87 protein-coding genes, 3 tRNA genes and 1 riboswitch (2 of these 91 running past the window's edge) are annotated in these 115,343 nt (G+C 47.8%); of the genes, 58 read left to right on the top strand and 32 right to left on the bottom strand.

All coding sequences use genetic code 11. The features are described 5' to 3' along the window. Positions 1-23, bottom strand: partial view of an NAD kinase gene (locus Q335_RS0108695; protein WP_028358286.1) — the 5' end (the start) only. It extends 868 nt beyond the left edge of the window; the window shows 23 of its 891 coding nt (coding positions 1-23); its start codon is at positions 21-23; its stop codon lies beyond the left edge, outside the window. 166 nt (positions 24-189) lie between these two features. Between Q335_RS0108695 and hemH the strand changes: the two genes are divergently transcribed. The 13 genes from hemH (at position 190) to thiC (ending at position 19,782) form a co-directional block, all read left to right on the top strand. After that, the gene (hemH, locus tag Q335_RS0108685; RefSeq protein WP_038369706.1) at positions 190-1,188 is read left to right on the top strand and encodes a ferrochelatase; all 999 of its coding nucleotides are present in this window, start codon (positions 190-192) and stop codon (positions 1,186-1,188) included. A 252-nt stretch (positions 1,189-1,440) separates the two neighbouring features. Beyond that, complete coding sequence (gene grpE, locus Q335_RS0108680) at positions 1,441-2,034, top strand: nucleotide exchange factor GrpE (RefSeq protein WP_028358284.1); 594 nt, start codon at positions 1,441-1,443, stop codon at positions 2,032-2,034. 90 nt (positions 2,035-2,124) lie between these two features. Continuing rightward, complete coding sequence (dnaK, locus tag Q335_RS0108675; protein ID WP_028358283.1) at positions 2,125-4,074, top strand: molecular chaperone DnaK; 1,950 nt, start codon at positions 2,125-2,127, stop codon at positions 4,072-4,074. Between the two features lie 119 nt (positions 4,075-4,193). Continuing rightward, positions 4,194-5,327: a molecular chaperone DnaJ gene (dnaJ, locus tag Q335_RS0108670; RefSeq protein ID WP_028358282.1), complete on the top strand. Its 1,134-nt coding sequence runs from the start codon at positions 4,194-4,196 to the stop codon at positions 5,325-5,327. A 548-nt stretch (positions 5,328-5,875) separates the two neighbouring features. Next, complete coding sequence (locus Q335_RS09905; RefSeq protein ID WP_038369705.1) at positions 5,876-6,229, top strand: helix-turn-helix transcriptional regulator; 354 nt, start codon at positions 5,876-5,878, stop codon at positions 6,227-6,229. A gap of 324 nt (positions 6,230-6,553) precedes the next feature. Beyond that, a complete protein-coding gene (locus tag Q335_RS0108660; RefSeq protein WP_028358281.1) occupies positions 6,554-11,593 on the top strand; it encodes a DEAD/DEAH box helicase in 5,040 nt (1,679 codons plus the stop codon). A gap of 326 nt (positions 11,594-11,919) precedes the next feature. Further along, the gene (locus tag Q335_RS0108655) at positions 11,920-12,900 is read left to right on the top strand and encodes an NAD(P)H-quinone oxidoreductase (protein WP_028358280.1); all 981 of its coding nucleotides are present in this window, start codon (positions 11,920-11,922) and stop codon (positions 12,898-12,900) included. Positions 12,901-13,156: 256 nt separating this feature from the next. Then, positions 13,157-13,948, top strand: coding sequence for a triose-phosphate isomerase (gene tpiA / locus Q335_RS0108650; RefSeq protein WP_051532421.1), 792 nt, complete (start codon positions 13,157-13,159; stop codon positions 13,946-13,948). Positions 13,949-13,965: 17 nt separating this feature from the next. Then, complete coding sequence (gene secG, locus Q335_RS0108645) at positions 13,966-14,427, top strand: preprotein translocase subunit SecG (RefSeq protein WP_028358278.1); 462 nt, start codon at positions 13,966-13,968, stop codon at positions 14,425-14,427. Between the two features lie 218 nt (positions 14,428-14,645). Beyond that, positions 14,646-14,730: transfer RNA gene (locus Q335_RS0108640), tRNA-Leu, on the top strand. Positions 14,731-15,153: 423 nt separating this feature from the next. Further along, entirely contained in the window at positions 15,154-15,396 is a 243-nt protein-coding gene (locus Q335_RS09900; protein ID WP_038369702.1) for a hypothetical protein, read from the top strand. 276 nt (positions 15,397-15,672) lie between these two features. Continuing rightward, a complete protein-coding gene (gene mqo, locus Q335_RS0108630; protein WP_028358277.1) occupies positions 15,673-17,361 on the top strand; it encodes a malate dehydrogenase (quinone) in 1,689 nt (562 codons plus the stop codon). Between the two features lie 317 nt (positions 17,362-17,678). Further along, positions 17,679-17,783, top strand: a riboswitch (TPP riboswitch). 157 nt (positions 17,784-17,940) lie between these two features. Then, the gene (thiC, locus tag Q335_RS0108625) at positions 17,941-19,782 is read left to right on the top strand and encodes a phosphomethylpyrimidine synthase ThiC (protein ID WP_038369700.1); all 1,842 of its coding nucleotides are present in this window, start codon (positions 17,941-17,943) and stop codon (positions 19,780-19,782) included. Between the two features lie 525 nt (positions 19,783-20,307). Here thiC and Q335_RS0108620 read toward each other — a convergent pair. From Q335_RS0108620 to Q335_RS0108595, 6 genes are all read right to left on the bottom strand, one after another. Continuing rightward, positions 20,308-21,489, bottom strand: coding sequence for an MFS transporter (locus Q335_RS0108620; protein ID WP_028358275.1), 1,182 nt, complete (start codon positions 21,487-21,489; stop codon positions 20,308-20,310). Positions 21,490-21,745: 256 nt separating this feature from the next. Next, entirely contained in the window at positions 21,746-22,519 is a 774-nt protein-coding gene (locus Q335_RS09895; RefSeq protein WP_084493599.1) for a sulfate/molybdate ABC transporter ATP-binding protein, read from the bottom strand. A gap of 9 nt (positions 22,520-22,528) precedes the next feature. Continuing rightward, a complete protein-coding gene (modB, locus tag Q335_RS0108610; protein WP_028358274.1) occupies positions 22,529-23,203 on the bottom strand; it encodes a molybdate ABC transporter permease subunit in 675 nt (224 codons plus the stop codon). Between the two features lie 30 nt (positions 23,204-23,233). Next, entirely contained in the window at positions 23,234-23,998 is a 765-nt protein-coding gene (modA, locus tag Q335_RS0108605) for a molybdate ABC transporter substrate-binding protein (RefSeq protein ID WP_028358273.1), read from the bottom strand. Between the two features lie 115 nt (positions 23,999-24,113). Beyond that, the gene (locus tag Q335_RS0108600; protein WP_028358272.1) at positions 24,114-24,632 is read right to left on the bottom strand and encodes a PH domain-containing protein; all 519 of its coding nucleotides are present in this window, start codon (positions 24,630-24,632) and stop codon (positions 24,114-24,116) included. Between the two features lie 242 nt (positions 24,633-24,874). Further along, positions 24,875-25,282, bottom strand: coding sequence for an OsmC family protein (locus Q335_RS0108595; protein ID WP_028358271.1), 408 nt, complete (start codon positions 25,280-25,282; stop codon positions 24,875-24,877). A gap of 282 nt (positions 25,283-25,564) precedes the next feature. Between Q335_RS0108595 and Q335_RS0108590 the strand changes: the two genes are divergently transcribed. After that, positions 25,565-26,818 (top strand): MFS transporter, encoded by a 1,254-nt coding sequence (locus tag Q335_RS0108590; RefSeq protein ID WP_028358270.1) that lies wholly within the window; start codon positions 25,565-25,567, stop codon positions 26,816-26,818. Positions 26,819-27,261: 443 nt separating this feature from the next. Here Q335_RS0108590 and Q335_RS0108585 read toward each other — a convergent pair whose 3' ends face one another. Further along, on the bottom strand, positions 27,262-29,274 hold the full coding sequence (locus tag Q335_RS0108585; RefSeq protein ID WP_028358269.1) for a ligand-gated channel protein: 2,013 nt from the start codon (positions 29,272-29,274) through the stop codon (positions 27,262-27,264). Positions 29,275-29,511: 237 nt separating this feature from the next. Here Q335_RS0108585 and Q335_RS0108580 point away from each other — a divergent pair, with 237 nt between their 5' ends. After that, the gene (locus tag Q335_RS0108580) at positions 29,512-30,450 is read left to right on the top strand and encodes a 3-hydroxyacyl-CoA dehydrogenase family protein (RefSeq protein ID WP_038369697.1); all 939 of its coding nucleotides are present in this window, start codon (positions 29,512-29,514) and stop codon (positions 30,448-30,450) included. 194 nt (positions 30,451-30,644) lie between these two features. Here the strand turns inward: Q335_RS0108580 and Q335_RS0108575 are convergent, their stop codons facing one another. The 4 genes from Q335_RS0108575 to Q335_RS0108560 form a co-directional block, all read right to left on the bottom strand. Beyond that, a complete protein-coding gene (locus Q335_RS0108575; RefSeq protein ID WP_038369696.1) occupies positions 30,645-32,858 on the bottom strand; it encodes a PhoX family protein in 2,214 nt (737 codons plus the stop codon). Between the two features lie 93 nt (positions 32,859-32,951). After that, the gene (locus tag Q335_RS0108570) at positions 32,952-33,254 is read right to left on the bottom strand and encodes a hypothetical protein (RefSeq protein ID WP_028358266.1); all 303 of its coding nucleotides are present in this window, start codon (positions 33,252-33,254) and stop codon (positions 32,952-32,954) included. 797 nt (positions 33,255-34,051) lie between these two features. Beyond that, positions 34,052-34,145 (bottom strand) — tRNA-Ser (locus tag Q335_RS0108565). A 91-nt stretch (positions 34,146-34,236) separates the two neighbouring features. Then, the gene (locus tag Q335_RS0108560; RefSeq protein WP_028358265.1) at positions 34,237-35,502 is read right to left on the bottom strand and encodes an aspartate kinase; all 1,266 of its coding nucleotides are present in this window, start codon (positions 35,500-35,502) and stop codon (positions 34,237-34,239) included. Between the two features lie 151 nt (positions 35,503-35,653). On the opposite strand from Q335_RS0108560, the gene Q335_RS0108555 reads away from it, so the two are divergent. Next, positions 35,654-36,607, top strand: a complete 954-nt coding sequence (locus Q335_RS0108555) for a 2-hydroxyacid dehydrogenase (RefSeq protein WP_028358264.1) — start codon at positions 35,654-35,656, stop codon at positions 36,605-36,607. A 21-nt stretch (positions 36,608-36,628) separates the two neighbouring features. After that, the gene (locus Q335_RS0108550) at positions 36,629-37,114 is read left to right on the top strand and encodes a YajQ family cyclic di-GMP-binding protein (RefSeq protein WP_028358263.1); all 486 of its coding nucleotides are present in this window, start codon (positions 36,629-36,631) and stop codon (positions 37,112-37,114) included. A gap of 223 nt (positions 37,115-37,337) precedes the next feature. Here Q335_RS0108550 and efp read toward each other — a convergent pair whose 3' ends face one another. The 3 genes from efp to acnA all read right to left on the bottom strand — a co-directional run bounded on the left by efp (position 37,338) and on the right by acnA (position 42,218). Then, positions 37,338-37,895, bottom strand: coding sequence for an elongation factor P (gene efp / locus Q335_RS0108545; RefSeq protein WP_028358262.1), 558 nt, complete (start codon positions 37,893-37,895; stop codon positions 37,338-37,340). A 78-nt stretch (positions 37,896-37,973) separates the two neighbouring features. Further along, entirely contained in the window at positions 37,974-39,380 is a 1,407-nt protein-coding gene (locus Q335_RS0108540; protein WP_051532420.1) for an elongation factor P maturation arginine rhamnosyltransferase EarP, read from the bottom strand. A 138-nt stretch (positions 39,381-39,518) separates the two neighbouring features. Beyond that, positions 39,519-42,218 carry an aconitate hydratase AcnA gene (gene acnA, locus Q335_RS0108535; RefSeq protein ID WP_028358260.1) on the bottom strand — a complete coding sequence of 900 codons (2,700 nt, stop codon included), beginning with the start codon at positions 42,216-42,218 and terminating at the stop codon, positions 39,519-39,521. A gap of 331 nt (positions 42,219-42,549) precedes the next feature. On the opposite strand from acnA, the gene Q335_RS0108530 reads away from it, so the two are divergent. Together Q335_RS0108530 and argG are read left to right on the top strand one after the other, a co-directional pair. After that, the gene (locus tag Q335_RS0108530) at positions 42,550-43,494 is read left to right on the top strand and encodes a hypothetical protein (protein ID WP_028358259.1); all 945 of its coding nucleotides are present in this window, start codon (positions 42,550-42,552) and stop codon (positions 43,492-43,494) included. A gap of 91 nt (positions 43,495-43,585) precedes the next feature. Then, positions 43,586-44,965, top strand: coding sequence for an argininosuccinate synthase (gene argG, locus Q335_RS09890; protein ID WP_051532419.1), 1,380 nt, complete (start codon positions 43,586-43,588; stop codon positions 44,963-44,965). A gap of 38 nt (positions 44,966-45,003) precedes the next feature. On the opposite strand, the gene Q335_RS0108520 is transcribed toward argG, so the two are convergent. The 4 genes from Q335_RS0108520 to Q335_RS0108505 all read right to left on the bottom strand — a co-directional run bounded on the left by Q335_RS0108520 (position 45,004) and on the right by Q335_RS0108505 (position 48,693). Next, complete coding sequence (locus tag Q335_RS0108520) at positions 45,004-45,261, bottom strand: GNAT family N-acetyltransferase (protein ID WP_028358258.1); 258 nt, start codon at positions 45,259-45,261, stop codon at positions 45,004-45,006. Between the two features lie 196 nt (positions 45,262-45,457). Further along, the gene (gene prpC / locus Q335_RS0108515; RefSeq protein ID WP_028358257.1) at positions 45,458-46,615 is read right to left on the bottom strand and encodes a bifunctional 2-methylcitrate synthase/citrate synthase; all 1,158 of its coding nucleotides are present in this window, start codon (positions 46,613-46,615) and stop codon (positions 45,458-45,460) included. A 31-nt stretch (positions 46,616-46,646) separates the two neighbouring features. After that, positions 46,647-47,537 (bottom strand): methylisocitrate lyase, encoded by an 891-nt coding sequence (gene prpB / locus Q335_RS0108510; protein WP_028358256.1) that lies wholly within the window; start codon positions 47,535-47,537, stop codon positions 46,647-46,649. Between the two features lie 166 nt (positions 47,538-47,703). Then, positions 47,704-48,693: a malate dehydrogenase gene (locus Q335_RS0108505; protein ID WP_028358255.1), complete on the bottom strand. Its 990-nt coding sequence runs from the start codon at positions 48,691-48,693 to the stop codon at positions 47,704-47,706. Between the two features lie 327 nt (positions 48,694-49,020). Between Q335_RS0108505 and Q335_RS0108500 the strand changes: the two genes are divergently transcribed. The 8 genes from Q335_RS0108500 to Q335_RS0108465 all read left to right on the top strand — a co-directional run bounded on the left by Q335_RS0108500 (position 49,021) and on the right by Q335_RS0108465 (position 56,239). Then, positions 49,021-49,791: a GntR family transcriptional regulator gene (locus Q335_RS0108500; protein ID WP_028358254.1), complete on the top strand. Its 771-nt coding sequence runs from the start codon at positions 49,021-49,023 to the stop codon at positions 49,789-49,791. A 72-nt stretch (positions 49,792-49,863) separates the two neighbouring features. Next, positions 49,864-50,277: a succinate dehydrogenase, cytochrome b556 subunit gene (gene sdhC, locus Q335_RS0108495; RefSeq protein WP_028358253.1), complete on the top strand. Its 414-nt coding sequence runs from the start codon at positions 49,864-49,866 to the stop codon at positions 50,275-50,277. After that, positions 50,278-50,658, top strand: a complete 381-nt coding sequence (sdhD, locus tag Q335_RS0108490) for a succinate dehydrogenase, hydrophobic membrane anchor protein (RefSeq protein WP_028358252.1) — start codon at positions 50,278-50,280, stop codon at positions 50,656-50,658. Between the two features lie 3 nt (positions 50,659-50,661). Further along, positions 50,662-52,440 (top strand): succinate dehydrogenase flavoprotein subunit, encoded by a 1,779-nt coding sequence (gene sdhA, locus Q335_RS0108485; RefSeq protein WP_028358251.1) that lies wholly within the window; start codon positions 50,662-50,664, stop codon positions 52,438-52,440. Positions 52,441-52,456: 16 nt separating this feature from the next. Then, a complete protein-coding gene (locus tag Q335_RS0108480) occupies positions 52,457-53,188 on the top strand; it encodes a succinate dehydrogenase iron-sulfur subunit (protein WP_028358250.1) in 732 nt (243 codons plus the stop codon). 2 nt (positions 53,189-53,190) lie between these two features. Beyond that, the gene (locus Q335_RS0108475; protein WP_028358249.1) at positions 53,191-53,466 is read left to right on the top strand and encodes an FAD assembly factor SdhE; all 276 of its coding nucleotides are present in this window, start codon (positions 53,191-53,193) and stop codon (positions 53,464-53,466) included. Between the two features lie 32 nt (positions 53,467-53,498). After that, positions 53,499-54,809: a citrate synthase gene (locus Q335_RS0108470; protein ID WP_028358248.1), complete on the top strand. Its 1,311-nt coding sequence runs from the start codon at positions 53,499-53,501 to the stop codon at positions 54,807-54,809. A 125-nt stretch (positions 54,810-54,934) separates the two neighbouring features. After that, the gene (locus Q335_RS0108465; protein ID WP_028358247.1) at positions 54,935-56,239 is read left to right on the top strand and encodes a Glu/Leu/Phe/Val family dehydrogenase; all 1,305 of its coding nucleotides are present in this window, start codon (positions 54,935-54,937) and stop codon (positions 56,237-56,239) included. Between the two features lie 74 nt (positions 56,240-56,313). Here Q335_RS0108465 and Q335_RS0108460 read toward each other — a convergent pair whose 3' ends face one another. Continuing rightward, a complete protein-coding gene (locus Q335_RS0108460; RefSeq protein ID WP_038369694.1) occupies positions 56,314-58,221 on the bottom strand; it encodes a chorismate-binding protein in 1,908 nt (635 codons plus the stop codon). Between the two features lie 246 nt (positions 58,222-58,467). On the opposite strand from Q335_RS0108460, the gene Q335_RS0108455 reads away from it, so the two are divergent. Continuing rightward, positions 58,468-59,475 (top strand): hypothetical protein, encoded by a 1,008-nt coding sequence (locus tag Q335_RS0108455; protein ID WP_028358245.1) that lies wholly within the window; start codon positions 58,468-58,470, stop codon positions 59,473-59,475. A gap of 369 nt (positions 59,476-59,844) precedes the next feature. Then, positions 59,845-59,921 (top strand) — tRNA-Ile (locus Q335_RS0108450). A 383-nt stretch (positions 59,922-60,304) separates the two neighbouring features. Here Q335_RS0108450 and rho read toward each other — a convergent pair. After that, on the bottom strand, positions 60,305-61,561 hold the full coding sequence (gene rho, locus Q335_RS0108445) for a transcription termination factor Rho (RefSeq protein WP_028358244.1): 1,257 nt from the start codon (positions 61,559-61,561) through the stop codon (positions 60,305-60,307). A gap of 131 nt (positions 61,562-61,692) precedes the next feature. Continuing rightward, the gene (gene trxA, locus Q335_RS0108440) at positions 61,693-62,019 is read right to left on the bottom strand and encodes a thioredoxin (RefSeq protein WP_028358243.1); all 327 of its coding nucleotides are present in this window, start codon (positions 62,017-62,019) and stop codon (positions 61,693-61,695) included. A gap of 772 nt (positions 62,020-62,791) precedes the next feature. Here trxA and parE point away from each other — a divergent pair. From parE to Q335_RS0108425, 3 genes are all read left to right on the top strand, one after another. Continuing rightward, positions 62,792-64,765, top strand: a complete 1,974-nt coding sequence (gene parE, locus Q335_RS0108435) for a DNA topoisomerase IV subunit B (RefSeq protein WP_038369692.1) — start codon at positions 62,792-62,794, stop codon at positions 64,763-64,765. 1 nt (position 64,766) lies between these two features. Beyond that, positions 64,767-67,085 (top strand): DNA topoisomerase IV subunit A, encoded by a 2,319-nt coding sequence (parC, locus tag Q335_RS0108430; RefSeq protein ID WP_028358241.1) that lies wholly within the window; start codon positions 64,767-64,769, stop codon positions 67,083-67,085. A gap of 94 nt (positions 67,086-67,179) precedes the next feature. Beyond that, complete coding sequence (locus Q335_RS0108425) at positions 67,180-68,226, top strand: CDP-6-deoxy-delta-3,4-glucoseen reductase (protein ID WP_028358240.1); 1,047 nt, start codon at positions 67,180-67,182, stop codon at positions 68,224-68,226. Between the two features lie 80 nt (positions 68,227-68,306). On the opposite strand, the gene serB is transcribed toward Q335_RS0108425, so the two are convergent. Together serB and mfd are read right to left on the bottom strand one after the other, a co-directional pair. Further along, the gene (gene serB / locus Q335_RS0108420; RefSeq protein WP_051532418.1) at positions 68,307-69,197 is read right to left on the bottom strand and encodes a phosphoserine phosphatase SerB; all 891 of its coding nucleotides are present in this window, start codon (positions 69,195-69,197) and stop codon (positions 68,307-68,309) included. 9 nt (positions 69,198-69,206) lie between these two features. Continuing rightward, positions 69,207-72,731: a transcription-repair coupling factor gene (mfd, locus tag Q335_RS09885; protein ID WP_038369691.1), complete on the bottom strand. Its 3,525-nt coding sequence runs from the start codon at positions 72,729-72,731 to the stop codon at positions 69,207-69,209. Between the two features lie 114 nt (positions 72,732-72,845). Between mfd and ispD the strand changes: the two genes are divergently transcribed. Together ispD and ispF are read left to right on the top strand one after the other, a co-directional pair. Continuing rightward, a complete protein-coding gene (gene ispD, locus Q335_RS0108410) occupies positions 72,846-73,550 on the top strand; it encodes a 2-C-methyl-D-erythritol 4-phosphate cytidylyltransferase (protein WP_028358238.1) in 705 nt (234 codons plus the stop codon). A 34-nt stretch (positions 73,551-73,584) separates the two neighbouring features. Then, entirely contained in the window at positions 73,585-74,094 is a 510-nt protein-coding gene (gene ispF / locus Q335_RS0108405) for a 2-C-methyl-D-erythritol 2,4-cyclodiphosphate synthase (RefSeq protein WP_028358237.1), read from the top strand. A 432-nt stretch (positions 74,095-74,526) separates the two neighbouring features. Here ispF and Q335_RS0108400 read toward each other — a convergent pair whose 3' ends face one another. From Q335_RS0108400 to ompR, 3 genes are all read right to left on the bottom strand, one after another. After that, entirely contained in the window at positions 74,527-75,075 is a 549-nt protein-coding gene (locus Q335_RS0108400) for a peroxiredoxin (RefSeq protein WP_028358236.1), read from the bottom strand. An 84-nt stretch (positions 75,076-75,159) separates the two neighbouring features. Continuing rightward, a complete protein-coding gene (locus Q335_RS09880) occupies positions 75,160-76,584 on the bottom strand; it encodes an ATP-binding protein (RefSeq protein ID WP_051532417.1) in 1,425 nt (474 codons plus the stop codon). 89 nt (positions 76,585-76,673) lie between these two features. Then, positions 76,674-77,414: an osmolarity response regulator transcription factor OmpR gene (gene ompR, locus Q335_RS0108390; protein ID WP_028358235.1), complete on the bottom strand. Its 741-nt coding sequence runs from the start codon at positions 77,412-77,414 to the stop codon at positions 76,674-76,676. Between the two features lie 185 nt (positions 77,415-77,599). Between ompR and Q335_RS0108385 the strand changes: the two genes are divergently transcribed. Both Q335_RS0108385 and Q335_RS0108380 read left to right on the top strand, forming a co-directional pair. After that, on the top strand, positions 77,600-78,994 hold the full coding sequence (locus tag Q335_RS0108385; RefSeq protein ID WP_051532416.1) for a bifunctional tRNA (adenosine(37)-N6)-threonylcarbamoyltransferase complex dimerization subunit type 1 TsaB/ribosomal protein alanine acetyltransferase RimI: 1,395 nt from the start codon (positions 77,600-77,602) through the stop codon (positions 78,992-78,994). Then, the gene (locus Q335_RS0108380; protein ID WP_028358233.1) at positions 78,991-79,959 is read left to right on the top strand and encodes a uracil-DNA glycosylase; all 969 of its coding nucleotides are present in this window, start codon (positions 78,991-78,993) and stop codon (positions 79,957-79,959) included. Before Q335_RS0108385 ends, Q335_RS0108380 begins: the two co-directional genes overlap by 4 nt. A 54-nt stretch (positions 79,960-80,013) precedes the next feature. On the opposite strand, the gene lplT is transcribed toward Q335_RS0108380, so the two are convergent. Continuing rightward, positions 80,014-81,318: a lysophospholipid transporter LplT gene (lplT, locus tag Q335_RS0108375; protein WP_028358232.1), complete on the bottom strand. Its 1,305-nt coding sequence runs from the start codon at positions 81,316-81,318 to the stop codon at positions 80,014-80,016. Positions 81,319-81,506: 188 nt separating this feature from the next. Between lplT and smc the strand changes: the two genes are divergently transcribed. The 3 genes from smc (at position 81,507) to ligA (ending at position 88,627) form a co-directional block, all read left to right on the top strand. After that, a complete protein-coding gene (smc, locus tag Q335_RS0108370) occupies positions 81,507-85,034 on the top strand; it encodes a chromosome segregation protein SMC (RefSeq protein WP_028358231.1) in 3,528 nt (1,175 codons plus the stop codon). A gap of 63 nt (positions 85,035-85,097) precedes the next feature. Further along, positions 85,098-86,501: a cell division protein ZipA C-terminal FtsZ-binding domain-containing protein gene (locus tag Q335_RS0108365; RefSeq protein WP_028358230.1), complete on the top strand. Its 1,404-nt coding sequence runs from the start codon at positions 85,098-85,100 to the stop codon at positions 86,499-86,501. Positions 86,502-86,575: 74 nt separating this feature from the next. Further along, positions 86,576-88,627 (top strand): NAD-dependent DNA ligase LigA, encoded by a 2,052-nt coding sequence (ligA, locus tag Q335_RS0108360; RefSeq protein ID WP_028358229.1) that lies wholly within the window; start codon positions 86,576-86,578, stop codon positions 88,625-88,627. 185 nt (positions 88,628-88,812) lie between these two features. Here ligA and Q335_RS09875 read toward each other — a convergent pair whose 3' ends face one another. From Q335_RS09875 to pbpG, 4 genes are all read right to left on the bottom strand, one after another. Further along, positions 88,813-89,640: a peptidylprolyl isomerase gene (locus tag Q335_RS09875; protein WP_038369689.1), complete on the bottom strand. Its 828-nt coding sequence runs from the start codon at positions 89,638-89,640 to the stop codon at positions 88,813-88,815. Between the two features lie 156 nt (positions 89,641-89,796). Then, positions 89,797-90,072: a BolA family protein gene (locus tag Q335_RS0108350; protein WP_028358228.1), complete on the bottom strand. Its 276-nt coding sequence runs from the start codon at positions 90,070-90,072 to the stop codon at positions 89,797-89,799. A 29-nt stretch (positions 90,073-90,101) separates the two neighbouring features. Next, on the bottom strand, positions 90,102-90,734 hold the full coding sequence (locus tag Q335_RS09870; protein WP_084493597.1) for a septation protein A: 633 nt from the start codon (positions 90,732-90,734) through the stop codon (positions 90,102-90,104). 359 nt (positions 90,735-91,093) lie between these two features. Continuing rightward, complete coding sequence (pbpG, locus tag Q335_RS0108340) at positions 91,094-91,996, bottom strand: D-alanyl-D-alanine endopeptidase (protein ID WP_028358227.1); 903 nt, start codon at positions 91,994-91,996, stop codon at positions 91,094-91,096. A 503-nt stretch (positions 91,997-92,499) separates the two neighbouring features. On the opposite strand from pbpG, the gene purL reads away from it, so the two are divergent. The 19 genes from purL to Q335_RS0108245 all read left to right on the top strand — a co-directional run. Continuing rightward, positions 92,500-96,534, top strand: coding sequence for a phosphoribosylformylglycinamidine synthase (gene purL, locus Q335_RS0108335; protein WP_038369688.1), 4,035 nt, complete (start codon positions 92,500-92,502; stop codon positions 96,532-96,534). Between the two features lie 46 nt (positions 96,535-96,580). Beyond that, positions 96,581-98,041 (top strand): IMP dehydrogenase, encoded by a 1,461-nt coding sequence (gene guaB / locus Q335_RS0108330; RefSeq protein ID WP_028358225.1) that lies wholly within the window; start codon positions 96,581-96,583, stop codon positions 98,039-98,041. A 34-nt stretch (positions 98,042-98,075) separates the two neighbouring features. Next, positions 98,076-99,671: a glutamine-hydrolyzing GMP synthase gene (gene guaA / locus Q335_RS0108325; RefSeq protein ID WP_028358224.1), complete on the top strand. Its 1,596-nt coding sequence runs from the start codon at positions 98,076-98,078 to the stop codon at positions 99,669-99,671. 450 nt (positions 99,672-100,121) lie between these two features. After that, positions 100,122-100,310, top strand: a complete 189-nt coding sequence (locus Q335_RS09865; protein WP_038369686.1) for a periplasmic nitrate reductase, NapE protein — start codon at positions 100,122-100,124, stop codon at positions 100,308-100,310. A gap of 196 nt (positions 100,311-100,506) precedes the next feature. Beyond that, on the top strand, positions 100,507-101,748 hold the full coding sequence (gene torC, locus Q335_RS0108315; protein ID WP_028358223.1) for a pentaheme c-type cytochrome TorC: 1,242 nt from the start codon (positions 100,507-100,509) through the stop codon (positions 101,746-101,748). Positions 101,749-101,765: 17 nt separating this feature from the next. Beyond that, positions 101,766-104,309, top strand: a complete 2,544-nt coding sequence (gene torA, locus Q335_RS0108310; protein ID WP_028358222.1) for a trimethylamine-N-oxide reductase TorA — start codon at positions 101,766-101,768, stop codon at positions 104,307-104,309. A gap of 97 nt (positions 104,310-104,406) precedes the next feature. Next, positions 104,407-105,267 (top strand): molecular chaperone TorD, encoded by an 861-nt coding sequence (torD, locus tag Q335_RS09860; RefSeq protein WP_084493596.1) that lies wholly within the window; start codon positions 104,407-104,409, stop codon positions 105,265-105,267. Next, positions 105,257-105,931, top strand: coding sequence for a heme ABC exporter ATP-binding protein CcmA (gene ccmA, locus Q335_RS09855; RefSeq protein ID WP_245588300.1), 675 nt, complete (start codon positions 105,257-105,259; stop codon positions 105,929-105,931). The genes torD and ccmA overlap by 11 nt, the downstream gene beginning before the upstream one ends. Before the next feature lie 3 nt (positions 105,932-105,934). Continuing rightward, the gene (locus Q335_RS0108295) at positions 105,935-106,582 is read left to right on the top strand and encodes a heme exporter protein CcmB (protein ID WP_051532414.1); all 648 of its coding nucleotides are present in this window, start codon (positions 105,935-105,937) and stop codon (positions 106,580-106,582) included. 3 nt (positions 106,583-106,585) lie between these two features. Beyond that, complete coding sequence (ccmC, locus tag Q335_RS0108290; RefSeq protein WP_028358220.1) at positions 106,586-107,362, top strand: heme ABC transporter permease CcmC; 777 nt, start codon at positions 106,586-106,588, stop codon at positions 107,360-107,362. Positions 107,363-107,364: 2 nt separating this feature from the next. Continuing rightward, positions 107,365-107,553, top strand: a complete 189-nt coding sequence (locus Q335_RS0108285) for a heme exporter protein CcmD (RefSeq protein WP_028358219.1) — start codon at positions 107,365-107,367, stop codon at positions 107,551-107,553. After that, complete coding sequence (gene ccmE / locus Q335_RS0108280; RefSeq protein ID WP_028358218.1) at positions 107,550-108,050, top strand: cytochrome c maturation protein CcmE; 501 nt, start codon at positions 107,550-107,552, stop codon at positions 108,048-108,050. Before Q335_RS0108285 ends, ccmE begins: the two co-directional genes overlap by 4 nt. After that, a complete protein-coding gene (locus Q335_RS0108275) occupies positions 108,047-110,026 on the top strand; it encodes a heme lyase CcmF/NrfE family subunit (RefSeq protein ID WP_028358217.1) in 1,980 nt (659 codons plus the stop codon). Before ccmE ends, Q335_RS0108275 begins: the two co-directional genes overlap by 4 nt. Further along, complete coding sequence (locus Q335_RS0108270) at positions 110,019-110,552, top strand: DsbE family thiol:disulfide interchange protein (RefSeq protein ID WP_028358216.1); 534 nt, start codon at positions 110,019-110,021, stop codon at positions 110,550-110,552. Before Q335_RS0108275 ends, Q335_RS0108270 begins: the two co-directional genes overlap by 8 nt. A gap of 18 nt (positions 110,553-110,570) precedes the next feature. Then, positions 110,571-111,044: a cytochrome c-type biogenesis protein gene (locus Q335_RS0108265; protein ID WP_051532413.1), complete on the top strand. Its 474-nt coding sequence runs from the start codon at positions 110,571-110,573 to the stop codon at positions 111,042-111,044. Then, the gene (locus Q335_RS09850; RefSeq protein WP_084493594.1) at positions 111,041-111,871 is read left to right on the top strand and encodes a tetratricopeptide repeat protein; all 831 of its coding nucleotides are present in this window, start codon (positions 111,041-111,043) and stop codon (positions 111,869-111,871) included. Before Q335_RS0108265 ends, Q335_RS09850 begins: the two co-directional genes overlap by 4 nt. Positions 111,872-112,219: 348 nt before the next feature. Next, positions 112,220-113,767 carry a type I restriction-modification system subunit M gene (locus Q335_RS0108255; protein ID WP_028358214.1) on the top strand — a complete coding sequence of 516 codons (1,548 nt, stop codon included), beginning with the start codon at positions 112,220-112,222 and terminating at the stop codon, positions 113,765-113,767. A gap of 7 nt (positions 113,768-113,774) precedes the next feature. After that, positions 113,775-114,980 carry a restriction endonuclease subunit S gene (locus tag Q335_RS0108250; RefSeq protein ID WP_028358213.1) on the top strand — a complete coding sequence of 402 codons (1,206 nt, stop codon included), beginning with the start codon at positions 113,775-113,777 and terminating at the stop codon, positions 114,978-114,980. A 102-nt stretch (positions 114,981-115,082) separates the two neighbouring features. Further along, positions 115,083-115,343, top strand: the 5' portion of a protein-coding gene (locus Q335_RS0108245) for a type I restriction endonuclease subunit R (RefSeq protein WP_038369684.1). It continues 2,895 nt past the right edge of the window; 261 of the gene's 3,156 nt are visible here — the first part of the coding sequence; it begins with the start codon at positions 115,083-115,085; its stop codon lies off the right edge, out of view.

Genomic DNA, 115,343 nt, shown 5'->3' with positions numbered 1-115,343 from the left:
AAAGCAACCGTAGAAAAACTCATAAAGGCAGGCATCCCCATTTAAAGCAACAATATTACAGTAATTATAAAGTAAGTGTCTATAAAACTATACAATAGAATGCAAGCGAAACCGCCAGTGCGACTTCATCAAAAAGGCGCGCCAAATATCTTTTTTATCTTGCCATTTGCCGATTAACACCTTCACGCCATGTCTACGCAATCACCACTGACACCGAAGCCCAAAATTGGGATAGTTATTTGTAATTTAGGCACACCCCAAGCCCCTACGGTAGCCGCCGTTAGTACCTACCTCAAGGAGTTTCTCTCTGATAAGCGGGTGGTTGAGACCCCAGACTGGCTCTGGCAACCGATTCTGCGTGGTATTGTGATCCCCAAACGCGTCAAAACCGTGGCTCATAATTACGCCACGATCTGGCTGCCCGAAGGTGCCCCCTTGCTGGTGTACACAGAAAAAACCGCCCGCGGGGTGGCGCAACGCCTGAATAATCCTGACTATATCGTCGATATCGCCATGCGCTATGGTGAACCCAGCTTGCATAGCGTATTTGACAAATTAGCCGCGCAAGGTTGTGAAAAAATACTGGTCATGCCCATGTACCCGCAATATGCAGCGGCCACGACAGGCACGGTGGGTGATGAATTATGTCGCTACAACCTCAAGGTGCGCAATCAGCTTGAGTTTCGTATGCCCAAACGCTATTTTCAGCGGCCAGAGTATATTCAAACCTTGGCACAACAAGTCAGTACCTATTGGCAAACTCACGGCAAACCGCAGGGTTTGTTATTAAGCTTTCATGGCATGCCTAAGCAAAGCATTGACGAAGGCGATCCCTATCAAGACGATTGCGAAGCCACCTACACCTTATTGCAAGAGGCCTTATTCAAAGAGCAGGTGCCGCTTTATTTGTCCTATCAAAGCCAGTTTGGCAAGGCCGAATGGATTAAACCGTCTACCGTCGATAAACTCAGCCAACTGGCGCAACAAGGTGTACTAAAGCTAGATGTGTTGTGCCCAGGGTTTAGTGTTGATTGCCTAGAAACCCTCGAAGAAATTGCCATTAGTGGTCAGGCGCATTTTAAGCAACAGGGGGGTCAGCAATTTCGCTATATCCCATGCTTAAATGCCGACGACGCTTGGTTAGATGCCTTGACCCGCATCATCCAAGCGTATCTGCAAGATTGGTAGGGGAGTGATCAATTTACCGTGTTGATTAATTCATGACACTCGATGGCCAGCACCCATCACCACATAAGCATCAGCGTTTGCCATCGAGTCGCCACCCATCCAACAACGTCAAGCAACACGATAGCAAGCACTTAAGCGCAACGCCACGATTTAACAGCCTAAATGCACACAAAATCCATCCTAGACCTTGAAATCATCCTACCGCCACCCATATAAAAAGCATTAACAACCATAGATGATGGATGGATAGATATGACACAAGATCAAAATACATCACCTGCGCAAGAGCACAGCGACCTTGAGCAAGCGACCACAGAACCGCACAACCAAGCCGCCACTCAAGCCGCCGAAGCCCAACAAGGCGCAGAAAGCGAAGCGCTAAGTCTCGAAGATCTGCAAGCACAAATCGACAATCAAGCGGCAGAAATTGCCGAACTTAAGGATCAAGTGCTACGTAAGCACGCAGAGGCCGAAAACGCCCGTCGTCGCGCTACTGAAGACGTTTCCAAAGCTCGTAAATTTGGTATTCAAGGCTTTGCAGAGAGCCTGATTCCTGTCAAAGACAGCCTCGAAGCCGCGCTCAAGCAAGAGAACCAAACCTTAGAAGGCCTTAACGAAGGCGTTGAAACCACCCTCAAACAATTGGTGGCAGCCTTTGAGCGCAATGGTCTCACAGAGATTAACCCGCAAGCCGGCCAAGCCTTTGACCCTAATTTTCATAATGCCGTGTCTTCCGTGCCGAATCCTGACTATCCTGCCAACCACGTGATTGAGACCCTACAAAAAGGCTATAGCATTGGCAACCGCGTCTTACGTGCCGCCATGGTCGTGGTCTCAGCGGGCTAAAAAAATTCCAAAGCAGTCTTGAAAGCTTACAAACTATCCCTATTTAGTAGTTAACCAAATATTTATTTAATTTCTTAAAGGTTTTTTAATATGGCTAAAATTATTGGTATTGACTTAGGTACAACCAACAGTTGTGTGGCTGTACTTGAAGGCAAAAACGTAAAAATCATCGAAAACGCCGAAGGCACTCGTACCACGCCTTCTATTGTTGCGTACCAAGATGACAATGAGATCTTGGTCGGTGCACCGGCTAAACGTCAAGCCGTCACCAACCCAAAAAACACCCTTTATGCCATCAAACGCTTAATTGGCCGTAAATTTGATGACCCAGAAGTCACCAAAGACATCGAACAAACCCCATACAAAATTGTCAAAGCTGACAATGGCGACGCTTGGGTCGAAGTCAATGGCAAAAAAATCGCCCCTCAACAAGTCTCTGCCGAAATCCTTCGCAAAATGAAAAAAACGGCCGAAGACTACTTAGGCGAAGAAGTCACCGAAGCCGTCATTACCGTACCTGCGTATTTTAATGACAGCCAACGTCAAGCCACTAAAGACGCTGGCCAAATCGCTGGTCTTACAGTCAAACGCATCATCAACGAGCCAACAGCGGCGGCTTTGGCCTTCGGTATGGACAAATCCGAAAAAGCCGATCGCAAAGTAGCGGTCTTTGACTTAGGGGGTGGTACCTTCGATATCTCTATTATTGAGATTGCTGACGTTGATGGCGACAAACAATTCGAAGTCTTGTCTACCAATGGTGATACCTTCTTAGGGGGTGAGGACTTTGACCGTCGCATTATCGATTACATCGTCAGCGAATTCCAAAAAGACCAAGGCGTAGACATCTCCAAAGACGTATTAGCGTTACAACGTCTCAAAGAAGCCGCCGAAAAAGCCAAAATCGAGTTGTCTTCTAGTTCCCAAACAGAAATCAACTTGCCATACATTACGGCAGATGCTTCTGGTCCAAAACACCTTAACCTTAAATTAACGCGGGCCAAACTCGAAGCCTTGGTCGAAGACCTCATCGATCGTTCTATCGAGCCATGCCGCACTGCCATCAAAGACGCTGGCATCAAAGTCTCTGACATCGATGATGTGATCTTGGTCGGTGGTATGACCCGTATGCCAAAAGTCCAAGACAAGGTTAAAGAATTCTTTGGCAAAGATCCTCGTAAGGACGTTAACCCCGACGAAGCCGTCGCCGCTGGTGCCGCACAACAAGGTTCAGTCTTGTCTGGTGACCGTAACGACGTCTTATTGCTCGACGTTACGCCATTGTCATTAGGTATTGAGACCATGGGTGGTGTCATGACCAAAATGATCACCAAAAACACCACGATCCCAACGCGTCATGCGCAAGTCTTCTCTACGGCCGAAGACAATCAACCCGCCGTGACCATTAAGGTGTACCAAGGTGAACGTGAAATGGCCGCTGGCAACAAGAGCTTAGGTGAGTTCAACCTCGAAGGTATCCCGCCTGCACCACGTGGCGTACCACAAATTGAAGTAACGTTTGACATCGATGCCAATGGTATCTTGCACGTCTCCGCTAAAGACAAAGGTACCGGCAAAGAAAACAAAATCACCATCAAAGCCAACTCTGGTCTTTCTGATGAAGAGATCGAACGTATGGTCAAAGACGCCGAAACCAATGCCGAAGAGGATCGTCGTCAAGCAGAGTTAGTACAGTCTCGTAACCAAGCTGAAGCCTTGATTCACTCTACTAATAAAGCGCTCAAAGAGCATGGTGACAAACTCGAGGCCTCCGAAAAAGAAGCCATCGAGAACGCCATCAAAGACCTCGAAGAAGCCATCAAAGGTGACGACAAAGCCGCCATCGATGCCAAGATCGAAGCGACAGCCACCGCGTCCCAAAAACTCGGTGAAAAAATGTACGCCGATATGCAAGCCGAAGCGGCCGCACAGCAAGGCGCCGCAGGGGCTAACGCCGGGGCTCAAGCCAATGCCGGCAACAGCGCCGATGAGGATGTCGTCGATGCCGACTTCAAAGAAGTCAAAAAGGATGATCAATAATCCTGATGTAGCACCCTAGCAAAGGGCAGGTGGGCATGACCCACCTGCCTTTTGATCGTTTTAACCTCACTAAATAGCGAGTTGTAGCAAAAAAACCACTCAGTAGGATACACACGTCAATGGCAAAAAAAGACTATTACGAATCATTAGGCGTCAGTCGTAATGCTTCCGAAGAAGAAATAAAAAAAGCATTCCGCAAATTAGCCATGAAAAATCACCCGGATCGTAATCCAGGGGATCATGCTGCCGAAGAACGCTTCAAAGAAATCAAAGAAGCTTATGAAGTCTTATCGGACCCACAAAAACGCGCCACATACGATCAATTCGGCCATGAGGGCCTAAACCAACAAGGCTTTGGCCATGGTGGTTTTGGGGGGGCCGATTTTGGAGATTTAGGTGATATCTTTGGTAGCATGTTTGGCGATATGTTTGGCGGTGGCGCACGTCGTGGCGGCGGTCCACGCGCTTACCGTGGTGCCGACTTACGCTACCCACTCGAAATCACCCTCGAACAAGCCGCCAAAGGCTTTGAGACCACCATTACCGTGCCGAGCTGGGAAGACTGCGACGCCTGTAAGGGTACCGGTAGTAAATCCAAAAAAGCCCCCGAAACCTGTCATACCTGCCACGGTTCAGGCCAAGTCACCATGCAGCAGGGCATTTTTAGGATGCAACAAACCTGCCCAACCTGCCATGGTACCGGCAAAGAAATCAAAGACCCCTGCCACAAATGTCATGGCGAGGGCAAGGTTCGCAAAGAGAAAACCCTGCAAGTTGAAATCCCTGCTGGGGTCGATGACGGCATGCGGATTCGCTCTACGGGCAATGGAGAACCTGGCGTCAATGGCGGTGGCAATGGGGACTTGTATATCGAAGTACATCTCAAACCGCATGATATTTTTGCCCGCGATGGTGATGATTTGCATTGTGAGATCCCACTCTCCTTTGTGACGGCTGCATTAGGGGGCAATGTCGTGGTGCCAACGCTCGATGGCAAGGGTGAGATCCCGATTCCAGAGGGCACGCAAACGGGTCAAACCTTCCGCTTGCGCAATAAAGGCATCAAGAACGTGCGCTCGAAAGTAGCGGGTGATTTGTATTGCCATGTGGTCATAGAAACGCCGGTGCGCCTCAATAGCAAGCAAAAAGAACTGCTTGAACAATTCGGCGCTTCTCTCGGAGAGGATGCTTCTAAGCACGCCCCTAGCAAAAACAAGAACTGGTTCGCCAAAGCGAAAGAATTTTTTAGTTAGTCGGTAGCTCATAAAGTGCTGCTCGAGCACAGTAGGGCATAACGGGGCGGCAGATGCAGGGGCTAGGCCCTACGCGTAAGCTGTTTAGTCGTTACCCACCATCCCACTGTACGAGCGCAACAAGCCTAAAGACGTAGCCAAACGCTCAACCAGTCAATAAAGCGCCAAAAGCCAGAAAGCAAAAGCCAACCCCATGATTATAGGGTTGGCTTTTTTATGCACTTAGCACTTGCGCTTAACACTGGCCGAGTAGCCTAATAGCCAAGCGCTGTTTTAGCGCTTGGCATACGATTATTAATCCTCAATCCTCAGTTCTCACCCATCAGCGCGCTTTACCAACACCCAACGGACTTTTAGACGTGAGCTAAACGCGACAACTCCTAGAGGTCTACGCGCTAAGATGAGCCATCGGCAACAGTGATAGATTGTCTGTCATCTCTACAATAATCCTGAACCTATAACTAAATAGCATTCGCTAATATATCAAAAAATAGCATCTGTCAATTCTAAAAACTACCGTTTAATTTGACAATAAGGCTATGAATACGATGAATCAAATTCGAGTTGAAAACTTGCGTTATCTGGTCAAAAACGCCGGTTCCATTGCACGCTTAGCGAGGTTATTCCACGGTCTCGATGCGACCTATATCTCGCAACTACTTAACAACCATCGCAATTTTGGTGAGAAGGCCGCTCGCAAAATGGAGCAGCTGATCGGCCTACCTACCGGTTGGTTTGATAAAAACCATCAATCTCCACATGCTACTGGTCACTCTGCTCAGAATGGCAAAAGCTGGCCTTTTGAATCCATTTCAGCCTTAGATTATCAAAAGCTATCGAGCATCGATAAAAAAGAAATAGAAGCCATTATAAGAATTAAGCTCAGAAAGTATACTTACTAGGGTAGTGATCGCCTAGGGAAGGGGCGTTATTTGTATTTTTTTAAGAAACATAAAATCGTTGTTTTTTAAATACAAATGTTTTTTCGTCATTTCTTGCAAAATCATTTGTGAAATAATAGCAAATGCTATGCTATTCACGTCAAGTGAAGGTGTAGCATTTGCTATTTGACTAATGTGGTCTGCGTGATGCTTTTTTGGACACCAGGTCTATGGGTCCTATAGCAAACATTTCCCTGACAACGCTAATCAAGCCCTAAGCAAAACCACCGTCATGCTTAAGCGGGTCTTCGTTTGTCACAAAACCAGCCCAGGCCGCAGACAACTATGACTACCGTTCAAACTCCCCTCCAAAAGCTTCTCCAACAAATGCGCACTAATCCGGTGACCCGACGTGATCAAGGTACCGATTTTGAGCATCTCTGCTGCGTGTATTTGCGTAATGAACCGTTTTATCAGGATTTATACGCCGAGGTCTGGACCTATGGCCAGTGGGCAGCCACCCAAGGTCTCTCTAAAAAAGATACGGGAATTGACCTAGTCGCCCAAACCCGAGAGGGTGAGGTGCATGCCATTCAGTGTAAGAACTACGGCCCCAATTACAGCATCAAAAAAGCCGATATTGATAGCTTCATGACCGCTTCTGGCAAAAAGCCGTTCAGCCATCGCTTGATCATCACCACGACTGATGAGTGGAGTGATAATGCCATCGATGCCCTGGATGGGCAAAATACCCCAGTTTCGATGATCTCCTACACGGATCTTGAACGCAGTGTCATTGATTGGCGTCAGTTTAGTCCAAATCAAGAGGAAGTCGTTTGTAAACCCAAATTTGAATTACGCTCGCACCAAAAAGACGCCTATAAAGACGTAGAAGCAGGCTTTGCTGAGCAGGATAGAGGCAAATTAATCATGGCTTGCGGTACAGGTAAGACCTTTACTGCCTTACGGATTGCTGAAGGCCTCACGGGGCCAGGTAAGCGGGTTTTATTTATGGTGCCAAGCTTGGCATTATTGGCACAAACTGTGACCGAATGGACCCAGCAAAGCAAGGTGCCGCTACACAACTATGCCGTGTGTTCTGATAGCGAAGTCGGTAAACACAAAAACTACAGCGCCGATCTCGCCGTTGCCACCATCAGTGATTTGCAATACCCCGCTACCACAAATGCCCACAGTCTCGCCCAACAAGTTCAGCAACGTCATGACCCAGATCACCTCAGTGTAGTGTATGCCACCTATCACTCTGTGGATGTGATTGCGCAAGCGCAACAACAGTATGGTTTAGGGGAGTTTGATCTCATTATCTGTGATGAAGCGCACCGTACTACCGGGGTGACGTATAAGGACGATAAGCGCAATAGCACCCAAGAAGAATCGACCTTTGTACGTATCCATGACAATGACTATGTCCGTGGCTGCAAGCGACTCTATATGACGGCGACACCACGCGTCTATTCAGAGTCCAGTAAACAAAGTGAAAGCATTCAAGTGCTGTATTCCATGGATGATAAGGAGCACTTTGGTGAGACCTTTCATGTTGTCAGTTTTAATGATGCTGTGCAGCAGGGCTTGTTGGTCGATTACAAGGTAATAGTACTCGCCATCGATGAGGAGCATATCAGTGGCCATCTACAGCAGTTACTGAGTGATGAGAACAATCAATTAGTGATTGATGATGCCGCTAAAATCGTCGGTTGCTGGAAAGCCTTGGCTAAATATCAATTGGATTCCAAGAGTAACAATAGCAACGTTGATCTCACTCCAATGAAACGAGCCGTGGCCTTCTGTCAGGTGATTGAAGACACTTATAAGGGCAAAGGCCATCGCGTCAGTTCCAAACTCATCGCCAGAATGTTCAGTGAGGTGGTCAAGGCCTATCAAGCCCAAGAAAAAGCGGTGACACCTGATTACGTGGATCCTAATCCTGTCCTAGACATGGTATGCGAAGCAGAGCATGTCGACGGTAGTATGAATGCCACCAAAAAAGAAGAAAAAATCAACTGGCTCAAAGGGGAAAATGGTCAGATCCCAGACAATGAATGCCGCATTCTCACCAATGTGCGCTGCCTCTCAGAAGGGGTGGATATTCCGGCGCTTGATGCTGTCATGTTCATGACGCCACGTAATTCCTTGGTCGATGTGGTGCAATCCGTTGGACGTGTGATGCGCCGCGCCCCGGACAAACGCTGCGGTTATGTCATCTTGCCCGTAGTCATTCCCGCGGGCGCCGAGGCCAGCACCGTACTCGATAATAACGAGCAGTACAAAGTCATCTGGCAGGTGCTCAATGCCTTACGCTCACATGATGAAGACATTGATGCCGATATTAATAAACTGATGATGGGTAATGCCCACAGTAAGATTGAAGTCATTGCGGTGACCGACGCCAAGCCAGCGGCAGCAACACTCTCACAATCTCCCGAACCGACCTATGATATTGGCCGGGATCATAGTGGCGAACTTAAACCAGACGAAACGCTATATAACGAGCAGCTGAGTTTTACGTTTGGCAATATTGAACGCGCCATTGTCACCCGGATTGTTGAAAAGTGCGGCAACCGTCACTACTGGGAAGATTGGGCCAAAGATATTGCCCAGATTGCCGAGCGACATATTACCCGTATTAGGAGCATTGTTTCTAACCCAGAGAATAGGGAGGAGCGACGAACCTTCGAGCAATTTGCGACGGCCATGCGGGAGAATGTGAATAATGAGCTCACAGATGACGACTTGGTGCAAATGCTGGCACAACATGTTGTCACAAAGCCGGTGTTTGATGCTTTATTTGAGGATTATGATTTTGCGGCACAAAACCCCGTGTCCCAAGCCATGCAAGCCGTCTTGACTAAATTAGAAGGTCACCATCTCAATAAAGAAGCCAAATCTTTAGAAAGGTTTTATCAGTCGGTGCGCCGCCGTGCCCAAGGCATAGAAAGTGCCCAGGCCAAGCAAGCGCTGATTATTGAGTTGTATGACAAGTTCTTTAGAACCGCCTTCCCTAAAATGGCCGATAAACTTGGCATTGTCTATACCCCTGTGGAGATAGTGGACTTTATCGTGCAGAGTGCTGAGCAGGTCATGCAGCAAGAGTTTGGCAAGAGCCTGGGCGATGAGGGCGTACATATTCTGGATCCTTTTACGGGTACCGGATCCTTTATTACCCGCTTACTGCAAAGCGGCATTATCCCTAAAGAAAAACTCCCTTATAAATTTAAGCATGATATCCATGCCAATGAAATTACCTTACTTGCCTACTATGTGGCCGCGATTAATATTGAATCTGTTTACCATGGTATTCTCTCTGGCAAGCTAACAAGTCATGAAGACCAGAGTGAAATCACAGAAGTCGCTTATGAACCCTTCCCAGGTATCTGTTTGACGGATACCTTTAAATCACAAGGAAGCCATCCACAGCTTTATTCGGAGTTTGAAGACAATAATAAACGCCGAAAAGCGCAAGAGGCTTTAGGCATTCAGGTGATTATGGGAAATCCGCCGTATTCGGCTGGCCAAAGAAATGCCAATGAGAATAATGCCAATGCTAAGTATGAAAAGTTAGATGAAAGAATTAATGTTACCTATGCCGCAAAGACACAGGCTGCCCTAAAACGCTCCCTCTATGATAGTTATGTACGCGCTATTCGTTGGGCTTCTGACCGTATAAACGATCAGGGGATGATCGCCTTTATTACCAATGGTGGCTTTATAGATGCCAAAGCCATGGACGGACTGCGCAAATGTCTAGCACAGGAATTTAGCTCCCTGTATATTTTTAATCTTCGTGGCAAATCCGCCATGAAAGGTGGCGGCCCACATGAGGGGGGGTCTGTCTTCGGGATTCAAACCGCGGTGGCGATTGCTATTCTGATTAAGAATCCACAAGCCAAGCAGTTTGGACAGATTTACTATCATCCTATTGAGGATGACCTTTCCGGTAAAGAGAAGCTTGATCGCATCAAGCGCTATGCTAGTTTGCAGGGAATCGCAAACTGGGAAACAGTGACCCCTGATGAAAATGGCGACTGGATTAATCAAAGAGATCCAGAACTTGCTAAGTATATGATCATGGGTGATAAAAAAAACCAGTCAGTACCTGTTATATTTGAAAATTATTCCCGAGGATTAGCTACGTCTCGTGATCCTTGGGTCTATAACAGCAGTAAAACCAAATTGTCAGAAAATATTCAATCAATGCTGGCTTTTTACAATGCTGAGTTAGAGAGGTTAGGAGAAAAAATTCCGACAGGGACTGTCAAACAACGCACAGAATTTGTTAAGAAGCTTGCGTACTATGACCCTCAAAAAATAAGCTGGACTTACGGGCTTTTTCAAGCTCTTTCTAAACAACATCAACTGACAATTGACTTCAGCTGTTTCTATCGAGCAGCCTATAGACCTTTTTATAAACAATGGGTGTATTTTAATCAATTTTTAAATGAAAGAGGTTACCAACTACCTTCAATTTTCCCCAATAAGGATTCAGAAAACCTTGTCATTTTAGTCAATGCTAATTATGGTGGCGAAGGGCTACCCGTGTTTATCTCTGATAAGCTTCCTGATTTACATGTTAATGGTGATGCGCAATGTTTCCCCCTCTATCTCTATGAACCTAAGGATGATCAAAGTCACAATGATCTATTAACTGATCTTGACCAGAAAGAAGGCTCTAATCGCCGTAATGCCATTACCGATAAGGCCTTAGCGCATTTTCAATCACTGTATACTGAAACGATAACTAAAGAAGACCTGTTCTACTACATTTATGGCCTTCTTCATAGCCCTGACTATATTGAACGGTTTAAGACTAATCTGTCTAAAGAGTTACCAAGAATTCCTCGGGTCAAGCACTATGCCGACTTTATGGCCTTTAGCCAAGCGGGACGTCAATTAGCCGACTTGCATATTAATTACGAGCAGGTGCAAAAATACCCCGTACGTTTTACGGGTAAATTGGCACATGATGGCAAAGACTTTGTGGAGGCTGATGACAGCCACTTCTATGTCGAAAAGATGAAACACCCCAAAATCAAAGACCCAGAGACGGGTAAAAAGGTCAATGATCTTACACGTATCATTTATAACAAACTGATTACGGTTGAGGGCATACCTGAAGAAGCGTATGACTATGTAATTAGTGGTCAGTCTGCCATTAAATGTGTCATGGATCGTCAAGCAGTACGCGTTGATAAGGATAGCGGCATTATCAACGACGCCAATGATTGGGCCAAGGAAACGATGCATAATCCTCGTTATCCGCTGGAGCTATTGCAGCGGGTCATTACCGTCAGTCTCGAGACCATAAAAATCATCAAGTCTTTGCCGAGGTTACAGTTGGATGAGGACGATCCTTCGCCTTGTTCTTAGGAATTAGTGGTGTAGCGCTGTTGGATATTTCTCTGCAAGCTGGGTAGGTTTTGAGCTTACGAGGTTCTCTTGTCTACAGAATTACCGTATTTGCTGAGTGAAATCACTGCTAAGACATCCGCTACTTTCAGCAGAGATAGTGCTGACAGGTCATCAACGTATAAAAGCAATAGGACAAACACCTCAGCACGACAAGTCGCTCACTGCGCTGTGGCTCTGCACTTACGGGTAGTCACTATGCTACTATAAACACACCTTACCTAGGCAGAGGCTGCGCTTGCGGCCTTTTTGTTCTAGGTGCCAACTGAGATGATTCGGAGATACCCATGAAAGCCATTGCCATTCGCGAACCCGGTGGTCCTGAAGTTTTAGAGATCATTGAACGTGATAAACCCACTCCAGCTAAGGGGCAGGTGCTGATCAAAGTCCATGCCGCGGGGATTAATCGTCCCGATGTTTTTCAGCGTCAAGGATCTTATCCGCCACCGGAAGGCGCTTCTGATTTGCCTGGTTTAGAAGTGGCAGGTGAGATTGTGGACGGTGACTTAAGTGGCACAGATTTGCAAATAGGGGATGCCGTCGTTGCCCTGACACCAGGCGGCGGTTATGCCGAATACTGTCTGGCGCCGGCGGCGCATTGCTTGCCTAAGCCTGAGCGCTTGAGTTTTGAAGAGGCGGCGGGCCTGCCCGAGACTTGCTTTACGGTCTGGTCTAATGTGTTTATGCGTGGTCGTTTAGCAGAGGAGGAGTCGCTGCTTGTGCATGGGGGTGCCAGTGGGATTGGCACCACGGCGATTCAAATCGCTAAGGCCTTGGGGCATACAGTGTATGCCACCGCGGGTAGTGATGAGCGTGTCCAGGCCTTACGCGACTTGGGTGTGGATCACGGCATTAATTATAAAACGCAGGACTTTGTGGCAGAAATCAAACAACTCAGTCAGGGTCAGGGCGTGGATGTCATTCTCGATATGGTGGCCGGTGATTACACTAGCCGCAATATTAAATGCGCTGCTCGAAATGGTCGCATTGTGGTGATTGCGACACTGGGTGGGCGAATGTCAGAGGTGGACATGGCCTTGCTCATGGTCAAAGGTGTCGTCTTAACGGGCTCGACACTGCGCCCACAGAGTATTGACTATAAGGCCGAGGTGGCTTCCCAGTTGCACCAGCAGGTATGGCCGTTGATAGAGCAGGGTAAATTCAGTCCTCGTATTCACCAAGTCTTTGATTATAAAGCGGTCCAGGATGCCCATGCCATGATGGACGCAGGTCAGCAAATTGGTAAACTGATCCTACGATTTGTATGACAGTCATCACTAAAATAGAGTAAAATAACGGGTTTATTGCTGTTTGATACTTATAGATGTTGGTCTAGGTGGGGTAGGTTGTATAGGCCTTGTAGGCTTTATAGACTTTACAGTCTTTATAGACAACCCAAAAAGCACAAACAAGTTATCAAACGGGCTTAAGAATGATTGTGTTGTAATCTCTGTGCCGCTGTCTATCAGCTATGGGATCGGGTCCTAGGTGAGTATCGCAGCGGCTGTCATTACACCTATACTTATGAATACTCATCAATCTTTTTCTTCTATCGAGTCTCAACCAGCGTCGACCTTTGATTCGCAAGAACGCTTAGTGGTCGGCAACTGGAAAATGCATGGCTCTTTGCAAAGCAATCAGGCCTTGTTAGAGGATTTGCAAGCGCATTATATCGATGCGGGGCAGACCGAGGTCGTGGTCTGTGTGCCTTATCCTTATTTGGCACAGGCGCAGCAATTATTGCATCATACGCAAATTACCTGGGGCGCTCAGGATCTGAGCGTGCACAGTAGCGGAGCCTATACCTCAGAAGTGTCTGCTAGCATGCTCAAGGACTTTGCCTGCCGTTGGGTCATTGTGGGTCACTCCGAGGTGCGTCAGTATCGCCATGATAGCGATGAATTGGTTGCCCAAAAAGCCGCCGTGGCGCTCGATCATAGCCTCACGCCCATTGTTTGCGTGGGCGAGTCCGAGGCGCAACGCCAAGCCGGTCAGACGCTCGAGGTCATTGCCGAGCAGTTACAGGTTTTGCTCGCTTTGGGAGCGGATCGGGTGCAACAAATGGTGATTGCGTATGAGCCTATTTGGGCCATTGGTACTGGCCAGACGGCGACACCAGAACAAGCGCAAGCGGTGCACGCCATGATTCGTGAGCGCCTCGCGCAGCACCATATTCATAATGTCCGTCTACTGTATGGTGGTAGTGTCAATGCCAGCAATGCGGCCGCGCTCTTTAACATGCCCGATATTGATGGGGCTTTAGTGGGCGGGGCCTCCCTCAAAGCAGAAGAATTTGCCGCGATTATCAGCGCTTAAGTTTATTTGGAGTTACTATGCCACCCTTTGTATTTTCTATTTTAATTATTGTTCAAGTCGTAACCTCGCTGGCCTTGATTGTCTTGATTCTATTACAACAAGGTAAGGGCGCCGATATGGGTTCTTCTTTTGGGAGTGGTTCGGCGGGCAGCCTATTTGGTTCCGCGGGTTCTGCTAACTTTTTTTCTCGCTTGACTAAATGGTTAGCGATTGTGTTCTTTGCCGCAACGCTCGGTCTTGCCTACTTAGGTAGTCAGCACCTCTATGGTCACAGCACGAAGTCATCTTCTAATGATGCCGGTCTGATGTCTGATTACCAAGATCCAGGTATTCCTGAGCCAAGTGCGAGTGAGACAGCGCCAAGCACAGAGGCACCTGTCGATGATTCTATTCCAAGTGCGCCTGATTCTAAGAGTGATGCGGCGGCGCCAGCCATCCCAGACGATAACGCAGCGCAATCGGATAAATCTACTCAATAATCAAGTCTGTGGATGGCGTGAGGACTTGGCAGTCGTCAGTCGTTCCTTGAGAGACGTCAGTCGACTGTGATGATGAATAACGGCGTGTTGCACAGCACGCCGTTTTTTTATAGTCCAGGAGCAGCTTAGGTATTTGCCGAGAGTGGTTAAAAAGTTTTTAATTTTAAGAAAGAAGGCTTTATTTTTATATAAAACTTATGGTAGAATAATTTTCTTTAGCTCTTGTGGTGGAATTGGTAGACACGCTATCTTGAGGGGGTAGTGGCGAAAGCCGTGCGAGTTCAAATCTCGCCAAGAGCACCATCTCTTATAATGATCATATATATCAGGCAGATATCATCTATTATCGTCTAGGATCATTTACCCACGCAGTTTACTGTCTTTTTATCTTTCCCTTCTTCTCTCTTTCCCTACTGTCTTACATTTTTTGCAGGCGCAGGTTCGTTCTGATCGCCTTCGATATCTTTTTTAGATCTTCATTCTTTCTTCTTATTTGATCTTATCTGCTTAGATTTGCTCTCCTGGCGTGCTTAAGCGTTGGCATTGGGCAATTGCTCATATAATAAAGATAAATAGCGCTTGCTATTAGCGCTGCTATTGTTTTAAAAGGCTTTAGTGCAGCAGCTCCAAGGAGGGGTGTACCGCTATTGGATAGGTAAGCTTGCTTGCACTTAATTAAGGTTAAAAATCTAAGGATAAGTAAAGTTAAATGAGGACAAAATCGCCATGAAAAAATTACTTTTTTTAGTGTTGGGTATGGGTTTGAGTGTTTCCGCAGCCGCTTATGGACAAGATGAGCAGCAGCAATTTTGTGCGGGGTTTGAGGAGGGGTACAAGTCCTTGGCAGGGGAGTGGGTCGTTGTCCCCGTCTGTCCAGTGGCTCCCGTCACGCCTGTTGGTTCTACGCCGTTTCGTGAAGGTCTTAAACAAGGGATGGGGCAAGCGTATCAGCAGGGTTATAACAATTAAGACTCAGAGCGAGCTCAACTTTTTTACCTGTCTAAAAAGACGTGCTGGCAATGCGGCATAAATAGCGCATCGTTAAGCTTAAGCATAACGCGCCTACACAGCCTATCTCAGTGCACCACTTGTTGCCACATGGTTCATCGCCTGGCGAAATTTTAATGATCCGAACGGCTGATCACTGATCAACAGCGGTTTTCAATGTAATAAAAAAGTTTGATATTTATCAGAAAGTAAAAATACGCTACAATGAGAACAATTATTACTTTCTGAGGGTGCCGTATGGCTAAATTTCTCAAATATCTTCTTTCCTTAATCGTGCTTGTCATAGTGGCATCACTGATTTTCTTAAACTGGCCATTTGTACAGCCTTCGGTGCCAGATGCCGAAAATGAAGAACCGGTAGATGTCGTGCTGATTGGTGGCGGTATCATGAGCGTGACGTTGGGTACCTACCTCCAGGAATTGGAACCCGACTGGAATATCCAGCAGTTCGAGCAACTCGATGCTGTCGGTCTCGAGAGCTCTAACGGTTGGAACAATGCCGGTACTGGCCACTCGGGTTACGCAGAATTAAACTACACGCCGATCAAAGATGGTAAGGTCGACATCACTAAGGCCATCAATACGGCTGAGAAGTTCGAGGTGTCTCGTCAGTTCTGGGCGCACCAAGTCAAACGGGGTATCTTGTCTGAGCCAAGTGACTTTATTAATCCAACGCCGCATATGAGTTTGGTGTGGGGTGACGACAATATCGACTTTCTTAAAAAACGCCAAGCCGAGTTAGTCAAAAATCCACTGTACTACGGTATGCAAATTTCGACTGACCAAGAGCAGATTAAGCAATGGGCACCACTCACGATGGAGGGTCGTGACCCGCAACAAAAAGTCGCGGCTACCTATATGCCTTTGGGTACCGACGTTAACTATGGTGTGATTACCAATCAGTTGAGTCAAGGTCTCAAGAAAAAAGAGAACTATCATCTTCACCTCAAACACAAGGTCACGGCTATCCGTCATAACGATGATAATACGTGGAATGTAACGGTTAAGAATTTAGACGATAACAAAGAGCGCACCATTAAGGCTCGCTTTGTCTTTAATGGGGCGGGCGGTGCCGCGCTCAAGCTCTTGCAATTATCTGGTATCCCAGAGGCCAATCGTTATGCGGGCTTCCCAGTCGGTGGTCAATTCCTATCCTTCGAGGATCCTGCCATTGCCGAGCGTCATAACGCCAAAGTCTATGGTCAGGCCGAAACCGGTGCACCGCCAATGTCTGTACCGCATTTAGACACCCGCAAACTCGAGGGTAAACAAACAATCTTATTTGGTCCATTTGCACTATACAGCACCAAATTCCTAAAAACGGGGTCTTGGTTTGATCTGTTCAGAACGGTCAATATGCACAATGTGCTCGGGATGTGGAAAGTCGGTCTCGATAATTTTGATTTAGTGACGTATTTGGTCAAACAAAATCTCTTAGACGATGATGATCGCCAAAAAGAATTGCTCAAATACTATCCTAATGCCAAACAAGATACTTGGCGCTTAATTACCGCGGGGCAACGCGTACAAATCATCAAAAAATTAGATGACGGTAAAACGGTATTGCAGTTCGGTACTGAGGTGGTGTTTGATAAAGACCATACCTTTGCGAGTTTATTGGGGGCGTCACCTGGGGCCTCTACCTCACCATCCATTATGTTGAGCGTCCTAGAAAAAGCCTTCCCAAGCAAAATGCAAGGTGAATGGCATGACAAGATCCTCGAGATCGTGCCTTCTTATGGTCAAAAAGTCAATCAAAGCCCGGCCTACACGAATAAGATTCGTCGCATGACCAGCAGTGCTTTGCATTTACCATTTATTGAAGTGCCCGAAAATGGCGAGCTTTCTACCACCCCGCCTAAGGTAGAGAATCCTAACAAATCTAAGCAAGAAGGCAATCTCAATACCGAGATGCAAGCGCTTTAATGGGCGTTTTGCCTGAGTGGTGAATGCGATAGGGTTTAATAAGTACCAAGGTACCACGACCTAGCAGTCGCCACTGCCTGAACTAAAACCCCTTTGTGCCCTGTGCCCAAAGGGGTTTTTTATAAAGATTGTCGTAAGGGATGTAGTGCTTGGTCTTGGTGGTACAGCTGCAGCTGGGCGCCGCTTAGTGATAAGTCTCTAGATAGAGCAGAGGTGAGGGTGTGACTGCAAAGCTTTTTAGGATCTGATATTGACCTAGTAAAACCCCTAGGGTCACTGAAAAGCTTTTACAAACTAGGGGTTTTCATGGTACAAAACAGTAATCCTAGGGGAGTCCTATACGGGACTGAGAGACTGCCTTGCAGTGACCCTTTGAACCTGATCCAGATCATGCTGGCGAAGGGAAGGATAAGCCTCTGTTAGACAAGTTGGGTGTTGATATTATTCATCGTTGGGCGATTTATAAGCATATACATCGCACTCAACATACTCAAGCTACTCTCATGATCTACAGAGGCGAGGGTCTTCTACCTTACTGGCATGCATACTGGGTCTCCACTTTGATACAGGAACCTTGATATGCCAAATTCATCGACTACCTCATCGATTACCTCATCGACAAGCTTAAGCGTCACTACGGGTCGCTTACCTGCCTCCACTAAAGTCTATAAATCCGGTCAACTCTATCCTAAACTCCGTGTTCCTATGCGCGAGATCGCCTTGCATCCGTCATCTGGCGAACCGCCTGTGACCGTCTATGATGCCTCGGGACCATACACCGATGAGTCCATCCCTATTTGTATCGAAGATGGCTTGCCGCGTCTGCGTCAACAATGGATTTTGGATCGGGGTGACGTGGAGCAGTACCAGGGTCGTGCCGTGAAATCAGAAGATAACGGTTTTGTTAGTGACGAAAAGCTCACGCCGGAATTTCCTGTTAAACATGAGCCTGTGCGCGGTTTGGCGGGTAAGGCCGTGACGCAACTGGCCTATGCCAAGGCGGGTATTATTACGCCCGAAATGGAATTTGTGGCGATTCGTGAGAATCTTGGGCGCCAGCAAATCGCTGAGGCTAAGCAACGCGACGGCGAGAGTTTTGGGGCGTCTATTCCTGACTATGTCACGCCCGAATTTGTGCGTGAGGAGATTGCCCGTGGCCGTGCCGTGATTCCCGCCAATGTGAATCACCCCGAAGCCGAACCGATGATTTTGGGGCGTAATTTCTTGGTCAAAATTAATGCCAATATTGGTAATTCGGCAGTGACTTCCTCCATGGCCGATGAGGTCGAAAAAATGGTTTGGGCCACGCGTTGGGGAGCCGATACCGTCATGGATTTGTCTACCGGGCGCAATATTCACAATATTCGTGAATGGATTATCCGTAATTCACCCGTTCCGATTGGCACGGTGCCGATCTACCAAGCCCTCGAGAAGGTCAAAGGTGTGGCTGAGGATCTAACTTGGGAGATTTTTCGGGATACCTTAATTGAGCAAGCCGAGCAGGGCGTGGATTATTTCACGATTCATGCGGGTCTGCGCTTACACTATATTCCCCTAACCGTTGATCGCGTCACGGGGATTGTCTCGCGCGGTGGGTCGATTATGGCCAAATGGTGTTTGCATCATCACCAAGAGAGTTTCTTATACGAGCATTTTGCTGAGATCTGTGATATTTGTCGTCGTTATGATGTGTCTTTATCTTTGGGCGATGGTTTGCGCCCTGGCTCGATTGCCGATGCAAATGATGCGGCGCAGTTTGCAGAGTTAGAGACCTTGGGTGAACTCACAAAAATTGCGCGGGCTAAGGATTGTCAGGTCTTTATCGAGGGCCCAGGGCATGTGCCTATGCACAAAATCAAAGAAAATATGGACAAGCAATTAGAGGTCTGCGATGAGGCACCATTCTATACCCTAGGCCCGTTGACCACAGATATCGCCCCGGGTTATGACCATATCACCTCCGGAATTGGTGCCGCCATGATTGGTTGGTTTGGCACCGCCATGCTCTGCTATGTGACCCCCAAAGAGCATTTAGGTTTACCTAATCGGGATGATGTTAAAGTGGGTGTGGTCACCTACAAACTCGCGGCGCATGCGGCCGATTTGGCCAAAGGCCACCCCGCCGCGCAGATTCGTGACGATGCACTCTCTAAAGCGCGTTTTGAATTCCGTTGGGAGGATCAGTTTAACTTATCATTGGATCCAGAGACAGCGCTGAGCTACCATGATGAGACCTTGCCGAAGGAGGCTCACAAAACCGCACATTTCTGCTCGATGTGTGGACCGAAGTTCTGCTCCATGAAAATCTCGCAAGACATCAAAAATCAAGCCAAGCTCGAGGGTATGCAAGATATGGCTCAAAAATACCGTGAAGAAGGTCGGCTTTATGTGCCGATTAAACGCGTCACAGAAGAGGTCTAAGCGCAGGCGAGCAGAGGCAATCAGTCACGATTAGTCGCGATCTGTCGCGATTAATCGCGCTCAGCGGCTAAGCGCTGAGGTTGCGCTGCGTGGCGCTGTTAGGCGTGGGGACGAAAATTAGCGTTGTTCGTCGCCGAGCCGTGGCTAATGGGTGAATTTGGTGTTTTAGTGTTTTAGTTTTTTAGTGCGTCCGTGTTGAAGTACTCTAGTACTCTAGTACTCTGGTACGCTCGTGCTTTAGTGCTTAAGCCTGCCTACTATTTACATCGGCTGGCCACGAGACGCTTAAGTGGCATAGCTCGCCATGGCTTTTACTTATAGAAAAGGCTAAGTGACTGTTACGTTTGCACTCAGTTCAACGGTCTAAGTCACGTTCTGCACGAAAGACCAACGATGTGATGGCCTCTCTAAAGTTATCCTAGACGAGACTAAAAAGTCCCTGCCTCCGTCAAGGGGTCAAGGGACTTTTTATCAACATACGTGTGGTGACTGTTGTTTGTTGTTTGTTGTTTGTTGTTATCGGGCTTAAATCGTACGGTTACGACTAGAAAGCGCGCCCATGAGGGTAATGGCCAGCGCCAGCACGACAAAGACCCATAAGGTGCTCATCCAACTGCTGCTGGCGTCGTGCAAGGCACCAAAGATCGGTGGCGCAATGGCCGCCAAAATATAACCCACTAATTGCGCCATGGCCGATAAGGCGGTGGCCTTTGAAGTGGTCGAGGTACGAATCACCATAAAAATCAGCGCCAGCAAGAATACGCCGCCGCTACTAAAACCAAATAAGAAGGACCAAACCACGGCCATAGAAGGCAGCAGAATCAGTCCCAAAAAGGAGACTAATAAGCTCAGACTCATCAACAGTGTGATGTGGCGTTGGTCATCAAATTTTTTCATGAGAGGCACAATGACGAAACCAGGCAGGGCACTGGCCAGTTGCAATAGGCCGTGCGTGGCACCCGCTTGCTCGGGGCTTTGACCCAATTCAATCAAGATATTGGGTAACCAAGTAATCATGGCGTAATAAATTGTGGAGTTAATGCCGCCGTACAGGGTCACATACCACGCTAAGGGATAGCGCCAAAGGCGATTTTTGGGTTGGTCGGTATGACTGCTTTGATGACTCGGTGAGGTTAAATTACCCCACGGTAAGCAGGCGCATAAGGCCAAAATAGCGAAAATGACCACCGAGGTGAGCGCGGCTTGGTTACTAAAACCATAGTGCTCGGTCAATGGAATCATCAAGGAGGAACCCGCGCCTGCAATAATGCCCATAAAAAGCACGTAAGATGAGGTCACTAAGGCCACGTGTTTAGGGAAAAAGCTTTTGACGACCACAGGCAGTAGGACGTTACCGACGGCAATACCGCAGCTAATTAAGAGCGTTCCCGCATACAGGGTTGGCACGCTAGCCATCAAGCGAATGGCATGACCGATAATAATGAGCAACATGCCAAAGGATAAGCTTTTGAGTAGGCCAATCTTATGAGAAAACCAATTGGCCACGGGTGAGAAAAAGCCAAAAGCCAGTAGCGGCAAGGTGGTGAGCATGCCTAAGGTACTATTGCTGAGGTGAAATTGCGTACTTAAAGGATTGATTAGGGGCCCTAAAATCGTGACGGGCGCGCGCAGATTGGCAGAGACAAGAAGAATAGCCAGCAGGATAAAGAAACCTTGCCAGCGGTGGGCAGTAGTCTGAGTCATCATTGGTTTAATCGAGTAATCGGTAGTCAGCAGTGTAACATTTTCTAACGTTTGACTGGGGGCAGGCTGGAATGCGCCGTGATGCAGAGGGGCTCGGTATTACGCGGCGATAGGGCACGCTATGAGCACATAAGGTCAGTGCTGACTGTTCTACCTATGTGACTATTGGCAAGACTGATCAAGTTTTTCTGTGGCTCTTTTTGCAAGACAGAGTTCGACCTAATTAACCTGTGCTAAGACTAGTCAACATAGCCGTGCTTTATTTTTGTTTGACTAAGACACCATTGACCATATGCCAGACTTCCTCACCGATGGCATCGGCATCGTCGGGATCATGGGTAACAATAATTAAGGCCAGATCTAAGCGTTTTTGCCACTCGAGTAGCTCTTTGCGCATTTGCTGACGCAAGAGGCTATCGAGCGCCGCAAAGGGCTCGTCCAATAACAAGACTTGAGGTTGTGTGATGAGGGCGCGCGCCAAGGCGGCACGTTGCCGTTGCCCACCCGATAGCTGTACTGGATAGCGATCGGCGAGATGCGTTAAAGATAGACTGTCTAACCACTGTTCGACGGCCTCGTAGCGTTTGTGGCGCCGCGGATTGAATAGCCCTTTGCGTAGACCAAAGGCAATGTTTTGGCGGATCGTGAGATGATCGAACAGGGCATAGTCCTGAAACATCAGGGCGGCGTTGCGTTGTTGAGGACGCAGATTAATACCTGCCTCGGTATCAAAAAAGGTTTGACCCATGATCTTGACATAGCCTTGATCCGCTGCCAATAATCCTGCAATCACCCGTAGTGTTAGGCTTTTGCCGCTACCAGAGGGGCCCATAATGACGAGGCGATGGGCATTGCTTTGTAGCTGGATGCGCAAATCGGTGGTTGGTAAGGGCAGCTCACTGTCTACCGTATTTTGTTGGGCTTTGAGGGCGGCTAGTTGCGATTCTGTGCTCGTGAGCGGTACGGCATCCGTGCTGGAATGATCCGCATTGTGGATGTGTTTTTGAAAAGCTATATCAAAAATCGCTGTCATGCTCAGCCCCTAGCGTAAGCGTTGTGGTTTATGCTTGGTGCCTAGGCGCTGCACCGTGTATAAGATCACCATGCAAATGACAGAAATCAATAGCACCAATTCATTCGCCAGGGTGTCTTTGCCCGCTTGCACAGCCTCGTAGACAGCAATCGATAGGGTCTGCGTCTTGCCGGGAATACTGCCGGCAATCATCAGGGTCGCGCCAAACTCACCAAGACAACGCGCAAAGGCCATCAGAATCCCAGCGAGAATGCCTGGGAAAGCCAGCGGTAAGGTAATCCTAAAAAATACGCCAGCGTTGCTAATGCCAAGGGTGCGAGCGGCGTCTTCGAATTGCGGATTGACCGCCTCAAAAGCGGCGCGCGCAGGTTTGATAATCAAGGGCATAGAGACGATGGTGGCCGCCACCACTGCGCCTTGCCAAGTAAACACCAGGTTAATACCCAAGTGGGATAACCACTTGCCGAGCCAACCCTCACTACCAAAAAGCACGAGCAAATAATAGCCCATGACGGTAGGGGGAAGTACCAAAGGCAGCGTCAGAAAAATATCGAGGAGATTTTTGCCCTTAAAGTCACGATGCGCCAAATGATAGGCGATAATGAGTGCCACCACGATATTAATCATGGTGGCACACATCGCGACCTTAAGCGAAAGATAGAGGGCGCTCCAGATTGATGCAATCACGTTGGTTTGGCGCTCAGCTTAATTCAATTACTTAGCGCTATCAAAGCCGTAGTTTTTGAAAACTTCGATGGCTTCTGGGCTGTTTAAGTATTCGATGAATTTTTGGGCATCTTTAGCTTCTGGGGCTTTTTGTAATTGGGCCACTGGGTAAAGGATATCGCTAGACAATGGAACTTCTTGAAGGATATCGACTTTGTCTTTCATGATTAGGGCATCGGTCTTGAAGACAAAACCCACTTGTACTTCTTTGCGAGCCGTGTAGTCTAGCGCTTGACGGACATTTTGGGTGTTGACCACTTTGTCACCTAAATCATCCCAAAGATTGGCTTTTTCAAGGGCGGCTTTGGTGTAACGACCTGCGGGGACGCTATCTGGATTACCCACAGCAATGCGTTTCACGTCGGTATTTTTGAGGTCGTCAAGGCTATTGATCTTGAGGCCTGAGCCTTTTGGGGCGATCAAGACTAGGCTGTTTTTGAGCAAATCCGCACGGGTGGCTTTGTCTAAAAGATTAGCGTCTTGTGCTTGATCCATGGTTTTTTCGTCGGCACTAATAAAAACGTCGACAGGGGCGCCATGTTTGAGTTGTTGTAAAAGCGTACCAGAGGCCGCAAAATTCAATTCAACCTTATCACCCGCGTGCGATTTTTCGTAGTTTTGGGCAATTTCTGTAACAGCATTTGTAAGACTAGAGGCCGCAGAAACGGTAATCGTGCCAGCTTGCGCTTGTGAGGCCACAGCCGTAATAGCCGCGGCGCTGCCTAAAGCGACTAAAGGTTTTTTGATATCCATGAAATAACTCCTTAAAAAATAAGCTTATCATTCTTTATAACGTATAGCCTAGTGTTTAACTACTATGTAAATCAATAAGTTAGCCATTCGTGCAGCTAAAAAATAAGGATAGTCATTAACCGAAGTTTTTGAGTTGCTCCTCGGTTTTTTGTTCGTCAGGAATGCCTTTGAAGTAATCCTTAACTACCTCATTGGCAATTTTTACAAATTCTTGGGGATGAGCAATCAATGGCACATGGCTGGGATCTTTGCCCACGATTTCGATCACAACGGTGCCATAATCTAAGTATTTACCGAATTTGCGCTCTAAGTAGACAATGTTCTTGATGTCTTTGAACTCAATGTCCAGCATTTCAAAGTGCAAAAAACCATATTGCGCCACAATCCGCTGATTGGTGAGGGCTAATCTTAGGGTGTAGGTCACCACCACTGATGGCAAGAAAATCAAGGCCCCACATACCACCAGTAATAAGCCCCAACCGTGATTGACCGCTTGCTGCGTCAATGAGGGGATACCACAAAGAATCATGGTGAGCCCGATCGTGCTTTTGACAATATGACCAAGCTTAGTAGGTTTGGCTCGACAAATGAGCTCTTCGTGGGGGCGCAAATGAGTAAATAGCAGCTTAGTCATGTATTTTTGTGTAACAAAGGCCTCGATTAGGCTTAGCTAATCTTAATTCATCTATTTTAACATGAGCTTAGTTAAGGTTGACAATAGACCGAGCGGCAAGTTGCCGAGTTCCTCAGGCTGCCTTCTGTGAAAAAACACAGGTCGGCACTGCTCTTGCTCGCTGTTGAGGTGACAGTGCCTTCTGCTTCCTACCTTCTTCTTTTTGCCTTCAGTTTTTTGCTATGGGTATGCTCAAGGTTTCTTTAGAGATTGTAATTAAACTGTAAGTCCTGCTCAATATCGGGATGAATACTTAAGGCCACGGGGCAGGTTTCAGCAATACGCTCGACGATGAGGCGTTGTTTTTGGTCGAGTTTAGCGGGCATATAAATCTGTAACTCAAGGCGCTTAATGCGACGCGGCTCAGGATTCATGATTTTAGTGACGTCTATATAGGCACCGTCGATGTCTAGATCGGAGTTGACAGTTTTGATGCCAATCGTAGTTAGGATACATGAAGCCAGCGCGCTCGCCACACAATCCGATGGTGAAATATATTGCCCCTGACCATGATTGTCTGTCGGAGCATCGGTGAGAAAATGCGTGCCTGATTGGTTATGGGTCACCTCGGTACGGAGTTGACCGCGATAGTGAATAGTGGCTGTACTCATGCAAAAATCCTAAAAAATATTGTTAAGAATGTAAATATAGTTTACATTTTTTGCTTGATGCCTGCTCACTGAATACGGTGTAAGTCTGTCTAGCGTCAACGCGCGTTAGGGTCTCGTCGTCCTAGTGGAACTTGCGAGTCTGAGTCAAGCGCCAGTTAAACCGATAACATGGATTCATCAAGTATTCAGCCCGTGTTGAGCACGTATTTAGTAAGTGTAAGTATTTACTAAGCATAATCCCCGCAATCAATCAGCATTTAGTCAATTTTTTTTATCATTATTATGTCGAATTCAATGCCCGCCACCACGATTGATCAGCACTATTGGCGCAAAATCATCCTCACCTTTTTGTGCATGATGATCGAGAGCACGGACTATAGTATTTATTCTTTCAGTATGAAGGCAATTCAGGAGGACTTTGGCCTGAGCACGGCACAAATGGGCACGATTGGCACCTGGTCTATGATAGGTTTGGCGACGGGCACGTTTGTGGGTGGTTGGCTTTGTGATCGATGGGGTCGCCTCCCTGTCCTAAGTCTAGGTGTGATAGCGTGTAGTTTCTTTACGGCCTTATTGGGCTTTGCCCAAGGCTATATGGGCTTTTTGTTAGGTCGCTTTCTGGGGGATGTCGCCATGGCCATGGTCTTAGTGACCTGCATGACTTATTTGTCGGAATCGGTGCCTGCGCAACGACGTACCTTATCGATGGCTATGCTCATGAGTGGCTTAACTGCGGGCAATGTTATGGCTGCCTTTCTGGCCAATCAACTCATGCAGGCGCAAGGCTGGCGGGTCGTCTATTTTGTGACGGCCCTGCCGATAGTTCTGGGCATCGCCTTGCCTTGGTTGCTACCAGAAACGCCGGTGTGGCAGGCGCTACAGCGGCAATCGCGAGCCATTAAACAGCAACAACAGGATTTTTTTGCAGCGCTTAAACGGCCCACCTTAACGCGGAGGATTTTTATCGTTTGGGTACTAAGCTGTGGTTGTCTGCAACTGGCCTATTATGGGGTTAATTTATGGATGCCGTATTTCCTCGAAAAAATTATGCTCGTGCCCTATAGTCTCATGACGCAATACATGATGATGTTTAGTGTCACGATGGTGATCGCGGCCTTTGTGGCGGGCTATAGCGCCGATAAGCTGGGGGTTCACATTGTGTATTTTTGGGCCGCGATAATCAGTGCGGTGTGCTTGCCCATGATGGCCTACCTAAGTCATACCTACAATGTGCTGTATTTTGCACTCATTTTTGGGGTTTTTGCCGGTAGCAGCTACAAAATCATGGCCAGTTATATGACAGAAAGCTTTCCCGGGCAGTTTCGGGGTACGGCGGTGGGTTCGGTCATGACAGCAGGTAAGAGTATTTCAGTATTTGGGCCGATTTTGGTGGGCACATTGGCCGATCAGGGCTCCTTCAAACTGGGTTTTATGGTCTTAGCGGTGGCGTATTTCTTGTCTGGCTTAGTAGCACGCTTTTTTATTCCTAGTCATTTATATGAGCCAACACAGGCTACACTTGAGACTAAACAGTAAGCAGACGCTAGCGCTATTAACACCGACTACTTGAGTAGGACGGTGCCTGATGCCGGCAAAGAGTGTAAAAAGTCATCAGCGCGTTTGAAGTTTAGACAAGATTAACAAGCATGCAGGTCAAGATAAATAAGATGGGACGAAGCAAATAGATAAGAAGAGCAAGTAAAGAAAGCAAAGTAAGAAGAACAAGAAAGGCGAAAAGAGTGATAAGAGCGAGAGGAGCGAGAGGAGCGAGGGGTACGGGAAGTGCGAGCAGTGCAAGTTGTGCAAGCAGGGCGAGATGCGTTTGAAAAGGCTAGTAAAGACTAGTAAAGGCTAGTCATAAAGGCCTGGAAAGCTTAAAAAAGAACGGGTACAAGCCAGTAAACCCAGTAAAAACCCAGTAAAAAACCAGTAAAGGCACAAAAAAAGCGCTCCCGCTGGAGCGCTTTTGCTTTCTTGACTTAGAACTTCGCAGTCACTTGGGCCCAGTAGCGGCGGCCATCGTAAACAGCGTCAAAGTCCTCAGAGGTTACGCGTTTATCAAAGACGTTATAAACACCCAAACCAACATCAAAGTTTTTGCTGATTTTGTAGTTCACACCTAAATCCACAAAGGTGAATGAAGGAGTAGCATCAGACATGGTCGTACGGCTGAGGTACTCACTGGTGCGGCTACGGAAGTTGACGCGGGTCCAGAGGTTTAAGTCCTCACGTGGGTCGTAATCCAAAGAGGCATTGACCATGTGACGTGGGTTTTTGTTCAGTGGACGACCTGAGTTAATTCCTGATTTCTGACGAGAGTAGGTGTAGGTATAGTTGGTTTTGAGACTCCACTCATCATAGATTTGGAAGTTAGCGGTCGCTTCGACACCACGCATCACAGCTTTATCGACGTTGACACGGTCACTAATGAATTTATAACCTTTGTCACCCGGCTCGACGTGGCAAGTTGGCAAGTTTTTCTTGTCTTGGCAACGACGAACTTCAGAGATTTTGTCTTTGTAGTCAGTATTAAAGAAGGTCAAGCTGGTGCTGATCTCGGCCATTGGATTCCAGATAAAGCCGATTTCTTCACTGACAGATTTCTCTGGTTGTAGATCTGGGTTACCCATGATAATAGCGGGTACACCGCCACCCCCAGTGATTTGACCCCAACCACCGACGGATTGACGCAAGCCCGGTGCTTTAAAGCCCCAAGACACACCGCCTTTGAGGGTGAGTTCAGGCACGATATGCCAAACCGCATAAGCACGTGGCGTCCAGTGTGAACCATAGTTCTCGTCGTGGGTCATACGCGCACCACCGGTGAGACTAAAGTTGTCTGTGATTGACCATTCATCCTCAGCAAACAGTGCCCATTGGTAACGTGTGATTTTGTCCAAGGACTTATCGTATTGGTTACCTTGGTCACCGAGGGATTCGTATTGGTACATAGCACCAAAGGTTAAGGCATGAGAACCGAGTAATAAATTACCTTTGGTCTCGGCTTCAGTGTTACGTAACTTCATGCTACGACCCGGGTTCTCGGTCTCATCGTACTGTACATAAGAATCTGTACTGAAAATATCACTCCAACGACCATTATGGCTCAAAGAGTAATTGTTACGAGAATAACGGCTCTTAGAGTCTTCATAACGACGACCATTGCGCGGATCAACTTCGGCCGTTGATTTACCCGTCATAGAGTCACGATCTTGTAAGGTGCGAGACATTTCTAGACCAAAGTCGTGATCGTCACCAGCTTTAAGGGAGAGTTTAGCCGTACCGGACGTCGTATCTTGGCGGTTAAAGCCACCGATAATATCGTCTTCTTGGCGGTATTGTTTTTTGCCATAGATTTGTAAACCGAGGGTTTTGTCGATTAATGGGCCGCCTAAGAAGAAGTTACCACCGAAGATATCACCAGAATCACGGTCTTCTTGGATAGTGGCTTCACCACGCAAGCTACCGCTCCATTTTTCTGGGACTTTACGGGTAATGACGTTAATTACACCGCCCATGGCTTCTGAACCATAGAGTGAAGACATCGGACCACGCACCACCTCGATACGTTCAATCGCTTCGAGGGGTGGCATCCAACCTTGTTCAATCCCTGGACCATCGGAGTTAGGGCGAGTTTCACGAGAGGATTGACGCTTACCATCAATCAAAATCAAGGTATATTGTGGCGACATACCACGTACACTAATGTCACTACGACTACCACCACCCGTGATGCTAACGCCCGGTACATCTCTTAGCATGTCGGTAATATCATTAAAGGACTTTTTCTCGAGGTCTTGACGACTGACCACTGTAATAGAGGCAGGTGCATCTTCAATCAATTGCTCGGAACCTGAAGCCGTCACAACGATGTTGTCCATGCGTTTAACGTTAGAGTCTGCTTCTTGAGCGAAAATGACTTGTGGTAGAGAGAGGAGGGCGAGGCCAGAGAGAGCCGCCTTGAGGGTGGTATTGAGTTTTATTTGTGACATAGTTTTCTTAAGTATTAAAATTGTAATAAAATATTATGTTTTTAATTGGTAACCATTATCATTTTAATTATTAAAAACTTCAATAGCTGTCATATATTTTTCCTAAAATTACTGAAATTCATATTAAATATGAGTAGTTTTTACAACACTTTCAGGGTTTACCCTAGGTCGACTTAGGGGCTTGGCTTATCTAGGATAAGAACTTAAGAAATAGGTGTTTTTAGCTAGGGAGTAAACATGAGAGCGATTGAGCGCATTACGATTTTAGGGGGCGGCACCATGGGACTGAGCATTGCCAAAAGCTTTGCCATGGCCGGCCAAACTGTGACGGTATATGAACCGAATAATGAGGTTCGTGACGCCATCCCTGCTAAGGTGCAGAGTGACTTTAACCTGCTCAAGGAGCAGGGCTTATTGGCAGAGCTAGAGGTACAAGAGGCGACTCAGTGCATTCACCTCGCCAGCGAACTTGAGGCGGCGGTCGAGCAGGCTCAATTAGTTATTGAATCCGTGCCTGAGCAGCTTGATCTCAAGCAAGAGGTATTTGCGCAATTACTGCAATTGGCGCCTAATGATGCGATTTTGGCGAGCAATACCTCGAGTCTTAATCTGCTCGATGTGATTGGCGCGTTCTCTGAGTCGCAGCAACAGCGATGCTTACAGTGCCACTGGTTTAATCCAGGGCATTTAATCCCCTTAGTGGAACTATCGGACTTTGCGCCTACGTCCGAAGAGACGGTGCAGGCGGTCGAACAGCTCCTACAAAAAATCGGCAAAAAAACCGTGCGGGTGCACAAAAATGTCGCGGGCTTAATTGCCAATCGTCTGCAAGCCGCTTTAGTGCGCGAAGCCTTAGCCCTGTATGAGGAGGAGGTGGCCAGTCCCCAAGATCTTAGCCGTGCCTTTACTTACGGCCCAGCGGTGCGCTTTGCACGTACGGGGGTGTTGGAAGTGGTCGATTTAGGTGGCCTAGATGTCTGGTCGGCCGTGCTCGATAATCTCTTACCGCAAATCAGCCAAAGCCAAGAGGCCAGCCCTTTATTAAGCGAAAAGGTAAAACACCACCAATTGGGTGTCAAAACAGGCGCAGGCTTGTTTGAGTACAAGGATCCAGAACAACGTGCGAGTGACTTTTACCTCAATATCATCAAGCAAGTCAAAAGCCTTCAACAGTAAAGATCAGCCTTTGTTGTTTAAAGCCTTTATCGACTCACGCAGTGATAGCAGCGGGCAAAAAAAACCGCTAAGGTTATTTGACCTTAGCGGTTAAATTTAAAGTCGATAGCATTTGCTATCCATCTGTATGATTATGCAGGGTTAAGCATGCTGGAGCACGGTGCGGTATAAGCCACCATGCTCAGGGTCATGCCTTAGACGGCGATGGTACCCCCGTCTTTGCGAGTGATGACAATCGTGGCTGAACGTGGGCGTTGACCTTGACCGCCTGGCCAATGGCTAGTCCATTTGTTAGGATCACCAATATCAGCTTTGGCAGTTTCTTCACCTGGGTGTTGAATATTAATAAACAAGGCTTTATTGTCAGGAGTCTCGACAATCCCCGTAATCTCACAATTGACCGGTCCCACTAAGAAACGACGCAAGGTGTCAGCGTTCGGGTTTTTACCTTTTTGGGTGGTGATTTTGTGATCTTGCTTAGCCCCTGAGTTGAACTCATAGCTGCCACCATCACCAACATGACCTGGCAAAGCCGCTAACATCATGCAGTTACTCTTATTGGTGTAGGCGCTATCGTCAGTTTGAATCCATAATAAACCGCGATTATTAAAGCGCAAGCCATCGGGTGAAGACATATCGTTGTCGTCGCTAAGCGCCGATAAATTGACATTAGCGTCGGCGCTAGCAGGCGAACCAAAGAGATAAATATCCCATTTCATGCGGGTTGAGGTTGGGTCGCTATTGTCTTCGGCAATACGGATAATATGACCGTTAACATTGCCTTTGAGGGCCTCTCCGTCTTTGTCTTGTTTATAAAAACGCGGGTTGGCGGCGTCGATCTTGTCTTCGCTGCGTTTGCTGTTGTTGGTGAGCGTGAAATACACTTCATTATTGAGTGGATTGACACTACACCATTCAGGACGGTCCATTTTAGTGGCGCCCATGGCATCGGCCGCGACACGGCAATTAATCACCACATCACCTTGGTTTTTGAAGTGATATTTGTCGTAATGCTTAATCGCGTCTTGTTCGATGTCTAAAGGTAGCCACTCAGCGCTGCCATCGGCATTAAATTTGGCTGCATATAAGGTGCCCTTATTGAGGTATTTGTCACCGGCCTGTACGCCTTTGCTCGCATCGCTTGGATCCCATTTCGCCGCGCTGACAAACTTATATATATATTCGTTTTTGGAGTCGTCACCCATATAGAAGACCACAGGTTGACCAGCCACAGGTTCTGGACAAACCGCGCTTTCATGCGCAAAACGACCAAGGGCGCTACGTTTTTTGAGGAGTGAATTAGCATCAAATGGATCGAACTCTACCACGTAACCAAAGGTGTTGGCTTCATTACGGTAGTCTTCGCTTGCCTTGCCTCCGAGGTTATCCAAATTCCAACGGGCATAACGATCGTCTTTGCCCGCACTGGCCCAGCGGAATAAATCGTCATAACCGCCTTCTTGACCGGCTTTAATGCCATAACGCTCCAGCGCGTGTAAGCGGTTTTGGTCGTTTTCGTGGCTATTTTCTTTGGCGCGTTGGAAGTAGACGGCCCAGTTTTCTTCACAGGTGAGCATGGTGCCCCAAGGTGTGCGGCCTGTTGCACAGTTATTTAAGGTACCTTGAGATTTATTACCCGATGGGTTGAATTTGGTGATAATTAAATCACTTTCTTGGGCCGGACCTTCTAGGACAGCCGCCGTGAGAGGAGTGATGCGACGGTTGTATTTATCATCTGTCACATATTGGTATTGACCGTTTTTCTTTTGAATCTTGATGACGCTTAGGCCATGACCCAAGATCTCTTTGTCGACTTCGCTGGCGGGGCGGGCTTGAGCACCCGTGGTGTTATTCGTACCGCCATTGCTATGCATAAAGACTTGAGTGATGTGCTCGTGGTTAATACACAGAATACCTTGATCGCTATTGCCGTTATCCGCTTGACCTTGTTCGTTTAAACCAAAGAATTCCATACCATCATGGTGGTCGCCCGAGCGTTTATCAAAATCGCTATCGCTACCGTCGTTTTTGAATTTAGGCACGTGACTAAAGAGCGGGTCACCACAGGCGTATAAGACGGAGACTTGATAATTGTCTGGCACGGTGACGATATCTTGCAAAGACTTAGCGACCGGATTGAAATTAAATTTAAGACCGTCTAGCGTCGCTTTGGCACCATTTTGTTCAGCAGCAAGAGGAGCGCTTGCGGCTTGGGCGGATTTTTGCATGGCAAGTGCGCCCACGCCACCAAAGAACAATAATGAGGTCGCCCCAATACCGCCTTTTAGAAAATTACGACGGGTGGCATTAATGCGATCATTGATCACTGCCTGAAAACTTGGGTTACAGGAGTCGTTGTGGCCGATATCATCAGGATCCACGTACTCAGGATTATTTGGGTTTTTCATAGACACTGTGCCCTATAGTAAAAAAGCACAGTGTAAAGGCTTTATATGACAGCTTGTTTACAAAACCTTTTTACAACGGTGGCTTAGACGCCATTAGGTCAGGCCGCACCAAGCAGGCAAGGCATGTTGTAAGGCCAGACGGGCTTGTGCCGTAGCAGTAACTTTGTCGGTATGAGTAGGCGGCACTGGCGTCTGGATCGCGGCATCTGCAGGGTATGAGTCTGAGTTCTGGGCGGTTGCCGTTATTGCATGAGTTAGCGCCCATGTCCCCGCCCCGCCTAGCATAAAAAGAGAGGTGGCGCCAAGACTACCTTTGAGGAGTTGGCGACGTTGAGGATCGATATTGTCTGTGCTTGTGTTGGTGAGAGAAGGGTTCGCTGTCCGAAAATTGTTCATTAAGTGGCCCTTATGACAGAAGAAAATAGTGGTGGTTAATGCTGACTATAGTTAAAAATTGTAGAGAAGGATTTTTTGTGTCGCAATGCATCAGAGCTTTGATGATAATAAATATTCAATGCTTGAAGACTGTGCAGTGTGACAAGATTCTATGGCAGCAGGTGGCCAATATCGCTGAGTCTCATTGTAGGTAGGGAGGTTTAGTAGGGAAGGTAGCTGTGTTTAGGGGTTAATATGTGCGATTCAATGTCTAGAGAGTGGTAGCACTGTAGCGCCTCAGGGTAAGGGCGCTCTATGAGGGGAGCTACTAAAAAGTAGCTTATGAACGTCAGAACGTCAGTAACAAGCACGGCACGAGGGCTAGCGCTACAGGACTACGAGTGATAAGTTTTGAGAAGGTAGTATTAGTCGTGAAATTCAGCGATAAGTCGTTGATCAACAATCTATGATTTACGGCAAAAAATAACCCCTGATAGAGAAGTCAAACTTCTGTATCAGGGGGGAATCTAAAAATTTTACTGGAGTTATAAAACCAATTAAATAGGATAAAAATAAGATCTAAAATTTACCCCTAAATTTTAGATCTTGGATTTTAAACCTTAACTTTAAACCTTAAATTATAAAACGACACTTTTTAAAACGACACGTTTTAAAAGCTAAATTTTAAAACACACTAAGGAAAGGAAAACTAAATATGCATGAAAATAGTACCCAATTGACACTGACTACTATAAACACCAAACCAAACAAACTACGTTAAACAAACTACCTGCAACAAACAACGTATATGCTAAATTTGGCGGAAACGGAGGGATTCGAACCCTCGATACAGGTTTAAGCCCGTATGCTTCCTTAGCAGGGAAGTGCCTTCAGCCTCTCGGCCACGTTTCCGTGTGAATTCATAAGTATATTATAAAGTTTTAAAAAAAGCCAGACCCTAGCGAGAATTTTTTAAAAAATACAGAAAATAGTGGCGTAGGCTTTAGTCCTCGATAGAGACCACATCTTCTTTGTCGAGGCCAAAGGCATTGTGTAAAGCGCGAACCGCTAATTCCATGTATTTATCTTCGATAAGCACAGAGGTTTTGATCTCAGAAGTACTGATCATTTGAATATTGACGCCTTCATCAGCGAGCGTTTTGAACATTTTGCTGGCGACGCCGGCATGAGAGTGCATACCAATGCCAACAATCGAGACTTTACAAGCATTTTCTTCGGAGAGGATGGTTTTGGTGTTGACTTTTAGTTCCTTGTCGAGGATTTGTACGGCTTGTTGGCGATCTTGACGCTTGACCGTAAAAGAAAAATCCGTGGTGCCATCGACCGATTGGTTTTGGATAATCATATCCACATCGATATTGGCTTTGGCTATCGGTTCTAGGATAGAAAAGGCGACGCCTGGGGTGTCGGGTACGCCTAAGACAGTGATTTTGGCTTCGTCGCGAGAGAAGGCGATGCCTGAAACGATTGCAGCTTCCATTTTGAGTTGTTCCTCGATTGTAATTAAGGTGCCAGAGACGCGCTCTTGTTCGACAGGGATGTCTGGTGCCGTCAGTGAAGATAAGACCCGTAAGGGCACATTGTATTTGCCAGCGAATTCGACCGAGCGTATTTGTAAAACTTTAGAGCCCAGTGAGGCCATTTCAAGCATTTCTTCAAAAGAAATCTTGTCGAGGCGACGAGCTTTGGGTTCAACCCGTGGGTCGGTCGTATAGACACCATCGACATCGGTAAAAATCAGGCATTCGTCGGCCTTGAGTGCGGCGGCAATCGCGACGGCAGAGGTATCGGAACCCCCGCGGCCAAGCGTTGTGATATGACCCTGCTCATCGATCCCCTGAAAACCCGTCACAATCACGACTTTATTTTGGTCAAGATCGTGCATGATACGAGTGCCATCGATCGATTTGATTCGTGCTTTGGTGTAGGCACTGTCAGTGATGACAGGGACTTGCCAACCGGTGTAACTACGAGCCGCCACGCCTTCGGCTTGCAGGGCAAGGGCTAAGAGCGCGCTGCTGGCTTGCTCGCCAGTGGCGGCCAGCATATCCAGTTCGCGGCGATCGGGCGTCTCTGAAATTTCTGCGGCTAAACCTAATAAACGGTTGGTCTCACCCGCCATGGCAGAGGGCACAACCACCACCTGATGACCGGCACGATGCCATTTAGCAACGCGTTTGGCGACATTTTGGATCCGCTCAATAGAACCCATGGACGTGCCACCATATTTATGAACGATTAAGGACATGGCAATAAAAATTAGCTAAAGGGATTTAAAATAAAAAGACACAAAAATTTACAACATAAACAACCATTCTACCGTGTTTTAAAATCTTTGTGGATCATGCTAGGGTTATACCTAGTCTGTCGTCACAGACTGTATTCATAGGAGGACGTTGATGCCAAACACCATTCACACTGTGCTCGTTTTAGCGCCGTTATTTGAAACCATTCAGCAAGCCCTAGAACAAGACTATCACGTAATTTTTGCCAAACCTAAGCAGCTATCTGGCTTAAGCGCAGAGCAACTGCAAAGCGTCGATGCGATTGTGTCTTTCTCGGGCATCGAGGTCAGTCAAGCACAATATGAGGCCTTGCCAAATTTACAGTTAATAGCCAACGTCGGTGTGGGGTTTGATAATTATGATCTCGAGTATTTGCGCTCGCGTCGCATTGCGCTCAGTAACACGCCCGAGGTTCTCAATGATTGTGTGGCCGATGCGGCTATTGCGTTGTGGTTGGCGCTCAGTCGCGACATCGTCAAGGCCGATAGCTTTGTGCGCCAAGGTCAATGGAGCCAACCGTATCCCTATCAAACAGCGGCGCATCACAAAAAAGTCGGTATTTTGGGCTTAGGCAGTATTGGTGCAGATATCGCCAAACGGGTACAAGCCTTTGATTGTGAGATTGGCTATCATAACCGCCATCAACGTGACGATGTCGATTATCAGTATTTTGCCGAGGCACGCGACTTAGCGCAGTGGGCGGACTTTTTGTTTGTAGCGACGGTAGGGGGCGCGACCACGGCCAATCTTGTCAATGCCGAGGTGCTTGAGGCTTTGGGTCCAAAAGGCTTTTTAATTAATATTGCCAGGGGTTCAGTGATTGATGAGGCGGCGTTATTGCAAGCGCTGCAAACTCATCGCATTGCTGGCGCGGGCTTAGATGTCTTTCAAAATGAACCACGGATTAATCCCGCCTTTTTTGCGCTCGACAATACCGTCTTGACGCCGCATATTGCCAGCGCCACGCAGGAAACACGTCTTGCCATGCAACAATTAAGCCTGGATAATCTCCGTAAATTTAGTCAACACCAACAATTAATCACGCCGGTGATTGATGTTTTTGAATAATCTTTTTTTGAGGAAAAGTAGATGCCTTCATTTGATGTAGTCAGTCAAGCCGACCTCAACGAGGTGCGTAACGCCGTTGATCAAGTCAACAAAGAGGTCAGTACACGTTTTGATTTTAAAGGATCGGATGCCAGGGTCGAACAAAATGACCATGAACTGCTGATCTTTGCTGATGACGATTTTAAAGTGCAGCAGGTCAAAGATGTGTTGCTCAACAAAATGGCTAAACGTCAGGTCGATTTGCGCTTTTTAGAATTTGGCAAACAAGAAAAAATCGGCGGTGATAAGGTCAAGCAATTTGTCACTGTCAAAAACGGTGTGAGCTCAGAATTGGCCAAAAAAATCGTGCGTCACATCAAGGACAGTAAACTTAAGGTGCAGGCCTCAATTCAGGGCGACACCGTGCGTGTCAGTGGCAGTAAGCGTGATACCTTACAAGACACCATCGCCTTACTCAAAAAAGACTTTAGTGAGGAGCCTTTATCCTTTACGAATTTCCGAGACTAAGGGGTAGTGGAGGCGTGGCCTAATGTCCTAATGGTTGTTTTATGTGCTGATGGACTGATGATTTATGAACTGATGAATTTAAGGCCAAAGCGTCTCGCGATCTTTTCAGCCACTACATCCATAGATGGCCTTGAGATACCCAGCTGCCTGATGTCTAAAAGGCCATCAACAAGCACAAAAAAAGCCGTTAGTATTAACGGCTTTTTTGTACGGCAGGGCAGTATTACATGACGCGGCTGCGGTATTCATTAGTGCGGGTATCGATTTCGATCTTGTCACCGATATTGCAGAATAAAGGCACTTGAATTTCGTAACCCGTGGCGATTTTGGCAGGTTTGAGGACTTTGCCAGAGGTATCACCTTTGACGGCTGGCTCAGTATAGGTAATTTCACGAACAATAATGGTTGGCAACTCAACAGAAATCGCACGACCTTCGTAGAAGACGGCTTCTACCGTCATGCCTTCTTCGAGGTAGTTTAGGGTATCGCCCATGCTTTCTTTTTCGATTTCGTATTGGTTGTATTCTTCGTCCATGAAGACATACATAGGATCCGCAAAATAAGAATACGTGCATTCTTTTTTGTCGAGTACCACGACGTCAAATTTCTCATCGGCTTTTTGGACAGTTTCACTGTTGGTGCCTGATAAGAGGTTTTTGAATTTGATTTTGACAACAGCGGCATTGCGACCTGATTTATTAAATTCTGTTTTTTGGACAACTAAAGGCTCGCCGTTGAGTTGTACGACATTGCCAACGCGTAATTCTTGTGCGGTTTTCATTAAGTTTTACTCCGTCTGATATTGCGTGTGACCGGGACACACACGTCCGCGGACCATTCAAAGATTAAAGCCAATATTTTAACTGTTTTGGCCGCATTGATGATAAAAATCCAAGATTTGTGCTGACAAACTTGCGTGTTGAGCTAAGTCATCCCGTAGCGTCTGATAAAAGAAGCAGGCTTGCTCATAGGCTTGCGGTTGCAACCACGCGGTAAAGTAAGCTTGTAGGGTCAGCAGGGCTTCATGATCATGACTCTTAGCACCGATTTGGTTCCACAACAAGGTGAGTTCTTGGTACTGAGTATCGGCGCCAATCACCTTGAGCCAAGCCTGCAATTTCGTGATATGGGTTTGCTCAGTTTGTTGGTAAATATGCCACACAAAGGGTTTGCCCATCCAATGCGCACGCACCAGACTATCTTCACCGCGCACCAGGTTCAAGTCGCCCAAACTCAACAATAAATCAAACTGTGCTTGCGGCAAGAAGGGTACACGTTGCACGCGTAGCTGCGGCTGCTGATTGCCAACCAGGGCTTCTAAATTGGGTGCCACACCCGGTGCGGCTGCCAAGATAAAGCGCTGCTGGCTCTCGGCAAGTGCCTTTAAACTGGCGATTAAGGCTTGTAGGGGTGCATGTGGATAACAAAAGACATTAATTAAACGGGCTTGCTGATGACTGATTAATTTGGCACAGTCACCCGTCATAATGCGACTCAAAAAGTCATACTGCGCTTGTGGATTGGCCGTAAAACGCGCCAAACTACTGAGTAGGCTATCTTCTCGTAATAAGCCCCCACTGCGTGTGCTAAACCCCGGGAAATAAAAATACTTGGGCACACCATTGCTTTGCAAAGAGGGTTGTTGATGAAAACCATCGATCCAATCTTCGGCGCTGAGATACTCCAGATTGAGCCAACATTGGGTGTTTTGTGGCATCGCCGCTAAGTAGGCTGCAGGCAGGTCACAGCCAAAGGTTTCTATGACCAGTTCAGCGCTTTTGGCAAAATCCTGCTCGTGCATCAGTGCTGGCCACTGTCTCACCTCAATGCTTATTTTCTCCGGTTCGTCTTCAGCACGTTGACAGAGACTTAATCTGTCGGCGTAGTCAGCATAAATGGTCAACGTTTGCTGGGTCTTACAAGGATTAACCTGGGCTTCGATCTTGGCAAAACGCTGCAAATCATCGACCCACAATCGCACCCTTGGCTTCGTAGAGGTTGCGTTAGTTTCAGCGTCAGTATCATTATCAGCTTCAGTGTCAGCACTTTGTGTACTTGGATGATGCAGCGCCGCTGCTAGATTCTTGGCCAGACGCCAGGCGACACCAATATCGCCGTAATTATCGATCACTCGACAAAAGATATCGACGCTTTTGGGGGAGTGCAGCGGGTGTTTGCAGGGGCAGTGATGGAGTGTGTACTGACTATCGGGATGAGTGGCCAACGCACTGGCACTGGCGATGGGACTGACTTTTTTGCAACTCATAGGCGCGAATAAGCATAGTGTTAAACACTCTTAAGTATAGCCTACTGCTGCTAGTCATGGACATAAAAAGACCCATAAGTCTTTGTTATCAAACAATTTCTTATGGGTCTACTAAGACTTGATAAAAAGTCTAAGGGCTTATTTAGCTAATAAGTCACGTAACACGAATGGCAAGATACCGCCGTGTAAGTAGTAATCGACTTCGATAGGCGTATCGATACGAAGCAATAATTGCGCTTCATCAGTCGAACCGTCTTCGCGGTGGATCACCAAGGTGACATTTTGTTGTGGCTTGATATCGCCTTCTAAGCCTTTAAGATCAAAGGTTTCTTTACCAGTGATGTTGAGGCTTTGGACGCTGTCATCGCCCGTAAATTGCAACGGTAAGACACCCATACCGACTAAGTTACTACGGTGAATACGTTCGTAGCTGCGCGTAATCACGGCTTTAACGTTGAGCAATTGCGTACCCTTAGCAGCCCAGTCACGTGATGAACCGGTACCGTATTCTTCACCACCAAAGACGATGTTAGGAATACCGGCTTCTTGGTATTTCATGGCTGCATCGTAAATAGACATTTGCTCGCCATCCGGTTGATACAAGGTATCGCCGCCTTCGAACAAACTACCATCTGGATTTGGCGGAACCATTAAGTTCTTAATACGAACGTTGGCAAACGTACCGCGCATCATAACTTCGTGGTTACCACGGCGAGAACCGTAGCTGTTGAAGTCAGATTTGGCCACGTTATGCGCTTTGAGCCATTTACCTGCTGGAGAGTCTTCTTTGATGCTACCGGCAGGAGAGATGTGGTCAGTCGTGACTGAATTACCAAAGATGGCTAGGGCACGAGCGCCTTGGACTTGGGAACGCTCTGGCAAGGTTTCTGAGAAGTCTTCAAAGAAAGGTGGCTCAGCAATGTAGGTAGATTCTGGCCAGTCGTAGACATTACCGGTCGTACCTTGAATTTTTTCCCATAATTCGCCAGGGTTGTTTTGGACTTGCGCATAGTTATTGCGGAAAGTATCAGGCACCATGGCAGCAGACATAAGTGCTTGCACTTCATCGCTGTTTGGCCAGATGTCTTTGAGGTAAACGTCTTGACCGTCTGCTCCTTTGCCGATTGGATCTTTAGAAAGATCAATACGCATGGTACCGGCAAGGGCATAAGCCACGACTAATGGTGGGGATGCCAAGAAGTTCGCTTTGAGGTTAGGGTGGATCCGCGCCTCAAAGTTACGGTTACCAGACAAGACGGCACAGCAAATGAGATTGTTGTCGGTGATGGCTTTGTTTTGTTCTGGTTTGATATCACCGGCGTTACCAATACAGGTAGTACAACCATAAGCCGCGACATCAAAGCCGAGTTTTTCGAGGTAATCGAGTAAGCCTGTTTTGTTGAGGTACTCGGTCACAATACGGGAGCCCGGAGCCAAAGAAGTCTTGACGTTGCTATTGACGGTAAGACCGAGTTCAACCGCTTTTTTGGCAACGAGACCCGCCGCTAAGAGCACGCTCGGGTTAGAGGTATTGGTACAAGAGGTAATAGCCGCGATCAGCACGTCACCGTTTTTGAGCTTGTCGCCATTGTCCATGGTGACTTCTTTATCGAGCTCTTCGGCTTTTTTGTTGAAACCGTCTTCTTTGCCGGGTTTGGTAAAGAGGGTATCGAACGTTGATTTGACGCTTGGTACCGCAATCCGATCTTGTGGGCGTTTTGGACCCGCGACAGAAGGAACCACCGTAGATAGGTCTAATTTAACCAATTTGGTGTAGTCAACGTCTTTGGCTTCTGGGATACCAAAGAGTTCTTGGGCTTTGAAGTATTGTTCGAAGGCTTCGATTTCTTGGGCGGTACGACCCGTGTTTTTAAAGTAGTCAACGGTTTTTTCGTCAACTGGGAAAAAGCCCATCGTGGCACCGTATTCTGGAGCCATATTAGCAATAGTGGCACGGTCGGTCACGGTGAGACTAGCCGTACCTGGACCACAGAACTCGACGAATTTGCCTACCACTTTTTCTTTGCGAAGCAATTCAGTAATGGTGAGGACCAAGTCAGTAGCAGTCACGCCTTCGTTGAGTTTGCCAGTCAATTCAACACCGACGACGTCTGGTGTCAAGATATATACGGGTTGACCAAGCATAGCGGCTTCGGCCTCAATACCACCGACACCCCAACCCACAACGCCAATACCATTAATCATGGTGGTGTGGCTATCCGTACCCACTAAGGTATCTGGATATAAGACGTTGTCTTTGGAACAGTGTACACCTCGGGCTAAATATTCGAGGTTCACTTGGTGCACAATACCAAAGCCAGGAGGCACGACTTTGAAGGTGTCGAAAGCTTGTGTACCCCATTTGACGAATTTGTAGCGTTCATGATTGCGCTCGAATTCGACTTTCATATTGAGGTCAAGCGCTTCTTCTTTGCCGAAGTAGTCAATCATGACAGAGTGGTCAACGACGAGGTCAACCGGTACGAGTGGCTCGATGTTTTTTGGATCTTTGTGAGTACGATCAGCCACAGAGCGCATAGCGGCTAAGTCAACTAATAAAGGGACACCGGTGAAGTCTTGTAAGACTACACGAGAAACCACAAATGGAATCTCTTCGGTACGTTTGGCCGTTGGGTTCCAGCTGGCCACTTGTTTGACATTGTCTTCGGTGATTTTTTTGCCATCACAGTTGCGAAGTACGGACTCAAGTACGATTCTGATAGAAACAGGTAAACGGGCGACATCGATATTAAGTGCCTTACCTAATTCAGGAAGCGAATGGAACTTGGCTTCTTTATCAGATAGCTTGAGCGTTTGAAGCGTATTCTCTAGCGACATGATATCTCCTATTAGGGGTAGCGAATTAAGCTGGGATCCAAGCACGATGGTGCATTAAATCGATCCAACTTAAATCAAAAATAAATCCTTACGATTATAGCATGTATTTAAGTCATGTATCTTATATAAGACTTACCCAACCATATCAGTATGCAGTCTTAGTTAATAGGTCTCATTCATTCTATAGAGGCTTGATTTATTGTGTTTTTTTAAAAAATTAATGTGTTAAACCGCTCGCTGAAGAACCTTATTTTTAATCTTAAGTAGCGCTTTTCTAATGGTTTTATTCATGTAGAATAAAAAAAACATGTTTGAAAAAGGAGAAAAAAGCATGGCACAAAAATCAAAAGCATTGCCACTGGCCGCAATAGCCATCGTGGTGCTCTTATTAATTGCCTATTTTGGGGGTAATTGGTATCTATCCGAAAAAGTCTTTCCACAAAAAATCCATGAGCAGCTCGCTAAAAATGACCTCGAGGATACAGTGCACTGGAAGGACCAAAAGGCCACTATTTTGGGACACAAAGAAATCACAGGTCTAGAAATCGGTCAGCAAGACGCCGAGCGTTTAGTGGCCGATAAGGTGTTAATCCATGATGTTGATGATGGTGAACATAGTTCAGACTTCGATGTGGAATTGCTCAATGTCCATACCTCTGAGGGCCGCAATCCGCTATTGGCCAGTATGTTCCAAAAGGACTTAGCCTCCTACGGTTATACTGACCTTAAACCGATAGAGAACTTACGTATTAAGAGTCACCAAAAAGACAATCGCTTTAGTTTGGATCTAGCCCTCAAACAAGAGGATTTAGCGAATATTGATTTTAGTTATGACTTAAACATTTCCGAAAAAGCTATGCAAGCACTGGGACATGATGCCAAAAGACTACGTAGTCCAGAAAGCTTAGTCTTTTTAGGGCTATTTTTGGCACCCGAAATTGATTTAAGTGATTTAAAACTCTCTATCGAAGATACGGGTTTTATCAAACACTTGCATGATACTCGACCACTCGAAGCGCAAGACATCGAGCAAGGCCAAGCCACGTGCGAGCAGCAATTAGCCGGATCGTTTGCAGACGCTAAGGACAAATGCCAAGCCATTTATGCCTTCGCCAAAGGGGACAAAAAGCAATTACATATTGCTCTCAAACCTGAAGAGCCGACCAACGTCGCTAAAATCGTCGAAACGATTGATTCACGTTCTTCTCTTTCTGCCCCTAATCCAGAGGGCCGCGAGGCTGACACCAAAAAACTCAATTTTAGCGTTAAGAACTAATCGCTTTATGTATCAACCCTAAGACCCTTGTCCCTGCACAAGGGTCTTTGCTTTAATATATAGATTTTGATAAACAACTCGAGGTGCAACAATGTCAGACAATAACGCCACCATCCTCCAAAAACTTCCTGTCGGCCAAAAAGTGGGTATCGCTTTTTCAGGCGGACTCGATACGTCTGCCGCTCTGCTGTGGATGAAACAAAAAGGCGTACAACCTTATGCCTATACCGCTAATCTAGGGCAGCCCGACGAAGACGATTACGATGCCATCCCCAAAAAAGCCAAAGCCTATGGGGCCGAAGAAGCGCGCTTAGTGGACTGTCGCCAGCAATTGGTACACGAGGGCATTGCCGCGATTCAAGCGGGCGCCTTTCACGTCACGACTGGCGGCATGCCATACTTTAATACCACGCCATTGGGACGTGCCGTCACTGGCACCATGTTAGTGGCGGCCATGCAAGCGGATGATGTGCATATTTGGGGCGATGGCTCGACCTACAAAGGCAATGATATTGAGCGCTTTTATCGTTATGGATTACTGACTAATCCGCATCTAAAAATCTACAAACCGTGGCTTGATCAATTATTTATTGATGAGTTAGGTGGCCGCCATGAAATGAGTGAATTCTTGATTGCCAATGGCTTTAACTACAAAATGTCAGTCGAGAAAGCCTATAGCACCGACTCCAATATGTTGGGTGCGACGCACGAGGCCAAAGATTTAGAGTATTTACAAACCAGTCACAAAATCGTCAAACCTATTATGGGCGTGGCGTTCTGGGATCCCAATGTACAAATCGAAGCCGAGGAATTTAGCATTCGCTTCCAAGAGGGAGTGCCTGTTGCCTTAAATGGTCAGGAATTTGATGATGCTGTCAGCCTATTTTTAGAAGCCAATCGGATCGGCGGTCGTCACGGTTTAGGGATGACTGACCAAATTGAAAACCGCATTATCGAAGCCAAATCTCGTGGCATTTATGAGGCACCAGGGATGGCGTTATTGCATATTGCCTATGAACGTTTAGTCACGGGGATTCACAATGAAGATACGATCGAGCAGTACCGTATCAATGGTTTACGCTTGGGTCGTTTGTTGTATCAGGGGCGTTGGTTCGACTCGCAAGCCTTGATGTTGCGAGAAACTGCACAGCGTTGGGTGGCCAAAGCCATTACCGGTGAGGTCACTTTAGAATTACGACGGGGTAATGATTATTCTATTTTGAATACCGTGTCCGAGAATTTAACCTATGCGCCAGAGCGTCTCAGTATGGAAAAGGTAGAGAATGCCGCCTTTACACCAGCCGATAGGATTGGTCAGCTCACGATGCGTAACTTAGATATTACGGATACCCGCGCTAAATTGGGTCTTTATAGCAAAACAGGTTTATTGAGTCATGGTGCAGATAGCTTGGTGCCCCAATTAGGCAATGACCACGTACAGGGCGAGCCAGGATCTGATCAGTCCAAATAAGTCGGACTCTGATCAGCGCTTAAAGAGGGGGCAAGTACTTAGAGTAACTCCGGATGCTTTTTGAGATAATCCTTGGTATAAGAGCAAACGGGGTTAACCTTGTATTCTCTGGCCTTGGCCCAGTCAATGACGTGTTTTGTTATCTCGCCGGCAATGCCATGACCGCTGATTTCATAGGGCACGATTGTATGCAATAAATTAAACGTGCGATCCTCGATGGAATAACTAATATGGCTCTCTATGCCATTGACAGTGGCGACAAATTCATGGTGTTCGGGTAAGTGTTTAATCAACAAAACGTCCTCCTTTGCGTATGCAATGATTAAAAACCTGGCATTAATAACCTGACAAATGCCTCTCCATTAAGTAGTAGTTAATCCTATATTCTTACACAAAAATAACCCTTGTAAAACGATAATGATTAAGTTTTACAAGGGTTTATCGTTATAAATTAAAGTTATATATCTTATGAATGACGTTGATCGCTAGGGATTAGCGTTGCTCGATAGGCACAAATTCACGGTCATCAGGGCCCACATAGTTGGCCGCCGGACGGATGATTTTTTTGTCCTCACGCTGCTCAATAATATGCGCCGCCCAACCTGCGGTACGTGCCAAGACGAATAAAGGCGTGAACATATCTGTAGGCACACCAAGCATATGGTAGGCCACAGCAGAGAACCAATCTAAGTTAGGGAACATTTTTTTGCTGTCCCACATGGTTGATTCAATTCTCTCGGCGATGTCGTACATCTTGGTGCTGCCCGCGGATGTAGAGAGTTTTTCGGCCACGGCCTTAATGACTTTGTTGCGAGGGTCAGAGGTGGTATAGACAGGGTGACCAAAGCCTAAAATGACCTCTTTATTGGCAATGCGTTCACGAATATCGGCTTCGGCTTGGTCAGGATTGTCATAGCGTTTTTGGACCTCGAAGGCGTATTCGTTAGCGCCACCGTGTTTAGGACCGCGTAACGCCCCAATGGCGCCTGCAATCGCTGAATAAAAATCAGAACCGGTACCGGTAATGACGCGTGCCGTAAAGGTCGAGGCATTAAATTCGTGCTCAGCATAGAGGATCAAGGAGGTGTGCATGGCTTGCACTTGTTCCTCAGTAGGCGCTTGATCATGGAGCAAGTTTAAGAAATGCCCGCCAATACTGTCGTCATCGGTTTCGACATCAATAAAACGACCATGATGACTAAAGTGGTACCAGTACAAAAGCGCGGAACTGAGGCTGGCGATCAATCGATCGGCGATCTCGCGCGCATCAGCCTTGTTATGATCCTCTTTTTCGGGCAAGACCGAGCCGAGCACAGACACTGCCGTGCGCATCACATCCATGGGATGACTGGCCGCAGGCAGGGCTTCGAGGACGGTAATGAGGTTGGCTGGTAAGCCACGCATTTTGCGTAGTTTATTTTTGTAAGCCTTGAGTTCTGTTTGATTAGGCAAGCGGCCATGAATCAATAAGTGTGCGACTTCTTCAAATTCACACTTAGCGGCTAAGTCAAGAATGTCGTAGCCACGATAATGCAGGTCGTTGCCGTGTTTACCGACAGAACAAAGGGCCGTATTGCCCGCTGCTACACCAGAGAGGGCAACGGACTTTTTGCCTTTTTTAGGGGCGTTGTTTTCTGTAGCTTGCGTCATAATGTCTCCTTTTTGGTATTAATATAAAAACTTAAGCTTTGTTTTTTTTGAATAAAGCGTCTAGCGCTTGCTCGTATTGATGATAACCAATGCGATCATAAAGTTCATCACGCGTTTGCATCATGTCTAACACATTTTTTTGGTGACCATCGCGGCGGATGGCTTCATACACAGTCTCAGCGGCCTTATTCATGGCTCTAAAGGCGGAGAGAGGATAAAGCACGATGCCAACCCCGACAGACTTGAGTTCATCGACGGTAAATAACGGTGTCTTACCAAACTCGGTGATATTGGCGAGGACAGGGGCGTTGAGCTGATCACAAAATAATTTGTAAGTCTCGAGGTCATAAGCAGCCTCCACAAAAATAGCATCGGCTCCGGCTTCTAGGCATTTTTGGGAACGCTCAAGAGCGGCTTCGACACCGAAACTCTGGATGGCATCGGTACGAGCGATCAAATAGAAATCAGGATCAGTGCGTGCATCGGCGGCTGCTTTGATACGATCGACCATTTCCTCGGTGCTCACAATTTCTTTGCCAGGACGATGGCCACAGCGTTTGGCACCGACTTGATCCTCGATGTGACAAGCCGCAGCGCCAAATTTAATGAGGCTCTTAATGGTGCGTGCAATATTAAAGGCAGAAGCGCCAAAGCCTGTATCGATATCGACGAGTAACGGTGTATCACATACATCGGTGATGCGGCGAATATCCGTTAGGACGTCGTCCAAGGTATTGATCCCTAGATCGGGCAGTCCCAAAGAACCAGCGGCCACACCGCCGCCAGATAAATAAATGGCTTTATAGCCTGCGCGTTTGGCCAGTAGGGCATGGTTAGCGTTAATGGCACCAATGACTTGTAGCGGTTGTTCTTGAATCAACGCTTGACGAAATCTGGCGCCAGCACTTGGCAAAGTAGCCATAAATAATCTCCTTTTTGCAAATGTTTTTATAGTTATTTAAAAATAACTCCCTGATGCTAATGGCTAGCACAGGGAGTCATGATTGATACATAGAGGTCTTGCGACCTTGAGCTGAGCCAAGGGCAGAGACGGCTAGGCCTCTCTGCCCAGATGGGCAACTGATCACTTATTTAAGTAAGTCAGCCACGCCGTCACGCTCTTCGAGTAATTCCTGTAGCGTAGCGTCCATTTTTTGGCGAGAGAATTCGTCGATTTCTAGACCTTCGACGCGTTTGTACTCACCGTTTTCGCAAGTGACAGGCACACCGTAGATAATGTCTTCTGGGATATCGTAAGAACCATCAGAAGGAACACCCATGGTGACCCATTGACCATTGGTACCGAGTACCCAGTCACGGATGTGGTCAATCGCCGCATTGGCTGCAGAAGCGGCAGAAGAAGAACCACGGGCTTCAATAATGGCCGCACCACGTTTAGCCACGGTCGGGATGAAGGTGTTTTTGTTCCAGTCATCGTCGTTGATAAGGTCTTGAACTTTTTTGCCATCGGCAGTGGCAAAGCGATAGTCTGGATACATGGTTGGAGAGTGGTTACCCCAAACAGTAAAGTGCTCGATGTCTTTGACCGCGACATTGCCTTTTTGGGCGATTTGAGTGAGGGCGCGGTTATGATCTAGACGTAACATAGCCGTGAAGTTTTTGGCCGGAAGATCTGGTGCAGACTTCATGGCAATGTAGGCATTGGTGTTAGCAGGGTTACCGACTACGAGGACTTTGACGTCACGAGAGGCGACTTTGTTGAGCGCCTTGCCTTGCTCAGTGAAGATTTTGGCGTTGACTTGTAATAGGTCAGCACGCTCCATGCCTTTAGTGCGCGGACGAGAGCCAATCAAAAGGGCGATTTCGGCGTCTTTGAAGGCTTCTTCTGGATCGCTGTGGGCGGTCATTTTTTCGAGAAGTGGAAAGGCGCAGTCGTCAAGTTCCATCATCACGCCTTTGAGGGCGTTTTGCGCTTTTTCGTCTGGGATTTCAAGTAGTTGCAAGATCACAGGTTGATCTTTACCGAGCATCTCACCAGAGGCGATACGAAATAAACATGCATAACCGATTTGGCCGGCCGCACCTGTGACAGCCACACGAATCGCTTTTTTTGACATACAAATCTCCATTATTTTAGTTGTATATGGGGGTAGTAAAGGCTTTACTGCCCATGAAATCTAAACCCCATTAGATTAGATCATTGCATGCTTTTAGTCAATGATCCTATAATTTATATCTTATATAAGACTTTACAAAATCCTACAAATTATGGGATAATGTAGGATGTTATCTAGACCAGTTAAAGTGAAAATAAAGTGACTCGTGTTGTAGTGACTAGGGTTGTAGTGACTAGGGTCATGCTATTTATGTCGTCGTGACTAATGTTATGTATTGTGTCATGTTTTTAACTGGTGGTTTTATTGATTGGCTATGGTTCATGGCTCATGGTTCAGGCAAATTCAAATTCTATTTCAGCAGCATTTAAGCCTTTGTATAAGCAAATTAAGGATTTACTTATACAACGCTTGCAGTCTGGCGAATGGAAGCCTGGTGAACCGATTCCTAGTGAATTAGAGCTTTGTAGCTTATTTGGCGTGAGCCAAGGCACGGTGCGTAAGGCTATCGATGAATTAGCCGCGGCGTCGGTCTTGATTCGGCGCCAGGGCAAGGGCACGTATGTGGCCACACACCACGAAGCACAGGTGCGCCACCGTTTCTTGCGTTTTACGCACAAGGATACCATCCGTGACGAGGCCTTGCGGCCTATTCAGACGAGTAGTCGCTATTTGTCCTGTACCCAAGGCAAGCCGCAAGATTTCGAGTTACCTATCTTGCCCATGAGCCAAGCTGAGCTCCTAACAGAGCTTATCGCCATTAAGCGCGTCATTGAGTTTAATGGTGTTCCCACTGTTTTCGAGCACATCTATCTCCCGGCAGCGATCTTCAAGGGCCTCACCCTTGAACGTCTCCAAGAGTTGCGCGGTCCTTTGTATGTGTTCTTCGAGAGCCAATACGGCGTCAGTATGCTTAAGGCCGACGAGCATTTAACAGCGGTGGCGGCTTCTTCAGAGGCTGCCCAAGTGTTACAAATCGAAAAGGGAGCGCCCTTGCTCCAAGTCGACCGTATTTCATACACCTACAATGGCAAACCCATAGAATTTAGACGGGGTTTGTACTTAACGGATCATTACGTATATCGAAATGGTTTAAACTAGAGGGTGTTTAATTTGCGGTTTTGTAATTAATTGCAACCGCTGGGTATTTTTTGTAAATAACGTGAGGCAAATATGTCAGAAAGTCAGAAAAAGGCTAGGCGCGAGTTTCGCAACCTGAGCCTATCTCAACTTATGCAATATCGTTTGCCGGTGCCAGGTATTCTTTCTATCTTGCACCGTGTGAGCGGTGTATTAATGTTCTTCTGTATGCCGCTGGTATTCGTACCTTTTTTTGCAGCAAGTGTGCGTTCAGAGGAATCTTTCCAAGCGCTAGGTGCGGGTGTCAGCGGGTTCTTTTTAAAGCTGCTTTTATTAGTACTGATTTGGGGCTTTATGCACCATTTCTGTGCCGGTATTCGGTACTTAGTACTAGATATGCATGTGGGTGTCGATAAGCCCAAAGCGCGTCTATCCGCAAAAATCGTTTTTGGTGCGAGTTTATGTTTGACTCTCGTGTTTGCAATCAAACTGTTCGGGGTACTCTAAATGGAAAATAAAGAACAATTTGGCACCAAACGTATGGTGGTGGGTGCAAATTACGGCACCATTGATTTCATTATGCAGCGTCTCACAGCCGTCATCATGGCTGTGTATTCCTTGATTTTCTTAATCGTGGCGCTCTTTACCGTTCATGATTATTATTCTTGGGTAGCCATGTTTACCTTTACGGTAGGCGGTTATCCATTAGGGCAAATCGCGGCTTCATTAGTGTTTTTCTCCTTGGGCTACCACGCTTGGATTGGCGTCCGTGATGTTTGGATGGACTATGTTCCCGCTGCAATGACACGTTTGTTCATGCAGTTAATAACTGGCACGTGGTTATTAGTTGCCGTTATTTATTTTATAAAAATTGTCTGGAGTATTTAAGCCGTGGCCGAAATTAATTCTTCTTTACCTCGTCGTCAATTTGATGTCATCGTCGTGGGTGCGGGTGGCTCTGGTATGCGTTGCTCATTGCAACTGGCTCAAGCAGGTTTGTCTGTGGCCGTGCTCACCAAAGTATTCCCGACGCGTTCTCACACTGTCGCCGCTCAAGGGGGTATTAGTGCTTCCTTGGGTAATATGTCAGAAGACCACTGGAAGTGGCACCTTTACGATACCGTTAAGGGTTCTGACTGGTTAGGCGACCAAGACGCCATTGAATTTATGGTGCGTCAAGCCCCTAAAGCCGTCTATGAGCTTGAGCACTTTGGTATGCCGTTTGACCGCAACCCAGACGGTACCATTTATCAACGTCCTTTCGGTGGTCATACCGCCAACTACGGCGAAAAACCTGTACAACGCGCCTGTGCGGCGGCTGACCGTACCGGTCACGCGCTATTGCACACGCTGTATCAACGTAACGTCGCCGCCAAAACGCATTTCTTTGTCGAATGGATGGCACTTGATTTGATTCGTAACGATGCTGGCGATGTCTTGGGTGTGACGGCTCTCGAAATGGAGACCGGCGATATTTACATCCTCGAAGCCAAAGCCACTGTCTTGGCAACGGGTGGTGCGGGCCGTATTTGGGCCGCCACAACCAATGCCTTCATCAACACCGGTGACGGTTTAGGCATGGCCGCTCGTGCCGGTATTGAACTCGAAGATATGGAATTCTGGCAATTCCACCCAACCGGCGTTTATGGCGCTGGCGTGTTGATTACCGAAGGTGTACGCGGTGAGGGTGGTTACTTGCTCAACAAAGACGGTGAACGTTTCATGGAACGTTATGCCCCTACGCTACTCGACTTGGCGCCACGTGATTTCGTTTCACGTTCTATGGACCAAGAAATTAAAGAGGGCCGTGGTTGTGGCGAAGATGGCGCTTATGTCTTGCTTAAGCTCGATCACCTAGGCGAAGAAACCATCAAAAAACGTCTACCTTCTATTCGTGATATTGCGATCAAGTTCGCCAACGTCGATCCTATCAAGGATCCAATTCCTGTGGTACCGACGATTCACTACCAAATGGGCGGTATTCCTGCCAACTATCACGGTCAAGTGGTAACCTGGAAAGATGGCAAAAACCAAGTCGTCAATGGTCTCTATGCGATCGGTGAATGTGCGGCCGTTTCGATTCACGGTGCCAACCGTCTAGGTACTAACTCCTTATTAGACTTGGTGGTCTTTGGTCGTTCCGCTGGTCAACATATTATTGATGACCATCTCGAAAACCAACGTAGCCATCAGCCACTCCCTAAAGAGTCCGTCGAAAAATCCCTTGCTCGTGTCAATGACATCGAGACTCGCACGGGTGGTGAAACGGTGTACGCTGTCGCCAATGATATGCGTAACAGCATGCAATCACACTGTGGTGTATTCCGTACCCAAAAAGTCCTCAATGAAGGCGTGACCCAGATCGACAATATTGCCGAACGCGTCAAACACGTATCCTTCAAGGACAAATCCAAAGTATTTAACTTAGCTCGCCAAGAAGCTCTTGAGCTAAGCAATATGATCGAAGTTGCTCGTGCAACCATTAAATCTGCATCATTACGTACCGAAAGCCGTGGTGCTCATGCACTAGATGATTACCCAGAGCGTGATGACGAAAACTGGCTAATCCACACCTTGTGGCATTCTGATACAGGTGAAGTTGAATACAAACCTGTCGAAATGAATCCACTCACGGTGCCGACTGTACCACCAAAACCACGTACATTCTAAGATTAAGAAGGTGAAAATGAGTACTGAAGAAAAAAAACAACCCCGTCGCATGAAATTCGAGATCTATCGTTATGATCCCGATAAAGACGAAAAACCCTACATGCAAAGTTACGATGTGGAATTAGGTCCACACGACAAAATGTTGCTTGACGCTATTGTGCGCATCCAAACGGATTACGACGATAGCTTGTCACTACGCCGCTCTTGCCGCGAAGGTGTATGTGGCTCAGATGCCATGAACATCAACGGCAAAAATGGCTTGGCATGTATTACGAATCTGCGCGACCTCAAAGAACCTGTGCGTCTACGTCCATTACCCGGTCTACCTGTGATTCGTGACCTTGTGGTTGACATGACACAGTTCTATAATCAATACCATTCTGTGCGTCCATATCTCATTAACGATGTGCCGCCACCCGAAAAAGAGCGCTTACAAAGTCCAGAAGCTCGCGAAGAACTGAATGGTTTGTATGAATGCATCTTGTGTGCATGCTGCTCAACCTCCTGTCCTTCATTCTGGTGGAACCCCGATAAATTCGTAGGCCCAGCAGGCTTATTACAAGCCTATCGCTTCTTGGCAGATAGCCGTGATACGGCCACCAAAGAGCGTCTTGATAACCTCGAAGATCCATATCGTTTGTTCCGTTGTCACACGATTATGAACTGTGTTGATGTTTGCCCTAAAGGTCTTAACCCAACCAAGGCCATTGGTAAAATCAAAGAGATGTTAGTTCGCCGCACGGTTTAATAATGACAGCTAATATAGACCAAGCGCGTGCTGTTCTGCGTTGGAGGGCACGCCGAGGAATGCTCGAGAATGATTTGATCATCACAGCATTCCTCGATGAAAACGAGACAAAACTCAGCGATGCTGAAGTCATGGCATTACACCATCTCTTCAAAATCGATGATAACGAATTGCTAGATATTTTGTTATCTAGGTCTGAACCCAGCGGGGAGTTTGATACCCCCGAAATCCATGCATTGGTTCGTCAACTTAGAGCACAAAACACCACTAGCATTTAACAACTACTATATAACTAAAAGGAAATCCAAAGATGCAAGAGTCAGATATTAAAGCTAACCTTAGTCTTTCAAACGATCAAAAGTCGGCTGAATTCCCAGTCTACAAAGGTACCGAAGGGCCTGATGTCATCGATATCCGCAAACTATATGCGCAAACTGGCATGTTTACCTTCGACCCTGGCTTTTTGTCAACCGCTTCTTGCCAATCTAAAATCACCTTTATTGACGGAGGCAAGGGTGAGTTGCGCTATCGTGGTTACCCGATTGAGCAACTTGCTGTGAAATGTGACTACTTAGAGATTTGTCACTTATTGATGTATGGTGATTTACCTACCAAAGAGCAGAAAGAGAAATTTGATAACCGTATTTTGCGTCACAACATGGTGCACGAACAAATGCACTTCTTTGTGCGCGGTTTCCGTCGTGATGCTCACCCAATGGCCATTGTTACTAGTTTGGTGAGTGCGTTATCTGCCTTCTATGGCGATTCTATCGACATTAATAACCCTGAGCACCGAGAGATCTCTGCCATTCGCTTGATCGCTAAGCTCCCAACACTTGTTGCTATGGCTTACAAATATTCTCGTGGCGAGCCTTACATGCATCCAGATAATAGCCTATCTTATGCAGGTAATTTCTTACGTCAAATGTTTGCTACGCCATGCCAAGATTACGAAGTCAACGAAGTGCTCGAACGTGCCATGGATCGCATCTTTATCTTGCATGCTGATCACGAGCAAAATGCCTCAACTTCTACTGTACGTCTTTGCGGTTCTTCTGGTACAAATCCATTTGCCGCTATCGCAGCGGGTGTGGCTTGCTTGTGGGGTCCTGCCCACGGTGGTGCCAACGAAGCTTGCTTAGACATGCTTGAGCAAATCCAAGCCCAAGGTGGTGTCGAAAAAGTTGGCGAATTCATGGAAAAAGTCAAAAACAAAGAAGCTGGCGTACGCTTGATGGGCTTTGGTCACCGTGTCTACAAAAACTACGACCCACGTGCCAAACTCATGCAAGAAACTTGCAAAGAAGTACTCCAAGCGCTCGGTCTCGAAAACGACCCATTGTTCAAATTGGCCATGGAATTAGAGCGTATTGCTCTCGAAGACGAATACTTCGTCGAGCGCAAACTCTATCCTAACGTCGACTTCTACTCAGGTATCGTCCAACGTGCTATCGGTATTCCAAAAAGCTTATTTACCGCCATTTTTGCACTCGCTCGCACCAGTGGCTGGATCGCTCAATGGAATGAAATGATTTCTGACCCAGACTACAAAATTGGTCGTCCTCGTCAGTTGTACACGGGTCCAACCAAACGTGATGTACCTGATATCGCTCAACGCTAATACTTATCGTCCTGTAAGTATTTCGTAATCTCAAAAAACCCTGATTTCTTAGCAAATCAGGGTTTTTACTAAATACGCCGCAGAAAGGCGTATACTGTCAAGGACATTTTTTTTCGGAGAATAGAATGAGTGTTAATCAAGATCCGCAAAAAAATCAACATGCGATTCCGTCTTATTTAAATGCAGACGATATTGGTGCATGGGGAATCTTTTTGCAGCAAGTTGATCGAGTGGCTCCGTATTTAGGTTCATTAAGCCGCTGGATCGAAACCCTTAAACGACCAAAACGCATTTTAGTCGTTGATGTGCCCGTAGAATTAGACAATGGTACGATTGCCCACTTTGAAGGCTACCGTGTACACCACAATGTTTCTCGTGGCCCAGGTAAAGGCGGTATTCGTTACCACCAAGACGTTAACCTCTCAGAAGTGATGGCCTTAGCGGGTTGGATGTCGGTCAAAAATGCGGCCGTCAATGTACCGTTTGGTGGTGCAAAAGGGGGGATCCGAATTGACCCTCGTAAATACTCTAGCAAAGAACTCGAAAGAATCACCCGTCGCTATACCAGCGAAATTGGTCTAGTCATTGGCCCGAGCAACGATATTCCAGCGCCAGACGTCGGTACTACGCCACAAACCATGGCTTGGATTATGGATACGTATTCCATGAATACCGGCGCGACTTCTACTGGTGTCGTGACGGGTAAACCGATTTATCTAGGCGGTAGTTTGGGTCGCGTTGAAGCTACCGGTCGCGGCGTCTTTACCGTCGCCTCAGAAGCGGCTCGCGAAAAAAATATCGACCTTCAGGGCGCCCGCGTGGCCGTTCAAGGTTTCGGTAATGTAGGCGGCACAGCAGCCCGCTTATTCCATGAAGCGGGCGCTAAAGTCGTAGCCGTCATGGACCATACCGGTCAACTTTATAATGACAAAGGCTTAGACATTTACGCCTTACTCGAGCATGTCCAAAAAACGGGCGGCATCAAAGACTTTGCCGATGCGGATGTCATCAGCGCTGACGAATTTTGGTCAACAAAAACTGATTTCTTAGTGCCAGCCGCCCTCGAAAATCAAATCAATGAGCGCGTCGCCAATATGATCGATACCAAGATCTTAGTGGAAGGTGCCAATGGCCCAACCTTGCCAAAAGGAGACGATATCCTCAAAGAAAAAGGTATTTTTGTGATTCCTGACGTGGTCGCCAATGCTGGCGGTGTGGTCGTCAGTTACTTTGAATGGGTGCAAGACTTCTCAAGCTTCTTCTGGACCGAAGAAGAAATCCATCAACGCTTAGTACGCATTATTACAGATGCTTACCGTAGTGTTTCTGAAGTCGCTTCACGTCATCAAGTGAGCTTGCGTACAGCGGCCTTTATCGTGGCTTGCGAACGCATCTTAGAAGCTCGCCAAATCCGCGGTCTCTATCCTTAATGAGCGACCTTGTTCTTTAAGGCAAAACAAAGCCGTCTCTGGGAGGCGGCTTTTTTCTTTAAAAGGCTATTTTTTTATTCGACCCACAGACAACCCCTTAGGGCATTAGTCAGCACCAGAGCTTGTGCCTGTTGTAGCATGTCTTTATCGATATACGCTTCTTGGACCTGCGCGGTTTGTAAATACTGCTCGCTATGAGCCAAGACCTCAGTGCGCATCACGCCTGGCAAAATATCCAATGACAGAGCAGGGGTGAACCATTGATCTTGGTATTTGACAAATACATTGCTGCGCGCACCTTCCAGTAAAAAGCCGGCCTCATTAAAAAACAAGATTTCATGAAAATGCTCGGCAGGGAAGTCGAGTGACTTTTGCATCGCCGCTTGATAAATCGGTCTAAAACTCGTTTTATAACCACGCAAGGGGTCGCGATTGGCTAAACGGGTGGTGGCCATTTCCACACTGACTTGGCGGATGGCTTGGATGGGCGCATGCGAAAAATTGACCGTGCCATCTGGCTGCAAACTTATTTTGCAGCGGTATAGTGTTTGCGGTGACAGTGTACTTAAATAGTCTTTGACCAAGCGTTCCAGATCGCTAGCATCTCGTGCGGGTAGTTTGAAATTAAGCGCTTGGGCGCTGCGCCATAAACGCGCCATATGTTGTGTCAATAAAGGACAATGCTGTTGTTCGATACGCAGGGTTTCAAACAGGCTGATTTCTGGCAGACCACGATGGATAAAGCCCGCTTTCCAATCAATTTCTTCATATTCAGATGCCGCTGTGCTGTCGTAGACAATGCCACCGCCCACGCCTAAGACACCATCATAGGCCAGGCTCGTGGTCGCTTCATCGGTGTGAGCTGGCGCCAGTGTTTGCGGCCTGAGTGTTAAGGTGCGAATGGCGACATTAAAGCAAGCTGTAAACGGCAAGCCTTGCGGATGGCGATCGCTGACAGGATTTGGCTGCAAAAAGCCAATGCTGCCGGTATAAAGCGCGCGCGGACTCTCTTCAAGTTGCGCAATATATTCCATACTTTTCTTTTTGGGGGCCCCTGTAATGGACCCACAGGGAAAAAGCGCCCGCATGATCGCCGCCGCAGTGGTTTGTGGTTTGGCTTGGGCACGAATGGGGGTGGTCATTTGTAACACTTGACCAAAGGGCTCCACTTTAAAGAGTTCTTCGACTTCAACACCAAAAGGGGTGGCCAACTGTGCCAAATCATTGCGTAGTAAGTCGACAATCATCAGGTTTTCAGCGCGGTTTTTTGGATCGTCGCGCAAACTCGCTTTTTGGGTCTCGAGGGGGATATCACTGCGGATATTGAGCGTCCCTTTCATGGGTTCAGTCTGGATGAGACCTTGGGCGTTAATTCGAAAGAATAATTCGGGAGATAAGCATAATTGCCAGGCCTCAGGTAGATGCGCTAGACAGGCGTAAGCCACCGCTTGTTGCTGACGCAATTGCTCATAGAGCCGAGCAGGACTGCCATAGGCCGCGAAGTGTTGGCGGATCGTGTAGTTAACCTGATAAAAATCACCCTTGGCGATGGCCTCGTGAATCGTTTGCATACGCGCTTGGTACTGCTCAAATGAGGTATCTTTATGTAGGGCGCAAATACCGGCAGGATAGGGCTGATCATCGCTAAGCGCCGCTGCATGATCTAAGGCTTGTTGCTGTAAAAAATCCTTAATTTGCTCAGCATTGCTGAGGGGTTGCTTGTCATTGAACCAATGCAAGGCCAGCGCCTGCTGGTTTTCTGGCACTTGACGACCAGTTTGGCCAAAAACAATCGACTCACCGAATTCATAAGGGACAAAAAAAGCGCAATGTTTGTGTGCTTGCCAGCCTTTATGCAGTAAGGCATCGAGCTCATCTAGCTGTTGTGCATTCAGATAATCACTGTGACTGTAGTGCTGGAGAAGTGTGGCCTGTTGTTCAATGGCGTTATCAAATAAAACAAAAAAAGAAGCGTCAAGCATGGTGAAAGACAGCAAAGAGTTAGAAACGTAAATCTAGTGTAATCCCTTATTGTAAAGCAGGCCGTCAGTGCTCGGACAACGATATTCGGCAAGTTTTCCTAAATTCACACGACTTATTCAAAAGATTTGAGGCAGTCGTCAACCATCGCCATAGTGGTTTTGACGTATATCTGTGTGGTCAAAATGCCTGTATTTTTTAAAAATTATAAAAGCAATGAATTCATGGTAAACAGCCGAGGAGGAGCGATGACAGAATCAAACGTATACAATGTTGCGACAGGCAATGAACCACAGCCAGAAAACGAACCACAGCCTAAGCCAAAACTTTTAATTGGCAAAATTCCAGCAAAGACCAGCCTCAAACTGTCATTCTCAATTCTCAAAAAAAACTGGCTTAAATGTCTACTCGTCCCCACCTTAATCTACGCGTTTATCTTTGTGTGCTTTTCCTTGTGTATAGGCGGCATTTCAGGGATAGGTTTTGTGGTGGACGCGGGCTCCGAATTCAATGTCCCATTGATTATTTTTTTGATAGTGTGCGCGCCCATTGGCTTAGTCTATAGTATCAAGTTGTGTTTGAATTACTTTCGCATGCTAGCAGCCATGGTTTTTGAAGATGACCATAAGATGCGAATCCGCTTGCTTTTTAAGTTTCGTGCCAACGATAAGCTTTTTTGGGTGTTGGTTTTGTCAGTTATCGCAGGCTACGCGGTAAGTAGTATGACGGGGATATTGTTTTTGCCACTATTACACCTTCCTAGTGAGTTACAACTCTTCTTCGTTGTTGTTGTCTCAATAGTCAGCACGTGTGCTCTATATTCGGTCCCTATGTATAGTATACCGATCTCCCTGCGCTATCCTAGACTTCCAATCACTGAAATATTGACCAACAACTTTACCGTCATATATAAAAATCTCACCTTAAGTGCCGCTGTTTTTATTATTTTTATAGCGGGTTTACCCCTTGTCATTTCTGGTATTTACATCTTGCTAACTACATTTAGCTCATGGTTAATTCACAGTTCACTCTTTAGCTTTGCTGAACTACCGCATCAAGTAGCCATTGCCAAACAAGAGGCTATCCTTCATCGGGTTAATATCGCACTCATAGTGGTGGCGTCTATTGGGGCTGTCTATAGTGTTATCTACTTTTTGATATGGACCTTCACAGCTGTGATGCTGGGGACGAGTGCTCCACAAGCCCCTGCAAGTCCGGAGACCATTAACGTACAACCTTTGGAGCCAGCGACCTAAGCTGTCTTTACAGGGCAAACGTGGTTTAAGATGGCATAAGGCTGCATACAGGGGCGGGTGTTTACCTAACCCTGTATAAACCTATATAAACCTACATAAACTTTTATAAACTTATATAAACCTATACAAGTTTATATAAACGGGTCTAGCGTTGCATAAGGTAGATTCAACGATCGAAGCGCATAAACTTCGCGCAAAAATATATTTATTTGTAGCAGAATCTGCTACAATCTAAGACTTACTTTTTTGGGTGCGAGCATCCGTTAAGCGGGTATCAATGGATCTAGTGCTTATATACTAAGGCTATGATTGCTGAGATGACTCGTGACAGCCAATGATGCACAATTATAATGGCATAACACCCTAAAGCCCCCTGTAGCTCAGTTGGTTAGAGCAGAGGACTCATAATCCTTTGGTCGCTGGTTCAAGTCCAGCCGGGGGGACCAATGGCTATGGCATTTGATTCACTATAGTCCAGTATGATTACATCGTTGTGCCATCTTTAGCCCAGCTTTATTCTCCCTTTATCTCTCCTTGTTTCACCTTTATTCTTCCTTTGTCTCAGCTTTATTCCATTATCTGTAACAGTGCGTTGGCATTTTAATTATTCGTTTTGCTGTTTTTTTAGTGGCTAAACGCTAAGTAGCGTTAAGTCTTGAACGGCATTCAGTCTAAAACCCAGCTCTAGACCCAGCGTGTTACATTTAACACCCTCATGCCTAAGCCCTTGCCCTATAGCTTGTACAAGATATACTGACAAAAAAAGCCACTGGTTATCACAGTGGCTTTGGTCATTCTTTGATACTTTAGGCAAACCGCCCAACGCTAGTTAGCGCTTCATCATATCAAAAAACTCATCATTCGTTTTAGTAGCACGGACCTTATCCATAATGAATTCCATGGCTTCCACCTCGTCCATATCATGAATGAATTTGCGTAAGACCCAGGTTTTTTGGAGCTTGTCGGCTTTCATGAGTAGTTCCTCACGACGGGTGCCCGATTTATTGAGGTTAATAGCAGGGTAGAGGCGTTTTTCAGCCAGACGACGCTCGAGATGAATCTCGGCGTTACCCGTACCCTTAAACTCTTCATAAATGACCTCATCCATGCGGCTACCTGTTTCAATCAAAGCGGTACCAATAATCGTAAGGGAACCGCCTTCTTCGATATTACGTGCCGCCCCAAAGAAGCGTTTTGGTCGTTGTAAAGCATTGGCATCCACGCCCCCGGTGAGGACCTTGCCAGAGGCCGGGACGACGGTATTGTAGGCCCGAGCTAAACGGGTAATGGAATCGAGCAAGATGACCACGTCTTTTTTGAGTTCGACCAAGCGTTTGGCCTTTTCGATGACCATCTCAGCCACTTGTACGTGGCGAGTGGCGGGCTCATCAAAGGTGGAGGCAATCACTTCGCCACGCACCGTGCGTTGCATCTCAGTGACTTCTTCGGGACGCTCATCGACCAATAACACAATGAGGGTGGAATCTGGGTAGTTGGTGGTAATGGAATGTGCAATATGTTGCATCATGACCGTTTTACCAGATTTTGGGCTGGCGACAATTAGCGCCCGTTGTCCCTTACCAATAGGGGCAAAAATGTCTAAAATGCGACCCGTGTAATTTTCTTCACTCTTGATATTGCGCTCCAAAATCATCGGTTCATTTGGATGCAAAGGCGTGAGGTTTTCAAAAATCATGCGGTGTTTCACGGTTTCGGGAGAAACACCATTGACGCGTTCGACTTTGACGAGCGCAAAATAACGTTCACTTTCTTTAGGAACGCGAACTTCGCCTTCGATAGAGTCGCCAGTATGCAAATTAAAGCGACGAATTTGTGAAGGGGAAATATAAATATCTTCCGCACTGGCCAAGTAAGAGGTGTCGCTAGAGCGCAAAAAGCCAAAGCCGTCGGGTAGGACTTCTAAGACCCCATCTCCAAAAATTTGTTCGCCCGTTTTGGCGCGTTTTTTCATGATGGCAAACATGAGTTCTTGTTTGCGCAAGCGGTTGGCATTGTCGATATTAAGCTCGGCGGCAATCTCCAGTAATTCTGGGACTTTTTTAGTTTTAAGTTCGTTAAGATGCATTAGTGTAGTGATACAGAGATAGGATGTTTGATAGTCAACAAGCCGTTGCGGGTGCTAGGCACCCGCGGCTGTGTTTGCGTAAATTGAAAAAAGTCTGTGTGATGTGCTAAGAAAGAGGCTGGAAATGAAGATTAGATATGGCCATCGATAAAACCAAATAATTGGTTTTTGTCTACAGCACCCACTTTAGTGTCAACGACTTCACCGTTTTTGAATAACTTGAGTGTTGGGATACCACGTACGCCAAATTTAGCGGCAACGTTAGGGTAGTCTTGGACGTCAACTTTGACCACTTGGAGGCGATCTTTGTATTGCGTCGCAGCCTCTTCTAAAAGAGGTGCGATGGCTTTACAGGGACCGCACCAAGGTGCCCAGTAATCCACCAAAACAGGTTGTTCTGATTGTAAAACATCAGCATCGAATTTATCTTCTGTGGTGTTTTTGATTAAGTCGCTCATAGTATCTCACTAAAAAATCAAGAGTAAAATCGTTAGTAGGCTAATCGGGTCACCTTGCATCAGGGGCAAACAGTTATTTGCCGTGACTGCTAGTGAACGGGCCTTAATGCATAAACCCATGGGTAGTTGTGCGATGTGCTAGCATGGCGAGCGGCTCGTCATTGCTAGGAACTCGCGGATATCACTGATATCATCGTGGCAGTGGCAACTTGTGCTAGTTTGCATACCTTGGGCAAGCATAGTGCCTGCATAGTGCCTACACTGGTTTACGCTAGGACTCCCTAAGTCTCTATCAAATCGTCCGATTAAATCGTACTAAGTCATGGCTTAGGCATCATGGATGAGGCCCATAGATTAGGCTTGGCCAACTAAGGATAGAAAGACTTAGGATAGTAGGGTAAACAGAACGCTTATATTGATTCATTGATCACAATAAGAGCCCGGATAAACTGTGCACACATGACAGCCAATCACTCAGTTATCAAGCCGTCATCCATGAATGCTCACTTAATGTTCAATCAATGGTCATTGATGCCACACGTGGTCTTATAATCACGCGAGGTCGCGTTTGGTCATGTTTAGTCACACGAGCTTATGGGTACTAACTTGTGGCTTTTTATGATAGGGAATTGCTCAATAAAGCATTGCTGAGCCCTTTAGCCTTTATTATCACGTTAGAATAACATTATTTTAAAAAAGTGGGTTAACCATACCCAAAAAACAACAAATAACCTTATAACTCATTAATCTAAAGCAACTTTTTTAGTCGATTATGAATAAATCCAGTCAAACCGCCTACGATGAAGCGTCGATTCGAGTCCTCAAAGGACTGGAGCCCGTTCGCGAGCGTCCTGGCATGTATACACGCACAGATACACCACTGCATATTGTGCAAGAGGTGATTGATAATGCTGCCGATGAGGCGTTGGCGGGATTTTGTCAGCATATCGATGTGACCTTACACACGGATCAAAGCGTTACGGTCAGCGATGATGGACGTGGTATTCCGGTGGGGCTTCATGCCGAAGAAAAGTTGCCAGTGGTTGAAATTGTCTTTACGCAATTGCACGCCGGCGGTAAATTCGACAAAAAAGCGGGCGGGGCTTATGCCTTTTCGGGGGGCTTGCATGGCGTCGGGGTCTCGGTGACCAATGCCTTATCCACCCGTCTAGAAGTCAATGTACAGCGTGACGGCCAACAATATCAATTGGTGTTTAAGGATGGCGGCCATATCGAAAAGCCATTGCAAGCGGTTGGTAAGGTCAAAAAATCCGTAACTGGTACTTCGGTTACGGTCTGGCCCGATCCTAAATACTTTGACAACAAGCATATCCCGCTCAACGACTTAATGCATTTATTACAGAGCAAAGCCGTGTTGTTGCCGGGCGTGAGTATTTCCTTGACCCTAGAAAAAACCGGTGAAACCAAGCGCTGGCTCTACCAAGAGGGTCTCCAAGGTTATTTACAAGAAGAGCTCGCCGATCAGGAATTATTGGTGCCGTTGTTTATCGATCAGAACTTTATGGACGCCAATGATGAGCAATTCTCTGAGGGTGAGGGCGCACAATGGGCGGTGGCCTGGACCCTAGAAGGCGCGATTGCCCGCGAGTCTTTTGTCAATCTGATTCCGACGACGGCAGGCGGAACTCACGAAGCAGGCCTGCGCGATGGACTTTTTACCGCCCTCAAAGGTTTTATTGAATTACATAATCTTTTACCTAAAGGGGTCAAACTGTTGGCCGAAGATCTGTTTTCTAGAGCCAGTTTTGTGTTATCGGCAAAAATTCTGGATCCACAGTTTCAAGGACAGACCAAAGAGCGCCTAAACAGTCGTGATGCTTTGCGTTTGGTGTCGAATTTTGTCAAAACCTCGTTTGAATTGTGGCTCAACTCCAATGTGGAGTGGGGACGTAAATTAGCCGAACTAGCCATCAAGCAAGCGCAGGCGCGTAATCGAGCTAGCAAAAAGGTAGAAAAACGCAAAAGCTCGGGCGTGGCAGTGTTACCAGGTAAGTTGACAGATTGTGAATCCGATGACACGAGCCGCACTGAAGTCTTTTTAGTGGAGGGTGACTCCGCGGGCGGCTCAGCCAAAATGGGTCGTGATAAGGAATTCCAAGCGATTTTACCCTTGCGTGGTAAGGTCTTAAATGCCTGGGAGGTGGATCGGGATCGTTTATTTGCCAATAACGAAATCCATGATATTGCCGTTGCCATTGGAGTGGATCCCCACAGTGCTAGCGACAACCCTGATCTGTCAGGCTTGCGTTATCGACGAATTTGTATTTTGTCCGATGCCGATGTCGATGGCTCACATATTCAAGTTCTACTGCTAACGCTGTTTTATAAGCATTTTCCGAAGCTTGTCGAAAATGGCTTTGTGTATATTGCGCAACCCCCCCTTTATAGGGTCGATGTACCGGCGCAAGGCAAGCGTCCAATGCGCAAGATTTATTGCCTCGACAACAATGAGCTTGACGCTGTCACAGAAAAACTCAGCAAGGAGAATATTAAGTCCAATGCCTTATCGATCAGCCGCTTTAAAGGCTTGGGTGAAATGAGTCCAGAGCAGCTCTGGGAGACGACGATGAATCCGGATACGCGGCGTTTATTACCGGTGGCTTATGGTGAACTGAGCCCAGAGCAAACCTTGGCGGTTTTTGATATGTTAATGGCCAAAAGCGAATCCGCACAACGCCGCGCCTGGCTGGAAGATAAAGGCAACTTAGCAGAATTGGATATTTAACATGGATAACATGGATCAAACGGATTTATTTGCAAAAGAGTCTGGGCAAGACTTGATTACCTTAGGATACTACGCCGAAAAAGCCTATTTAGACTATGCCGTTTCGGTGGTCAAAGGCAGGGCGTTACCAGATGTTTGTGACGGCCAAAAACCGGTGCAGCGACGGATTCTTTTTGCGATGCACCAAATGAATCTGAAAGCAGGCGCCAAGCCTGTTAAATCGGCGCGTGTTGTCGGGGACGTCTTAGGTCGTTTTCATCCCCACGGTGATCAACCCGCCTACGACGCGATGGTGCGCATGGCACAACAGTTCACCTTACGTTATCCGCTGATTGATGGTCAGGGTAATTTTGGCTCAAGAGATGGCGATGGCGCAGCGGCCATGCGTTATACAGAGGCCCGTTTGACCGCCTATGCCAATTTACTGCTCGACGAGCTCAATGAGGGCACGGTCGATTTTATGCCCAATTATGATGGTACTGAGCAAGAACCGAAAATGCTGCCGGCGCGCTTGCCCATGATGCTGTTGAATGGTGCCTCGGGGATTGCCGTGGGCATGGCCACAGAAGTAGTGTCGCATAATTTACATGAAGTGGCACAAGCCTGTATGGCCTTACTAAAGCAACCCGAGCTCAGTACGGCCGACTTAATGCACTATATTCCAGGCCCTGATTTTGTGAATGGGGCACAAATTATTTCTGAGCGCAGTGAAATTGAGCAGATCTACGCCAAAGGCAAGGGCTCACTTAAAGTGCGAGCCCGTTGGGTGTTTGAAGAGTTAGCCCGCAATCAATGGCAATTGGTGGTTACAGAATTACCTCCAAATACCTCGAGCCAAAAAATTCTCGAAGAGATCGAGGATATTACGAATCCGAAGCTCAAGGCCGGCAAAAAATCGCTCAGTCAAGAACAACAACACGCTAAAGCTTCGATGCTGTCTATGCTCGATACAGTGCGCGATGAATCTGGCAAAGAAGCAGCTGTGCGCTTGGTGTTTGAACCCAAATCATCACGCATTAACCGTCAAGAATTTGTCAATCAGTTGCTCGCTAAAACCAGTTTGGAAGGCAATGTCGCGATTAACCTGGTCTGTATTGGTATCGATGGAAAACCGGCGCAGCGCTGTCTTAAAGACATCCTAGCGCAATGGTTGCGTTTTCGTACCAGTACGGTGACACGCCGCACGCAATTTCGTCTTGATAAGGTCTTAGATCGTATCCATGTCCTGGAAGGGCGCATGTTGGTGTACTTGAATGTTGATGAAGTGATTCAAACCATTCGAGAATCCGATGATCCCAAAGCGGCCTTGATGCAGCGTTTTACTCTCAGCGAACGACAGGCCGAGGATATTTTAGAGATGCGTCTACGCCAATTGGCGCGTCTCGAGGGCTTTAAAATCGAGCAAGAACTCGAGGATAAAAAGCAACAACGGGCGGAGCTCGAACATCTCTTAGGTGATGCTAACGCCCTGCGTCGCCTGATTAGTAAAGAGCTCAAGGCGGATGCCGACAAATACGGCGATGAACGTCGTACACTGATTGAAACCGCCGCTAAGGCCAGTATTGAGGTCAAAATTCCAGATGAGCCAGTCACCGTGGTTGTCTCAAGTAAGGGTTGGCTCCGTAGTCGTCAGGGACATGGCCATAGTGCCGAGCAGTTTAACTTTAAATCAGGCGATGCTTTGTATGCGACCTTTGAGTGTCGCAGTACCGATAACCTGATTGCTATTGGTGACAATGGTCAAGTCTATACCGTGGCAGTGGCTAATCTGCCCTCCGCCCGTGGCGATGGACAACCGATTACCGCCCTGGCCGAGATTCAGGCGGGGACTAGTATTGTGCATATGCTAGTAGGTGCCGATCAAGATCGCTGGCTTTTAGCGCAGAGCAATGGGGTTGGCTTTATGACTTGTGTGGCTGATATGAGTTCGCGCCTTAAAGCCGGCAAAAGCTTTATTAATCTAGAAGCCGATTTGCTGCGCCCTGTGGCTCTGCACGCCGACGATGATAAGCTAGCGCTTTTATCTGAAAAACAACGACTGCTACTGATTGACTGTTCTGAAATCAAGTACCTAAAAGGTGGTGGCAAGGGGACTAAACTCATGAATGTAGAGAGTCAGGACCCATTAGCCCAAATCCAAGCGTTTGGGCCAGCGGGTTTGGCCATCAGTGGCGAGTATCGCAAAAAAATCATGACCGAAATCCTTAAAGCCAGTGATTTACAAGACTATATGGGATCACGTGGGCGCAAAGGTAAGTCTTTTAAACACAAGATCAAAGCGCCGCAATTGTCACGTCCTGCCGAGCCAGTCGCCGAATAAATCTGAGCTATGCACACGCTGTATGTGCCTGCCCGGCCGTGCGCTGGGCAGGCCAGTATTTTTAACCGTTAACAAAAACAATTAAGCCGTAGGTATGAGTTATAAAGTCACGGTCCAACCGAGTGGACATGAATTTCAAGTACAAGAGCAACAAACCGTTTTAGACGCCGCCTTAGAGGCTGGTATTGTCCTACCTTATAGTTGCAAAAATGGTTCCTGTACGAGTTGTCAGGGCAAAGTCCTCAGTGGCGAGTATGAGGCGGGCAATGGCACGCAAATGCTGTTGACCGAGCAGGATCGCGCACAAGGGCAAACCTTGTTTTGTGAAACGTTTGCAAAATCGGACCTGGTGATTGAAAGTCGTGAAGTCCAAGTCTTGGCCGATATCATCGTCAGGAAAATGCCGTGCCGCGTGGTAGAAATGACGCAACACGGCACCGATGTCATGGTTCTCAAACTACAAATGCCTGCTAACCAACCCTATAAATACTATAGTGGTCAGTTCATGGATATGCTGCTCAAAGGCAATGTGAGACGCTCTTATTCAATGGCCAATCGTGCTTGTAGCGATGGTGTGGTTGAGTTGCATATTAAACATATGCCAGGGGGGTTATTTACTGATCATGTGTTTGGTGCGACTGAACCCGCCATGAAAGCGCGCCAAATTATGCGTATGGAGGGGCCGCTGGGTTCTTTTTTCCTACGTAAAGAGAGCGATAAGCCCATGATTTTTATGGCAACGGGCACTGGCTTTGCGCCCATAAAAGCCATGATGGAAGACTTGATCGCCGAAAATATCCATCGCCCTGTTGATTTTTATTGGGGGGTGCGTCAAGCCAGTGACCTGTATATGCATGATTTATGTCTGCAATGGCAACAGCAACTGGACTTTTTTAATTATCATCCTGTGCTTTCGCGTGCCGAGGATGATAAAGAATGGCAAGGGCGCCGTGGTTATATCCAGCATGCCATCGATGAAGATTTTACGGACTTGAGCAATTATCAAGTCTATGCCTGTGGTAATCCAGGCATGGTCATGCATGCCATGGAATTACTCCGTCAAAAAGGCTTACCTGAAGACAGTTTTTATGCCGATGCCTTTACCTCTGAGGCCGATAACCCAGACAATCTCAAAAAATAAGCGCTGCTCGTCGATACTGTACCGCAACGGTTTAAGTAGTTCTCGGGATCATCGCGGTTGGGGCTGCGGCTACTTTACATTTATTCAAAAAGGGTAAGGGCGGCGTTTAAGCCATTATGATTAAGCTTAAAGCGTGCCTGGGCTTGGACGGCGGGCTTGGCGCAATAAGCAAACGAATAGGCAACGCAACGCATCATTGGTAAGTCATTAGAACCATCACCCATGGCAATACAGTTTTCTGGAGTGAGGTCCAGGTCTTTCGCGAGGGCTTGGAGATGGGCGGCTTTAGCAGCACCATCCAAAATGGGTCCTAGCACCTGACCCGTTAACACGCCATCACTGATCGCTAGCTCATTGGCATACGCGTAGTCTAGGCCCAATTGCTGTTGCAAACGTTCAGTAAAAAACGTGAAGCCGCCAGAGACTAATAAGGTCTTAATGCCATGTTTTTGTGCGGTTTGGATGAGTTGTTGGGCGCCCGGATTGAGGCGTAATTTTTGTGTAAACACCGCTTCGAGTGCCGTCGCGGGCACACCTTTGAGCAAGGCGACGCGGCGCCGTAAACTCTCTGCAAAATCCTTAATCTCGCCACGCATGGCGGCCTCGGTGATAGCGGCCACTTCGGCCTTGCGACCAGCGATGGCAGCGATCTCATCGATGCATTCGATATTAATTAAGGTGGAATCCATGTCCATGGCGATTAATTTAATTTGTGACATGGGCACCAAGTGCTCAAGCAAAGCGTAATCGATTTTGTGTTGCTCTGCCCAAGTGTAAAACGACGGCAACTCAGCAGGCGCCACATCAAAAAAACGCACGGCATAATTGTGCAGGCGTTTAACCGTCTCGGCCTCGAGTAGGGCGGCCGCTTGCTCTAGCAGCGCATCGTCTAGTGCAGGACTCTGCAGCAATAAGCAATTACTGGGCTTAGCGGCTGGTTCAGGCGCCGCATTCAAAAACTCATGCAACATCATCATTCCTTAGTTGACGCGCGTTGTCGCTGTGCTGGCTGGGCTCGGCAGCGTGCGCATTTGCTGTAAAACGGCCATGACGGCTTGAATCCGCTGTTCTATAGAGAGATTGGCTTTGTATTCCAATTTAATTTTTTCTGGACCACTAAAATGCACTTGTTTATTACTTTGCACCAACTCAATTAAGCTCACAGGATCCACCTGCGGCTTGGCACTAAAGCTAAACTGGGCTTGTGTTTCACTAATATCGACGACATTAATATCGAACTGCTCGGCTTGCAGACGGATTTTGTGGCTAGCCAACAAGAGTTTGGCGGGTTCTGGCAAGGTACCTAGACGATCGATCATTTCTTCTTGGATGGCCATAATATCGGCATTGTCCTGGACATGCGAGAGTCGCTTATAAAAACTCAAACGCACATTAATATCTGGACAATAGTCATTGGGTAGCAGCGCGCTACTATGGAGTTTGACTTCACAGCCATGCTCAAACGGCGATTCATAATCAGGCTCCTGACCTTTTTTGAGAGCGCGAATCGCTTGATTGAGCATGTCCGTATATAGGCTAAAGCCGACCTCATGGATATTACCCGATTGCGATTCACCCAGAATTTCACCAGTGCCGCGGATTTCTAGGTCATGCATGGCTAAATAAAAGCCACTCCCTAATTCCTCCATGGATTGAATCGCTTCCAAGCGTTTGCGGGCATTACTGCTGATGGCATCTTCGCCTGGCGTCAATAAATAAGCATAGGCTTGGTGATGCGAGCGTCCCACCCGACCGCGCAATTGGTGCAATTGGGCTAAACCGAGTCTATCTGCCCGGTGAATAATAATGGTGTTGGCCGAAGGCACATCGATGCCGGTCTCGATAATGGTGGTGCACAGCAGAATATTAAAGCGCTGCTGATAGAAATTTTTCATGACCTGCTCGAGCTCGCGCTCGGGCAGTTGACCATGTGCGACGCCAATCCGCGCCTCTGGCAACAGCTCCTGTAAACGCGCTTGGCGGTTATAAATGGTATCGACTTCATTGTGCAAGAAATACACCTGGCCACCCCGTTTCAGCTCGCGCAGCACAGCTTCACGAATCGTCGAATTATCTTCGCGGCGGACAAAGGTTTTGATGGCGAGGCGTTTTTGTGGAGCCGTGGCGATCACAGAAAAATCGCGAATACCATCCAAGGACATGCCTAAGGTTCGAGGAATAGGCGTGGCCGTTAGGGTGAGAATATCCACCTCGGTGCGCAAAGCCTTGAGGGCTTCTTTTTGGCGTACCCCAAAGCGATGCTCCTCATCGATAATGACCAAGCCCAAGCGTTTAAATTGCGTGCCTTTAGAGAGCAATTTGTGAGTGCCAATCACAATATCGATGGTGCCGTCGGCTAAGCCTTGCAGCGTTTGCGTGACTTCTTTGCTGGCCCGAAAGCGTGATAACTCGGCTACTTTGACAGGCCAATCCGCAAAGCGATCCCTAAAGGTTTGGGCATGTTGCTCGGCTAACAGGGTGGTCGGACACAGCAAGGCCACTTGCTTGCCGTTAGCAATGGCGATAAAAGCGGCTCGTAAGGCCACTTCGGTTTTACCAAAACCTACATCGCCACACACCAGACGATCCATAGGGCGGGGCGCCGCCATATCGCTGATCACCGCCTTGATGGCATCGGCTTGGTCGGGAGTTTCTTCGAACTTAAATTCGCTGGCAAAGCGTTGATAATCGCTCATAGGCAGTTGCATGCTTTGACCCGCGCGGGCTTGGCGATGCGCATATAAGGACAAGAGCTCAGCCGCCGTATCACGCACTTGTTTGGCGGCTCGTTTGCGAGCTTTATCCCATTGCCCTGAACCCAAAGTATGTAAAGGTGCATTTTCAGGGTCACCCGCGCCATAGCGCGAGATCACGTGCAGTTGCGAGACAGGCACATAAAGCGTGCTGTCATTCGCATATTGCAACTTCAGCATTTCCACTTCGGCACCATCGACGGTCATATTCACCAAACCACAATAGCGACCAATACCGTAGTCTATGTGCACCACAGGATCACCTTCGCGCAACTCTGACAAGTCACGCACCATGGCATCAATATTGTCGCGATTTTCTTGTTGGTTACGACGGTGCCGCTGGCCGGAGCTGGCGCTATCTGGGTAGAGCTCGTTTTCGGTGATGAGCAGGCAATTCAGATCGTTGAGTCCAAACCCTTGAAATAAAGGCGTTGTACTAATGCTAAACAATTCAGTTACTGAGCTAAGCTCGGGTAAGTCGTCATAGACCTTGTTGACCTTAAGGCCATAATCGCCCATGGTTTGCAAAAGTGTCTCACGGCGGCCATCGGAATCGGCACATAAAATAATCGATTGTGCTTGCGCTTTGGCTTGCTTGAGCAGTTGCGATAGCGCTTTAAAGGGGTGCTCGCTTCGTCTTTGTACCGCGATATTGGGTACTGACGTAATAAAGTCGAGGGGACTGCCATGGTCAGGCGTCTCTGACGCTTGTGTAGCTTGTAAATGTAGTCGCGGATAATTTTTGAGCTGGGTAAAAAACGCCTCTTGCGTTAGAAATAAGGCCTCTGGTGGCAACACGGGACGCTCACGATCGCTATTTAAAAAGCGATAGCGGTTTTGGGTGTCTTGACTAAAATCGCTAATCACACTGGATAAGTCACCAATCGTGACCGCCAAATAAGCACCACTTAAATAATCAAAAATCGTCGCTGTTTGCTCAAAAAATAGGGGTAAATAATATTCCACCCCAGCAAAGGCAATGCCCTGGCTAATGTCACGATATGGCAGCGTTTTGGAAGGATCACCTTCAAAGGTTTCGCGAAAACGTGAGCGAAAATTATTCCGCGCTTCTTCATCGAGTGGGAACTCTCGACCCGGTAATAAATCGACCTGGCGCACACTATAAATACTGCGCTGCGTATCTACATCAAAGCTCCGAATAGAATCGATCTCATCATCAAATAAATCGAGACGATAGGGCAGCACCGAACCCATCGGAAAAATATCGATAATGCTGCCGCGTATACTAAACTCACCACTGCGTGCCACTTGCGAGACATGTTGATAATTGGCCAGGGTTAACTGCTGCTTCAGTGCTTCAAGATCCAGGCGTTGGCCTTGTTTGAAGGCAAAGGTATAGGCCGCCAAAAACGCCGTAGGTGGTAGGCAATACAGGGCGGTGGTGACAGGAATAAGTAAGATATCGACAGCATGCTGTTGCAGCGCATGGAGAGTTTGTAAGCGCTCGGAGATCAGATCCTGATGCGGAGAAAAACTATCGTAGGGTAGGGTTTCCCAGTCGGGAAATAAATGCACCTTGGCCTTGGTATTAAAGAGTTTAATTTCTTGTGATAGACGACGAGCTTGCAGTGGGTCTGCACAAAAAATCACTATGGGACCTTGACGGTTTGCCTGTAATTGCGCCAAATAATACGCATCCCCCGAACCCGGTGGTAAGGCTTGTTGTAATTTTTGGCCGGCTTTAAGACGGGTACTAAAAGATGCAATAAAATTTGCCAGAGTGCTGCTCATAGTCGTCAAAATCGTTATCTTTCTAAACGTTTTATTTTAACCCCTTTAAGCAGCAATGTTTTTGCTAAAAAATAGCTTGCTATAATTTGTAAATTCTATTTTTAGTCAAGCATTATGCGTATAGTGGCGATCCTTCCAGCGGCTGGAGTCGGACAGCGAGCGGCTCAATCCGCACAGCAAAAACCTAAGCAATACACGGAAATTAATGGCAAGACCATGCTGCAGCACAGCACCTTGGCCTTACTTCAAGATCCACGCCTAGAACGGGTCTATATCTCGGTGGCAGCTCAGGATCCGTATATTGAGGACTATGTATGGCCCGAGCAAGTGCAGATTCTCAAACAGGGCGGCGTGACCCGAGCCCATACCGTGCTGCAGAGTTTGGCACATTTATTAAGCCAGCAGCTATTAGATCCCCACGATTGGGTTTTGGTGCATGATGCTGCGCGTCCCGCCCTCAAAGCACAAGCGCTTGGGCGTTTGATTGATCATTGTCTTGCCGCGCATCAAGGCGGCATCTTGGCTCTGCCGATAGCCGACACCGTCAAACGTGCTAAGTGCGCTGAGTCATCTCCCGCGCAGATTGCCAGCACCCTTGATCGCCGTCAATTGTGGCTCGCGCAAACCCCGCAAATGTTTCCAGCACAAGCACTGCACGACGCCTTAGCGCAAGGCTTAGCGCAAGGCGCCAATATTACCGATGAGGCCAGCGCCATTGAACAGCAAGGCGCTGAGGTCTTATTAATCAAAGGCCATTGGGAAAATCTCAAAGTCACCTGGCCCGAAGATTTTGCACTAGTAGCGCATTTTTTAGACTAGTTTTTCTTAATCAGTATGTAAACGGAAAGTAATCATGACAGTTAACTCGGCACTTACTTGCCCTTTTAGAATCGGTCAAGGTTTTGATGTGCATGCCCTGGTTGAAGGGCGACCCTTGATCCTCGGTGGTGTCAGGTTGGAGCACTCCAAAGGCCTGCAAGGGCACTCCGATGCCGATGCCTTATTGCATGCCATTACCGACGCCATTCTCGGGGCGGCGGGCTTGGGGGATATTGGTCGGCATTTTCCAGATACCGATCCACGCTTTAAGGACGCCGATAGCCGTGAGTTGTTACGCCAGGCCTATGCCTTGGTTCGTAAGGAGTGGCAAATTGTCAATATTGATGCCACCATTCATGCCCAAGCGCCCAAAATTAAACCCTATGTTGACGCGATGATCGCTAATCTGGCGGCTGATCTGGATTTGGAGCCAAGTCTTATTAATATTAAAGGCAAGACCAATGAGCGTTTGGGTTATTTGGGACGTGAAGAGGGGATAGCCGTGACTTGCTCCTTGTTGCTATATCAGCGCCGAGGTGCTTAAGATCCCTAAGTTACCTAAGTTTCCTGAGTCTCTTAACACGCGATCGCTTGCGGCTTAAGCCACAGGGCTATCGCGTGTTCTTGCCTAAGCTCCTATCAGCACGTTGATTCGCTTTTTTAAGTGCGCATTACGTCGCATATTTGGGCGAACCTGAACATCTGTCTTAAAAGGTATCTAATAAGGCGTATTAAATAGTGTCTTAGACTGCGCCTGATAATGCGCCTGGTAATGTACCTTACATACGGCCTTTATCCACCCAATTCAAAAAAGCACAAAAAAGCCTGTATAAAGACATTCTATACAGGCTTATTGAGTTAAACGGCTAAGGATTAAAAAATCCCACCCTTTTCATGCACAGCCGCCAATAGCTATAAGGTAGCGCTTGATGCATTAAAGCTAGCGGCCTAAAACGGGTATGGCGCAGCGAGCTACTTAGAGCGTGTCGCCACCAATTTGACGATTACAACCGCAAAGCTCATCAGTTTGTAGGGCATCTAATAAGCGTAGCACTTCTTCAGTATTACGACCCACATCGAGGTTATTGACAGACACATGTTGGATAATATTGTCTGGGTCAACAATAAAGGTTGCGCGTAGCGCCACACCCGCTTGTTTGTCACGAATTCCCAATTGATCGATAAGTGAACCAGTAGTATCGGCAAACGAATAATGACCTAATTTATTCAGGTCAGGATGTTCGCGGCGCCAAGCTAATTTACAAAATTCATTATCGACAGAACCACCCATTAAAACCGCTTCGCGACTTTCAAATTCAGAGGCTAGATTATTAAAACCGACGATCTCGGTTGGGCACACAAAGGTGAAGTCTTTTGGATAAAAATAAATGACTTTCCATTTGCCAGGAAATGAGCTCTCTGTAATGTCTTCAAATGCGGATTGACCGTTTTCTTCTGGATTATTAAAACCTGGTTTGACACCAATGACCTTGAAGGCGTCGAGCTTGTCACCGACTGTTTTCATAAGTTGCCTCTCTGTTATTAAATTAAGCTAAGTAGGACTAAAAATAAGGAATATCAAGTCATTGTACATTAACTTCTTGAAACACTAAAGTGAGTCCTTGGTCTTTTTGGGTTTGTGCTTAGGAATCTCGATACGACAAATTAGTCCATGCGGCTCTTTATTGAAAAGATTCAAGGAACCATTCGCGTGTTTCAGTAAGCGCACACAAATGGCCAAGCCTAAGCCGGCACCACTGGCATTACTGCGGGCTTGCTCACCGCGCGCAAAAGGCCTTAACAAGCGACTCATCTCTTTGGGATCGACGCCCTTACCGTTATCGGCGACGTCGATGCGAATCTTGCCCTGATGCTCAGAGACATTAACGTCGATGTGCAAACGACCGTTTTCGTCCTTGCCGTAACGACGGGCATTTTCGATGAGGTTGCCCACCACGCGCTGCAAATTGATTTCTTTGATGCGGGCATAAAGATCAGGTTGGATCTCATAGCTGAGTTCACCGCCCCTAAATTCGGTATAGGACACATCGCGTTGACACAAATCCTCAATTAATTTCGAAATATTCAAGGGCTCTTCTGGTAACTCCCCGGTAGGACGGGCATAGTCCATCAACTGCGTAATGCAGTGATTAATTTGCTCAATATCGCCATCAATTGCATCGCGACTTTCCTCCGAAATACCACTCAGTTCAATCTCGAGGCGAATTCTCGCTAGTGGCGTACGCAAGTCATGAGAAATACCTGCCAACATGATCTCTCGGTCACTATCGAGCTGGCGTAAATCATGCACCATGGTATTGAAGGCATGGAAGAGCTCGACAATTTCGCGAGGCCCCTTGTTAACTGGCAAATCGGCGGGAGTTTCGCCGCGCGCCACAATTTGGGCATTTTGGCTTAAGCGACTGAGCGGTTGCATTAAAAATTGCACCCCCACGACTGAGGCCACCAAGGCTAAAGCCAAGACAAAGGCAAACCAGCGCAGCGTATCGTTAAAGTAAGAGGAGCGATCGATATCGTGACGGATCAATAACCAGTACAAATCATTATCAATGGTCATGCTCAACCACAAGCCACGCTCACCATTTAGCTCTGAGGCAATGATGATGTTTTCGCTATCGGGAATGATTTGCAGTAAATGATTTTGGACTAATTGCCAAAACGCCGAAGCGGGTAGGGGTTTGGTACTGTCGCTGAGCTCACGCGGATAAATCTGAGTATCGCCTTGTGTGGATAAGAGCACAACCAGCGAAGGCCGATCTTGTTGAGGCACATAGGAGAGCGTTTTTTGAGAAATACTAAGTGCTGAGGCCGCCCTTTCGGCCAGTTGATCAGCTTGTTGAACACGCTGGGAATTGACCACAAAATAAAACCAAGCCGACAGACTAATAATCATTAAGACTGTCATGAGTAAGAAACTACGCACAGTCAGGCTTAAATTTGATCCCCATTTAAAGCGTGGCGGGGTTAAATCGTCTTCGGTGTGAGAATCTGTCGGGGCAGTACTTAAAGGCATTAACGTGGTGATCTAAGAAGAGAGAGGAGGCTAGTATACACAAGAAATCAGACCGAGGATTTCGGTCTGATCGATTGCGCACTTATAATTTAGTTGCTACCGCCGTCTGGAATAAAGACGTAGCCGAGCCCCCAAACAGTTTGGATATAAATCGGTTTGGCCGGATCCGGTTCGAGCAATTTGCGCAAGCGAGAAATCTGCACATCGAGACTACGATCGTAGGCTAGAAACTCGCGACCTCGGGCTTTTTCCATGAGTTTTTCGCGAGATAAAGGCACCTTAGGATTGCGTGCAAATACTTTGAGTACAGAGAACTCACCCGTCGTGATAGGGATCACTTCCTTGCCTTTGGTGAGCGTGCGATTGGCGAGATTAAGGGTGTAAGGACCAAAACCTACAATCTCTGGCGTATGACTTGGGGCACCCGGTGGTTCATCCGGTGGCATACGACGGAATAGCGAGTTGATGCGTGCTAATAATTCGCGTGGATTGAAAGGCTTAGGTAGATAATCATCACTACCGATCTCGAGGCCTACAATACGGTCAATTTCTTCGGATTTGGCCGTGAGCATGATGATCGGTGTTTTGTTACCGGAACCGCGCAAACGACGACAAATTGAAAGGCCGTCTTCGCCAGGTAACATCAAGTCGAGAATTAATAAATCAAAATTCTCGCGCTGCCATAAGCGATTCATCTCTTTACCATCTTCGGCAACAAATACATTAAAACCTTGTTCGGTTAAATAGCGACGCAATTGATCGCGAAGACGGGCGTCATCATCGACGACAAGAATTTTACGTGTGAGTTGGGTAGTGGATTGTGTATTCATTAGGCCTACAACTTTTTTTAAATTAATAAATTGTTTTTTGTAAAATAGAACTTTATAAATGTCTAATACTATGAATTTAAGCATTAGATAGGCTTAACTTCACAGAATATTTGTAACATAATACTTCAGTATACGCCTTTATCTGGCAAGTCCAAGGGCGCAATGCGCCCATTCTCTTTTTATTTATGCTAGTAAATCTCCTTTCGGTCGAGAGTGCCGCCAATCAATCAAGTGTTGCTTTGTTACAATTTCCTGATCACCTGCCATACCAGGAGCGGCTGCAAACGTTATCATGCCCGTCCTTATTAGCGCCAACTCAGGCCGCCGCTGCGCAGGACGCTACCGATTCGGCTGTGCGTTTGTGGCAGCAATACAGTCAAGCCGGTCGTCAGCATTCTGAACAAATTCCGCAAATGTTAGACCGTCTCTTAGCACAGGCAGGCATCGGCAAACAGGATCTGCATGCGGTGGCGTTTGGCCAGGGCCCGGGCGCTTTTACAGGCTTGCGAATTGCCTGTGGGATGGCGCAAGGACTGAGCTTAGCGCTGGACATACCTGTGGTGGCGATTGATTCATTGCGAGCTGCCGCGCAATTATCGATGCAGGCCTTGCAGCCAGGGCAACCTTTGGTGGTGCTGCTCGATGCTCGCATGCAAGAGTGCTATATGGCGGTCTATCAATTGACGCCAGACACAGCGCTTGTAGAGGGACAGATTTATGAGGATCCTCTGACCTGTGTGCAAATGCCTAGTCTGATTCAAGTCAGTGATGTGGCCTTGTATTTACAGAGCCAATGGCCTGAGCAAAGCGTTTTACTCGCAGGCAATGCCTTACAGGAATACCCTCAATTGCTTGCGCAATTGCAGCAGCAACATATTCCTTATCAACTCGGCTCAACCGACTGGTTTGATGCCAGCGTCATTGCGCAGCTGGCCTTACCTAAAGTGTTGGCACAGCAAACCCTAGATCCAGCGTTAGCCGCGCCCATTTATATTCGCAACAAGGTCGCTTTTACCGAAGCCGAGCGCGCCCAAGGCGCTGGAGGCAATCCGCGTGCTCATTTTGCGCTGCCAAGCCAGCCCTCAACCATAACAGACGCGTCCGCTTCGGCATGTACCGCCATCCGCCCCATGCGCGAACAGGATATTGAGGCGGTCTTGGCGATTGAACAAGCGGTACAAACCGAGCCGTGGAGTCGCGGTAATTTTGCGGATTCTCTCAAGAGTGGTTATCAAGCTTTTGTCTATGTACAACCTGAGCCCAATAGTGGCATTGAACAGGTCTGTGGCTATGCCTTGCAGATGCTCGCCCCTGATGTCGCCCATTTATTATTGATTGGTGTGGCGCCGCACCAGCAAGGTCAGGGCATTGGTCAGGCCTTACTCAAGCGGCTCGAAGCCAGTGCCTTGCAGGCAGGTCTAAGTAGTCAAATGTTAGAAGTGAGGCAGTCTAACCAGCAGGCTAAACGCTTTTATGAACAAGCAAATTATCTGCCCATCGGCATTCGTAAGGGCTATTACAAAGGGGTCAATGGCGCCAGTGAAGACGCCATCATGCTGCAAAAAGAGTTAACACCATGAAAAAGTTGCCGCTCAGTGCCTTACAGTTACTATGGCTAGAAGAGCATAATATTCCGGCCTTATGGTCAATGCAGTGGAGTGATTTAGCGCCAGCACAAAATACAGAGCTTGCCAACACCTCAACTCCCGCCTCCAGGGCTCATGGTGCTACGGTAGCGCCGTCGAGTCACCCAGTGGCAGCCAGGGCAGGCTTAAGTGCGGCTTCACCGACACCATCGTCGACGCCCGCAGCGACCTCAAGCGCGGCAAGCGCGTCGGCTAAGGCAGCCACGGTGCCGCCCCCTAGACAGAGCACTCATGCGGCTGGCGATATTAAACGCAAGAAAGATCCTAGACAGGCGCTGTCAGCTCCTGAAAACAGCGTTCAGGCCTTAACCGTCGCTCAGGAGCTCCCCGATTTTACACAAATGTCCTGGCAGCAACTGACTGATTATGTGCAAACTTGCCAGGCGTGTAGCCTAGGGGCTGAGCGGGATCAACCGGTGTTTTCTAATGCCTTAGCAGGCGCGCCCGAAACATGCCGTTTTATGTTTGTGGTTGAGAACCCTTCGGGTCAGGATGACAGTGCCGGTGTGCCGCTATCAGGTAAAGTCGGCGAATTGTTTAAAAATATTTTGTTTGCCTTAAATATGAAGGCACAAGAGGTCATGATCACGCCTTTAGTGAAATGCCATTCGTTTACGACTGCTATCCAAGAGCCGAGTTTTGCGGCCTGCCTGCCCGTATTTAAGGAGCAGCTCGAGCGCTGTCGTCCAGAAGTGATTATTGCCTTTGGTAATGTGGCGGGTCGTCTTTTGGAGCTACAGGGCAATTTGTCCGATTGGCGTCAGCAACGCTTGACTTATGAAAGTCCCAATGGCTGGCAAGCGCCGGTGATCGCCACCCATCATCCGCAATATTTGTTGCTGAATCAAGCCTATAAAGCGCAGACGTGGCAGGATTTACGCCATTTGCGACAAGCCTAAAAAAGCGCCGTTCTGGCTGAGCCAACGGCGCTTTTTTTGGAGGTGATCACAGGCTTATTGCTTGCGACCGTGGCTGGTATCGCCAATCTCTGCATAGACCTCTGGAAAATGTTTTTCGTTATTGCGATTCCAGACAATCACCAGCGCCATCAAGACGGTCACAATGAGACCAAAGAACGTGATAATGGCATAGATTGAGAAATGGAACTTAATTAAGATGGTATAAATACCGACCATGAGGAGGATATTGAGCTGCTCATTGAAGTTTTGTACCGCAATGGAATGACCCGCCGAGAGCAGCACATGGCCACGGTGTTGTAATAAGGCATTCATGGGCACTACAAAAAAGCCTGAGAGCGCACCAATAAAAATTAGGGTACTAATCACGGCCCAATCCGACTTAATGACAATCATCAAGAGCACAGAGAGCCCCATAATCACGCCGACAGGTAAGACATGTAGGGACTTTTCGAGGGGCACGCGAGACGCTAGCGAAGCTCCGATGACGGTACCTACGGCGGTAATGCCCATAAGATTGGCCGATTCAGAAATACTAATACCTAAATGCACCTTACCCCATTCCAACACCAAGACCTGAATGGTGGCGCCTGCGCCCCAGAATAGGGTGGTGACCGCTAATGAAATTTGACCGACACGATCGCGCCAGAGCACGACCACGTAACGTGCAAAATTACGCGTGAGTTGGACGGGATTTTTTTCTTGTTTGGGATATTTGAAATGGGTATTGGGAATAGAGAGATTGCACAGGGCAGCTAAGACATAGACAAAACCAATAATAATGATGGCTGCTTCGGCTTGGGTATTGGCACTCATATGGATGATGGGTAGATTAAGTAGCCAATCCTTATAATGTGAATTGGTCAAAAAACCACCAAACACCACGCCCAGAATAATGGAGATTACGGTCAGCCCCTCGATCCAACTATTGCCCTTGACCAGGTCTTTGGGGGCGAGCATCTCTGTGACAATGCCGTATTTGGCGGGGGAGTAGGCGGCGGCACCAATCCCCACGACCCCATAGGCCAGACAGACAATATAAGCGTGTAGCATGGGGTTGTCATGATCTAAAAAACCAAAGGCAAACATCATGAGACAGCCGCCCAATTTGATCGCATTGGTCACAAACATGACCTTGCCTTTGGGGAAGCTATCGGCAATAGCGCCGACGTAGGCGGCAAGAATCACGTAAGCAAAAGCAAAAAACCACTTCATGATCGGGGTCATCCACTCGGGACCCTGAAGTTCGGCAATTAATGCAATGGCAGCAATAAATAAAGCATTATCAGCCAACGATGATAATGCCTGTGCCAATAAAACTAAATAAAACCCTTTTTTCAAGACGATTCCAATTGTTTGACTGTGCTAGAAAAAACCCAAGACACAGTGTGTAATTTGCTTATGAGAAATTTTAGTAATTGTACAGGTTTAATACATCACAACCCTTCGGTAAACAGCTAGGTTAAAATAACTGACTTATTAAATCTACTGAAACATTGTAACCTTTTTATTTTTTCTATTAATTCATAGTGCGTTTAACTCAATTAAAACTTTCTGGCTTCAAATCCTTTGTGGATCCCACTTCAGTGGCGATCCCAAGCCAATTGGTCGGGGTGGTCGGTCCCAACGGTTGTGGCAAATCCAATATTATTGATGCGGTGCGTTGGGTCCTCGGAGAAAGTCGAGCCTCAGAGTTACGAGGCGAATCCATGCAGGATGTGATTTTTAATGGGTCAGCGCATCGTAAACCGGCGGGTCGAGCCTCTGTCGAACTGATTTTTGATAATTCTGCCGGCCGTGCCATGGGACAGTGGAGCAGTTATTCAGAAATTGCTGTACGGCGCATCTTAACCCGCGACGGTACCAGTAGTTATTTGATCAATGGTCAACAAGTACGGCGTCGCGATATTTATGACTTGTTTTTGGGCACAGGGCTAGGTTCGCGGGGTTATGCCATAATTGGTCAAGGCATGATTAATCGCTTAATCGAAGCCAAACCTGAGGAATTGCGCGTCTACCTCGAAGAAGCCGCCGGCGTTTCGCGCTACAAGGAGCGGCGCCGTGAAACCGAAAATCGCTTAGCCGATACGGCCGATAATCTAACCCGTGTCGAAGATATTCTCAGTGAGCTAAGCAATCAGCTCGAACACCTCGAAAAGCAAGCGGCCGTAGCGCGTCGCTACAAAGACTTGCAAGCCGAGGGCGAACAAAAACAACATCTGCTCTGGTACATTCGCGAGCAACAAGCACAACAAAGTTACCAAACCCATAAAGCTCAAATTGCCGAGCAAACCCTAAAATTAGAGTCATCAATAGCGCAATTACGCCATGCCGAGGCCGAGGTTGAGAGTCGTCGCCAAAGTCATCACGATACGGCCGAGGATATGCACCGCGCCCAAGCGGCGATGTACGAAGCCAGTAGTTTGGTCAGCCGCCTCGAAGCGGAGCAGCGTCATGTGACCGAGTCCATGCAGCGTTTAGTCGAGCGCCAACAACAGCTAACGCAACAACGCCAAGAATGGCACGAACAAGACCAATATAATCAAGAGCGTTTAGAGGCGTTAAGCGAAGACAAAGAAGTCATTCAGGCCAAGCAAGAGCAGGCGCATATCGACCTAGAAACGCTGCAACAACAGTTGCCGCAACTCGAAACTGACTATCAGCAACAACAGCAGCAGCGCGAGCAGTTGCGCACACAAGTGCATCATGTGGAGCGCCAAATCGCATTATTACAGCAACAAGTGCAAGGTCAGCAACGGCAATCGCAGCAGCTCGCACAGCGCCAAGAGCGCCTGCGCCAAGAAAAAAATACCCTGCAAAGCCCAGATCACGCTCGCCTCGAGCAACTGCAAGGTGAACAAGACCTATTGCAACAATCGCTACAAGAAGCCCAAGCCAGACTGCAAGAGCTCGAAGAGCAAATCCCTGACTTAGAGCAGGCGCGCCAAGCAAAGCAAGCCCAATTACAACAAGCACAACAGCATCACACACGCTTGGAATCGCGTTGGCAGGCCTTACAAAAATTACAAGAAGACGTGCTGGCCAATAACGAGCTTGAACCTTGGCTCAAGCAACACGGGTTTTCTCAAGCCCCGCGTTTATTAGGACAATTGCAAATTGAAGCAGGCTGGGAGACGGCTCTCGAAGCGGTGCTCAGAGAGAAACTCACCGCTTTGCAAGTCCAGCAGTTGCAGCAACTCTGTGACCTCGAGGCGCAGGCGCCTAAGCAACGCCTCGTGTTTTTTTGCAAAACTATGCAGAGCGTCGCCAGCCCAAGCACGGGTCAATTCAAGCCCTTGCTGTCATTACTGCACTGTGCGGATCCCGACGTCAAAGCCGTACTCAGTCATTGGTTGCAGCATGTTTATCTGGCCGATAGCATACAAGGTGCTTTGGATCAGAGAGATCAATGGCCGGCACAGGCTTGTTTTGTCCTTAAATCAGGGCATATGGTAGATGCCTGTGGCGTGTCTTTTTATGCGGCTGATTCTGAGCAGGCCGGCATGCTGAGCCGACAACAAGAAATCAAAAATTTGCAATTCGAAATCAAGGCGCAGGCGCTCATCATAGAGCAATGCGAGAGTGCCGCGGCGCGTGCCAATAATCAGTTACAACAGGTGCAGCAAAGCATGCCCGCCGCGCGCCAACGACTCTCCGAACTGACAACACGCCAACATCATTTGCAGCTTGAGCATTCGCAATTAAGCCAACAAATTGCCCAAGCCGAAAAAATGTCACAACGCCTCGATGAGGAGTGGCAGGAGCTTAGCTTGCAAGCCGAAGAGGTGCAGGCGAGCTTGGCTCAGCATCAATTGGATTTAGAAGAGCTGCAGGCACAAGCCCAAGAGCAAGCCATGCAGTTAGACCAGAGTCAAGAGCAAGAACAGGTACTGCAAGCGCAGTTACAGTCTCAGCGTCAACAGGTACACGATGCCGAGAAACAATTGCAAGAAATGGCTTACGAAGCTCGAGCCTTAAATCAACGCCAAGCTGAGCTCCAACGCAATCAGGAGTTAGCGGCACGCCAAGTACAACAACATGAGCATGAACTCGCCACACTGACTGAGCAATTGGATGATTATGATGCGCAAGCCGCTCAAGCCGCCTTACAAGACGCTCTCGAAGAGCGCGCCATCAAAGAGGAGCATTTACAGGCCAGCCGTATCGAACTCGAAAACTTAGAAGCCTTATTGCGTCAAGCCGAAGAAACCCGTCTGCAATTAGAGCAATCGATTCAACCCAGTCGTGACGCCATTACCCAATTACAACTGGACGAGCAGGCTGCGCGCTTGCAAATGCAGCAGTTTGCCGAGCAAATCGATTTGCAAGCCGTCGATCGCCAGCAAATGGCACAATTTTTGCAAGACAAAGATCAGGAATGGTCCAATCCACGTTGGCTGCAAAGTGAAGTCCAAAAAGTGTCAAAACAAATCGATGGCTTAGGCGCTGTAAACTTAGCGGCCTTAGAGGAATTGCAACAAGCACAAGCGCGCAAAGCGTTCTTGGATCAGCAACAAGATGATTTGCAAAAAGCCATCGATACGCTCGAAGAGGCCATCCGTAAAATCGACCGAGAAACGAGAGAGTTATTGCAGGCGACCTTCAATCAAGTCAATGGGCACTTTGCGGAGCTATTTCCGCGCCTATTTGGAGGCGGTGAAGCCAAACTGATTATGACGGGTGACGAGATTCTGGATGCCGGTGTCCAAGTCATGGCGCAACCACCAGGCAAACGCAACAGCACCATTCACCTGTTATCTGGGGGTGAAAAAGCCCTGACGGCGACGGCCTTAGTGTTTGCGCTCTTTAAACTAAACCCTGCACCATTCTGCTTGCTCGATGAGGTCGATGCGCCACTGGATGACGCTAACACCGGTCGTTATGCCAATTTAGTGGAGTCCATGAGCGATCAAACCCAATTTTTATTTATTTCACACAATAAAATTGCCATGCAGATTGCCAAACAATTAATTGGTGTTACTATGCAAGAACAGGGCGTCTCCAGAATTGTGGCCGTTGACGTCGAGGCGGCTGTACATTTAGTAAATCAAGTATAAATTTGTAATAATTATTTATGGCATACTTGTCAGTTAAAAACATTGCTCCTTAGGATTTTTTGAATGAATAACTTACAAATCGGATTAATAATAATCGGACTAGTGCTGATTGGCTTAGTATTGGGCTATAACTGGTTCCAGAATAAACGTGCCGAAAAGCGACTCAACAAGAATTTCGATACCAGCGAGCATGCCATTGATCCCCTTTTATCCCAAGAAGGTGAGGGCTATCCGGCCGCGAACCCGCAGAATCTTGGTGCTCAGTCAGGCTATAGTGCTGAGCCTAGCTTTGGTTCGCGCTCCGAGCGTAGTGACCCGGTAGCGCGTCCAGCTCCAAGCGCGACGCCGCAGACGGCTAGCAATCACAGAGACACCCCCCATTTTGGTGCGCAAGAATCCCCAGTCTCAGCTCAGGCGGCCACGACCAGCGTGCCCGAGGCGAACGCAGCGCCAAATCACACGAGTAGCCCCGCTAGCCATGCTGAGCACGGTCACTTTGCCCAAAGCCGCGCGAGCAGTGCCAGCACCAGTGCGAGCAGTTCTAGTACCCCTAGTACCCCTAGTGCTTCTAGTCAAGCACATTATCAACCACCGCAAATGCCTGCCGTGGGCGCCAAAGCCAAAGAACGCCTTACAACGCAGTCCATCATGCATGAGCAGCCAGATAATGAGCCGGACCCGACCACCGAAGCCGTGATAGATGTCCGCTTTAACCAGCCCGTACCCGGTCAGCAGCTACAAGCATTTATCGATCGCTATCCGTATGCCGAAGATAAGCGCATTCGTTATTTCCCAATGACCGAGCAAGGTGAATTGCAGCAATATGCGCAGGACGACAAACAGTACAATGGGGTGCAAATGGCCTTGATATTGGCCAACCGCCAAGGTCCGATTAGTGAGATTCATAAATCCAAGGTCTGCATGATTGCCGACGAATTAGCGAGCCAATTTGAAGCCGACATCGAGGAACCTAATTGGAGCAAACTGATTTATCAGGCGCGTGATTTAGACAGCAAATGCGCGCGTCTCGATGCTCAGGTCAGCGTGACCCTCAAATTAGATCAACCGCATCCCCTCAACTCTGTGGTGGACTTAGTGCGTCGTCGCTCCTTTGTGGATTATGCCCAAACTCTAGCGTGGTGCAATGCGGAAGGCATTCCATGCTTTGTCTTACTGTTCGATGGTATGCCGCTGGCCGCCGTAGAGGGCAATCAGGTCGAAAATATCACCTTATCGATTGACGTGCCGAATAGTCCAGCCGATCCCCAAGCCTTTGGCAAAATGGCGGCCGCCGCGCGTGACTTGGCCCAATACCTACGGGCTACAATTGTGGATGACCAGGATCAACCCCTGCAAAATGACAGTACGTTGCAAATGGTCGATGCCCAATTGTATGATTTATATAAGCAATTGCAACGCGCTGGCTTGCAGCCAGGTTCCGAACGCAACGCCAGGGTCTTTGTCTAGATCGCCAGCGTTTGCCAACAAGGTGCTCCACTGCAGCACCTTTTTTTGTGGTCAAAAACTGAGTAGCGCCAATCATGGAAGAGTTACAAAAAGAGTTAGCACAGCTTTACGCACAAGTTCGCCAATATGACTACGAATATCATGTGCTCGATAATCCCAGTGTGAGCGATGCCGTCTATGACAGCATCGTACGACGTATTTTAGCCATAGAAAAAGCCCACCCTGATTGGGTCGCTGATGACTCACCCAGCCGCCGTGTGGGGGCAGCGCCGCTCAGCAGTTTTGCGACTGTGCGCCATCAAGTCTCCATGTTGTCCCTCAATAATGGCTTTCAGGAAGAGGATATTTTGGCCTTCGATAAGCGTGTCAGTGATGGTTTGCGCAAGCAGGATGTGATAACTAGCGCGGACGAGATCGAATATGAGGCCGAACTTAAGTTTGATGGCTTAGCGGTGAACCTACGCTATGAACACGGCCTACTAGTGCAGGCGAGTACGCGGGGTGATGGCGTGGTTGGTGAAGATATCACCCAAAATATCAAAACCATTAAAAACGTGCCTTTGCGTTTACATGGCGAGGCTTGGCCAGCGGTCTTGGAAGTACGGGGCGAAGTATTGATCTACAAAAAGGATTTTTTGGCACTCAATCAACGACAAGAACAACAAGGTCAAAAGGTCTTTGTCAATGCACGCAATGCTGCTGCCGGTAGCTTACGACAATTAGACTCCAACATCACTAAGCAACGCCCGCTAAAATTTCATTGCTATGGCTGGGGGCAAATCGAAGTCTGGCCCCATGACATGCCGAGCACCCAAGAGGGCATGCTTGAGCAGTTTGTGGCCTGGGGCTTATTCGTGGCCAAACAGCGCACGGTGACTCAAGGGGCCAAGGGCTTGCTGGCGTTTTATCATGAGATTGAACAAGCGCGTCGTGACTTGCCCTTTGATATCGACGGCGTGGTCTACAAAGTCAATCGCCTCGATTGGCAGCAGCTTTTGGGGTATGTGGCGCGCGCTCCACGCTTTGCCTTGGCGCACAAATTCCCCGCTGAAGAAGCCCAAACCAAGCTTCTGGATATCGAGATCCAAGTAGGGCGCACCGGTGCCCTAACCCCGGTCGCGCGACTGCAGCCGGTCTTTGTGGGGGGCGTGACGATTTCTAATGCCACCTTACATAATGAGGATGAAATCCGTCGCAAAGATGTGAGAATTGGCGATACGGTGATCGTTAGACGTGCTGGCGATGTGATTCCCGAGGTGGTAGAGCCTATTCTTGTCATGCGTCCTGACGATGCCAAAGAGTTCACCATGGTCGAGCACTGTCCTGTCTGTGATTCGGCCATTGAGCGCCTACCGGGTGAAGCCGTGTGGCGTTGTACCGGCGGTTTATTCTGCTCGGCGCAACGGGTACAAAGTCTGATCCATGCCGCCAGCCGCAAGGCGCTCGACATTGAAGGCTTGGGAGAAAAAGTCGCTACGGCCCTGGTGCAAAATGAGATGGTACATTCCGTCGCGGATTTATATGATTTACGTCTCGAGCAGATCACCTCATTGGAACGCATGGGACCGCAATCTGCCCAAAACCTATTGGACGCCATAGAACGCAGTAAACAAAGTGATTTGGCACATTTGATTTTTGCTCTGGGGATTCGTCATGTCGGCGAAACTTCCGCGCGTGATTTAGCCTTGGCTTTTGGTAATCTTGAGCATCTCATGCAGGCCAGTACAGAACAACTACAAGCCTTAAATGACGTCGGTCCAGTGATGGCGGAGTCTATTCGACACTTTTTTGCGGAAGCCCATAATCGTAAAGTCATCGATAAACTGCGTGCCGCGGGACTCGATCCACAACAGACCTCACCCAAGCAGCAAACAGTAGCGGCCATCGCCGATAAAACCTTTGTGTTAACAGGTACCTTAGCGCATTGGAGCCGTGATGTGGCGGCGCAATATATCCAAGAGGCCGGGGGTAAAGTCACAGGTTCCGTATCTAAAAACACCGATTATGTAGTGGCCGGCGAAAAAGCCGGTAGCAAACTCGATAAGGCGGAGCAATTGGGTATTGAAGTGATTGATGAAGCCACCCTTAGACAAATGCTCGGCATGCCTCAGGAGGCAGAGGATTAAGGTGCCACCGTCGCGGCGGTTCAATTCCAGGCAATCCAAATTAGCTCAGGCCACGCCTAAATAGCGGCGCTTGCCCTAACTCATCTGTGCAAAAAAGCCCTTGTCTATGGACAAGGGCTTTTTGTAAGGACTTTTAACCACTAGCCGCCTAGGAATGGCGGCGGCTAAGGCTAAGCATGAAATGCTTATTTCTTGTCAGCGTCTTTACTGTCTTGTGCTTTGTCGTCAAGATGGCTTTCTACCTTGGCTTTTTGGCGAAGTTCGCTTAAATAGTCAGCCAATTGTTTTTGAGAAAGCATTTGTTTGAGTTCATCTTTGCTTTGGTCATAGCTAGGCACCTTGGATGGGCGGCTATCTTCGACCTCGATGATGTGATAACCAAATTGTGATTTAACGGGTTTGTCGAGCAATTCGCCTTTTTTGGCGGCTTTGACGGCTTCTGCGAAAGGTGGTGTGTAGCTTTCGGCAGGGGCCCATCCCAGTTCGCCACCTTCTTTGGCGGTGCCGGTATCTATTGATTTTTCGGCCGCTTTAGCAAAGCTAGTTTTCTTGGCTTTGATTTGTTTGAGTAGGTCTTTGGCTTGAGCTTCGTCTTTGACGAGGATGTGGCGAACCTTATATTCTTTTTGATTTTTGGCGGATTTTTCGAGGTCAGCATAGGCGGCTTTGATGTCGTCTTCGCTAGGCTCGTGTTTTTTGAGGTAATCACCGACAAAGGCCGTCATGATGATTTGTTTTTTGCTGGCTTCAAGGGCGTCTTGGACGCGTTTTTCTTTCTCGGTGCCAGCTTTTTCGGCCTCTTGGGAGAGTAATTCTTGTTTAATTAAATCTTCTAGCAATTCTTTGCGTAACTCTGGAGAGTTAGGGGCGCCGCGGCTCTCTAGCATGGCAATTTGAGAGTCAAAGACTTCTTGAGGGATGCCGTGGCCATTGACAGTGGCGACGTCTTTGGCCATGGCTGGCATGGCGAGGGCACACGCGGTCACAATTGCTAAGGGTTTAATTAATTTCATACAGTTCCTTGGTTAGTTTATAAATGTATAAATGATAGAAATCTAATCGTTACGTTAACGGATAATCATACCTGTTTATTCAAGCATTGAATATTCGCATTTGTAACTAAGCATTATCACTAGTTCAGGGCAAAGCCACAGATTTCAAGGTATGATCTACTCAGGGATGACCTGAATGGCCAGAGCATGCACAGGGAAGGGCATGAGATCCTGAACCTGCTGATATACCAATCGTTGCTGCGCCACTCTGGACAAGCCGACAAACTGTGGGCTGCTAATGCGCACCGTGAAATGGCTGGCGCCTTGTTGATTGGCGGCATGACCGTGATGCTTGTGTGAATCATCGATAATTTCGAGATGCGAAGGCGCCAACGCTTGCAGGCGTTGCTCGATTTGGGCAATACGTGCTTGGGTGACTTGAGCCTCTGGCATAATGTACTCCTTATATGACCTTATATGATTTAGTGGGGCGCAGAGTCCTGCTTATTCTGGGATTGAACCTCTAAAGAAGGGCGCACTGTTGGCGACGCTTGGTCCGCTGTATCCGCTTGATCCACTTGATCTTTAAGGTGTTTGCTCAAAAACAAGGATTGCCCAATTACAAAGGCAAAAAGCATGAGTGTCATGCCAAAGACCTTAAAGGTGGCCCACTGATCCTCAGTAAAATACCCTGAAAACGCCACAAATAAGTTCAGCGCTCCCATCACTACAAAAAAGATAGACCAGGCATGGGCCAATTTGTTCCATAGCGGGGTAGGCAGTGCAATTTGCTCACCCATGAGTTTACGTAGCACATTGACGCCAGAGAACCACAGAGAACCGCTGATGATGGCTGCAAATAAGCCATAAATAACCGTGGGTTTCCACTTAATAAAGGTGGCATTATGAAAATAAATCGTTAAACCACCAAAGATAATAATAATGCTGAGATTGAGCCAATGACTCACCGTGATTTTTTTGCGGCTCACTAATAAATAAACGATTTGTAACACACTGGCAGCAATCGCTACTTCTGTGGCGACAAAAATATCCCATATTTTTAGGGCAACAAAAAATAATAAGAGAGGGAAAAAATCAAATAAAATTTTATTCATCGTTGTTCAATTCGCTTGATGCAAGGTAAGCAGGTAAATTACTAGGCATTGTAATATAAAGCGCCATGCATCGTGGTCTGTAGCCACCACAGTTGAATATCACGCCGCTTACCCTCGGTAGAGTACAGCCACTGATCGTGACGTACCCTTATTTATCCAGCGCTTATCATGACTCATTAAGCGTTTATCAATACACCTTAAGCGCCTCCAGCACATCACCTCATCCCACCTGAAATAAAAAATCCCCAATCGTCAGATTGGGGATAAGCTCATTAAAGCACATCAGAGGAGTAAAAAAGGTAATGAGTTAATTTGGCCGTTATCCCATTAGACCGCTAAGCCATTAAGCCATTAGGTACTTAGTAAAGGCTTGGGTAGTCGTTTTGTACAATATGGCGAACTCGGACAGCATCAGCAAATCGCGTTAAATGGCCTTGGGCATTGAGCAGAACCACCGCCACGGGTTGTTTATCAAACTGCGTAATCATTACGAGACATTCGCCGGCTTCTTTGATATAACCCGTTTTGGAGATTTGGATCTTCCAGTCGGGGTTGCGAACTAGGCGATTAGAGTTTTTGTAGTTTTGGCGCTTACCGTTGCTCGTGAGAATATCGTAACCATCGCTGGTGGTGTATTGGTGAATCAGCGGTTCTTTAGAGACAGCTTTGAGTAGGCGTACTAAATCGTTAGGGGTAGAAATGTTAGACGGAGATAATCCCGTAGGCTCTATAAAACGGCTACGCGTCATGCCGAGTTGTCGGGCCGTGGTGTTCATCGCCGCCACAAAAGCGCTCAGACCACCAGGATAAGTGCGCGCCAAGGCGTGAGCGGCGCGATTCTCACTAGACATTAGGGCGAGCAAAAGCATCTCGTGACGGGGCAGCGTCGTACCCACACTTAAGCGTGAACCGGAGTTTTTGAGGCGATCAATATCATCTGAGGTGATGGTGATCATCTCGTTCATATCGAGGTTAGAGCGCACCACCACGTAGGCGGTAAGCAGCTTACTAATAGAGGCAATTGGACGAATAGTATTGGGGTTCTTAGCGTAGAGCACCTTATCGTCGTTCAAGTCCACCACCATCGCGACCTGCGAATTGACAATCGCTCCGGTATCGACCGGACCAGAAAGCGGTGAATTACTCGTAATAGGACGGGAGCTCTGCGCCTGCACTTGGGAGACGGCCAACGCACCGCAAAAAGTCAATAAACCAGCAAATCTGGCACTAAATCGTAGCGATTTTGAAATTAGGGTAGACATATAAGTGGCATCTTATAAGTTGTTGATAACGCTGCATTTAAAACAAAAGTGGGGTTTGTCTTAAATAGTAAACGAGTTAATTATATATTACTAAATATAAAAAAATCTATATTTATTAATGAGTTATAAGGCTTTGTTTAGATAGTTTATAGCTTTAAGTATAGTTTATAATCCATTGAAAAATAATGATATTTTCTATTTATGCACATTTTTGGTTTTAAAACCCTGATTAGATCTACAGTATTATTGTTACAATTAAAAGTGTAAAAGTTGTAACCACCACAAGCTGGGACCACAAGCTGAGTTAAGCCAAAAAGTAAAGCCATGGATTCTGTACAATCGGCCTGCATTTCATTGCCTAGCAAGTTAAAATAGCAACTTATTTATTGGCTCATTATCTGTACCAACTGTATGTGGGTACGGCAAGCGAGCGCATCGTGGGCGATCGTTGCAGATGTGCCAAGCGTCTTTAAGTCTTTTTATTTCTCACTGGACTTCTTACTGTGCAAGCTATTACTCTTTATGGCGCCTCAGCGCTAACCTCTGCCAACCACAAACGCTTATGGCAACAAATCAAGTCTCAACAATTACCTATAGCCGATATCACGGCTTTTTTTGAATATTACATTTTCTCTGAGCAGGCGTTAGCGCCCGCCCAAGCCCAGCGTTTAGCTGATCTGATCCACGCCAGTGCTAGCCTCCCGTCTGCTGCCAAGTCCAGCGCTCAGACCATTCGCGTCGTGCCTCGTCTCGGTACCGTTTCACCCTGGGCCAGTAAAGCCACCGATATTGCCCATAACTGTGGCTTTGCAAACGTGCATCGCATTGAGCGCGGCATGGTTTACGAGGTGCAATTAGCCCATAAATTGCTGAGCAAAAGCCAATTGACGGCTGAGCAAACGCAGCAATTATTAGCGATTTTGCACGACAAAATGACGCAAAGCGTGGTCGAAGAGGACTTTGATCCTTTGCAATTATGTCAAGAAGTGCACGCCAGTCCTTTACAAACCTATGACGTCTTGCAACAAGGCCGTCAGGGTCTAGAAACAGCCAATACCGAGTTGGGTTTGGCGTTATCAGACGATGAAATCGATTACTTGGTCGAGGCCTTTACCCAGCTCAATCGCAATCCCACCGATGTGGAGTTGATGATGTTCGCGCAGGCCAATAGTGAGCATTGCCGCCACAAGATCTTTAATGCTCAATGGACCATCGACGGCCAAGCTCAAGACAATTCTTTGTTTGGCATGATTCGCCAAACCCACCAACATCAGCCTAAGGGCACGGTGGTGGCTTACGCCGACAATGCCGCTATTATGCAAGGCGCTAAGGCGACGCGTTATTATGCCGAGAGCACAGCGCAGGGCACTAAGCAATATCAGGCACATGAGCGTCTCACGCATACCCTCATGAAGGTCGAAACGCATAATCACCCGACGGCCATTTCACCCTTTGCGGGTGCCGCCACCGGGGTCGGCGGTGAAATCCGCGACGAGGGCGCCACGGGGCGTGGTTCTAAGCCTAAGGCTGGGCTCGCAGGATTTACAGTCTCAAACCTCCACTTATATCCAGATCAGGCGGCTTGGGAGCAAAGCTCGCATGGTAATCCACAACGCTTAGCGACACCTGCCGAGATCATGATTCAAGGCCCCATCGGGGCAGCCGCCTATAATAATGAGTTTGGTCGACCGAATTTGCTCGGCTATTTTAGGGTCTTTGAGCAAGAAGTCGCTGGCATTCGTTGGGGCTATCACAAACCGATCATGTTGGCGGGTGGCATGGGCAATATCGACGATAGTCTGACGCACAAAGATAGTATTCCCGACGGCGCCTTATTGATTCAATTGGGTGGCCCGGGCATGCTGATTGGCATGGGTGGCGGGGCCGCCTCCAGTATGGCGGTGGGTGCCAATACCGCTGAGCTCGATTTTCAGTCCGTACAAAGAGATAATCCAGAGTTAGAACGCCGCGCGCAAGAGGTGATTGATGCGTGTTGGCAAATGCTCGATCAAAACCCGATTTTGGCCATTCATGACGTCGGCGCGGGTGGCCTCTCTAACGCCTTTCCTGAATTAGTCAATGACGCGGGCATGGGGGCTGTGTTTGACTTAAGCCGCGTCCATGTCGAAGAAAGCGGCATGTCAGCGGCACAGATCTGGAGTAATGAATCGCAAGAACGGTATGTGCTAGCGATCTTGCCAGAACATTTAGACACCTTTAAAGCCATTGCTGAGCGCGAGCGTTGCCCCTTTGCCGTGGTCGGCGTGGCTTGCCAAGATAAATTATTGCGCGTTACCGAAGGCGAAGGCCTTCCAGGTGAAGCGCAAGCGAGTTTTGATCAGCCCGCCAAGCACTTGCGACCGGTGGATTTACCTTTGAATGTCATCCTCGGTAAATCGCCAAAAATGCATCGCGATGTGCAGCGTAAAGTCCTGCAAACCCCAGCGCTCGATGTGGTCGGTATCGACATCAAAGCCACGGCGCTAGAGGTGATGCGCCACCCCACAGTAGCCGATAAAAGCTTTTTAATCACGATTGGTGACCGTAGCGTAGGCGGCTTAAGTAGCCGTGATCAAATGGTGGGGCCATGGCAAGTGCCTGTGGCCGATTGTGCGGTGACCTTAGCGGACTATGACCATGCCCACGGCGAAGCCATGGCCATGGGGGAGCGTTCGCCCTTAGCCATTATCAATGCGCCTGCCTCAGGGCGTATGGCTGTCGGCGAAGCCCTCACCAACTTGGTGGCTGCCGATATTGCCGATTTACAAAGCATTAAGCTCTCTGCCAACTGGATGGCCGCTTGCGGTCAAGCGGGGCAAGATGCCGCCTTATACGATACGGTGCAAGCCGTGAGTCAACTTTGCCAAGACTTAAATATCTCGATTCCCGTGGGCAAAGACTCCTTATCCATGTATAGCCAATGGCAAACACAGGACGGCAAACAAGCCGTTATGTCTCCCGTTTCCCTCGTTGTGACTGCATTTGCCGCCGTCAATCAGGCCGCCAAGACCCTCACACCGCAATTGCAAGATAATCAAGTGCGAACCAGTCTGATCTTGATCGATTTAGGCGCGGGTAAGCAGCGCTTGGGCGGTTCTGTCTTGTCGCAAGTGCTCAATCAATTCGGTCAGGAAGTGCCAGATCTGGATGATGTGGAGCGCTTGCAAAGCTTCCTCAAAGTGATTCGTCGCTTAGCCCAGGAAGAGCGCCTCTTGGCGTATCACGATCGCTCCGATGGAGGTCTTTTTGCCTGCGTCAGCGAAATGGCCCTGGCCGGCCGTACAGGGGTGGCTATCAATATTGATATGTTGACCTTTGACAATTATGTGGCGGACTGGGGCGACTATAAGATTCGTCCAGATCAGGTTCAGGTACAACGCGATGAAGCCACCGTCAAAGCCCTTTTTAATGAAGAACTCGGCGCTGTAATTCAAGTGCGTGCTGAGGATCGCGATGAGGTTTTACAAATCCTGCGCGAGGCTGGGCTATCGACCTGCAGTCATGTGATTGGTAGCACCAACCATACCGATTTAATTGAGTTCTATCGCGATGGTAAACAAGTCCTCGAGTTTAGCCGCGTCGAAGTCGCTAAGGCTTGGAGTGAAACCAGCTATTTAATTCAACAACGTCGTGAAAACCCAGAAACGGCCTTGGCCGAATACAAACGCTGGGACGACAGCAAGAACCCAGGCCTGAATGCCAAGGTCGCTTTTGATCCCCAAGAAAATATCGCCGCCCCAATGATTAATCAAGGCGCCAGACCAGCGATTGCCGTGTTGCGTGAGCAGGGGTGTAATAGCCATGTAGAAATGGCTTGGGCCTTTGATAAAGCAGGTTTTGATGCCTACGACGTGCATATGACTGATTTGCAGCAAGATCGCGTTAAGCTTGAACGTATGCAGGGCCTTGTCGCGGTGGGCGGTTTTAGTTACGGTGATGTGCTGGGCGCGGGTGAAGGCTGGGCCCGTAGCATCTTGTTTAACGAGGCGCTCAAGCAACAATTCAGTGAGTTTTTTGCGCGCCCAGAAATTTTTGCTTTAGGCGTGTGTAACGGCTGCCAAATGCTTTCTGCCTTAGCCAGCATTATTCCGGGCGCTGAGCATTGGCCGCGCTTTACGGCCAATCAATCAGGGCGTCACGAGTCGCGCTTGAGTCTTGTGCAGATCACTGACTCACCGTCGATTTTCTTTAAAGATATGGCAGGTAGTCGCTTACCAATTGCAGTCTCGCATGGCGAAGGCTTTGCCAATTATGACTTACAAGGTCATAAGGCACAGGCCAAGATCGCGCTGCAATATGTCAACAACTACGGCATGGTCACCGAAGCCTATCCCGCCAACCCCAATGGCAGCATAGACGGCACCGCCGCGGTCACCACGGCTGATGGACGTTTTACAGTCATGATGCCGCATCCAGAACGTGTAGTACGCAATGCGGCCATGTCTTGGGCCCCCGCTCAATGGGGTGAAAAAGACAGTGGCGGTGAGTTCACGCCTTGGCTCAGAATGTTTATGAATGCACGCCTATATGTCGGCTAGTGGTCTTTGAAAAAGTTATAATCATATTTTGCTAGGAGCAAGTTTCATGCGTATGTTCAAAAAAGCGCTCACTTTTGATGATGTCTTATTGGTACCTGCCTACTCTAATGTATTACCACGAGACACCACCCTCAAGACTCAACTCACACGCAATATCTCTCTTAATATCCCCCTTGTGTCGGCAGCCATGGACACGGTGACCGAATCACGCCTGGCCATTGCCATGGCACAAGAAGGCGGTATTGGTATCATTCACAAAAACATGTCGGCCGATGCTCAAGCCAAGGAAGTACTCAAGGTCAAACGCCATGAGTTTGGTATTGTGGTCGATCCTGTCACGCTCGATCCCTCCATGAAGGTGCGCGACGCGGTCAAACTCCAAAAAGAAAACGGTATCTCTGGCCTACCAGTGGTCGAAAATGGCAAGGTCGTGGGCATTGTCACCAACCGTGACGTGCGTTTTGAGGATCGTTTAGATCTACAAATTCGCGAGATCATGACCCCGCGCGAGCGCCTGATTACCATGCTCGAAGGCGGCACCCTCGAAGAAGCCCAAGCCCTGATGCATAAGCACCGTCTCGAGCGTGTGCTGATTGTCAATGAGAATTTCGAGTTACGCGGCCTGGCCACGGTCAAAGATATCCTCAAAAACACCGAGCACCCCTATGCTTGCAAGGATTCCTTTGGGCAATTACGCGTCGGCGCTGCGGTGGGTGTCGGTGCTGGTACCGAAGAGCGCGTCGCCAAACTCGCGGCCGCAGGTGTCGATGTGATTATTGTGGATACCGCTCATGGCCACTCCCAAGGCGTTCTAGACCGTATTACCTGGATCAAACAAAACTATCCAAAAATCGAAGTCATCGGTGGCAATATCGCTACGGGTGAAGCCGCCAAAGCCTTGGTACAAGCTGGCGCGGACGGCGTCAAAGTGGGTATTGGCCCAGGATCCATTTGTACCACACGTGTCGTGGCTGGGGTTGGCGTACCGCAAATCACCGCGATTTCTGACGTAGCCGAAGCCCTTGAAGGCACTGGCGTCCCCTTAATTGCGGACGGTGGTATTCGCTATTCAGGTGACATCTCCAAAGCCTTAGTGGCCGGAGCTTATACCTGCATGATGGGCGGTATGTTTGCCGGCACTGAAGAATCTCCTGGCGAAGTGGTGTTATTCCAAGGCCGTTCTTACAAATCCTATCGTGGTATGGGCAGTGTTGGTGCTATGGAGCAGGGCTCTGCCGATCGCTATTTCCAAGACCCAAGTAGCAACGCCGACAAACTCGTCCCCGAGGGCATCGAAGGCCGCGTCCCTTACAAAGGCAGCGTCTTAGCGATTATTTACCAGTTAATTGGTGGGATTCGTGCCTCCATGGGCTATTGTGGTTGCCAAACCATCCAAGAGATGCGTAGCAAGCCACAATTTGTCCAAATTTCTAATGCCGGCATCAAAGAATCCCACGTTCATGACGTGCAAATTACCAAAGAAGCGCCAAACTATCGCGCCGACTAATTGTTGAGCAATCGTATTACAAAGGTTTTTAGTTATGCATCAAAAAATCCTGATCTTGGATTTTGGTTCTCAAGTCACGCAATTAATTGCACGACGCGTGCGTGAAGCGGGTGTGTTTTGTGAAATCCATCCCGGTGACGTGGATAATGACTTTATCCACCAAGAGTATGCGCAGCATGGCCTCAAGGGGATTATTTTGTCAGGCAGCCATTCCTCTGCCTACGATGAGGCCTCCATCAAAATCGCCGATGCCGTCTTCCAAATCGGCGTGCCCGTCTTAGGGATTTGCTATGGTATGCAAGCCATGGCGCAGCAACTGGGCGGGCAAGTGAGCTGGTCGGCTAAGCGCGAGTTTGGTCAAGCCAAGGTGAAACTGCAAGGCGTCTCGGCCTTGCTCAACACCTTACAGGACTACACCGATAGCAATGGTAATCCAGGACTCGATGTCCTAATGAGCCATGGTGACAAGGTCACGCAAGTCCCCGAAGGCTTTAATGTCATCGCCACCAATCCGTCTTGTCCTATTGCGGCCATGGCTGATGAGGAGCGACGCTTTTATGGGGTGCAATTCCACCCAGAGGTCACCCACACGAAATCTGGCGCGCAACTCTTACAACGCTTTGTCTTAGATATTTGTGGCTGTCGTGCCGACTGGAATATGCCCGACTATGCCTCCGAGGCTATCGCCCATATCAAAGCCCAAGTCGGCGATGATCAAGTCATCCTCGCGCTCTCAGGCGGAGTCGATTCTTCCGTGGCAGCGGTGCTCATTAGTCGCGCCATCGGTGATCAATTGACGTGTGTGTTTGTCGATCATGGCCTATTACGCCACAACGAAGCGCAACGCGTGATGGATGTGCTGAACCAACATTTAGGCGTTAATATTATTCATGTCGATGCGACCGAGCAGTTTATGAGTAAACTCGAGGGTGTTACTGATCCCGAGCAAAAACGCAAAATCATCGGCAAAGAATTCATTGAAATCTTCCAGGCTGAAGCCGCCAAATTGCCTAAGGCCAAATGGTTGGCACAAGGCACCATCTATCCTGATGTGGTGGAATCGGCCGCCAGCAAGTTTGGTAAGAGTGTGGCCATTAAGTCACACCATAATGTCGGTGGCTTGCCCGATACGTTGCAATTGCAATTGCTTGAACCCTTGCGCGAACTCTTTAAAGACGAGGTTCGTCAGCTGGGTGTGGCGCTTGGCTTGCCCGCTCCGATGGTCTATCGTCATCCATTCCCTGGTCCAGGCTTGGGCGTGCGTATTCTCGGCGCCGTCAAGAAAGAATTCGCCGATTTGCTACGTCTTGCCGACGATATCTTTATCCAAGAATTACGTAACCACACCGATCCAGAAACGGGTAAAAATTGGTACGACTTAACCAGCCAAGCCTTTGCGGTCTTTTTACCCGTCAAATCCGTCGGTGTCATGGGCGATGGTCGTACCTACGATTATGTGGTGGCCTTACGCGCGGTGCAAACCAGCGACTTTATGACCGCCAGCTGGGCGCCATTGCCTTATGATTTATTAGCCACCGTGTCCTCACGCATTATTAATGAGGTCAAAGGCATTAACCGCGTGGTTTACGACGTCTCTGGTAAACCGCCGGCAACGATTGAGTGGGAGTAAGCTGGTCTGAGAGTGATACATCTGTATTGAGCCACTGCTCCAAGTGGCTCAAGTGCCTCCAGATGTATGTCTCAAATATCCACTGTAAATCTACACAAAAGCCCGCCCCGCGGGCTTTTTAAACAAATCCTCTAAAGGCTTGAAACGTCCATTAAAAACGAATTACTGATAATGCTAGTAGTTATCAATACTAGTACCAAAAATATGTAAACAAATCGCTGTAAAATCGGGTCGATTTAGCACCATAAAAAGTAGCCGTCATGCGCCAAGCTGACATTACAAAACACCCAATTAAACAAGGCTTCACGCACTTAATATCAGCAATATTTGCAAATACTCGATATTGTTTTACTTATATCAAATCTTAAAACGTAAAAACTTATTACAATACTAGTACTGGGTCTGTTCTGGACCGTATCTTGCATAGCCTGTGCAGTTTTTGGAGTTCTTATGGGTAAAGCATCGACCACTATTAAGCATCATGATCATCCGTCTACTGATAAACCGGTAGCAGAGTGGAAGCGCTTTCTACTCATGGGCTTTATTGTCCTACCGATTGTAAGCCTGTTGCTAATCTGTGCCTACGGTTTTATTGTTTGGTTTGGTCAAATGCTCATTTGGGGACCTCCGGGACCCTAAAGGTCTCGTCTATTTAGGCGCTAGCACAACTCTGGCAAATCGCCATCTTCCTCTGAGTTAGTCGCTAGTTCAATTCTTATTTAAGCGCTCCTTATTGACTTATTTGTCAATCAATCTTATGCAGAGACTAGCGAAAGGCTAGGGGTGAGTGCTATCTCAACGGTTTTTACACAACACAACCATAGGTACAACGTCTATGCGCTCTCTATTTCGTGGTATTAAGCGATTCTTCGCTTGGATTTATGACTGGTTTACCCGTCCCGCCGCTCGTATTGGCTTGGGCATCCTAGTGACTGGCGGCTTTATCGCTGGGGTGGGCTTTTGGGCCTTATTTAACACCGGTATGAACTACACCAATACCGAAGAATTCTGTGTCTCCTGTCACACCATGCGTGACAATCTGTTGCCCGAATTACAAAAAACGATTCACTGGAAAAACCGTACGGGGGTACGCGCCCGCTGTATGGATTGCCACGTGCCGCATAACTTCACTGACAAAGTCGCGCGCAAAATGCAAGCCTCTCGTGAGGTGCTTAGCCATGTGGTCGGTACCATTGGTACCCGCGAAAAATTCCTGCAACATCGTATTGTCTTAGCGCAGCGTGAATGGGCGCGCTTTAAGGCCAATAACTCCAAGGAATGTCGCAGCTGCCATGACTACAAGAGCATGGATTTTGACAAAATGCGTGTCACCTCACAAATGATGATGCGCAGCGCTGCCGAACGCAACGCCAGCTGTGTCGATTGTCACCGTGGCATTGCCCACCAATTGCCAGAGATCAAAGGCGCGGGCAATCCTGCCTTTGCTTCCCTGTTGTCTGAAGCCAGCCATGTCAGTGTCAAACCGGGTAATGACTATGTCTCCGTTTCGCCACAAGCGATTTACGCCGACAAAGAATTGAGCAAAAAAATCGGTTCGATTGAGGTCACCACGCCCGTTAAATTGCTTGAGGCAACCGATAGTGCCTACCACGTTGAATTGGAATTATGGCGCAAAAACAAAGGCTTAGCACGGGTTTGGTATAACACTTTTGGGATGAATGTGACCAATGCCATTCTCAATCGTGATATCGATAAAAACGCGGATTTTATTGATGTGGTTGAATCCAAAGAAGACGATATGACCGGTCTAGAATGGCAAAAAGTCAAAGCGACGGTCTGGATCGAACCAGGTCATTTACTCAATAGCGTTGAACCGATTTGGGATATTGCCCGTCATAGCTATGAGAGTTCTTGTAGTGTTTGCCACCGTCAACCGCAAACCACGTCGCATACCGCTAACCAATGGCCTGGCCTTTTTGCGGGTATGGTCGGGTTTACCAATATGGATGATGAAACGGCCAAAGTGGTCCTTAAATATTTACAACTGAATTCATCCGATTTTTCTAATAACAGTGCCACAGAGATTGAGAAATCTGTGCAAACAGCACGTCCTTGATCTTAGAGAGTCAGTTTATGCAGACACGTCGTCAATTTCTAAAAAATTTAGCCGCCTCTGCGGCGGCCACCTTGGTTCCAAGTTATGTCTTGGGCTCATCGATTGTCCAAGCGCAAGAGCAGGGCGCCGCGGCCGCGCCTAGCGGTCCTGGTCGCTGGTTAATGTCGGGTGCACACTGGGGCGCCTTTAGAGCGCACGTGGTCGGTGACCGTGTGGTAGAGATCAAACCATTTGAATTTGATAAGCATCCAACGCCGATTTTGGATGGTACGCTGGATGTTATTTATAGTGCATCACGCGTGCGTTACCCTATGGTGCGTCTCGATTGGTATCGCAAACGCCAAGACAGCGATCGCTCACAACGAGGGGATAACCGCTTTATCCGCGTCAGTTGGGACGAGGCCTTGGACCTTGTGTATGATGAGCTCGAACGCATCCAAAACGACTACGGTCCATGGGCCTTACATATTGGTAATGTGGGCTGGCGCTCAGTCGGTCAAGTGCATAGTTGTGGTAATCATATGTTGCGCGCCATGGGCATGCATGGGCATGGCGTCGGTACGGCCGGTGACTACTCAACAGGTGCCGGTCAAGTGATTATGCCCTATGTCCTAGGGTCCACCGAGGTCTATTCGCAAGGCACCTCATGGGACATTATCCTCAAAGAAACCGAGACCTTGATTTTCTGGGCCAATGATGCCGTCAAAAACCTCCAAGTCGGTTGGAACACCGAGACCCACGAGGCCTTTGCCTATCTAGAAAAACTCAAACAACGCGTTGCTGAGGGTAAGATTAAGGTCATCACGATTGACCCTGTCAAAACCAAAACCCAGAACTTCTTGGGCTGTGATCATATTTATGTCAATCCATTGACCGATGTGGCCTTTATGTTGGCTTTGGCACACACCCTGTATACCGAGAAGCTCTATGATCAGAAATTCATCGACACCTATGCCATTGGTTTTGAGGATTTTACGCCGTATTTAATGGGTAAAACCCTTGATAAGGTAGAAAAAACGCCAGAATGGGCCGAAAAAATCTGCGGTGTCAAAGCTGATGATATCCGTGCCTTGGCGCGTCTCATGGCCAAAGGCCGCACGCAACTCATGTTTGGTTGGGCCATTCAACGTCAGCAACACGGTGAGCAACCGTACTGGATGGGCGCCATCTTGGCCACGATGTTAGGGCAAATTGGCCTGCCAGGTGGCGGCATTAGTTATTCGCACCACTATAGTTCAGTGGGTGTGAATTCCACGGGAGCCTCTATGCCCGGCAGTTTCCCGCTTAACCTCGATACGGGCCGTACACCAAAACATAACAATACCGACTATAAAGGCTACAGCTCTGTCGTGCCGGTCTCGCGGGTGATTGATGCCTTGCTCAATCCTGGCCAAAAAATCAAATACAACGGCTCTGAAGTCACCTTGCCACCTTACAAAATGGCTGTCTTTTCTGGGTGTAATCAATGGCATCGCCAACAAGATCGCAACCGCATGAAACGGGCTTATTTACAGCTCGAAACTGTAGTGACGGTTGATTATAACTGGACCGCGACCTGCCGTTTTGCGGATATTGTCTTGCCAGCGTGTACGCCATACGAACGCAATGACATCGATGCTTACGGTTCTTACTCTAACCGTGGCATTATTGCCATGCATAAATTAGTCGATCCGCTCTATCACTCGCGCTCTGATTTTGAAATTTGGCGGGATTTTGCGCGTCGCATGAATCGCGACATTGAGTACTGCCGCAATATGAATGAGATGCAGTGGGTTCGTCACCTTTACGAAGAATGTCGTTCAGAAAACGCTGGCAAAGAAATCGAAATGCCACCGTTTGATGAATTCTGGAAAAAAGGCTACGTGCTCTTCCCAGATGGTGACAATTGGGTGCGCCATGCCGATTTCCGCGAAGATCCTGAGGTCAACGCCTTAGGCACGCCATCTGGTTATATTGAAATTTATAGTCGTCGTATCGCCAGTTTTGGTTATGAGGATTGTCCAGGTCATCCGATTTGGATGGAAAAAACGGAACGCTCACATGGCGGTCCGGGCTCAGATAAACACCCGTTATGGTTACAATCCGTGCACCCAGATACTCGTTTGCACTCACAAACGAACGAGTCTGAACACCGCCGTGCGGTCTATACCGTGCAAGGTCGGGAGCCGATTTATATGGGCCCTGAAGATGCTAAAAGCCGTGGTCTGAAATCCGGCGATTTGGTGCGCGTGTTCAATGATCGCGGTCAGTTGTTGGCAGGGTTAGTGGTCTCTGATAATTTCCCTAAAGGCGTGGTGCGCATTCAAGAGGGCGCGTGGTATGGTCCGACAGGCCCTGAAATCGGTGCACTGGATACCTATGGCGATCCGAATACCTTGACCATCGATGTCGGTACCTCGCAATTGGCGCAGGGTCCTAGTCCGAATACTTGCCTAGTAGAGGTCGAGCTATTCCGCGGTCCGGTGCCACCGGTTACGTCTTTTGGGGGCCCGACCGAGGTCGATATTCGCGGCAATGTCGTGCGTAAACCCGCCGTCTCGGCACCCGCCAAAGCCTCATAGCGCTTTGAACCTCGCTTGATCATAGATTGAATAGGCACAAGACCCGAGGCTTGTCTTGTGCCATACTGATAGCGTCTTCTTCTTAGCATAAATAGTTATGGATCCACAATTACAGCAACATTGGCAGCAAATTAATCAGCAACGAGCCGCTTTTTATGGTTGGTTTGCAGGCGTTTTTGCCCGCGAACTGTCCAAAGACGCCTTTGCTTTTTATCGTACAGGGGGCGCGAACGCCTTATTGGCTGTGCTGAAGTCACTCGGTTTTGCCGAACAAGCGGAGCAATTGCAAGCGTTTAGCGCCAATCTGCAAGGCACGGAGGACGAAAGAGTGCATTTAATGGCCGATTTTGCTTCTTGTTTTTTGTTAGACAAAAAACAGTCAGCCTTGCCCTATGCGTCTTTTTATTTGGATCAAAACCATCAGTTGTATGGCGATACCAGTGCGCGCATGCGCCAATTCTTGCAGGGCAATCAGCTGCAATTGCATCCTGATTTTAAGGAACCGGCAGATCATCTCGCTGTCTATTTGGCCGTGATGGCAGACTGGTGCCAGCAGGTGGCAACGCTTGATCAACCCCTGGACATTAAGTGCCAGACTGAGCAACAGTATGAATTTTTAGCGCAAGCACTCTTGCCATGGTTGCCCGCTTGGGTGGCGCGTCTAGAGGCGGTACCGAATCTTAGCTATCGCTTTTATCCTGCCATGGGGCGCTTATTGCTTAACTATATTCGCAGCGACGCCCATAGTTTGCAGGGCGAAGAGGGTGAAGAGAGTGCTCAGGCCACTGCTAGCGCGGCTACAGCGAATACTGCCAAGACCGCCCAGACTGCCAAGGCTGACAACACCTCTGCAGATGGTCAACAAACCCAGACACGAGACGAGGTCCAAGCCCCGGCTCATCCTGACACTGCATCGCGCACGTCAAGCCGCCCCCAATCCCAGCCAGGTGAGTCATAATTTGGTCTTATCCGCACAGCATCTTGGCTTAAGCCGTCGTGATCGTTGTTTATTTTCTGACCTAAGTGTTGAGATCAAACCCTCTCAGCTCTGGCATTTGCATGGTGCCAATGGTAGTGGCAAGAGTTCGCTACTGGATGTGTTAAGCGGGCTCTGTCAAAGTCATCAAGGGCAAGTGATTTGGTATGATGCCGAGCAACAGCCGCTGACGCCTGCTCAAGCCGCGCAACGCGGTTTATTCCATTACTGTCGCCAACAAAACGCCGTCAATCCGCAACTCAGTGTGCGTGACAATATACAACGTCAAGCCCTCTGGGCGCGGGCACCGTATCGCCAAGAGGCTTTACAAGCCTGGGCACAAGAAGTGGGCTTAGCACTTTTTTTAGATGAGCCTGCTGGTATGCTCTCGCAGGGGCAACAAAAGCAAGTGGCGCTGGCGCGTTTGCGTTTATTCCCGGCACGCCGCTTATGGTTATTGGATGAACCCTTTAACTCCCTGGATCAGGTCGCCGTGCAGCGCTTAGAAGCCTGGATCGAAGCGTATGTAGCGGCGCAAGGCGCCGTGATTATTGTCAGTCACACTGAACCTTGTGTGCATTTATCTGTCCAACGCTTAGGCCTAGATAGGCCAACGGCTGTGGTTGACCTTAGCAGGAGTCTTTAAATCATGAGCGTATTGCTGGCCTTGACAGGTCGTGAAGTGCAACTCATGCTAAAAAACCGCACTGCGATTTATCGAGCGGTGTTTTTCTTGGTCATGGTGGCCGCTTTATTTCCGATCGCGATCAGTGCGGATCCTGTTTTTTTACAAAAAATAGGCTTGGGCGTGCTGATGATTGCGGCTTTATTAGCCAATTTACTGTCCTTGTCCTTATTATTTGAGGACGATTTTGCTGACGGTAGCTTAGCGCAAATGCTGATGTCGCCCCTGGACGCGCTGTATTTAATTTATAGCAAAATGCTGGCGCACTTTATCTGCGTGGGCTTGCCTTTATTGTTGGCGGCGCTGCTCGTTGCCTTGCAATACCATTTTGCGGCGCTAAAGATCCTGCGACTTTTGCCCTTGTTGCTGCTGTTTTCGTTGGTGCTCACAGCCGTGGCCACCTTGGCGGCCGCCCTGACGGTAGGCTTGGCACAAAGCTTACTCGCGGCCTTATTGTATTTACCGCTTTGTGTGCCTGCTTTGATTTTTGCGACAGGTTCACTGCAAGAAAATTATGTCATTGATGTGCAATTATTGCTGGCGCTGGCAATTTTGTCATGGTTCTTTTTACCTTGGGCCGCGCGTTTTGCCATCAAAACCACTTATGAGTAGAGCATGTCTATAAAACCAGTGCCGCCGACGGCGCCCAAAGCTCAGCGCTGGCGGCGTTTTGCGAGTCCCATGTATTTTCAGGGGATAGCCCAAAAAATATCGACCCTGGCCTTGTGTCTTGCTATGGTCTTGGCCTTGATCGCTTGCGTTTATGGCTTGTGGTGGGCACCCATCGATGCGGTCCAAGGCCATAGCTATCGCATTATGTTTTTGCATGTGCCTTGTAGTTGGGTAGCCATGATTATTTATGTGGCGATGGCGTTTTGGTCGGTGATTTATATAGTTTGGCGGACCCAGACCTCGATTCTGATGGTGCGCGCCATGGTGCCGACGGGCACCATGATTTGTGCGCTTTCATTGCTGACGGGGGCGATTTGGGGTAAACCCACTTGGGGTACTTATTGGGTGTGGGATGCGCGACTCACTTCCATGCTCTTACTGCTGTTTTTATACCTAGGGCTAATGGCCTTATTACAAAGCATTCGCAGTGAGGCCAGAGCTAATTTAGTAGCTGCATTATGGTCGATTGTCGGTGTCTTTAATGTGCCGATTATTTATTTTTCGGTGCGTTGGTGGAATACCCTACACCAAGGTGCCAGTATCAGTGTGAGTAGGGGGATTAGTATTCATTCTGATATGTTGCATGCGCTCGTTTTGATGAGCCTGGCGCTCTGGGCCTATGCCATTGCCATGATTCTCAAGCGTGCGCGCTTATTAGTCCTCAACAAATACGCCCATACCGCTTGGGCGCAAGCGCTCGTACTCAATAGCAAGGAATAATCATGCAGTGGCCATCCTTCAGGGATTTTTTAAGTATGTCAGGGCAGGGCGTGTACGTCTGGTCAGCTTTTTTCCTGTGCCTCATTTGTGTGGTGATCGAGGGGCTGAGCCTGACTTTTTTTAAGAAAAAAACGCAGCAACGCTTGCGTCGGATCCGACAATTGTCCGCAAAAAAGGCGAATCATTTATGACAAAACGACAAAAACGCTGGCTTTGGCTCTTGGCTTTGCTAGTGGTCATCGGCACCTGTAGCGCCCTCGTGGTCAATGCCTTGCGCCAAAATATGGTGTTTTTTCATACGCCTAGCGATGTGCGTAACCAGGCCGTGGCGCGTCATCAAGCCATGCGCGTCGGTGGACTCGTGGCTAGAGGCTCTTTGCATAAGCACCATGGCTCGGTGCGCATTGAATTTGACTTGATCGATGATAAAGCCGCCATTCCTGTGGTCTATGAAGGCCTACTGCCCGATCTTTTTGGTGAAGGGCAGGGTGCGGTACTAGAGGGCCAATGGGATGGCGAACGCTTTATCGCCAATCGCGTCTTTGCCAAACATGATGAGAACTACATGCCGCCCGAAGTGGCCAAAGCCGCCACTGAAATGCATAATAAATACACGCATGGCGCCGTGCCCCTGACTGAAGAAGACAAAACCATCCACCCTGAAGAAGTGAAAAAGGCGCAACCATGATTTTTGTGAATTTAGGCAGTTTTGCGCTCTTATTGGGAATTTTGTTAGCGGCGTTTATGACCGTCTGCGCCCTGTATGCGGCGCAACAGCGAGTGCACCTAATGGCCCTCGTCAAGCTTGGTACGACCGTCACTAACCTTTGTGTCTTGTTAGCCTTTGTGTGCCTGCTCAGTCTGTTGTTGAACGACCAATTCTATGTCCGCTATGTAGCACAGAATTCTAATAGTCATCTGCCCTTATTTTATAAATTTGCCGCTGCCTGGGGCGGTCACGAAGGCTCTCTACTATTTTGGTCCTTATTGCTCGCGCTGTGTAATCAAGTCTTTTTGTGGTGGTCGGCCAGGCTCGAGCAGCCTATGGCCCTCAATGCCTTGGCGGTCATCAACGCCATTATGGCGGGCATTCTGCTATTTATTTTTACGGGCTCCAGTCCCTTTGAGCTCTTACCCAATGCCGTGCCCGAAGGCGCGGATCTTAATCCTTTATTGCAGGATATTGGGCTAATCGTCCACCCGCCGCTGCTGTATCTGGGCTACGTGGGCACGACACCGGTGTTTGCTCTGTCGATGGCGGCCTTAATCACTGGCACAGCCGATAGAGCCTGGGCGCGTCACTGCCGTCCCTGGGCTTTAGGCGCTTGGGGCTGTTTGTCACTCGGTATTTTGATTGGCAGTATGTGGGCGTATTATGAGCTCGGCTGGGGCAGCTGGTGGTTTTGGGATCCCGTAGAAAACGCCTCGCTCATGCCATGGTTTTGTCTCACCGCGCTCATCCATTGCTTACTGGTCGCAGAAAAACGCCAAGTCTTTCGCCATTGGACCCTATTGCTAAGCATTGCAGCCTTTGCTTTTTCCTTGTTAGGCACGTTCTTAGTGCGCTCGGGAGTGCTCACCTCGGTGCATGCCTTTGCCAGCGATGCCACCCGCGGTGTGTTTATCTTGGCCTTTTTATTTGTGGTGATTGGTCTAGCCCTTAGTCTGTATGCCTGGCGCGCGCCCAAATTACAAAAAAACGCCCAGGGGTTTGCACTGTTTTCTCGGGAATCATTTTTGTTACTCAATAACGTGCTCTTGGTGGTCGCTTGCGTCACCGTGTTAGTGGGCACCTTATTTCCACTCTTTACCGAAGCCTTTAATATCGGCCAGTTTTCCGTGGGCGCGCCGTATTTTGAATCGGTCTTGGCGCCTTTGTTTCTAATCCTCTTATTGCTATTACCCTTTGGTTTATTTGCCCGCTGGAAGTTTGACACCGTCACCCGCATGCGCAAGGATCTTCTCGTGCCGTTGCTACCGGCTCTCGTGGTGGGTCTACTCTTGCCATTGTGTTGGAGCGATGTGGCTGATTATTCGCTCTGGATAGCGCTCGGCTTTAGCGCGGCGCTTTGGTTGGCCTTAACCAGTCTTTACCAAGTGCTTGACCGCATGCGACGGCAACATCAGGCCATCTGGCGCTTGCCGAGATCTTTTTTGGGCATGTGTTTAGGGCATTTTGGCTTAGCTGTGTTTATCATCGGTGCACTCGCGGCCAATAACTATGGCCAGGAATACAATCGCGTGATTTATCCACAACAAACCCTAAACATTGGTGGTTATGAGGTCAACTTTAAGCACTTAGAAGGCAAACGCGGCGCTAATTATCAAGGCCTGATTGGTCATTTTGTCTTGAGTAAAAACGGTCGTCAGCTGGCTTACTTACGTCCCGAAAAGCGCCAATACTTCTCGGGGGGTGAACCGACTACCGAGACCGATTTAAGTCGCGGCTTACTTCGGGATCTCTATATGAGTATGGGCGAAATGCAGGGGGACGACTTTGCCAAAAGCCCTTGGACCGTGCGCTTATATGACAAACCATTGATGAATTGGGTCTGGGCAGGTTTTATCATGATGGCCTTAGCGGCCTTATTGTCTTGGCGCGGTATTAAACGCACACCAGCGCCGACCACCTCTACCACCAAAAAAGGAACGCCCCATGCTTAAACGTTTTTGGCCCTTATTGGTCTTACTGGGCTTGATGCTATTGTTAGGCTTTGGACTGACGCGTACCCAACAACCGCTACAATCTGCCCTGATCGGCAAAGCCATGCCGGCGTTTACCTTACCGAACCTCAAACAGAAGCAACAAGTGCTCGATCAGTCCTTATTTAAGGGCCAGGTGCATGTCCTCAATGTCTGGGCTTCATGGTGTCAAGCCTGCCTCGCCGAGCATGAGATTTTTGTGAGTCAACGCTTGCCTGCCGATGTCAGACTGGTAGGGCTCAATTATAAGGATCAACCGAGTGCGGCGCTCATGTGGTTAAGTGACAGGGGCGACCCTTATGACCTGATTGTCGAAGATCAGCAAGGGCGCTTGGGCTTTGAACTCGGGGTGTATGGCGTGCCCGAGACCTATGTCATTAATGCACAAGGCATTATTACTTATCGTCATGTCGGTGCTTTTGATCAAGCGGCCTGGCAGCAAGAACTGATGCCCGCCATTAAAAAAGCCTTGGCGCAACAACCGTAGCCGTAAAGGATTATCGCTATGTCTATCACCACACGATCTACTCACTGGCGCTGGCTAGGCTTACGCGTTATGTGGCTGAGCCTGTGCTTGGGTTTTATGCTGTTTAATGCAGCGCAGGCGCAAATCCAAAGTCCTCTGCCGCCATTGACACCCGCCCAAGAAAAACGTCATCAAGCCCTTGCCAAAAGCCTGCGCTGCTTAGTCTGTCAAAACCAATCGGTGGCCGATTCAGCGGCCGGTCTGGCCGATGATATTAAGGCGCAGTTACGCGTGTTAATCAGCCAAGGCCAAAGTGATGAGCAAATCATCCAATACATGGTTGATCGTTACGGGGAATTTATTAATTACAAACCGCCGCTCAGTGGCAAAACTCTTGTGCTGTGGCTAGGACCAGCACTGCTATTAATACTAATGCTAGTGTTATTGTGGCGCGCCATCCGCCGCCAAAGCCATGGCCTCAGTATGAAGGATTCGGAGTCCGCAGAAGAATGAATAGTTCCTATTGGTTAATCAGTGGCGTGGTGCTCGCGCTACTCGTCTGTATTTTTGTGTATTTACGCCTACGTCCTAAGGATCAGGGCAAGCGCTGGTATCTGGGTTTATTAGTCATCCCTGTGATTGCGGGTGCTCTATTTTATTTTTTAGTACTCAAAGACCAGGCCAACCCAGCGGCGACCTTTGATCGTAATGGTAATGTTGAGCAATTTGTCGATGCCGTCGGTCAACTCGAAAAACGTCTAGAAACCAATCCCAAGGATTATCAAGGTCAACTCATGCTCGCCCATAGCTATCGTGCCATGGGACGCTATCAAGATGCGGTAGTACGTTTTGGCCGAGCCTGGCCGATTATTGAAAAAGACCCCAATAACCTAGCCTTATTCGCGGGTTCATTGGCTATTTTTAGGGGCAGTTTTGAGGGCAAACCCATGGAACTGGTCAAACAAGCACTTGCTCTTGATAGTCATAATCCCGATGCCCTCATGCTACTGGGCGGCGCTGAGTTCCAACAAAAACATTACGACAAAGCTATCCAGGCTTGGCAAGATCTCATTCAACATGCCTCCTTGCAAGAGGAAGATCAGCAATGGATTGAGCAACAAATCGCCGAAGCCCAGCTCGCCTTAAACGACCCTAAGGCCTATCAAGAACGCTTGCAACAACGTGAGCAAGAGATGCTAGGGGAGGGGGATGCGCATGCGCATGCTGAAGGTCGCGAGGGTTTATTGCCATCGCTGCCTACTGACAATACGCCCGCACAGCATGCGCCGTCGGCAACGCCGCCTGGACATGAGGGCTTTATGATGGAGGGGGAGAAGTAGGAGGGGATGCTCTGTATTCCTCTATAAAACGTTTAGAGGTAAGGGTTAATAACTATGTAGTGACCATCGCTGTTACCAGCGAGGCTTCTGAATATTCTTGATGACAAAAGTCCATAACGGCAAGCTAAGAAATTTTTTCAGCCGAGAAAACCCCAAAATCATCCTACAATCCTCCTATAATATATAAGTGGGTCAATAGCAAAAAAACTTAGCAAAAACTTAGCAAAAAAATCGACAACGATAAGCTAAACAATCGTCACCGAACGATTGACAACTCCAAGAATAAGCCTGCTATTGACCGCTAGGCTAAATCGTTTACTCTTACATACACAAAAAAGGACAATATACATGACAGCTGCTGAACAACGTGCTGAATTACACCGCCAAATCTGGAGCATTGCTGACGATGTCAGAGGCTCTATCGATGGATGGGACTTTAAACAATACATCTTAGGCGTATTGTTTTATCGCTATATCAGTGAGGATTTAGCAAATTATATGGGCGGTGGCAATCAGCAACTCTTTGAAAACGCCCACGATGAAGACTTTAGTTCAGAGCAAATAGAGGGCATTATCAATGCCAAGGGCTTTTTTATTTATCCGAGCCAATTATTTGCGAATGTCGTCAAAAACGCCGAGAGCAATGAGAATCTTAATACGGATTTAAACGATATTTTTAGATCGATTGAGAACTCTGCCGTGGGTCATGATTCTGAAGGTGACCTCAGAGGTCTATTTGCTGATTTCAGCACCTCCAATGAGCGCTTGGGTAATAGCGTAAAAGAGCGTAATAAGCGCTTGGCCGCGATTCTTAAAGGCATTGCCGAATTGAATTTTAATAATTTTGAGCGCAGTCAGATTGATGTCTTCGGCGATGCCTACGAGTTTTTGATCTCTAATTATGCGGCCAATGCGGGTAAATCGGGCGGTGAGTACTTTACCCCTCAACAGGTATCTAAACTCGTGGCCAAACTTGCCACCCAAGCCCAACATAACAATCTCGATATCAAGAAGATTTATGACCCGGCTTGTGGTTCAGGCTCGCTGCTATTGCAAGCCAAAAAATTACTGGGTCAAAATGCCTATGATCTGCATTATTACGGTCAAGAGATTAATTACACGACCTATAATCTGGCGCGTATGAATATGTTCTTGCATGGCATTAATTACAATCAATTTACCATCGAGTACGGTGATACCTTATTGGATTCAAAATTCCCAGATTCGAAATTCGATGCCATTGTCTCTAATCCGCCTTATTCAGTGAAATGGGTCGGTAGCGATGATCCGACCTTAATTAATGACCCGCGTTTTGCGCCAGCGGGTGTGCTAGCGCCCAAAGGCAATGCCGATTTTGCCTTTGTCTTAGATGCCTTGCACCATTTGAATAGCCAAGGTCGCGCCGCGATTGTCTGCTTCCCGGGGGTTTTCTATCGGGGTGGCGCCGAGCGAAAAATCCGTCAATATTTAATTGATAGTAATTATGTAGAAGCGGTGATTGCCATGGCGCCCAATCTATTTTTTGGCACCACTATTGCCGTCAATATTTTGGTGTTGGCCAAAAATAAAGCCGATAATCGCACGCAGTTTATTGATGCCAGTGAGCTCTTTGACAAACAAACCAAAAATAACTACCTCAGTGATGAGCATATTGAGCAGATCATGAACGCCGTGCGCGATAAGCAAGAAATCGAGCACTTCTCTACCTTAGTGTCACACGAAGCGATCGAAGAAAATGACTATAACCTCGCAGTCAGTCAATATTTAGAAGCGAGAAATACTTGCGAAGACATTGATATTGTTATGCTCAATGCCGAACTCAAAGCCACCGTCGAACAAATCGAACACCTTCGCAAACGTATCGACAAAGTTGTTTCTAAAATTGAAGGTCAATAGTCATCGCATGAGTGAGTTAACGTATTTAGAGAAGTTATTGGATGGGGCAGAGGTGGAGTGGCTGCCTTTGGGGGATGTGGCTAACTTAAGACGTGGAAGAGTTTTGTCTAAAACTTATATAGTTGATAATGCAGGGATTTATCCCGTTTATAGCTCACAAACAGCAAAAGAGGGACAGATTGGAGCCATTAATACTTATGATTTTGATGGTGAATATGTGAGTTGGACAACAGACGGCGCTAACGCTGGAACTGTTTTTTATCGAACAGGTAAGTTTTCAATTACTAATGTTTGTGGATTAATAGAAGCTGATGAAAAAATACCCTTAACTTATAAATATTTATATTATTGGTTAACCACTGAGGCAAAGAAACATGTGTATAGGGGGATGGGCAATCCTAAATTAATGAGTCATCAAGTCAATAAAATCCTTATCCCCATCCCATGCCCCAACAACCCCAAAAAATCCCTGGCCATCCAAGCCGAAATCGTCCATATCCTTGATAGCTTCACCTCGCTCACCGCTGCGCTCACCGCTGCGCTCAAGGCCCGTACCCAACAATACCATTACTACCGTGATCAGTTGTTGACGTTTGAGGAGGGAAAACGTAGTGAGTATTTAGAGAAGTTATTGGATGGGGCAGAGGTGGAGTGGCTGCCTTTGGGGGATTTGACTAAGTATGAGCAACCAACGAAATACATAGTTAAGTCAACGGATTACGATGATAGTTATGAAACGCCCGTATTGACAGCTGGAAAAACTTTTATTCTAGGCTATACGGCTGAAAATTTTGGTATTAATAAAGCCTCTCAAGAACCAGTAATTATTTTTGATGACTTTACGACAGCAAATAAGTGGGTTGATTTTGATTTCAAAGTTAAGTCATCAGCCATGAAAATTATTCGGTCCTCTAACGAGGATCGATATCCGTTAAAATATATATATTATTGGTTAAATACTCAACCAAGTAGCTTGGTTGAAGGCGATCACAAGCGGCAGTGGATAAGTGTTTACTCCAAAAAACTTATCCCCATCCCATGCCCCAACAACCCCAAAAAATCCCTGGCCATCCAAGCCGAAATCGTTGAAATCCTCGACCAATTCGACACCTTAGCGACCTCCATCACTAAAGGTTTGCCTCGCGAAATCAAATTGCGTCAGCAACAATACGAATATTATCGGAATTTATTACTGGATTTTCCAAAACCGTAAACCCTTAACGGCGAAGCTTTGACTTGCAAAGCTTCGCCGTAACATTTATAACAAAAGCTTAGCTCAGAAAAACTACCCCACAGATCTGTCTACATTAACGCTATGCCAAACCCAATCGCCAATCATCAGGGCACTATTGCCCAACTCGATCACTGCACCGTGGTCAATCAGTTTAACTTCCAAAGGCCGGAACCACGCTCGCTGACTTATCAATCTGAAGCCCAGCTAGAACAAACCCTCATCGAGGATTTACAACGCCAAGGCTATGAGTTACTCAGTGGTATCAAGAACCGTAAGGACTTATTACAAAACGCTCGCCACCAGATTCAAGACCTCAATAAATGCGTCTTTTCTGAAAGTGAG

The organism is Brackiella oedipodis DSM 13743, from assembly GCF_000621025.1.
GTDB lineage: Bacteria > Pseudomonadota > Gammaproteobacteria > Burkholderiales > Burkholderiaceae_B > Oligella > Oligella oedipodis.
This window is presented reverse-complemented; position numbering and strand designations above follow the sequence as displayed.

Excerpts from the sequence above, each read along its gene's own strand:
- hemH (WP_038369706.1), top strand. The coding sequence starts at position 190 with ATGTCTACGCAATCACCACTGACACCGAAGCCCAAAATTGGGATAGTT.
- grpE (WP_028358284.1), top strand. The coding sequence starts at position 1,441 with ATGACACAAGATCAAAATACATCACCTGCGCAAGAGCACAGCGACCTT.
- dnaK (WP_028358283.1), top strand. The coding sequence starts at position 2,125 with ATGGCTAAAATTATTGGTATTGACTTAGGTACAACCAACAGTTGTGTG.
- dnaJ (WP_028358282.1), top strand. The coding sequence starts at position 4,194 with ATGGCAAAAAAAGACTATTACGAATCATTAGGCGTCAGTCGTAATGCT.
- Q335_RS09905 (WP_038369705.1), top strand. The coding sequence starts at position 5,876 with ATGAATCAAATTCGAGTTGAAAACTTGCGTTATCTGGTCAAAAACGCC.
- Q335_RS0108660 (WP_028358281.1), top strand. The coding sequence starts at position 6,554 with ATGACTACCGTTCAAACTCCCCTCCAAAAGCTTCTCCAACAAATGCGC.
- Q335_RS0108655 (WP_028358280.1), top strand. The coding sequence starts at position 11,920 with ATGAAAGCCATTGCCATTCGCGAACCCGGTGGTCCTGAAGTTTTAGAG.
- tpiA (WP_051532421.1), top strand. The coding sequence starts at position 13,157 with ATGAATACTCATCAATCTTTTTCTTCTATCGAGTCTCAACCAGCGTCG.
- secG (WP_028358278.1), top strand. The coding sequence starts at position 13,966 with ATGCCACCCTTTGTATTTTCTATTTTAATTATTGTTCAAGTCGTAACC.
- Q335_RS09900 (WP_038369702.1), top strand. The coding sequence starts at position 15,154 with ATGAAAAAATTACTTTTTTTAGTGTTGGGTATGGGTTTGAGTGTTTCC.
- mqo (WP_028358277.1), top strand. The coding sequence starts at position 15,673 with ATGGCTAAATTTCTCAAATATCTTCTTTCCTTAATCGTGCTTGTCATA.
- thiC (WP_038369700.1), top strand. The coding sequence starts at position 17,941 with ATGCCAAATTCATCGACTACCTCATCGATTACCTCATCGACAAGCTTA.
- Q335_RS0108620 (WP_028358275.1), bottom strand. The coding sequence starts at position 21,489 with ATGATGACTCAGACTACTGCCCACCGCTGGCAAGGTTTCTTTATCCTG.
- Q335_RS09895 (WP_084493599.1), bottom strand. The coding sequence starts at position 22,519 with ATGACAGCGATTTTTGATATAGCTTTTCAAAAACACATCCACAATGCG.
- modA (WP_028358273.1), bottom strand. The coding sequence starts at position 23,998 with ATGGATATCAAAAAACCTTTAGTCGCTTTAGGCAGCGCCGCGGCTATT.
- Q335_RS0108600 (WP_028358272.1), bottom strand. The coding sequence starts at position 24,632 with ATGACTAAGCTGCTATTTACTCATTTGCGCCCCCACGAAGAGCTCATT.
- Q335_RS0108595 (WP_028358271.1), bottom strand. The coding sequence starts at position 25,282 with ATGAGTACAGCCACTATTCACTATCGCGGTCAACTCCGTACCGAGGTG.
- Q335_RS0108590 (WP_028358270.1), top strand. The coding sequence starts at position 25,565 with ATGTCGAATTCAATGCCCGCCACCACGATTGATCAGCACTATTGGCGC.
- Q335_RS0108585 (WP_028358269.1), bottom strand. The coding sequence starts at position 29,274 with ATGTCACAAATAAAACTCAATACCACCCTCAAGGCGGCTCTCTCTGGC.
- Q335_RS0108580 (WP_038369697.1), top strand. The coding sequence starts at position 29,512 with ATGAGAGCGATTGAGCGCATTACGATTTTAGGGGGCGGCACCATGGGA.
- Q335_RS0108575 (WP_038369696.1), bottom strand. The coding sequence starts at position 32,858 with ATGAAAAACCCAAATAATCCTGAGTACGTGGATCCTGATGATATCGGC.
- Q335_RS0108570 (WP_028358266.1), bottom strand. The coding sequence starts at position 33,254 with ATGAACAATTTTCGGACAGCGAACCCTTCTCTCACCAACACAAGCACA.
- Q335_RS0108560 (WP_028358265.1), bottom strand. The coding sequence starts at position 35,502 with ATGTCCTTAATCGTTCATAAATATGGTGGCACGTCCATGGGTTCTATT.
- Q335_RS0108555 (WP_028358264.1), top strand. The coding sequence starts at position 35,654 with ATGCCAAACACCATTCACACTGTGCTCGTTTTAGCGCCGTTATTTGAA.
- Q335_RS0108550 (WP_028358263.1), top strand. The coding sequence starts at position 36,629 with ATGCCTTCATTTGATGTAGTCAGTCAAGCCGACCTCAACGAGGTGCGT.
- efp (WP_028358262.1), bottom strand. The coding sequence starts at position 37,895 with ATGAAAACCGCACAAGAATTACGCGTTGGCAATGTCGTACAACTCAAC.
- Q335_RS0108540 (WP_051532420.1), bottom strand. The coding sequence starts at position 39,380 with ATGAGTTGCAAAAAAGTCAGTCCCATCGCCAGTGCCAGTGCGTTGGCC.
- acnA (WP_028358260.1), bottom strand. The coding sequence starts at position 42,218 with ATGTCGCTAGAGAATACGCTTCAAACGCTCAAGCTATCTGATAAAGAA.
- Q335_RS0108530 (WP_028358259.1), top strand. The coding sequence starts at position 42,550 with ATGGCACAAAAATCAAAAGCATTGCCACTGGCCGCAATAGCCATCGTG.
- argG (WP_051532419.1), top strand. The coding sequence starts at position 43,586 with ATGTCAGACAATAACGCCACCATCCTCCAAAAACTTCCTGTCGGCCAA.
- prpC (WP_028358257.1), bottom strand. The coding sequence starts at position 46,615 with ATGACGCAAGCTACAGAAAACAACGCCCCTAAAAAAGGCAAAAAGTCC.
- prpB (WP_028358256.1), bottom strand. The coding sequence starts at position 47,537 with ATGGCTACTTTGCCAAGTGCTGGCGCCAGATTTCGTCAAGCGTTGATT.
- Q335_RS0108505 (WP_028358255.1), bottom strand. The coding sequence starts at position 48,693 with ATGTCAAAAAAAGCGATTCGTGTGGCTGTCACAGGTGCGGCCGGCCAA.
- Q335_RS0108500 (WP_028358254.1), top strand. The coding sequence starts at position 49,021 with ATGGTTCAGGCAAATTCAAATTCTATTTCAGCAGCATTTAAGCCTTTG.
- sdhC (WP_028358253.1), top strand. The coding sequence starts at position 49,864 with ATGTCAGAAAGTCAGAAAAAGGCTAGGCGCGAGTTTCGCAACCTGAGC.
- sdhD (WP_028358252.1), top strand. The coding sequence starts at position 50,278 with ATGGAAAATAAAGAACAATTTGGCACCAAACGTATGGTGGTGGGTGCA.
- Q335_RS0108480 (WP_028358250.1), top strand. The coding sequence starts at position 52,457 with ATGAGTACTGAAGAAAAAAAACAACCCCGTCGCATGAAATTCGAGATC.
- Q335_RS0108475 (WP_028358249.1), top strand. The coding sequence starts at position 53,191 with ATGACAGCTAATATAGACCAAGCGCGTGCTGTTCTGCGTTGGAGGGCA.
- Q335_RS0108470 (WP_028358248.1), top strand. The coding sequence starts at position 53,499 with ATGCAAGAGTCAGATATTAAAGCTAACCTTAGTCTTTCAAACGATCAA.
- Q335_RS0108465 (WP_028358247.1), top strand. The coding sequence starts at position 54,935 with ATGAGTGTTAATCAAGATCCGCAAAAAAATCAACATGCGATTCCGTCT.
- Q335_RS0108460 (WP_038369694.1), bottom strand. The coding sequence starts at position 58,221 with ATGCTTGACGCTTCTTTTTTTGTTTTATTTGATAACGCCATTGAACAA.
- Q335_RS0108455 (WP_028358245.1), top strand. The coding sequence starts at position 58,468 with ATGACAGAATCAAACGTATACAATGTTGCGACAGGCAATGAACCACAG.
- rho (WP_028358244.1), bottom strand. The coding sequence starts at position 61,561 with ATGCATCTTAACGAACTTAAAACTAAAAAAGTCCCAGAATTACTGGAG.
- trxA (WP_028358243.1), bottom strand. The coding sequence starts at position 62,019 with ATGAGCGACTTAATCAAAAACACCACAGAAGATAAATTCGATGCTGAT.
- parE (WP_038369692.1), top strand. The coding sequence starts at position 62,792 with ATGAATAAATCCAGTCAAACCGCCTACGATGAAGCGTCGATTCGAGTC.
- parC (WP_028358241.1), top strand. The coding sequence starts at position 64,767 with ATGGATAACATGGATCAAACGGATTTATTTGCAAAAGAGTCTGGGCAA.
- Q335_RS0108425 (WP_028358240.1), top strand. The coding sequence starts at position 67,180 with ATGAGTTATAAAGTCACGGTCCAACCGAGTGGACATGAATTTCAAGTA.
- serB (WP_051532418.1), bottom strand. The coding sequence starts at position 69,197 with ATGTTGCATGAGTTTTTGAATGCGGCGCCTGAACCAGCCGCTAAGCCC.
- mfd (WP_038369691.1), bottom strand. The coding sequence starts at position 72,731 with ATGAGCAGCACTCTGGCAAATTTTATTGCATCTTTTAGTACCCGTCTT.
- ispD (WP_028358238.1), top strand. The coding sequence starts at position 72,846 with ATGCGTATAGTGGCGATCCTTCCAGCGGCTGGAGTCGGACAGCGAGCG.
- ispF (WP_028358237.1), top strand. The coding sequence starts at position 73,585 with ATGACAGTTAACTCGGCACTTACTTGCCCTTTTAGAATCGGTCAAGGT.
- Q335_RS0108400 (WP_028358236.1), bottom strand. The coding sequence starts at position 75,075 with ATGAAAACAGTCGGTGACAAGCTCGACGCCTTCAAGGTCATTGGTGTC.
- Q335_RS09880 (WP_051532417.1), bottom strand. The coding sequence starts at position 76,584 with ATGCCTTTAAGTACTGCCCCGACAGATTCTCACACCGAAGACGATTTA.
- ompR (WP_028358235.1), bottom strand. The coding sequence starts at position 77,414 with ATGAATACACAATCCACTACCCAACTCACACGTAAAATTCTTGTCGTC.
- Q335_RS0108385 (WP_051532416.1), top strand. The coding sequence starts at position 77,600 with ATGCTAGTAAATCTCCTTTCGGTCGAGAGTGCCGCCAATCAATCAAGT.
- Q335_RS0108380 (WP_028358233.1), top strand. The coding sequence starts at position 78,991 with ATGAAAAAGTTGCCGCTCAGTGCCTTACAGTTACTATGGCTAGAAGAG.
- Q335_RS0108365 (WP_028358230.1), top strand. The coding sequence starts at position 85,098 with ATGAATAACTTACAAATCGGATTAATAATAATCGGACTAGTGCTGATT.
- ligA (WP_028358229.1), top strand. The coding sequence starts at position 86,576 with ATGGAAGAGTTACAAAAAGAGTTAGCACAGCTTTACGCACAAGTTCGC.
- Q335_RS09875 (WP_038369689.1), bottom strand. The coding sequence starts at position 89,640 with ATGAAATTAATTAAACCCTTAGCAATTGTGACCGCGTGTGCCCTCGCC.
- Q335_RS0108350 (WP_028358228.1), bottom strand. The coding sequence starts at position 90,072 with ATGCCAGAGGCTCAAGTCACCCAAGCACGTATTGCCCAAATCGAGCAA.
- Q335_RS09870 (WP_084493597.1), bottom strand. The coding sequence starts at position 90,734 with ATGAATAAAATTTTATTTGATTTTTTCCCTCTCTTATTATTTTTTGTT.
- pbpG (WP_028358227.1), bottom strand. The coding sequence starts at position 91,996 with ATGTCTACCCTAATTTCAAAATCGCTACGATTTAGTGCCAGATTTGCT.
- guaB (WP_028358225.1), top strand. The coding sequence starts at position 96,581 with ATGCGTATGTTCAAAAAAGCGCTCACTTTTGATGATGTCTTATTGGTA.
- guaA (WP_028358224.1), top strand. The coding sequence starts at position 98,076 with ATGCATCAAAAAATCCTGATCTTGGATTTTGGTTCTCAAGTCACGCAA.
- Q335_RS09865 (WP_038369686.1), top strand. The coding sequence starts at position 100,122 with ATGGGTAAAGCATCGACCACTATTAAGCATCATGATCATCCGTCTACT.
- torC (WP_028358223.1), top strand. The coding sequence starts at position 100,507 with ATGCGCTCTCTATTTCGTGGTATTAAGCGATTCTTCGCTTGGATTTAT.
- torA (WP_028358222.1), top strand. The coding sequence starts at position 101,766 with ATGCAGACACGTCGTCAATTTCTAAAAAATTTAGCCGCCTCTGCGGCG.
- torD (WP_084493596.1), top strand. The coding sequence starts at position 104,407 with ATGGATCCACAATTACAGCAACATTGGCAGCAAATTAATCAGCAACGA.
- Q335_RS0108295 (WP_051532414.1), top strand. The coding sequence starts at position 105,935 with ATGAGCGTATTGCTGGCCTTGACAGGTCGTGAAGTGCAACTCATGCTA.
- ccmC (WP_028358220.1), top strand. The coding sequence starts at position 106,586 with ATGTCTATAAAACCAGTGCCGCCGACGGCGCCCAAAGCTCAGCGCTGG.
- Q335_RS0108285 (WP_028358219.1), top strand. The coding sequence starts at position 107,365 with ATGCAGTGGCCATCCTTCAGGGATTTTTTAAGTATGTCAGGGCAGGGC.
- ccmE (WP_028358218.1), top strand. The coding sequence starts at position 107,550 with ATGACAAAACGACAAAAACGCTGGCTTTGGCTCTTGGCTTTGCTAGTG.
- Q335_RS0108275 (WP_028358217.1), top strand. The coding sequence starts at position 108,047 with ATGATTTTTGTGAATTTAGGCAGTTTTGCGCTCTTATTGGGAATTTTG.
- Q335_RS0108270 (WP_028358216.1), top strand. The coding sequence starts at position 110,019 with ATGCTTAAACGTTTTTGGCCCTTATTGGTCTTACTGGGCTTGATGCTA.
- Q335_RS0108265 (WP_051532413.1), top strand. The coding sequence starts at position 110,571 with ATGTCTATCACCACACGATCTACTCACTGGCGCTGGCTAGGCTTACGC.
- Q335_RS09850 (WP_084493594.1), top strand. The coding sequence starts at position 111,041 with ATGAATAGTTCCTATTGGTTAATCAGTGGCGTGGTGCTCGCGCTACTC.
- Q335_RS0108255 (WP_028358214.1), top strand. The coding sequence starts at position 112,220 with ATGACAGCTGCTGAACAACGTGCTGAATTACACCGCCAAATCTGGAGC.
- Q335_RS0108250 (WP_028358213.1), top strand. The coding sequence starts at position 113,775 with ATGAGTGAGTTAACGTATTTAGAGAAGTTATTGGATGGGGCAGAGGTG.